The 115343-nt window shown below is 35.2% G+C and carries 102 protein-coding genes, 7 tRNA genes and 26 pseudogenes (2 of these 135 cut by a window edge); 86 read left to right on the top strand and 49 right to left on the bottom strand.

Annotated features, from left to right (window positions below; translation table 11 throughout):
- Window positions 1–440: pseudogene (locus tag N7U66_RS07350) on the top strand (glycosyltransferase) (it extends 642 nt beyond the left edge of the window).
- On the opposite strand, the gene N7U66_RS07345 reads toward N7U66_RS07350, so the two are convergent.
- The 4 genes and pseudogenes from N7U66_RS07345 to N7U66_RS07330 all read right to left on the bottom strand — a co-directional run bounded on the left by N7U66_RS07345 (window position 437) and on the right by N7U66_RS07330 (window position 3067).
- A complete protein-coding gene (locus tag N7U66_RS07345) occupies window positions 437–1390 on the bottom strand; it encodes a glycosyltransferase family 2 protein (protein WP_267677924.1) in 954 nt (317 codons plus the stop codon). The pseudogene N7U66_RS07350 and the gene N7U66_RS07345 overlap by 4 nt on opposite strands.
- The gene (locus tag N7U66_RS07340; RefSeq protein ID WP_267677923.1) at window positions 1391–1885 is read right to left on the bottom strand and encodes a hypothetical protein; all 495 of its coding nucleotides are present in this window, start codon (window positions 1883–1885) and stop codon (window positions 1391–1393) included.
- 76 nt (window positions 1886–1961) lie between these two features.
- Window positions 1962–2270, bottom strand: a complete 309-nt coding sequence (locus N7U66_RS07335; protein ID WP_267677922.1) for a glycosyltransferase family 2 protein — start codon at window positions 2268–2270, stop codon at window positions 1962–1964.
- A 113-nt stretch (window positions 2271–2383) separates the two neighbouring features.
- Window positions 2384–3067: pseudogene (locus N7U66_RS07330) on the bottom strand (cell division ATP-binding protein FtsE).
- 260 nt (window positions 3068–3327) lie between these two features.
- On the opposite strand from N7U66_RS07330, the gene N7U66_RS07325 reads away from it, so the two are divergent.
- From N7U66_RS07325 to N7U66_RS07305, 6 genes and pseudogenes are all read left to right on the top strand, one after another.
- Window positions 3328–5376 carry a tetratricopeptide repeat protein gene (locus N7U66_RS07325; protein ID WP_313791453.1) on the top strand — a complete coding sequence of 683 codons (2049 nt, stop codon included), beginning with the start codon at window positions 3328–3330 and terminating at the stop codon, window positions 5374–5376.
- Window positions 5377–5396: 20 nt separating this feature from the next.
- The gene (locus N7U66_RS21525) at window positions 5397–6317 is read left to right on the top strand and encodes a tetratricopeptide repeat protein (RefSeq protein ID WP_313791452.1); all 921 of its coding nucleotides are present in this window, start codon (window positions 5397–5399) and stop codon (window positions 6315–6317) included.
- A gap of 409 nt (window positions 6318–6726) precedes the next feature.
- A complete protein-coding gene (locus tag N7U66_RS07320) occupies window positions 6727–7503 on the top strand; it encodes a hypothetical protein (RefSeq protein WP_267677920.1) in 777 nt (258 codons plus the stop codon).
- Between the two features lie 92 nt (window positions 7504–7595).
- On the top strand, window positions 7596–8192 hold the full coding sequence (locus N7U66_RS07315; RefSeq protein ID WP_267677919.1) for a hypothetical protein: 597 nt from the start codon (window positions 7596–7598) through the stop codon (window positions 8190–8192).
- A gap of 115 nt (window positions 8193–8307) precedes the next feature.
- A pseudogene (locus tag N7U66_RS07310) lies at window positions 8308–9930 on the top strand (amidohydrolase).
- A gap of 35 nt (window positions 9931–9965) precedes the next feature.
- Window positions 9966–10493: a DUF2059 domain-containing protein gene (locus N7U66_RS07305; protein ID WP_267677918.1), complete on the top strand. Its 528-nt coding sequence runs from the start codon at window positions 9966–9968 to the stop codon at window positions 10491–10493.
- 1 nt (window position 10494) lies between these two features.
- Here the strand turns inward: N7U66_RS07305 and N7U66_RS07300 are convergent.
- Window positions 10495–11204 (bottom strand): annotated as a pseudogene (locus N7U66_RS07300) (class I SAM-dependent methyltransferase).
- A gap of 65 nt (window positions 11205–11269) precedes the next feature.
- Between N7U66_RS07300 and N7U66_RS07295 the strand changes: the two are divergent.
- The 4 genes and pseudogenes from N7U66_RS07295 (at window position 11270) to N7U66_RS07280 (ending at window position 14340) form a co-directional block, all read left to right on the top strand.
- Window positions 11270–11764, top strand: coding sequence for a YkgJ family cysteine cluster protein (locus N7U66_RS07295; protein WP_267677917.1), 495 nt, complete (start codon window positions 11270–11272; stop codon window positions 11762–11764).
- A 36-nt stretch (window positions 11765–11800) separates the two neighbouring features.
- A complete protein-coding gene (locus N7U66_RS07290; RefSeq protein ID WP_267677916.1) occupies window positions 11801–12640 on the top strand; it encodes a thioredoxin family protein in 840 nt (279 codons plus the stop codon).
- Window positions 12641–13490 (top strand): annotated as a pseudogene (locus tag N7U66_RS07285) (sterol desaturase family protein).
- Between the two features lie 271 nt (window positions 13491–13761).
- Window positions 13762–14340, top strand: a complete 579-nt coding sequence (locus N7U66_RS07280; RefSeq protein ID WP_267677915.1) for a hypothetical protein — start codon at window positions 13762–13764, stop codon at window positions 14338–14340.
- Window positions 14341–14518: 178 nt separating this feature from the next.
- On the opposite strand, the pseudogene N7U66_RS07275 reads toward N7U66_RS07280, so the two are convergent.
- Window positions 14519–15821 (bottom strand): annotated as a pseudogene (locus N7U66_RS07275) (exo-beta-N-acetylmuramidase NamZ family protein).
- 8 nt (window positions 15822–15829) lie between these two features.
- Here N7U66_RS07275 and N7U66_RS07270 point away from each other — a divergent pair.
- Together N7U66_RS07270 and N7U66_RS07265 are read left to right on the top strand one after the other, a co-directional pair.
- A pseudogene (locus N7U66_RS07270) lies at window positions 15830–17068 on the top strand (ABC transporter permease).
- Between the two features lie 217 nt (window positions 17069–17285).
- Window positions 17286–18267, top strand: a pseudogene (locus N7U66_RS07265) (PLP-dependent cysteine synthase family protein).
- A 216-nt stretch (window positions 18268–18483) separates the two neighbouring features.
- On the opposite strand, the gene N7U66_RS07260 reads toward N7U66_RS07265, so the two are convergent.
- Window positions 18484–19227: an outer membrane beta-barrel protein gene (locus tag N7U66_RS07260; protein WP_267677914.1), complete on the bottom strand. Its 744-nt coding sequence runs from the start codon at window positions 19225–19227 to the stop codon at window positions 18484–18486.
- 177 nt (window positions 19228–19404) lie between these two features.
- Entirely contained in the window at window positions 19405–20394 is a 990-nt protein-coding gene (locus N7U66_RS07255) for a phosphotransferase (protein ID WP_267677913.1), read from the bottom strand.
- A gap of 132 nt (window positions 20395–20526) precedes the next feature.
- Between N7U66_RS07255 and N7U66_RS07250 the strand changes: the two are divergent.
- The 28 genes and pseudogenes from N7U66_RS07250 (at window position 20527) to N7U66_RS07115 (ending at window position 45725) form a co-directional block, all read left to right on the top strand.
- Window positions 20527–21806 (top strand): annotated as a pseudogene (locus N7U66_RS07250) (DUF2851 family protein).
- Between the two features lie 138 nt (window positions 21807–21944).
- The gene (locus N7U66_RS07245) at window positions 21945–22172 is read left to right on the top strand and encodes a PspC domain-containing protein (protein WP_267677912.1); all 228 of its coding nucleotides are present in this window, start codon (window positions 21945–21947) and stop codon (window positions 22170–22172) included.
- A gap of 7 nt (window positions 22173–22179) precedes the next feature.
- Window positions 22180–23205 carry a potassium channel family protein gene (locus N7U66_RS07240; protein ID WP_267677911.1) on the top strand — a complete coding sequence of 342 codons (1026 nt, stop codon included), beginning with the start codon at window positions 22180–22182 and terminating at the stop codon, window positions 23203–23205.
- A 96-nt stretch (window positions 23206–23301) separates the two neighbouring features.
- Window positions 23302–25020 (top strand): annotated as a pseudogene (locus N7U66_RS07235) (alanine/glycine:cation symporter family protein).
- Window positions 25021–25032: 12 nt separating this feature from the next.
- On the top strand, window positions 25033–25452 hold the full coding sequence (locus N7U66_RS07230; RefSeq protein WP_267677909.1) for a hypothetical protein: 420 nt from the start codon (window positions 25033–25035) through the stop codon (window positions 25450–25452).
- 100 nt (window positions 25453–25552) lie between these two features.
- The gene (locus N7U66_RS07225) at window positions 25553–25672 is read left to right on the top strand and encodes a ComEA family DNA-binding protein (RefSeq protein ID WP_267677908.1); all 120 of its coding nucleotides are present in this window, start codon (window positions 25553–25555) and stop codon (window positions 25670–25672) included.
- Window positions 25673–25751: 79 nt separating this feature from the next.
- Window positions 25752–25910 (top strand): helix-hairpin-helix domain-containing protein, encoded by a 159-nt coding sequence (locus N7U66_RS07220; protein WP_267677907.1) that lies wholly within the window; start codon window positions 25752–25754, stop codon window positions 25908–25910.
- Between the two features lie 22 nt (window positions 25911–25932).
- Complete coding sequence (locus N7U66_RS07215) at window positions 25933–27105, top strand: acyl-CoA dehydrogenase family protein (protein WP_267677906.1); 1173 nt, start codon at window positions 25933–25935, stop codon at window positions 27103–27105.
- 381 nt (window positions 27106–27486) lie between these two features.
- A complete protein-coding gene (locus N7U66_RS07210) occupies window positions 27487–27936 on the top strand; it encodes a carboxypeptidase-like regulatory domain-containing protein (RefSeq protein ID WP_267677905.1) in 450 nt (149 codons plus the stop codon).
- Between the two features lie 267 nt (window positions 27937–28203).
- Window positions 28204–28908 carry a hypothetical protein gene (locus tag N7U66_RS07205; protein WP_267677904.1) on the top strand — a complete coding sequence of 235 codons (705 nt, stop codon included), beginning with the start codon at window positions 28204–28206 and terminating at the stop codon, window positions 28906–28908.
- 220 nt (window positions 28909–29128) lie between these two features.
- Window positions 29129–30511: pseudogene (locus N7U66_RS07200) on the top strand (alpha-amylase).
- 111 nt (window positions 30512–30622) lie between these two features.
- A complete protein-coding gene (locus N7U66_RS07195; RefSeq protein WP_267677903.1) occupies window positions 30623–31510 on the top strand; it encodes a tyrosine-type recombinase/integrase in 888 nt (295 codons plus the stop codon).
- A gap of 37 nt (window positions 31511–31547) precedes the next feature.
- Window positions 31548–31844 carry a ribosome hibernation-promoting factor, HPF/YfiA family gene (gene hpf / locus N7U66_RS07190; RefSeq protein WP_267678491.1) on the top strand — a complete coding sequence of 99 codons (297 nt, stop codon included), beginning with the start codon at window positions 31548–31550 and terminating at the stop codon, window positions 31842–31844.
- 108 nt (window positions 31845–31952) lie between these two features.
- A tRNA-Thr gene (locus tag N7U66_RS07185) sits at window positions 31953–32026 on the top strand.
- 68 nt (window positions 32027–32094) lie between these two features.
- Window positions 32095–32176: transfer RNA gene (locus tag N7U66_RS07180), tRNA-Tyr, on the top strand.
- A 181-nt stretch (window positions 32177–32357) separates the two neighbouring features.
- A tRNA-Gly gene (locus tag N7U66_RS07175) sits at window positions 32358–32430 on the top strand.
- An 11-nt stretch (window positions 32431–32441) separates the two neighbouring features.
- Window positions 32442–32513 (top strand) — tRNA-Thr (locus tag N7U66_RS07170).
- 70 nt (window positions 32514–32583) lie between these two features.
- Window positions 32584–33771 carry an elongation factor Tu gene (gene tuf / locus N7U66_RS07165; protein ID WP_267677902.1) on the top strand — a complete coding sequence of 396 codons (1188 nt, stop codon included), beginning with the start codon at window positions 32584–32586 and terminating at the stop codon, window positions 33769–33771.
- Window positions 33772–33832: 61 nt separating this feature from the next.
- Window positions 33833–33905: transfer RNA gene (locus N7U66_RS07160), tRNA-Trp, on the top strand.
- 156 nt (window positions 33906–34061) lie between these two features.
- Entirely contained in the window at window positions 34062–34259 is a 198-nt protein-coding gene (gene secE, locus N7U66_RS07155) for a preprotein translocase subunit SecE (protein ID WP_267677901.1), read from the top strand.
- Window positions 34260–34267: 8 nt separating this feature from the next.
- Complete coding sequence (nusG, locus tag N7U66_RS07150; RefSeq protein WP_267677900.1) at window positions 34268–34822, top strand: transcription termination/antitermination protein NusG; 555 nt, start codon at window positions 34268–34270, stop codon at window positions 34820–34822.
- 72 nt (window positions 34823–34894) lie between these two features.
- A complete protein-coding gene (gene rplK, locus N7U66_RS07145) occupies window positions 34895–35335 on the top strand; it encodes a 50S ribosomal protein L11 (protein WP_267677899.1) in 441 nt (146 codons plus the stop codon).
- 18 nt (window positions 35336–35353) lie between these two features.
- On the top strand, window positions 35354–36043 hold the full coding sequence (gene rplA, locus N7U66_RS07140; RefSeq protein WP_267677898.1) for a 50S ribosomal protein L1: 690 nt from the start codon (window positions 35354–35356) through the stop codon (window positions 36041–36043).
- A 19-nt stretch (window positions 36044–36062) separates the two neighbouring features.
- Window positions 36063–36584 (top strand): 50S ribosomal protein L10, encoded by a 522-nt coding sequence (gene rplJ / locus N7U66_RS07135; protein ID WP_267677897.1) that lies wholly within the window; start codon window positions 36063–36065, stop codon window positions 36582–36584.
- A 64-nt stretch (window positions 36585–36648) separates the two neighbouring features.
- On the top strand, window positions 36649–37020 hold the full coding sequence (rplL, locus tag N7U66_RS07130; protein WP_267677896.1) for a 50S ribosomal protein L7/L12: 372 nt from the start codon (window positions 36649–36651) through the stop codon (window positions 37018–37020).
- A gap of 126 nt (window positions 37021–37146) precedes the next feature.
- Window positions 37147–40960: pseudogene (gene rpoB / locus N7U66_RS07125) on the top strand (DNA-directed RNA polymerase subunit beta).
- Between the two features lie 72 nt (window positions 40961–41032).
- Window positions 41033–45329, top strand: a pseudogene (gene rpoC, locus N7U66_RS07120) (DNA-directed RNA polymerase subunit beta').
- A 74-nt stretch (window positions 45330–45403) separates the two neighbouring features.
- Window positions 45404–45725, top strand: a pseudogene (locus N7U66_RS07115) (DUF3467 domain-containing protein).
- A 317-nt stretch (window positions 45726–46042) separates the two neighbouring features.
- Here N7U66_RS07115 and N7U66_RS07110 read toward each other — a convergent pair.
- Window positions 46043–47632, bottom strand: a pseudogene (locus N7U66_RS07110) (peptide chain release factor 3).
- A gap of 561 nt (window positions 47633–48193) precedes the next feature.
- Between N7U66_RS07110 and idi the strand changes: the two are divergent.
- The 5 genes from idi (at window position 48194) to N7U66_RS07085 (ending at window position 50611) form a co-directional block, all read left to right on the top strand.
- A complete protein-coding gene (gene idi / locus N7U66_RS07105; RefSeq protein ID WP_267677894.1) occupies window positions 48194–48739 on the top strand; it encodes an isopentenyl-diphosphate Delta-isomerase in 546 nt (181 codons plus the stop codon).
- A 61-nt stretch (window positions 48740–48800) separates the two neighbouring features.
- The gene (locus N7U66_RS07100; protein WP_267677893.1) at window positions 48801–49211 is read left to right on the top strand and encodes a 6-pyruvoyl trahydropterin synthase family protein; all 411 of its coding nucleotides are present in this window, start codon (window positions 48801–48803) and stop codon (window positions 49209–49211) included.
- An 81-nt stretch (window positions 49212–49292) separates the two neighbouring features.
- On the top strand, window positions 49293–50186 hold the full coding sequence (locus tag N7U66_RS07095; protein WP_313791451.1) for a type I phosphomannose isomerase catalytic subunit: 894 nt from the start codon (window positions 49293–49295) through the stop codon (window positions 50184–50186).
- A 27-nt stretch (window positions 50187–50213) separates the two neighbouring features.
- A complete protein-coding gene (locus N7U66_RS07090; RefSeq protein WP_267677892.1) occupies window positions 50214–50480 on the top strand; it encodes a hypothetical protein in 267 nt (88 codons plus the stop codon).
- A gap of 57 nt (window positions 50481–50537) precedes the next feature.
- A tRNA-Thr gene (locus N7U66_RS07085) sits at window positions 50538–50611 on the top strand.
- Between the two features lie 116 nt (window positions 50612–50727).
- On the opposite strand, the gene N7U66_RS07080 is transcribed toward N7U66_RS07085, so the two are convergent.
- The 5 genes from N7U66_RS07080 to N7U66_RS07060 all read right to left on the bottom strand — a co-directional run bounded on the left by N7U66_RS07080 (window position 50728) and on the right by N7U66_RS07060 (window position 55632).
- The gene (locus tag N7U66_RS07080; protein WP_267677891.1) at window positions 50728–51432 is read right to left on the bottom strand and encodes a DUF4369 domain-containing protein; all 705 of its coding nucleotides are present in this window, start codon (window positions 51430–51432) and stop codon (window positions 50728–50730) included.
- Window positions 51433–51484: 52 nt separating this feature from the next.
- Complete coding sequence (locus tag N7U66_RS07075; RefSeq protein ID WP_267677890.1) at window positions 51485–52795, bottom strand: DUF819 family protein; 1311 nt, start codon at window positions 52793–52795, stop codon at window positions 51485–51487.
- 558 nt (window positions 52796–53353) lie between these two features.
- Complete coding sequence (locus tag N7U66_RS07070) at window positions 53354–54280, bottom strand: alpha/beta hydrolase (RefSeq protein ID WP_267677889.1); 927 nt, start codon at window positions 54278–54280, stop codon at window positions 53354–53356.
- Between the two features lie 389 nt (window positions 54281–54669).
- A complete protein-coding gene (locus N7U66_RS07065; protein ID WP_267677888.1) occupies window positions 54670–55266 on the bottom strand; it encodes an alpha-ketoglutarate-dependent dioxygenase AlkB family protein in 597 nt (198 codons plus the stop codon).
- Between the two features lie 6 nt (window positions 55267–55272).
- The gene (locus tag N7U66_RS07060; protein WP_267677887.1) at window positions 55273–55632 is read right to left on the bottom strand and encodes a DoxX family protein; all 360 of its coding nucleotides are present in this window, start codon (window positions 55630–55632) and stop codon (window positions 55273–55275) included.
- Between the two features lie 92 nt (window positions 55633–55724).
- Here N7U66_RS07060 and N7U66_RS07055 point away from each other — a divergent pair, with 92 nt between their 5' ends.
- A complete protein-coding gene (locus N7U66_RS07055) occupies window positions 55725–56342 on the top strand; it encodes a M15 family metallopeptidase (RefSeq protein ID WP_267677886.1) in 618 nt (205 codons plus the stop codon).
- A 116-nt stretch (window positions 56343–56458) separates the two neighbouring features.
- Here the strand turns inward: N7U66_RS07055 and N7U66_RS07050 are convergent.
- From N7U66_RS07050 to N7U66_RS07030, 6 genes and pseudogenes are all read right to left on the bottom strand, one after another.
- Window positions 56459–57690: pseudogene (locus N7U66_RS07050) on the bottom strand (M48 family metallopeptidase).
- A 43-nt stretch (window positions 57691–57733) separates the two neighbouring features.
- A pseudogene (locus tag N7U66_RS07045) lies at window positions 57734–58532 on the bottom strand (TrmH family RNA methyltransferase).
- A gap of 229 nt (window positions 58533–58761) precedes the next feature.
- Complete coding sequence (locus tag N7U66_RS07040; protein WP_267677885.1) at window positions 58762–60066, bottom strand: amidohydrolase family protein; 1305 nt, start codon at window positions 60064–60066, stop codon at window positions 58762–58764.
- Between the two features lie 46 nt (window positions 60067–60112).
- Complete coding sequence (locus N7U66_RS07035; RefSeq protein WP_267677884.1) at window positions 60113–63115, bottom strand: amidohydrolase family protein; 3003 nt, start codon at window positions 63113–63115, stop codon at window positions 60113–60115.
- 167 nt (window positions 63116–63282) lie between these two features.
- On the bottom strand, window positions 63283–63582 hold the full coding sequence (locus N7U66_RS21520; protein ID WP_313791450.1) for a DUF3810 family protein: 300 nt from the start codon (window positions 63580–63582) through the stop codon (window positions 63283–63285).
- Entirely contained in the window at window positions 63521–64351 is an 831-nt protein-coding gene (locus N7U66_RS07030) for a DUF3810 domain-containing protein (RefSeq protein ID WP_313791449.1), read from the bottom strand. The genes N7U66_RS21520 and N7U66_RS07030 overlap by 62 nt, the downstream gene beginning before the upstream one ends.
- Before the next feature lie 73 nt (window positions 64352–64424).
- Here N7U66_RS07030 and N7U66_RS07025 point away from each other — a divergent pair.
- Window positions 64425–65885: pseudogene (locus tag N7U66_RS07025) on the top strand (aminoacyl-histidine dipeptidase).
- Window positions 65886–65958: 73 nt separating this feature from the next.
- Here N7U66_RS07025 and N7U66_RS07020 read toward each other — a convergent pair.
- From N7U66_RS07020 to N7U66_RS07010, 3 genes and pseudogenes are all read right to left on the bottom strand, one after another.
- Window positions 65959–67076: pseudogene (locus N7U66_RS07020) on the bottom strand (peptidylprolyl isomerase).
- 31 nt (window positions 67077–67107) lie between these two features.
- The gene (gene gldI, locus N7U66_RS07015) at window positions 67108–67647 is read right to left on the bottom strand and encodes a gliding motility-associated peptidyl-prolyl isomerase GldI (RefSeq protein ID WP_267677882.1); all 540 of its coding nucleotides are present in this window, start codon (window positions 67645–67647) and stop codon (window positions 67108–67110) included.
- The gene (locus N7U66_RS07010; protein ID WP_267677881.1) at window positions 67640–68659 is read right to left on the bottom strand and encodes a DHH family phosphoesterase; all 1020 of its coding nucleotides are present in this window, start codon (window positions 68657–68659) and stop codon (window positions 67640–67642) included. Before N7U66_RS07010 ends, gldI begins: the two co-directional genes overlap by 8 nt.
- Window positions 68660–68746: 87 nt before the next feature.
- On the opposite strand from N7U66_RS07010, the pseudogene N7U66_RS07005 reads away from it, so the two are divergent.
- The 3 genes and pseudogenes from N7U66_RS07005 (at window position 68747) to N7U66_RS06995 (ending at window position 71795) form a co-directional block, all read left to right on the top strand.
- A pseudogene (locus N7U66_RS07005) lies at window positions 68747–69167 on the top strand (nucleoside-diphosphate kinase).
- Window positions 69168–69270: 103 nt separating this feature from the next.
- Window positions 69271–70602, top strand: coding sequence for a M4 family metallopeptidase (locus N7U66_RS07000; RefSeq protein ID WP_267677880.1), 1332 nt, complete (start codon window positions 69271–69273; stop codon window positions 70600–70602).
- Window positions 70602–71795, top strand: a complete 1194-nt coding sequence (locus tag N7U66_RS06995) for a T9SS type A sorting domain-containing protein (RefSeq protein WP_267678490.1) — start codon at window positions 70602–70604, stop codon at window positions 71793–71795. Before N7U66_RS07000 ends, N7U66_RS06995 begins: the two co-directional genes overlap by 1 nt.
- Before the next feature lie 125 nt (window positions 71796–71920).
- Here N7U66_RS06995 and N7U66_RS06990 read toward each other — a convergent pair whose 3' ends face one another.
- The 5 genes and pseudogenes from N7U66_RS06990 to recF all read right to left on the bottom strand — a co-directional run bounded on the left by N7U66_RS06990 (window position 71921) and on the right by recF (window position 74465).
- Window positions 71921–72112: a cold-shock protein gene (locus N7U66_RS06990; RefSeq protein WP_044403567.1), complete on the bottom strand. Its 192-nt coding sequence runs from the start codon at window positions 72110–72112 to the stop codon at window positions 71921–71923.
- 146 nt (window positions 72113–72258) lie between these two features.
- Window positions 72259–72451 (bottom strand): annotated as a pseudogene (locus N7U66_RS06985) (cold-shock protein).
- Between the two features lie 100 nt (window positions 72452–72551).
- A complete protein-coding gene (locus tag N7U66_RS06980; RefSeq protein ID WP_267677879.1) occupies window positions 72552–72848 on the bottom strand; it encodes a DUF721 domain-containing protein in 297 nt (98 codons plus the stop codon).
- Window positions 72849–72889: 41 nt separating this feature from the next.
- Window positions 72890–73309 carry a lipocalin family protein gene (locus N7U66_RS06975; protein ID WP_267677878.1) on the bottom strand — a complete coding sequence of 140 codons (420 nt, stop codon included), beginning with the start codon at window positions 73307–73309 and terminating at the stop codon, window positions 72890–72892.
- 77 nt (window positions 73310–73386) lie between these two features.
- Window positions 73387–74465, bottom strand: a pseudogene (gene recF, locus N7U66_RS06970) (DNA replication/repair protein RecF).
- A gap of 124 nt (window positions 74466–74589) precedes the next feature.
- On the opposite strand from recF, the gene N7U66_RS06965 reads away from it, so the two are divergent.
- The 12 genes and pseudogenes from N7U66_RS06965 to N7U66_RS06925 all read left to right on the top strand — a co-directional run bounded on the left by N7U66_RS06965 (window position 74590) and on the right by N7U66_RS06925 (window position 81064).
- A complete protein-coding gene (locus tag N7U66_RS06965) occupies window positions 74590–75372 on the top strand; it encodes a tetratricopeptide repeat protein (protein WP_267677876.1) in 783 nt (260 codons plus the stop codon).
- A gap of 29 nt (window positions 75373–75401) precedes the next feature.
- A complete protein-coding gene (gene ribH / locus N7U66_RS06960; RefSeq protein ID WP_267677875.1) occupies window positions 75402–75884 on the top strand; it encodes a 6,7-dimethyl-8-ribityllumazine synthase in 483 nt (160 codons plus the stop codon).
- A 168-nt stretch (window positions 75885–76052) separates the two neighbouring features.
- Complete coding sequence (locus N7U66_RS06955; RefSeq protein WP_267677874.1) at window positions 76053–76274, top strand: hypothetical protein; 222 nt, start codon at window positions 76053–76055, stop codon at window positions 76272–76274.
- 13 nt (window positions 76275–76287) lie between these two features.
- A complete protein-coding gene (locus N7U66_RS06950) occupies window positions 76288–76578 on the top strand; it encodes a riboflavin synthase subunit beta (RefSeq protein WP_267677873.1) in 291 nt (96 codons plus the stop codon).
- Window positions 76579–78428 (top strand): annotated as a pseudogene (gene mutL, locus N7U66_RS06945) (DNA mismatch repair endonuclease MutL). It begins immediately after the preceding gene.
- A 3-nt stretch (window positions 78429–78431) separates the two neighbouring features.
- Window positions 78432–79178, top strand: coding sequence for a rhomboid family intramembrane serine protease (locus N7U66_RS06940; RefSeq protein WP_267677872.1), 747 nt, complete (start codon window positions 78432–78434; stop codon window positions 79176–79178).
- A complete protein-coding gene (locus tag N7U66_RS21515; RefSeq protein ID WP_313791448.1) occupies window positions 79178–79345 on the top strand; it encodes a hypothetical protein in 168 nt (55 codons plus the stop codon). Before N7U66_RS06940 ends, N7U66_RS21515 begins: the two co-directional genes overlap by 1 nt.
- Entirely contained in the window at window positions 79345–79446 is a 102-nt protein-coding gene (locus N7U66_RS22490) for a rhomboid family intramembrane serine protease (RefSeq protein WP_390886629.1), read from the top strand. Before N7U66_RS21515 ends, N7U66_RS22490 begins: the two co-directional genes overlap by 1 nt.
- Before the next feature lie 23 nt (window positions 79447–79469).
- On the top strand, window positions 79470–80039 hold the full coding sequence (locus N7U66_RS06935; protein ID WP_313791447.1) for a rhomboid family intramembrane serine protease: 570 nt from the start codon (window positions 79470–79472) through the stop codon (window positions 80037–80039).
- A 1-nt stretch (window position 80040) separates the two neighbouring features.
- Window positions 80041–80406, top strand: a complete 366-nt coding sequence (locus N7U66_RS06930) for a hypothetical protein (protein WP_267677871.1) — start codon at window positions 80041–80043, stop codon at window positions 80404–80406.
- Window positions 80407–80445: 39 nt separating this feature from the next.
- Window positions 80446–80610 carry a hypothetical protein gene (locus N7U66_RS22485; protein WP_390886628.1) on the top strand — a complete coding sequence of 55 codons (165 nt, stop codon included), beginning with the start codon at window positions 80446–80448 and terminating at the stop codon, window positions 80608–80610.
- A 208-nt stretch (window positions 80611–80818) separates the two neighbouring features.
- Window positions 80819–81064, top strand: a complete 246-nt coding sequence (locus tag N7U66_RS06925) for an endonuclease/exonuclease/phosphatase family protein (RefSeq protein WP_267677870.1) — start codon at window positions 80819–80821, stop codon at window positions 81062–81064.
- A 156-nt stretch (window positions 81065–81220) separates the two neighbouring features.
- Here N7U66_RS06925 and N7U66_RS06920 read toward each other — a convergent pair whose 3' ends face one another.
- From N7U66_RS06920 to N7U66_RS06890, 7 genes are all read right to left on the bottom strand, one after another.
- Complete coding sequence (locus tag N7U66_RS06920) at window positions 81221–81529, bottom strand: DUF6122 family protein (RefSeq protein ID WP_267677869.1); 309 nt, start codon at window positions 81527–81529, stop codon at window positions 81221–81223.
- Window positions 81529–82146, bottom strand: coding sequence for a WbqC family protein (locus N7U66_RS06915; RefSeq protein WP_267677868.1), 618 nt, complete (start codon window positions 82144–82146; stop codon window positions 81529–81531). Before N7U66_RS06915 ends, N7U66_RS06920 begins: the two co-directional genes overlap by 1 nt.
- Window positions 82147–82236: 90 nt before the next feature.
- Window positions 82237–83964 (bottom strand): signal peptidase I, encoded by a 1728-nt coding sequence (lepB, locus tag N7U66_RS06910; RefSeq protein WP_267677867.1) that lies wholly within the window; start codon window positions 83962–83964, stop codon window positions 82237–82239.
- Window positions 83965–84030: 66 nt separating this feature from the next.
- Window positions 84031–84732: a 4-hydroxy-tetrahydrodipicolinate reductase gene (gene dapB, locus N7U66_RS06905; protein ID WP_267677866.1), complete on the bottom strand. Its 702-nt coding sequence runs from the start codon at window positions 84730–84732 to the stop codon at window positions 84031–84033.
- A gap of 96 nt (window positions 84733–84828) precedes the next feature.
- The gene (locus N7U66_RS06900) at window positions 84829–85386 is read right to left on the bottom strand and encodes a DUF5683 domain-containing protein (protein WP_267677865.1); all 558 of its coding nucleotides are present in this window, start codon (window positions 85384–85386) and stop codon (window positions 84829–84831) included.
- Between the two features lie 27 nt (window positions 85387–85413).
- A complete protein-coding gene (locus tag N7U66_RS06895) occupies window positions 85414–86325 on the bottom strand; it encodes a ParB/RepB/Spo0J family partition protein (protein ID WP_267677864.1) in 912 nt (303 codons plus the stop codon).
- 2 nt (window positions 86326–86327) lie between these two features.
- Complete coding sequence (locus N7U66_RS06890; protein ID WP_267677863.1) at window positions 86328–87092, bottom strand: ParA family protein; 765 nt, start codon at window positions 87090–87092, stop codon at window positions 86328–86330.
- Between the two features lie 196 nt (window positions 87093–87288).
- Here N7U66_RS06890 and N7U66_RS06885 point away from each other — a divergent pair, with 196 nt between their 5' ends.
- Window positions 87289–88743: a CotH kinase family protein gene (locus N7U66_RS06885; protein ID WP_267677862.1), complete on the top strand. Its 1455-nt coding sequence runs from the start codon at window positions 87289–87291 to the stop codon at window positions 88741–88743.
- Here the strand turns inward: N7U66_RS06885 and N7U66_RS06880 are convergent, their stop codons facing one another.
- The 10 genes and pseudogenes from N7U66_RS06880 to N7U66_RS06835 all read right to left on the bottom strand — a co-directional run bounded on the left by N7U66_RS06880 (window position 88744) and on the right by N7U66_RS06835 (window position 97248).
- Window positions 88744–89370, bottom strand: a complete 627-nt coding sequence (locus N7U66_RS06880) for a metallophosphoesterase (protein WP_267677861.1) — start codon at window positions 89368–89370, stop codon at window positions 88744–88746.
- Window positions 89352–89576, bottom strand: coding sequence for a metallophosphoesterase family protein (locus N7U66_RS06875; protein ID WP_267677860.1), 225 nt, complete (start codon window positions 89574–89576; stop codon window positions 89352–89354). The genes N7U66_RS06880 and N7U66_RS06875 overlap by 19 nt, the downstream gene beginning before the upstream one ends.
- Entirely contained in the window at window positions 89548–89952 is a 405-nt protein-coding gene (locus N7U66_RS06870) for a hypothetical protein (protein ID WP_267677859.1), read from the bottom strand. The genes N7U66_RS06875 and N7U66_RS06870 overlap by 29 nt, the downstream gene beginning before the upstream one ends.
- Window positions 89953–90516: 564 nt before the next feature.
- Window positions 90517–92643: a methylmalonyl-CoA mutase gene (scpA, locus tag N7U66_RS06865; protein WP_267677858.1), complete on the bottom strand. Its 2127-nt coding sequence runs from the start codon at window positions 92641–92643 to the stop codon at window positions 90517–90519.
- Between the two features lie 2 nt (window positions 92644–92645).
- Entirely contained in the window at window positions 92646–93353 is a 708-nt protein-coding gene (locus N7U66_RS06860; RefSeq protein WP_267677857.1) for a hypothetical protein, read from the bottom strand.
- A 54-nt stretch (window positions 93354–93407) separates the two neighbouring features.
- A pseudogene (locus N7U66_RS06855) lies at window positions 93408–94761 on the bottom strand (methylmalonyl-CoA mutase subunit beta).
- On the bottom strand, window positions 94754–95056 hold the full coding sequence (locus N7U66_RS06850; protein WP_267677856.1) for an FtsB family cell division protein: 303 nt from the start codon (window positions 95054–95056) through the stop codon (window positions 94754–94756). Before N7U66_RS06850 ends, N7U66_RS06855 begins: the two are co-directional and overlap by 8 nt.
- The gene (udk, locus tag N7U66_RS06845; RefSeq protein ID WP_267677854.1) at window positions 95056–95664 is read right to left on the bottom strand and encodes a uridine kinase; all 609 of its coding nucleotides are present in this window, start codon (window positions 95662–95664) and stop codon (window positions 95056–95058) included. The genes N7U66_RS06850 and udk overlap by 1 nt, the downstream gene beginning before the upstream one ends.
- A gap of 51 nt (window positions 95665–95715) precedes the next feature.
- A complete protein-coding gene (locus N7U66_RS06840; protein WP_267677853.1) occupies window positions 95716–96012 on the bottom strand; it encodes a c-type cytochrome in 297 nt (98 codons plus the stop codon).
- A 126-nt stretch (window positions 96013–96138) separates the two neighbouring features.
- Window positions 96139–97248, bottom strand: a pseudogene (locus N7U66_RS06835) (PQQ-dependent sugar dehydrogenase).
- Window positions 97249–97366: 118 nt separating this feature from the next.
- On the opposite strand from N7U66_RS06835, the gene N7U66_RS06830 reads away from it, so the two are divergent.
- The 14 genes and pseudogenes from N7U66_RS06830 to N7U66_RS06765 all read left to right on the top strand — a co-directional run bounded on the left by N7U66_RS06830 (window position 97367) and on the right by N7U66_RS06765 (window position 109373).
- Window positions 97367–97441, top strand: a tRNA-Pro gene (locus N7U66_RS06830).
- A 214-nt stretch (window positions 97442–97655) separates the two neighbouring features.
- Window positions 97656–98907: pseudogene (locus N7U66_RS06825) on the top strand (site-specific integrase).
- 942 nt (window positions 98908–99849) lie between these two features.
- Window positions 99850–100161, top strand: coding sequence for a helix-turn-helix domain-containing protein (locus N7U66_RS06820; RefSeq protein WP_267677851.1), 312 nt, complete (start codon window positions 99850–99852; stop codon window positions 100159–100161).
- Between the two features lie 124 nt (window positions 100162–100285).
- Window positions 100286–102055 (top strand): KTSC domain-containing protein, encoded by a 1770-nt coding sequence (locus N7U66_RS06815; protein ID WP_313791521.1) that lies wholly within the window; start codon window positions 100286–100288, stop codon window positions 102053–102055.
- 64 nt (window positions 102056–102119) lie between these two features.
- Window positions 102120–102617: a hypothetical protein gene (locus N7U66_RS06810; protein ID WP_267677850.1), complete on the top strand. Its 498-nt coding sequence runs from the start codon at window positions 102120–102122 to the stop codon at window positions 102615–102617.
- 86 nt (window positions 102618–102703) lie between these two features.
- Window positions 102704–103219 (top strand): SIR2 family protein, encoded by a 516-nt coding sequence (locus N7U66_RS06805; RefSeq protein ID WP_267677849.1) that lies wholly within the window; start codon window positions 102704–102706, stop codon window positions 103217–103219.
- Window positions 103182–103340 carry a hypothetical protein gene (locus N7U66_RS06800; protein ID WP_267677848.1) on the top strand — a complete coding sequence of 53 codons (159 nt, stop codon included), beginning with the start codon at window positions 103182–103184 and terminating at the stop codon, window positions 103338–103340. The genes N7U66_RS06805 and N7U66_RS06800 overlap by 38 nt, the downstream gene beginning before the upstream one ends.
- Window positions 103341–103369: 29 nt before the next feature.
- A complete protein-coding gene (locus N7U66_RS06795) occupies window positions 103370–103768 on the top strand; it encodes a hypothetical protein (RefSeq protein ID WP_267677847.1) in 399 nt (132 codons plus the stop codon).
- 15 nt (window positions 103769–103783) lie between these two features.
- Window positions 103784–104494, top strand: coding sequence for an ATP-binding protein (locus tag N7U66_RS06790; protein ID WP_267678488.1), 711 nt, complete (start codon window positions 103784–103786; stop codon window positions 104492–104494).
- A gap of 37 nt (window positions 104495–104531) precedes the next feature.
- On the top strand, window positions 104532–105152 hold the full coding sequence (locus tag N7U66_RS06785) for an ATP-binding protein (RefSeq protein WP_267677846.1): 621 nt from the start codon (window positions 104532–104534) through the stop codon (window positions 105150–105152).
- An 11-nt stretch (window positions 105153–105163) separates the two neighbouring features.
- A complete protein-coding gene (locus tag N7U66_RS06780; RefSeq protein ID WP_267677845.1) occupies window positions 105164–105370 on the top strand; it encodes a KTSC domain-containing protein in 207 nt (68 codons plus the stop codon).
- A gap of 2 nt (window positions 105371–105372) precedes the next feature.
- Window positions 105373–106398: a hypothetical protein gene (locus N7U66_RS06775; protein WP_267677844.1), complete on the top strand. Its 1026-nt coding sequence runs from the start codon at window positions 105373–105375 to the stop codon at window positions 106396–106398.
- Window positions 106399–106409: 11 nt separating this feature from the next.
- Window positions 106410–107042, top strand: coding sequence for a TOTE conflict system archaeo-eukaryotic primase domain-containing protein (locus N7U66_RS06770; protein ID WP_267677843.1), 633 nt, complete (start codon window positions 106410–106412; stop codon window positions 107040–107042).
- 441 nt (window positions 107043–107483) lie between these two features.
- Window positions 107484–109373: a DEAD/DEAH box helicase gene (locus tag N7U66_RS06765; RefSeq protein WP_267677842.1), complete on the top strand. Its 1890-nt coding sequence runs from the start codon at window positions 107484–107486 to the stop codon at window positions 109371–109373.
- 397 nt (window positions 109374–109770) lie between these two features.
- On the opposite strand, the gene N7U66_RS06760 is transcribed toward N7U66_RS06765, so the two are convergent.
- The 4 genes from N7U66_RS06760 to N7U66_RS21500 are packed head-to-tail and all read right to left on the bottom strand — an operon-like array spanning window position 109771 to window position 111294.
- The gene (locus N7U66_RS06760) at window positions 109771–109917 is read right to left on the bottom strand and encodes a hypothetical protein (RefSeq protein WP_267677841.1); all 147 of its coding nucleotides are present in this window, start codon (window positions 109915–109917) and stop codon (window positions 109771–109773) included.
- 12 nt (window positions 109918–109929) lie between these two features.
- Window positions 109930–110049, bottom strand: a complete 120-nt coding sequence (locus N7U66_RS21510; protein ID WP_313791446.1) for an aldehyde dehydrogenase family protein — start codon at window positions 110047–110049, stop codon at window positions 109930–109932.
- Window positions 110050–110056: 7 nt separating this feature from the next.
- The gene (locus N7U66_RS21505; protein WP_313791445.1) at window positions 110057–110866 is read right to left on the bottom strand and encodes an aldehyde dehydrogenase family protein; all 810 of its coding nucleotides are present in this window, start codon (window positions 110864–110866) and stop codon (window positions 110057–110059) included.
- Entirely contained in the window at window positions 110854–111294 is a 441-nt protein-coding gene (locus tag N7U66_RS21500) for an aldehyde dehydrogenase family protein (RefSeq protein WP_313791444.1), read from the bottom strand. Before N7U66_RS21500 ends, N7U66_RS21505 begins: the two co-directional genes overlap by 13 nt.
- 182 nt (window positions 111295–111476) lie before the next feature.
- Between N7U66_RS21500 and N7U66_RS06750 the strand changes: the two genes are divergently transcribed.
- The 8 genes from N7U66_RS06750 to N7U66_RS06720 all read left to right on the top strand — a co-directional run.
- On the top strand, window positions 111477–111842 hold the full coding sequence (locus N7U66_RS06750; RefSeq protein WP_267677840.1) for a YtxH domain-containing protein: 366 nt from the start codon (window positions 111477–111479) through the stop codon (window positions 111840–111842).
- Window positions 111843–111845: 3 nt separating this feature from the next.
- Window positions 111846–112193: a phage holin family protein gene (locus N7U66_RS06745; RefSeq protein WP_267677839.1), complete on the top strand. Its 348-nt coding sequence runs from the start codon at window positions 111846–111848 to the stop codon at window positions 112191–112193.
- Complete coding sequence (locus tag N7U66_RS06740; protein WP_267677838.1) at window positions 112194–112394, top strand: hypothetical protein; 201 nt, start codon at window positions 112194–112196, stop codon at window positions 112392–112394.
- 173 nt (window positions 112395–112567) lie between these two features.
- Window positions 112568–113065, top strand: a complete 498-nt coding sequence (locus N7U66_RS06735) for a hypothetical protein (protein ID WP_267677837.1) — start codon at window positions 112568–112570, stop codon at window positions 113063–113065.
- A gap of 166 nt (window positions 113066–113231) precedes the next feature.
- Entirely contained in the window at window positions 113232–113672 is a 441-nt protein-coding gene (locus N7U66_RS06730) for a hemerythrin domain-containing protein (RefSeq protein ID WP_267677836.1), read from the top strand.
- Window positions 113673–113677: 5 nt separating this feature from the next.
- On the top strand, window positions 113678–114001 hold the full coding sequence (locus tag N7U66_RS21495; RefSeq protein ID WP_313791443.1) for a hypothetical protein: 324 nt from the start codon (window positions 113678–113680) through the stop codon (window positions 113999–114001).
- Window positions 113952–114794 (top strand): DNA topoisomerase IB, encoded by an 843-nt coding sequence (locus N7U66_RS06725; RefSeq protein WP_313791442.1) that lies wholly within the window; start codon window positions 113952–113954, stop codon window positions 114792–114794. Before N7U66_RS21495 ends, N7U66_RS06725 begins: the two co-directional genes overlap by 50 nt.
- 146 nt (window positions 114795–114940) lie before the next feature.
- Window positions 114941–115343: the 5' portion of a ferritin-like domain-containing protein gene (locus N7U66_RS06720; RefSeq protein WP_267677835.1), read on the top strand. 50 nt of this gene lie beyond the right edge of the window; the window shows 403 of its 453 coding nt (coding positions 1–403); it begins with the start codon at window positions 114941–114943; the stop codon falls past the right edge of the window.

Raw genomic sequence — 115343 nt, 5'->3', positions numbered from 1 at the left:
ATTAAATTATGTATCATAGGCCAAGGGGAAGATGTTGATTATTTAAAGAAAAAAATAAGAGAATTAGACCTTAAAGCGCATGTTCATTATATTCCATTCTTAAAAAATCCATTCTCATATGTGAGAAGCGCTAAATTCACGGTACTCACTAGTTATTATGAAGGCTTTCCTAGAGTTTTAATAGAATCTTTGGCCTGTGGTACTCCAGTTATTTCAGTGGATTGTAATTCGGGCCTAGCGAAATTATTACACATAAATATAACGGTCTGTTAGTCGAAAATCATAATATTAAAGCATTGGCGGATGCTTTTAATGCGTTTACTCAGGATACCTCACTGTACAACACGTGTAAAAGTAACGCCACAAAAAGCATTGATACATTTACATATAAAAATATTAGGTCTCAGTGGCAAAAAGTAATAGATGCATTAAATCCCTAGCGATACGCTGTTAGGTAGACGTCTTTTTTTAATAAAAAGCCATGACATTTTTTAATCCAAGAGAGGATGAATTTTGGACAACTTAGAAGAAATTGTTGTTTAACATTCAAATGACTGTATTCGATCTCAGATTTTAATTTTTTATAAATGTCTTGGTCGTTATGCATTTTGCATCGCAATGCAACGGCATAACGATTCACATCTAAATATTTTTTTAATGATGGGTTTGTTTGTTCTTCTTGCGAATAACTATTAATAATGTCATAACGCATAGCGTTGTATTCATTTTTGAAAAGACTGTTTTCTACATACGATAAATAGGAAGCGGTAATTACAGGGTTAAAGGCGATCTCATGTTTTAATGCAAATCTAATCCATAAATCGGTGTCTTGTCCTGTGGCTAAACTAGGATTAAAGCCGCCCAGTGTGTTAAACTTATTTTTTTTGAAACCCACCGCAGAAGTCCATGCTACCCCATTAATAATACTCGCCATAAAAAAGTCGTCAAGCAGTAAGCACGCTTTGCCAAAATCAAAATTAAAACGCGCTGGACGCACTATGGATTGGGTATGATGAATTTCGTAATTATTACAATATAACCCAGCATCAGGAAAAATATCCATTAGCTTTTTTAACTCAAATAAGTGGTTGGAATACCAGTAGTCATCGGCATCAAGTAGCGCTATATTGTTCGATTTCGCGAGGCTTATGCCGTGATTTCGAGCGCTTGATACGCCCTTGTTTTTTGTGGTGACTAGTTTGATTCTTGAATCTTTTATAGCCTTTACAAGAGATTCACTATTATCAGTACTTCCATCGTTTATAATGATAACTTCAAAATCTGAAAACGTTTGTTTTAAAACACTATTAAGAGTCGCAACGATGTAATTTTCCTTGTTGTACAAGGAGATTACTATTGAAAAAAAGGAGGATGTCGCGCTGTCTTTCATTTATTTATAAAGTGAAATAGTATAAAATAATTTAAACAACTGAAAGCTATTGGTGAGACTTGTTTTTTTTGAAATGTATTCAAATACCTTGGATAAATTATTTGCGGCTAATCTCGTGATTTTAGATTTCAAAAATGAAGAATTGTTAATTAGACTTAATAATTTACTGTATTCCATAAACTCAGGGTGATTTGATTTTAGTAAGATTAGGTTTTTTATTCCCGCTTTAGTCTTTTCTATAAAATCGCCATTAGTATCAAGGTCTAAATGGAGTACTGAATTATCCATGTGAATAATAGGGAGGCAATGCTTTCTTAATTCATAAGCAAAAAAGGTGTCCTCGTGTCCATACGCTACGAGTTCCTCTTTGAAGGGGATTTTTTCTAAAGTAGCTTTGGGAACAATAAAATTGTTAGTCATAAAACTATGGTATGGTTTTTCCTTTCTAAGAAATGCTTTTTTATCTTCAAATCGAACGCCATAATTGTATCTCAATTTTTTAGATTTATCTTGAGTTTCAATATGAATTCTTCCACCATATATGATTTTATCAGGCCATTTTGTTATGCTATCAATATACTTTTGAATAAAAAAGTTTGGAATACCAGTAATCGCCGTCTAAAAACAGCACATGATAGTAAGTTGCTTTTTTAGCTAGTAAATTTCTAATTTTCGCGCGTCCTACATTTTTGTTAAGTTTTTCATAGCTGTACAAAGCATGCTTAAAGTGAGCTATTGCATTTAATTCTACAGGTGATGCATCGTCAATAACTAAAACTTCAGCTGGAATGGAAAGGCTTTCTATTTGTTTACACAAATCGATAACGGTTGCTATGCAATTAAAATTGTATACGGGAATGCATACACTGAGTCCTTCCATGCGCTCACTTAAAGTTGTATTATTTTAATTCTTTTAAAAGTTAATTTAGTTAGTGTCAATACCCACGGCAAGGCAAAAGATTTTGATACCTTTACTAGGTAATGATATCATCTTTATCCTCTTCGCTGTACCACCTCAAAAACCTGATTATCATCGCACTTTAGTGTCTTGCTAGGGTATTTAAGTAATAAGGCATAATCGTGTGTTGCCATTAAAATGGTGTTTCCATTTCTATTGATTTCTTGTAATACTTCCATGACTTCAATACTGGTTTGCGGATCTAAATTCCCTGTAGGCTCGTCGGCTAAAATCAATTCAGGATTATTTAATAAGGCGCGGGCGATGGCAATACGCTGCTGTTCTCCACCGAGAAAGTTCGTGAGGAAATTTAAAGCCTTTAGAAGCCATGCCAACCTTAGTTAAAACCTCGTCCATTCTACTAATCATGGCCGCTTTATCTTTCCAACCAGTCGCTTTTAAAACAAATTCTAAATTGGCATTTACGGTGCGGTCTGTTAATAATTTAAAATCTTGAAAAACGACCCCTAACTTGCGTCTTAAAAAAGGAATGTCATCCTCTTTTAATGTTTTTAAATCGAAATTCACAATGTGCCCTTCACCTACTTTTAAAGGTAAGTCGGCATATAAGGTTTTCATAAAACTACTTTTCCCGAACCTGTTTTGCCAATTAAATATACAAAATCACCTTTGTTTATTTTTACATTGACATCTGAAAGGATAAGACTTAAACCTTGAAAAATGGAAGCCTCTTTAAACTCTAAAACGGTATCTGACATATTTATTTTTTTTCTCGGAGTATTCTGCTTTTAAACGCAAAGAAAAACACAATGTTGTAAATGTATCATTTTAGTTCAAACTATAAAAATAGGGACTTCAATTTTCTTTCAAAATTCGGTATTCTTTATAATTTTATTTTTTAATACCCCGGTTCATAATTATAACAAAATTCTAACGTTATGGTTTTAGTAATAATTTATCTTTGATTTCAAATTTTAAATCCATGGTCAATGACTAAAAAACATATCACTTCCTTTTTTTGGCTCTCTTGATAACAGGGGTTTCTTTTGCGCAACAATCTGCAGCGTACACCAATGATTTTGTGGCCTACCAGAAAGCCCTTCAGCTGTATAATAACCAACAGTATTTAGCCTCTCAGGCAGCGTTTAGAGAGATTTCTAAAACCGCTGAAGAAACAAACATTAAATCTGATTGTGCGTATTATATTGCTAATTGTGCGGTGCGCTTAAATCAACAGAACGCCGATGATTTAATCGAACGTTTTGTAGAAGATTACCCCACAAGCACAAAAAAAAATACGGCGTTTATAGATGTGGCCGATTACTATTTTGAAAACGAAAAGTTTGCTTACGCACAAAAATGGTATCAAAAAGTAGATGAGAATGCTCTAAGTAGAACAGAGCGTGAGCGGTTCTATTTTAATAATGGCTATGTCGCTTTTTATTCCAAGAATTATAAAGACGCTAAAACGTATTTAGCCAAAGTTGAAAATTCAATAAAATATGGCTCGCAATCGAAATATTATATTGGATTCATGGCTTATGAAGGAGATGATTATGAAAAAGCCAATACCTACTTTGAACAAGTGAGTGATCAGGAAAAGTATCAAGAAAAGTTGTCTTACTACCAGGCCGATTTAAATTTCAAACTCGGAAAATTTGAGACCGCTATTGCATTGGCTGAAACAAAATTACCAACAAGCGATGAGAATGAAATTTCTGAACTCTCTAAAATAATTGGAGAAAGTTATTTTAATTTAGAACAATACGCTAAGGCCATACCCTACTTGAAAAAATATAAAGGAAAAAAAGGCAAATGGAATAATACCGATTACTACCAATTGGGTTATGCGTATTACAAACAAAAGGACTATGAAAAGGCGATTTCAGAATTCAATAAAATAGTGGATGGAAACAATAGTGTCGCTCAAAATGCATATTATCATTTAGGGGAAAGTTATGTGAAACTGGATAAAAAACAAGAAGGCTTAAATGCCTTTAGAAATGCATCTCAGATGGATTTTGATCTCAAAATTCAGGAGGATGCCTGGTTAAATTACGCTAAAATTAGTTACGAAATTGGTAATCCATACCAATCGGTTCCCCAAGTTTTAACGGGCTATTTAGAGGCCTATCCAGCGACGACGTATAGAGAGGAGGTAGAAGGCTTATTAATTGATTCTTACATTACGTCAAAAAATTATAAAGAAGCTTTGGTATTGCTTAAAGGAAGAAAAACAAAGGCTAATAAAGGCGTGTACCAAAAAGTTACTTTTTATAGAGGAGTGGAACTGTTTAACGAAAGTAACTTTAAAGAGGCAGAAACATTATTTGAGGCCGCTTTAAGTGAACCTATTGAGGCAAAATATGTGGCGCGTGCGACTTTTTGGAAAGCAGAAAGCAACTATAATCTAACCCATTATGATATCGCACTCAACGGCTTTAAAAAATTCAAGCAACTAGCAGAAGCGCCTAATACGGAAGAATACCAAAACATAGACTATAATTTAGCGTACACTTACTTTAAACAAAGAGACTATGAGCAGGCTACTAAACATTTTGGGCAATTTATTAGTACCCAAAAGGGTGATAAAGTAAGATTAAATGATGCTTACCTGCGTTTAGCCGACGTTTATTTTGTGTCTAGTCAATACAGTCAAGCCATTGATGCCTATAATAACGCCATTGCCGTTGGGGAGATTGAAGCAGATTATGCGTTCTTTCAAAAAGCCATGAGTGCTGGTTATTTAGGACAGATGCCTCAAAAAATAGCAGAGTTAGAGCAATTCATTTTAAAGTATCCTCAATCTAAATTACGTGATGATGCCCTATATACGTTAGCAAATGCTTACGTTAAATCAGGAAGTACAACACAGGCGTTAACAGCCTACAATAAGTTAATTACAGAATATAAAGGGAGTACATTTATCTCTAAGGCTCTATTACGTCAAGGGTTAGTGTATTATAATATGAGTGAGAATCAAGAGGCGCTGGCTAAGTTTAAAAAGGTAGCAGGGGATTATCCCAGTTCCCAGAAGCGAATCAAGCGGTTGCCACCGCACGTTTAATTTATATAGACATCGGTCAAGTGGATCAATATGCAGCCTGGGTAAAAACCTTAGATTACGTGGAAGTAACAGATGCCGATTTAGACAATGCAACTTATGAGTCTGCAGAAAAACAATATCTAGACGGGAATACAAATGAAGCGCTCACTTTATTTACTAAATACCTAAATAATTTTAAAAATGGTTTACATAAAAATCAAGCCCATTTTTATTTAGCGCAATTGCATTTCAAAAATGGTGAAAAGTTAAAAGCACAACCACATTACAAAGCGGTAGTCGCCGCTTCTAAAAGCGAATTTACAGAAGAAGCGCTTTTACGCCTCTCTCAAATCACTTTAGAACAAAAAGATTGGAATGAAGCCATTCCCATATTAAAACGTTTAGAAACCGAAGCTAATTTTCCACAAAACAGTTTATTTGCGCAATCTAATTTAATGCAGGCTTATTATCAAACGAAAGCTTATAATACCGCGGTTACATACGCAGAAAAAGTATTGGACTATTCAAAATTAGATAATAAAGTAAAAAGTGATGCCTACCTTATTATTGGGCGTTCTGCAATGAAAACTGGGGATGACACAAAAGCAAAACGAGCCTTTGCAAAAGTAGAGCTAACAGCAACTGGAGAAACAGCCGCGGAAGCGTTATATTATAATGCTTACTTTAAATATAATGAAGGTAATTATGCAGCATCGAACACCACAGTACAGCGTTTAGCAAAAGACTATTCGGGCTATAAGTTTTATGGTGCTAAGGGGTTGATTATCATGGCAAAAAACCATCATGCTTTAGGCGATGCTTTTCAAGCCACCTACATTTTAGAAAGTGTCACCAAAAACTTTAAAGATTTTCCAGAGGTAGTTGCAGAAGCTCAAACAGAATTGAATTCAATAAAAACAGAACAGGCAAAAACGAATGCTTCAGTGAACACAGGAAAGTAGTTTTCTGTTTGCGCTAGCAGAGATTAGAGATACTATTAATCGGTAAGGTTGTCTAAACCTGACTGGTTTTAAAAATAAATAAAAGGTCTCCTTTAAGGTCTGAAAGACGTTCTAGGATTCAATATAAACAAACGAGAATATATGTTTAATAGAAAGCAATTCTTAGTATTATTATCAGTAGTAGTGACCACAGCGACTATGGCGCAAGACCGTAGACAAGATACTTTAAATCCGAGATGTTATTAATGTCATTAAACCCTATACACCAACAATTTCCGATGCTTTCAAAGTAAAAGAGGCCCCTGTATTAGATGATAAGGAAACCACTACTAAAAAAGAGGTTACATATGATATTGTATCCTTTCCTGTAGCGTCAACCTTTACACCGGCAAAAGGAAAAGCAGCTGTGGTGGACAAGGCTAAAAAGATTAAATTATTTGATAATTATGCAACACTAGGTGTGGGAACATACACGACTATTGTTGGAGAAGTGTATTTAAACCATGAGTTAAACAGCGGTGAGTATATTAGTGCCCATGTTGGTCACCATTCTTCGGGTGGCGGAATAGAAGGTGTGCTTTTAGATGACGATTTTAGAGATTCTAAATTGGATTTAAACTATAGTAAACGGGAAAGTGATTACAACTGGACCATTGGTGGTGGGTTCCAGCTTCAAGCTTTTAACTGGTATGGTTTGCCACAGCCTCTCTTTAATCCGTTTGTAGCCGATACCATTGGAGATGTGGGACATCAATTTACAAATGCCCACCTTTCAGGGGATTTAAATGTCTTTGAAGGATTTTTTAAATCTGTAAATGTGTTATTTAGACGCTTTGGAGACAACCAAGGATCAGGGGAAAATAGGTTTACTACAAAAGGCACTTTTGATATTCCAGTACAAGATGAATTGGTTTCTATGGCTTTAAATTTAGATTTTTTAAGTGGTGGTTTTGATAGATCCTATTTAAATGAGGCCGCTTTAAATTATGGAAACTTTCAATTGGGTATTACACCAACGTACGAATTAAAACAAGAGGATCTTACCGTAGATTTGGGCGTGTCTCTTTCCTATTTGAACGATTCGGAAACCGGAAAAAACAAGTTTTTTATCTATCCAAATATTAGTGCCAGTTATCGCTTATTAGAGGATGTAGCTATTGCATTTGGTGGGATAAAAGGGGGCTGATTCAAAATTCATATTACGACTATGCAAAAGAGAATTCGTTTGTATCACCAACATTAAATATTTCCCCAACCGATCAGCAGTTTGATGCCTATGTGGGTTTAAAAGGCCAACTTTCAAATACCATCAGCTATGCAATTAAAGGAAACTATACTTCAGAAAAAAACAAGCCGCTATTCGTGAATAATCCAATAACAGGGACAGATCAAGCATACACTTATGGCAATTCTTTTGGTGTTGTTTATGATGATGTAACCACTTTAGGGGTTTACGGAGAAATAGGAGTAGATGTGAATAGAAGTTTCACGATGACCTTAAAAGGGGGCTATTATCACTACGATACCAAATTTGAAACTGAAGATTGGAATTTGCCGGATGTTACGGCATCTCTGTTTTTAGATTACCAGATTTCTCAACAATGGTACACCGGTGCCAATGTGTTTTTTGCGGGAGAACGCAAAGATCAATTTACTATAATAAATCCATTATTTCCAACGGTATTTACTACGTATGCCACCACTTTAGAAAGTTATTTCGACGCGAATGCACATGTAGGGTATCATATAAATGATTACTTGTCAGTCTTTGTAAAAGGTAACAATCTTGTAGGTGAATCCTATGCCAAATGGCAAAACACGCCAGTGCAAGGCATTCAATTTTTGGCTGGAGGTACTTATAAGTTTGATTTTTAAGTATAAGCAACGGTAGGTTTACCTATTTTAAAAATTTTATAACGATACAAAAAAGGGCCTTATTTTCAAGGCCATTTTTTTATGCCTATATTTATCTGAAATTTTTCTAAAGACTATGAAGCACCTTTTTAAATTATTATTAATGACACTCGTTTTTAGCTGCGAATCTAAAAAAACAGAAGTAGATACCATTGTAACCCATGCGAATATTTATACTGTAAATTCGGCTTTTAATAAAGCTGAAGCCTTCGCGATAAAAGACGGGAGATTTGTTGCAGTAGGTAGTACTCAAGATATTGAAAACGCCTTTATAGCAAAAGAAACAATTGATGCGAAAGGTCAAACCATTACTCCGGGATTCATAGATGCGCATTGTCATTTTTATAATTTAGGCATGAACAAACAAACTGTTGATTTAGGAGGAACAAATAGTTTTGAGGAAGTCATTCAAAAGGTCATAGACTTTCAGAAAAAAAGAACAGCAGTTTTATTATCGGTCGTGGTTGGGATCAAAATGATTGGGAAGATAAAAACTATCCTAATAAAAATGTATTAGACAGTTTGTATCCCTATGTTCCAGTGGCTTTAACAAGAATAGATGGTCATGCCATGCTATGTAATCAAGCCGCTTTAGATTTGGCGCAGATCTCTAATAGCACAGCAGCTTCGGGTGGTGAAATTATACAGGAGAATGGGAAATTAACCGGCATTCTTATTGATAATCCCATGGAATTCGTGGAGGCTGTATTTCCAAAACCAACCAAAGCACAACAGATTGAAGCTCTTTTAGATGCACAAACATTTTGTGCGAACTTGGGGTTAACCACCGTGTCTGATGCGGGCTTAGACAAGCAAGTCATCGAGTTAATCGACAGTCTGCAGCAGGCGGGAAGGCTAGACATGCGCGTGTATGCTATGGTTAGTAATAAAAAAGAGAACTTAGATTACTATCTAGAACAGGGTAAAATAAAAACAGAACGACTCAATGTGCAGTCTGTTAAGGTCTATGCGGATGGCGCTTTAGGATCTCGAGGTGCAGCATTGAAAACGCCTTATAGTGATCAGCATGACCATTTTGGAGCCATGGTTATTGGGACTCAAACGTATAGAGATTTAGCCAATAGAATCGCGAAGGCGGGCTATCAAATGAATACCCATGCTATAGGGGATTCAGCAAATCGCTTTGTGTTACAGACCTATGAGAAAACCTTAAAAGGCGAAAGTAATAGACGCTGGCGTGTAGAACATGCACAAGTCATTACAGATAATGATTTTGAGTATTTCACAAACGAAAACATCATACCCTCTATTCAACCTACGCATGCGACAAGTGATATGTATTGGGCTGAGGATCGCGTAGGATCAGAACGAGTAAAGGGCGCCTACGCCTATAAAACATTGTTAGAAAAAAGTGGTAGAGTGGCTCTAGGTACTGATTTTCCAGTAGAACAAGTGAATCCCTTTTTAACCTTTTATGCAGCCGTGGCACGTAAAGATGTAAAAGGCTTTCCTGAAGAAGGCTTTCAAAAAGAAAACGGATTAACCGTGAGCAGAAACTTTAAAAGGTATGACCCTTTGGGCGGCCTATGCCAATTTTGAGGAGGAGGAGAAAGGGAGTATTGAAGTGGGTAAGTTTGCCGATTTCATCATAATCAGCCGCGACATTATGGAAATTCCTGAGAACGAAATACCGTTAACTACTGTTAATAAAACCTTTATAAATGGTGTGGCACAATAATTGTCACATTCAAAATGAAAGAAAATAAATATCAGATGAAGAATAAAATAGCACTATTTCTTTTTTTAGTCTTCTCACTGGCTGCTTTTGCGCAGGGAGACGCCTATGGTGAAGCTGTGAAAAAATGTATTAAAAGCAATGGTACCATGGCGTATTATGAAGATGTGATGGAGCAGATGTATGATATGTTAGAGGTGCAATTTAGAGACGTAAATGTGCCAGATACGGTTTGGAGAGAAGTAAAAAAAGGAAAGAAGGAAGCCATGGATGAGTTAGCAGAAATGATAGTGTCTGCTTACAGAGCCCATTTTACACATGAAGATGTGAAAAACATGAATGTATTATATGCATCAAAAGCGGGTAAGAATATGTTTGAAAAGGATGCGCTAACCGCAGGAGATAAAAAGGTTTTAAGTGCGTTTTATAAGAGTGAAACTGGAAATAAAATTGTGAGTTCTCAGGATTCCATGAATGAGGCCATGGGTAAAATCTCAGAAATGTGGAGTAGTGAGGTCTATCGAGGTGCGATTGCGCTTCTTTCTCAAAAAGGATATGATTTGTAGCCTATAGCGTTAGTTTTGCTAAATAATCAAAGTGTTCACCTTCAAACATTTTTTCACAGGTTAATCCTACGGTTGCACAAGCGATATTAAGCGTCGGAAAATCTAAATACAACCATTTCATAGGAGATGCAGCTTCTCCTTTATAGCTCAAGAAATAATCGAGTTCACCATAATAGCCGGAGTTGAGATCTTGCGGAAGCCTCCATCTTCATCTTCAAACATGTATTTTATATCACTAGAATCTATTAGAATTTGCCCATTTGGTGTTAATAAACGTTTTAATTTTTTCAAGTATTCAGGTAGTGCTTTTATAGTTTGAAAAATACCCGTACCATTCATTAATAAAAGAATGGTGTCAAAAGTGTCTTCCGAAACTTCAGTATACTCCAAAATTGAAATTTTTTCAGCATTAATGACGCCTCTTAATTTACAGACGGCAATGGCACCCTCAGAATGATCAATAGCTTTCACTTCGAATCCTTGTTCTTGTAAATACAAACTGTGGCTGCCTGCACCAGCACCAATATCTAATACATGCCCATTAGAGAGTTGTAGAGCCTTTTGTTCTAATTTAGGCATGTCCGTATAATTTCTAAAGAGATACTTTAATGGCAAGGTGTCTTCACCAGAGATATTAGTTGCTGTAATAATATCTTCCGTATAGTTGCCGTTTTGATAGTCTAATAGGGCTTTTCCAAATATATCTTTCATTAATCATTTTATTTTCATTCGCTAGAAGTCAAAAATCACATTATTTAAAATGGTATTTTTGCAACATGCAAGACTACATTAATCAGCTTCCAAAGCTCGCCAAAGATAAGCATAAGGAGAATAAAACCTTTTTTTCGAAGCTTAAAAAAAAGCCGCCCAAACAATTAGATTATATCATGCAGGAATTGCATGAGGAAACATTTAAACAAACAGATTGTCTTAAATGTGCGAATTGCTGTAAAACCACGGGGCCTTTGTTTACAGATAAGGATGTGGCTCGTATTGCGAAGCATTTTAAAATGAAACCCCAAGGTTTTATTGATCAATATTTAAAAGTAGATGAAGAAAATGATTATGTGTTACAACAGGTGCCTTGTACTTTCTTAGGGACGGATAATTATTGTTCAATCTATGAGGTAAGACCTAAAGCTTGTCGAGAATTTCCGCATACCGACCGGAAAAAATTTCAACAAATTTCGAATTTGACCTTAAAAAATGTAGCCATATGTCCAGCAGCATTTGATATTGTTGAGAAGATGAAATCGCGTTTTAAAAATTAATATAAAAGTCTTACATTTAAACTATAATTTTATTTTATGAAATCGATACTGTATACCACCATTATAGCACTGTTATTTACGAGTACTTTAAGTGCTACTAATTGGCTAGATTCCCTTGAAGATGCCAAGAAAATCGCATTGGGAACTAACAAATTGATATTAGTAGATTTTTGGGCAAGCTGGTGTGGACCATGTAAAAAAATGGATTCTGAATCATGGAGCAAAGCGGAAGTCAAATTGTTAATGGAGAGTTATGTGCCTGTAAAAATTGACTTGGATATAAATAGAGGATTGGCTCTCAAATATGGCGTAAGAGGTATTCCTTATGTTTTTATAATGGATGGAAATGGCAAAGTAATCTATGAGCAAATGAGTTATAAGCCAAAACGAGATGTTATGGCTTTGCTTGATAAGTACGCTATTAATACTCAGTTTTTAAGCCAAGACCTTATTAATTATTATAAGAAACATAATTTTTCAAACACATACCGTTTAGCAGCAAAATATCAAGATTTCAGTGTGATGTTGAATGAAGATTTAAAATATGAGTTTATTGCAGTTTCTGAGAAGTACTTTATAGAAGCAAAAACAGCTCTAAGGCAGAGCAATATAAAAAATAAAGAAAGATTTAATCAAAAAATAGAACTATTTGATGTACAGAAAAGAGTTATTTTGAATAGCCCCAAAAAAGCACTGAAACTATTGGGGAAGTTTGATACGATTAAAATGGATGAAAGGAATATTTCTTTTTACAACTACCTCTATTATATTGCCTATAGAAGCATGAATAATGCTGAAAAGGCAAAGGAAGCGAGAACTAAATTAAGTAAAACGGACTTAAAAAAAGCAGATGCTTTTTTTAATTTTCAAGTATAGATGGAATCTTTAATACACTATTTTGAAAACATACCAACCCTTCATAGAAGTCTTTTACTTGTAGGAGGGATTACCTTATTTTGGTTGCTTGAAGGTGTTTTACCGCTATTCCATTTTAATTATAATAAATGGAAACACTCGTGGCCAAATTTCTTTTTTACACTTACAACAATTATCATCAACTTTGCACTTGCTTTTTTACTACTAAAAACCGCCGATTGGGTTACGGTAAATAATTTTGGGATTATTAATTGGTTACCACAGATGCCTTTATGGCTATATGTCATTACGGGTGTCTTACTTTTAGATTTTATAGGGGCGTATTTGGCCCACTATATAGAACATAAAATACCTGTATTATGGATGGTGCATTTAGTACATCACACCGATCACAATGTGGATACAACAACAGCTAACCGTCATCATCCATTAGAGAGTATTATTCGTTTTGTATTCACCTTGGCAGGCGTATTTATTATAGGTGTACCCATTGGCATTGTTATGCTTTATCAATCCATGTCTCTGGTGTTTACACAATTAACGCATGCAAATATTAGATTGCCAAAAAAGATTGATAAATGGTTGAGTTACCTATTGGTTTCACCGAGACATGCATAAAATTCACCACCATTATGTTTTACCCTACACAGACTCCAATTATGGTAATATTTTTTCCGTTTGGGACCGTTTATTTGGAACATTTACCACTTTGGATAGAACCGAAATTATTTACGGTGTCGATACGTTTCCAAATGAATTGGAGAACAGTAGTTTAACACATTTATTACAACAGCCCTTTCATAAATGTCGTAAACCCACAACCACCATTGTAAAAAAACAAGACATTTAAATAGGAAGATAGTTTTCCAAATCAAAGTGTACGCATGGAAACGTGATTTATATGACTTTTCTTGATAAGAATAAGAAATCAAGCTTATTAAGAAGGAACAGATGCATACGCATAGGCTGTTGTATTTTAACGATTATTTTAGTGATTTACATTATTTTTTATTAAATTATAGTTTAAATGTGTTGAAAAATAGTTGTATACCATAATAGACTTGTGGTTTATTAATAATTGATTTTTAGCATCCTAAAATTGATAAGCATCATTTTTTCATATGAAGAATATAAAAAGCATGTGCTTCATACTATTCGCTTTAACAATAAGTTTGACTGGAAATGGTCAACAAGATTCCATAACTACAATTGAAAAGAATGTCAATGACGAGGCGCTTAGTTTAGAACAGACGCTAAATGCTACCTTAGATACTTTATTCCTTAAAAGCGAGACAGACATTTATAGAGTCACCTTTTTAAATCATGATGAAGACGGATCTGAGACTATAGAAATAGGGAGTCAGGAGGTTAAAATTCCATTATATCATTTTAAAACGGGGAGATATACGATTGCCGTATATACCGATGATAAAATTATTGCCATTGGGGCCAATAGGCTTGGCGATATTCCACTGCCGGAAGCGGGGATTACCGATTTAGAGGAAAGTATTTTGAGATCTAGTTTATCTGAAAAAGAACAATTAGCTAGAAATATTAGGCCTTTAGAAAAGAAAAAGCCAATAGCAACGGGAATGCCTTTAATCAATCAAAAATCACGAAATGCTATCGAGTTGGAGCAGCAGGAACAGGCACGAGTACAAAGAAATACTGCTAAAAGTAATAGTATTCCCCGTAAATAGAAGACCAAACTACAGCTACAAACAAAGAAAAGGAAGCTCCGGAAAGTAATCCTTCAGTGTCAATAAAAAAAGAAGTTTATAATCTTTCAAAAATCCCTAATAAAAACAGACCAAGGCGGCAGTCTAGAAAAGAATACAGAGCAAGTCATCTTCGTCCAAACGGGACAAAATACGATGACTAATGGTATATTAAATAACGCGCTCTCGTTTTTACAAAATGAGCCAACCCCTCTTTCCATGTGGCTTTTATTTGTTGCTGAGTCCATCCTGCTTCTATTTGCTCCTGTAATTTTTTTGTACCAGCTAACTTGGTAAAAAATCCATTTGAAATAAAAAAATCAGAGGGCTTTTCAGTAGCATGATAGGCCGTGATAAGAAAACTTAAATCTAAGGCTTTAAGAGGTGTATGATCCCCTAAATTATAACCATTACACTCCTGATTTTCATGTTTTGGATAATGGGCACCCTCGTTAGGTTTTGGTACAAAACTAAAGTTTGTTTTAGGCAGAAAAGGCGAGCCGTAAATTTGAAATTGCAAATTAGTTCCTCGGCCAACACTTACATTTGTGCCTTCAAAAAAACACAAACTAGGGTATAAGTTTATAGCCATATCATTAGGTAGATTAGGCGATGGCTTTATAGGGAGCGTATAAGGGAGGTCTCGGGAATAATTTTTAATAGCGATAACCGTTAATTCACAGGTTAACCCATTTTCTAACCAGCCTTCACCATTAATCATTTGAGCATATTCGCCAATAGTCATCCCGTGCACCACAGGAACAGGATGCATGCCTACAAAACTTTGGTGTGCTTTCTCTAAAATAGGTCCATCGACATAATGTCCGTTTGGGTTTGGTCTGTCCGAGAACAATTAGTGGAATGTTATTTTCAGCACATGCTTCCATAACATAATGTAAAGACGAAATATAGGTGTAAAAACGAGCGCCAACATCTTGAATATCAAAAACCACGACCTCTACATCGGCCAGTTGCGCTTTAGACGGTTTTTTATTCTGTCCGTAAAGCGATACAATAGGAAGGCCCGTTTTAGTATCTAGTCCATCTTTAACTATTTCACCAGCATCAGCAGTACCGCGAAACCCGTGCTCAGGGGCAAACACTTTTTTAATATCAAGACCTAATGATTTTAAGGAATCCACCACATGAATATAATTACTAGACGAAGAGGCCGGACCCGTTATAATAGAATCCGGATAGGTTTTAAAGATAATACTCGTTTGATTCGCAACTAGGCCTACCCGTTTTCCTTTTAGCAAAGGTAGATAGACTTCGGTTTGGTTTGCCCCAAGAACGATAGGGCTGTCTTTATACATGATCTTTAAAGGGAGCTCGCCAGAAGCCTCAGGTGAAGTAGCCACCTTAAGCATCTTACTTCTATCTTTTAGCTTATTTGCTTTTCCGCAAGAAATTCCTAAAAAAAGAAAGAATAAAACTGTATTTTTGACCAAAGTTAACCTCATAATATAATTTGAATTTCGAATACTTTATAGCTAAACGCATTATTGATAGTAAAGCGTATAAAAGTAGTATATCGGCACCAATAATAAAAATTGGAATCGTGGCTATTGCATTAGGCATAATTGTTATGATAATTGCTATAGGGACAGGTGTTGGATTGCAACAAAAAATAAGAGACAAAGTGGTTGCTTTTAATGGCCATATTATTATAAATAACTATGACACCAATAATTCTCAGGAAAGTGAAAACCCAATTTCCACTAACCAAGAGTTCTATCCGAGTTTAAAACGGTTGAAGGCATTAATCACATTCAGGCGGTAGCAACCAAAGGCGCAGTAGTAAGATTAGAACAAACGGTAGAATATGTTGTTATTAAAGGTGTTGGCGCCGATTATAACTGGCAGTATTTTGAAGCGTTTTTAATAGAAGGAAAACTGCCGAGACTACACTAAAAAAAGAAATCAGGATATTTTGGTTTCTCAATATTTTGCCGAACGCTTACAGTTAAAAGTAGGAGATAACGTCAATACTTATTTTATTCAAGACGATTTAAATAAAGCGCCGCGAAGTATTAATTATACGATAGTAGGTATTTATAATTCAGGATTTAAGGAGTTTGATGAGCTCTATGCTCTCGGGGATATTAGGCACATTCAGCGACTCAACAAGTGGGAAGACAACCAAATTGGTCATTTTGAGGTTTTTATAGAGGATTATAATGCCTTAGAAACTAAAACCAAAGAAGTTTTTAAAGCCACACCATCAACATTAAACACCACTTCGGTAAAACAAAAATTCTACTCGGTATTCGAGTGGATTGGTATTTTCGATAAAAACATTGCGGGTATCATTGGTATCATGATAATCGTTGCAGGTATAAATATGATTACTGCTTTGCTTGTGCTCATTTTAGAGCGCACACAAATGATCGGTATTCTAAAAGCCTTAGGAAATAGTAATGTGAGTATTCGCAAAATTTTTGTTTACAACGCCACGTATCTTATTTTAGTTGGCTTATTTTGGGGAAACCTTATTGGGCTAGGTTTACTCTTTGCACAGAAACATTTTGGATTCTTAAGTTTTCCTAATCCTGAGCAGTATTATATGAAAATTATCCCGGTGTACATCAGTCTAGAGTATATTATTGCCCTTAACGTAGGGACGTTCATTCTTTGTTTGCTAATGCTACTGATACCTTCATGCATCATCACAAAAATATCTCCAGTAAAGGCCATACGCTTCGAGTAGGGTTTGTTATTTGGGCGTTATTTAAAGGTCAGGTTGTCACTACGCGCTCATTTTAGAAAAATAAAAAGAGAGTAAGCCTACCGTTCAATCCTTAACGAAAATCAAGAATTGATTTTTACTTTAAAACTAGGGACAAAAGGGTTTACAATTTTGTAGCCAAAACTATATAAAAAAAACACTTTCATTTCCATACCTTTGCACAATCAAAAATGAAAAAATGCAATACGCAAATAATATTCTAGAAACGATAGGTAATACACCCTTAGTAAAACTCAACAAACTAACGGCGGAACTCCCTTGTTTAGTACTCGCAAAATACGAAACCTTCAACCCAGGGAACTCCGTAAAAGACCGTATGGCGTTACAAATGATCGCAGATGCCGAAGCCGATGGTCGATTAAAACCAGGTGGAACCATTATAGAAGGAACCTCAGGAAATACGGGAATGGGCTTAGCGTTAGCCGCTATCGTTAAAGGGTACAAGTGTATTTTTGTAATGGCAGATAAGCAGTCTAAAGAAAAAATAGATATTTTAAGAGCTGTAGGTGCAGAGGTTGTGGTTTGTCCAACAGCGGTAGAGCCGGATGACCCAAGATCTTACTATTCGGTATCCAAACGATTGGGAGAAGAAATACCAAACTCATGGTACGTAAACCAGTATGATAACCCAAGTAATACAAAAGCACATTACGAGAGTACCGGACCGAGAAATTTGGAAGCAGACTGATGGTAAAATCACGCACTTCGTCGTTGGTGTAGGAACAGGGGGAACTATTTCGGGAGTTGGAAAATACTTAAAAGAGCAAAATCCAAATGTGAAAATTTGGGGAATAGATACCTATGGTTCAGTCTTTAAAAAATACCACGAAACAGGAGAGTTCGATGAAAACGAAATTTACCCTTACGTAACAGAAGGTATTGGTGAAGACATCTTACCAAAAAACGTAAACTTTGATATCATCGATGGCTTTACTAAAGTAACCGATAAGGATGCTGCGGTGTACACACAGCGTTTAAGTAAAGAAGAAGGCATGTTTTTAGGTAATAGTGCTGGTGCCGCTATAAAAGGGGTGCTACAGTTAAAAGAGCATTTTACAAAAGACGATGTGGTAGTGGTCTTATTTCATGATCACGGAAGTCGTTATGTTGGTAAAATGTTTAACGATGATTGGATGCGTAAGATGGGGTATATTGAGTAGAATTGTCATTGCGAGGACGAAGGATGTGGCAATCTCATCCTTGTTTGAGTGAAAAAAAATCACACGAAAAAAAAGCACAGTTTTAAAACTGTGCTTTTTTTATGAGTAGATTATTTGTTAATGGAGATGCTTTACACAAGTTATAGATTAGACTTTACGCTAAATTGGTTTCTAATCTAATTGGTTCTTCCTTTTAACACATAATTTCAACTTAAATTATAATTCAATACCTATTCCTAAATTAATAGAAGTAGGCTCTTTTTCATTCTTAAATGAAATTGAACCTATAGTTGATTCAGAATCATTATTTTTTAATGCGTTAAGGTATTGGTTGACTTTTAAAAGTAAGAATCCTTTTGTTTTGTCTGAAAACGAAACACTTTTTTTTAATTGTAAAAATACTCCAAAGCTTATCGAATTATAACGATTTTTAATGTCGTAATCATAATTTTGAGAGATACTGTTGTTAACTAAGGGGTCATTCGTTGGAGTCTCTGAATCAGTTATAAAACCAGAGGAATCAATACGCGATTCACCTTTTTCTTGAGCAGACAATAAAAAACTAGCACAACCACCGATACCTAGTAGATAAGCATTCTTTTTTCCTAGATGAAAATTGAGATTAATTGGAGTTTGAATTTGACTTACGTTTCTATTTCCTTCACGTGTTACATTAGCATTTTTTTCTTCAATAGAAAATCGATCAAGATAAAAACCTAATCCAAAGTCAAGAGAGGTATTTCCATTCATCGAATAATGCAGGCTTGGCAAAACAAATGCTCCAATATTTAATGAAGATTTTATTTGAGGATTCCCATACGTATTGGAATCAGTCAGTTTACTTATTTTAGGGACTGAAAACGTCGGTCCAAAAGATAATTGAAAATTAATGTTTTCCTGTTGTGAATAGGTGTTAGTAAAAACAAAGATTGTTAATGTGAGTAAGATTGTTTGTTTCATATTTTGGGTTAATATATGTTAGGATACTTCCGAGATAAAATCGTATTAAAGTTTTTAGTATAATTTTTTAACGAAGAACGTTTAATTTTTACATAAAGTTAAGTTTAGAGTTTGAATCACTGGTTGGCTAAAAATAGAGGACAGAGATAATAGTTTAATATATCTTATTGGAAGTTGTTATTGGATAATCGGATTTATTACTGTGGTTTCGCAATAGTCCTTCCAAGCTTGTATTCTACCAACATACATTTTGAGATAGTTTTCAGAAAGAAAAATGTTAGACCAATCAAACCTTTGTGCTTGTACGCCAAGGTAAAACACATAAACAGAAGCACCTGCTTGTGGTGTTAATTTTAGTTCTTTATCAGATAACGGACGCTTACTTTGATACCCTTCCAAAAAGCTATCCTTTTTTAGTTCATACTGTTGTTTATTTGTTTCAATGTGAAACAGTTGTTTACAAAAATAACCAACATCTAAAATTTGTGAACCATTACCACAAAAATCAAAGTCAAATAGCGTAATGTCTTTTTCGTTGGCAATACTCATATTATCATACCAAATGTCTAAGTGTACAACGCCATATTGCGTAGGTTCGAAATCTGAGTCTTTAAAAGTGCTTCCAAAGTCTTTAATGAATTCCATTTCCGGTAGTGTTTCCGAAAAGAAGCGTTTTAAGTGTTCATAAGGTAATTTTAAAAGTGATTTTTGGTCATAGGATATTCTGTCAATCGTTTTGTTTAACGTGATATTATGAATTTTAGCCATAAGTGCCCCAATTGCGTAACAGGCCTCTAGGTTTATAAACCGAATCTTTCCGCCTTTTGCAAACGAAAAAAGGACCACATACCGAATCCCTTCAGGAGCTTTTATTTCTTGAATAAATGCGCCACTTTTATCAGCAATAGGAAAAGAAACGCTTAAATGATTCGCTTTTAGTAAATTTAAAAGGTTTAGCTCTTCTAGAATTTCAGATTTAGACCTCCAATTATGGCTGTAAACTCTTAGCGCATATTTTGTTTCATTATCAGACAGAAAATAAGTGTGATTCATTCCTGTTCTAAACAATGTGCAGGTGTAATTTTTATTCAGCCCGTATTTTTCTTGTGCAAATTCCTCTAAGGCTTTTGCTGAAACAATGGAGGAGGTAACTGGAAATGGATTCATTTTTTTTCTAATTGTGGCTAATCAATTGACAATAAAAAAGCATTTTGGGGCTTTTTTTTAACTTTAATCGAAGGTAGTGGAAAAAATGATAAAGACTAGTTTAACTGTAGAAGCAAATGCGTACATTTAAACATGCAAGAAGACTTCCTTTACTACATATGGAAACATAAAAAGTTTGAGTTATCAAAACTCAAAACAGCAGATGGCGAGATCATCACCATCGATAGTGTTGGCAAACACAATCACAATTCAGGACCGATTTCTTTAATGGAAACATAAAAATTGGAGAACAGCTTTGGGCGGGGAATGTTGAGATTCATATAAAATCCAGTGATTGGTACCTGCACCATCATGAAACAGATACAAACTACGACAACGTCATATTACATGTGGTTTGGGAATACGATACGCCAGTGTTTAGAAAAGACAATACGGAAATCCCAACCTTAGAATTAAAGCACTACGTTTCTACGGAAGCTTTAAAGAATTACAAAAAATTATTTGGAACTTCTCAAAAATGGATCAATTGCGAAAATGACTTTGAAACGGTTGATGCTTTCGTTGTTAATAATTGGTTGGAGCGCTTATATCCGGAACGATTAGAACGTAAAGCTCAGGAAATTTCAACAATTTTAGAGCATAGTAAAAACGATTGGGAAGCCGTGCTATTTAAACTCTTAGCTAAGAATTTCGGACTTAAAGTCAACAAAGAAGCATTTGGCAGTTTAGCCCATTCGATTGATTTTTCTACAATTAGAAAGCAACAAGACAAATTAGAAAGTTTGGAAGCCTTATTTTTTGGGCAAGCGCAAATGTTGGATGATGATATTCAAGATGCCTATTATGTCATGCTTCAAAAAGAATATCAATTTTTAAAACAGAAGTTTAATCTGTCTTCCCAAAGTGTTTTGCCTTTACAGTTCTTTAGATTACGTCCGCTAAATTTTCCAACCATCCGACTGTCGCAACTAGCAAATTTGTATTATACGCATCACAACTTGTTTTCAAAAGTGATTGATGCTAAAAATCCGGACACTTTTTACGAGTTGTTTTCTGTAAGAACTTCAACGTTTTGGGACACGCATTTCACTTTCAATAAAACATCAAAAAGGTCAAAAAAGAAACTGACGAAAGCTTTTGTTGATTTGTTGTTAATCAATACGATTATTCCTATACAATTTAGCTATGCAAAACAACAGGGCAAAGTTATAGATGAAGACGTCTTACGTGTAATAGGGGAGATCACTTCAGAAAAAAACAGCATTGTAGAAAAATTCAACGATTTAAAACCAATCTCCATTTCAGCATTACAATCTCAAGCATTAATTCAACTTAAGACGGAATACTGTGATAAAAATAAATGTCTACACTGTGCCGTTGGGAATGTAATTTTAAACCGTGCAAACGCTTAGAAATAAATCGTTGTAAAAGAAAACTCTTTCCTAAGTAAAGAAAGGGTGCTATTTTTTTTAGAATAGAGCAGGAAAGGTTTCTCAATAAAATGTGATATAAGAATACCAACTACAAACAACTTTTTATTAACTTGCAGCATGCAAACTTTTTATAAACCCTTATTGTACTTCCAAAAACATGGCTATCATGTTTGTCAGCGTATTGCAGACCGTTTAGGGATTCGCGCAAAAATAGTACGCACCTCATTTATGTACTTAACATTTGTGACGCTTGGTTTTGGTTTTGCATTGTACTTATTCTTAGCATTTTGGATGCGCATCAAAGATATTTTATATACCAAACGCTCATCGGTTTTCGATTTATAATAAACTAATGATAAACCCAATAATACGTTTGTTCAAATCTAAAATTTACACGGCCTTTATTCTACTTTTTATAGTTTTGGTAATTGGGGTGTTGGGATTTAGAACGATTTCTAATTACAGTTGGGTTGACGCTGTTTATATGACGGTGATCACAATTACAACGGTAGGCTTTGGGGAAGTTCAGCCCTTGGATGACGCCTCTAAAATTTTCACTATATTTTTAATATTATCCAGTATTGTTATCGTGGGTTATGCGTTATCTATTATTACTGAATATATTTTAAGTAAAAACAATTACGAAGATCTAATACAAAAGAGAATGCAAAAGAAAATCGATAGTTTAAAAGACCACACCATTATTTGTGGTTACGGTCGCAATGGTAAGCAAGCAGCCAATAAGCTGATGTCTTACAAAAAGCCTTTTGTTATTGTGGAAAAAAACAAAGAGATTGTAGAAAAGTTTCAAAATGAACTCATTCCTTTTGTATTGGGTAATGCTAATGAAGATGAGATATTATTTCAAGCCGGAATTGAACGTGCAAATACTTTAATATCTGCCTTACCTAATGACGCCGACAATTTATTTGTAGTCCTTTCAGCCGGACAAATTAATAACGAGTTGTTAATTATTAGTCGCGCTTCTCAGGAAACATCATATAAAAAATTGAAATTAGCAGGAGCCAATAACGTCATCCTACCAGATCGCATTGGTGGTGATCATATGGCATCCTTAGTGGTCGTTCCGGATTTAATAGAGTTTATAGATAATCTTTCTATTGGCGGTGAAGAGAACGTTAATATTGAAGAAATTGATGTCGATAAACTATATAACACTAAAACTACCGTACGTACGATTAGAGATTTAGATTTAAGAAATAAAACGGGGTGTACCGTCATTGGCTTTAAAGGTAGCGATGGTGAATACATAATAAACCCGGAGGCAGAAATAAAATTAGTACCACATTCTAAAATTATCGTTTTAGGCAGAATAGAGCAAGTAAGAAAACTAAACTCAATTTACGATTTAGACTAATACACCCCATTTTAACAACAGGTTCTTTAAAAAGTCGGCATTTTTTTGCATATTGCGCACTTGAAAATTAACAATTAACTAACATATAACTTAATTATGAAGAAATATCTTCTTTCCTTTTTAACATTAACTTTGCCATTTTTAAATTTCGCACAAGACACGGCAGAAATTGGACTTGATCAAAAAATAGATCAAGCCTTTTCTCCAGTTGCAGATTTCTTCGAAAGTGTTATTTTCTTTCCTGTTTATCAGAGTGATAGCATAACAATCCCTTTTGTACTTGTATTATTGGTAGGTAGTGCTTTATTTTTTACTATTTATTTTGGGTTCCCAAACATACGTTACTTTTGGACTGCTATTAATACTGTAAGAGGAAAGTATGAAGATATAGAAAAGCATGGGGCAAAAGAACTATATGGAGAAGACGGTATTGCTCAAGGTGTAGATTTAACCAATGTAGATATTGAAGAACATCTAGAGAAGGTTGAAAAAGATATGAGCCTCAACGATGACTTGTCGATAGATGGAGATATTGTGGACACCATTAGAGATGAGAGTTCAGATGGAGAGGTAAGTCACTTTCAGGCACTTGCCACAGCAGTTTCGGGAACTGTTGGTAACGGTAATATTGCAGGTGTAGCTTTAGCGATTGCTTTAGGTGGTCCAGGAGCAACATTCGGATGATTATCTGTGGTTTATTAGGAATGTCAACAAAATTTGTAGAATGTACATTAGGTGTGCAATATAGAGATGTTGGACCGAGACGGAACCGTATATGGAGGTCCTATGTATTACATAAGTAAAGGTTTAAAGGCTAAAGGTTTTAAAACGTTTGGTAAAATAGCTGCTGCTGTTTTTGCGGTATTTTGTATTGGAGGCTCTTTTGGAGGAGGTAATGCAGCACAATCTAACCAAGCAACTATTGTTATAAAAGAATTGTTTGACTGGCAAAGTACTGCGGCAGGAGCCATTGTTGGTATTGTTTTGGCTGTATTGGTTGGGATAATTATTATTGGAGGTATTAAACGTATCGCTCAAGTAACAGAAAAGGTTGTTCCATTCATGGCTGTTATGTATATAGTTGCTTGTTTATATATCATTTTAAGTAATTTCTCATTGATTGATGACGCTATAGCATTAATCGTTCGTGAAGCTTTTAATCCTACAGCAATAGGTGTAGGATCATTAATAGGTGTCTTATTAGTTGGATTTAAACGTGCAGCATTTTCTAATGAAGCAGGAGCAGGGTCTGCATCTATTGCACACTCAGCAGTAAGAACAAAATATTCAGCATCTGAAGGATTAGTCGCTTTACTGGAGCCATTCATTGATACCGTTGTGATTTGTACGATGACAGCGCTAGTAATTGTTATTTTTAACTTTGGTGGTTTCTTTGAATATGGAGGTGATGGTGGTGTTGTGTATATTGATGGTTTGCCATTTGAGGGTGCCGGAATTACATCTAAAGCATTTGCAGAATATATTCCTTATTCTAATGTATTCTTAACAATAGCAGTGGTATTATTTGCAGTATCTACAATGATTTCATGGTCTTACTACGGATTGCAATCATGGAAATTTTTATTTGGAAGAGGTAAAACAGCAGATATGGTGTATAAAATATTATTTCTAATGTTCGTTGTTATTGGCGCAGCAGCAAGCATGGGCTCAATTTGGAAGTTCTCAGATGCCATGATTTTTGCTATGATTTTTCCTAACATGGTTGGGTTATTCTTATTATTCCCTGTCGTGAAGAAACAATTAAAGCGTTATCTTGATGCTATTAGGCTAAAGACAAATGCCATAGAAGACTAAATTATAAACAATATGAAATTAGAATCCCATTTCAAGTTCACTAAGCAACAACGAAATGGGATTTTTTTGTTGCTAATACTCATTGTTGCCTTTCAAGGTATTTATGCTTTTATTAGTTTCTCTCCGGAAGAAATAAGCGTGAATTCAAAAGAAATACAACGATTTCAAGCAGAAATAGATTCTCTTAAAACGGTTGAGATTGAAAAACGGAAGCCCAAACACTTTCCCTTCAACCCAAATTTTATTACAGATTATAAAGGATATACATTAGGGATGTCTACTGAAGAAATAGACCGACTGCTTCAGTTTAGAAAACAAGACCAATGGATTAATTCGGTAAAGCAGTTTCAGCAGGTGACCCAAGTATCAGATTCTCTTTTGGCTAGCATGTCCCCTTATTTTAAATTTCCGAGACTGGGTAACGCATGCTAAACCAAGGCAAAAGTATGCCTCAAACCCTTTCTATGGCTCTCCCGGATCTGATGCAGATAAAATCGATTTAAATAAAGCGACCGCTCAGCAACTTCAAAAAGTGTATGGTATAGGAGAGAAGCTTTCAGAGCGAATTTTAAACTACAGAACACTACACCATGGGTTCATCTCACTTGTCGAGTTAGGGGAAGTGTACGGCCTGTCTCCGAGAAACGATTGAAGAAATTAAAAAATCCTTTCATTTAAAAACTCCCAAGGAGGTTAAAACAATCCCTCTCAATACGGCATCAAAAGACCAATTGGTAACGATTCAATATATCGATTATGAAATTGCTCATAATATAATTGAGCAGCGCACCTTAAGAGCGGGATATAAATCTATTGATGATTTAGTAAAAGTAAAGGGCTTTCCGGTAAATAAATTTGAGATAATTAGATTATATTTGACATTAAATTAGAATATAATAAATTATAGTATAAATGAATAGCAGATACTTCACAGAAGAGCATCAATTGTTTAGAAAGAGTTTACAAGATTTCTTGCAAAAGGAAGTGGTACCACATATCAATAAATGGGAGAAAACAGGGGACATCGAACGTTTCATTTGGGAAAAGTTTGGCGAAATGGGATTTTTTGGTATTAATTATCCAGAAGCCTATGGCGGCATGGATTTAGATTTGTTTTACACCGTAATCTTCTTAGAAGAATTACAAAAAATAAACTACGGTGGTTTTGCAGCTGCTATGTGGGCACACGCTTATTTAGCAATGACCCATGTAAATGCGGAAGGCAGTGAAGAAATTAAGCAAAAATACTTAACTAAAAGTATTACAGGAGAAATGATCGGTGCAATGGCAGTTACAGAACCTTTTGGGGGTAGTGATGTTGCTGGTATGAGAACAACTGCTGTAAAAAAGGGAGATACCTATGTGTTAAACGGGTCAAAGACCTTTATAACCAATGGCGTGTACAGTGATTATATAGTGGTTGCCGCTAAAACTAGTCCAGAACTAGGGAATAAGGGGATTAGTATTTTTATAGTCGATAGAGAAACACCAGGTGTTTCAGCGACCAAATTAGATAAGCTAGGCTGGAAAGCCTCAGACACCGGTGAAATAGCATTCGATAACGTTACGATTCCAGCAAGCCATTTAATGGGAGAAGAAGGTAAGGGGTTCCCTTACATCATGCAACACTTTGCGTTTGAGCGTCTTATTATGGGGGTCAATGCCCATGCGAGAGCAGAATTCGCCTTAGAATATGCCGTGCAATATATGAGTGAACGCCAAGCATTTGGTAAAACTATTGATAAGTTTCAGGCTTTACGTCATACCATGGCAGACTGTTTTGCAGATATGGAAGTTTGCAAGGAATTCAATTATTCTGTTACAGAGCGCATGAATCGTGATGAATATGTCGTTAAAGAAGCCACCATTTCAAAGTTACGCTCTACTAAAATGGCAGATGAGGTTATTTATCAGTGCCTTCAAATGTTAGGAGGTTACGGTTATATGGAAGAATACCCAATGGCACGTCTGTTACGTGATTCCCGATTGGGACCTATTGGTGGAGGAACCTCTGAAATTTTAAGAGAAATTATCGCTAAAATGGTGATTGATAAGAAGGAATATAAACCTGCTGTAAAGCATTAAAGAGATTGCTGTTTTAGCGAAAATGCCAAAGCATTTGCTAAAATGGTGATTGATAAGAAGGAATATAAACCTGCTGTAAAGCATTAAAGAGATTGCTGTTTTAGCGAAAATGCCAAAGCATTTGCTAAAATGGTGATTGATAAGAAGGAATATAAACCTGCTGTAAAGCATTAAAGAGATTGCTGTTTTAGCGAAAATGCCAAAGCATTTGCTAAAATGGTGATTGACAAGAAGTAATATAAGCCGGCTGTAAAGGATTAAAGCGATTACTGTTTTAGCGAAAATGACAAAGTATTTCCTAAAATGGTGATTGATAAGAAGGTCTTTAAGCCTCTCTTAGAATAGGTATATCTTTGTAGTAATAATTAAAGCTCCAAATACATGTTTAAAATCAAAAACGCCAAAGGCATACTATTTTTATTGTTTAGTTTCTGCGGAGTTGTCGCTTTTGCACAAATAAAACTCAATAATAAAGTTGCAGAATTCGGGTTTGAAACTCCAATAGAGAATGCCAGTGTTTATATTCAAAGTACAGCTATTGGTACCGTGACAAATACCGATGGTAATTTTTCGTTGCGCGTGCCACAGGAAAATTTAAGGGATACTTTAGTCGTTTCTTCTATAGGATATGCTACGTTTAAAATTGCAATTCCAGAATATGATGCCAAGGAAGTTATTTTTTTAGAACAGCAAGTGGCCTCATTAGAAGAGGTAATGATTGAATCTGAGCCCGGACCCAAAACAGGAAATGATATTGTGCTCAAGGCCTTGAAAGAACTGCCGAAACAATGCCGATTCTTCCTATTTGCAAAAAGGTTTTCTACGACATAAAGAACGAAACAACAAAGAATTTAAATGGCTCATTGAAAGTGCTATTACTGTTTACGATTCGGATATACGGTATCTTCACAAGACCATTTAAAAATTAATGTAGATCAAGTTAGAAAAAGTTATGACCTTAGAGAGTTAGATAGTTTATTTTCATATTATTCATATTTAAAAAACAACACAAAGGTCAATCTAAAAACTAAAAACTTAAGAAGAGATACCATTAAAACGGCTTCCTTAATTAAGGCCATTAAATGGAACGACACGCGAGTGAATGGACTACAAAACATTTTTCAAGGGAAGCTCAATGTGTTTCGTAATGTAAACGATGCTAAAGCACTTTTTGGAGAGGACATTTTAAGCAACCACCATTTCGAGCTCGACACGATTTTAGTAGATAGTGATCGTAAATTGTATAAAATTGAGATTTCAAAAGGGAGAGAATATGTTGGTTTAGATACCAAAGGGATTTATAATGAAGGCTATGAACCTAAAGGCTGGTTGTATATTTATTATGATAACTATGCCATTAAGAAATTAGAATATGAACTTATTCCTGCTTCTCCAGCACAAAAAGCGAGAAGTAAACGTTTGCTTAACTCCACCGTGAATCATAAATTGATAATTACCTATAAGGAATTTCAAGATAAAATGTACCCGAGTTACATTTATTATGAAACACCAAAACTGGTAAATGTGGGTTTAAAAGCCGATAAAAAAGTAACAGATGCAGAACTGGCGAAATACAACGAAGAACGGTTTTATTATACCATTCAAGAGATACTGTTTTCTGAGATCATAGTGGAACATGAAAGTATAAAAGCAGCATTAAGTAATAACTGGGACATGGATATTTTTTCTCCTAAGCCATACAATAAAACATTTTGGAGTACATACAACGTCTTGTTAGAAAGTGAAGCAGATGAAAAGTTAATTCAGGATTTATCCAAACGCGCGTCATTATTTAAAGAGTAATATAGTAACTATTCCGTAGTACAACCTAAAAGTCAGAAATTAATTTTTACTGGCTTTTTTTTGTCTATAAACCATTTGATTTTTAAATAATTAGGCGTAAAAAGCAGAAAATTTGAAGAGTTGTTAACACGAAAACGTTTGCGTATCTAAAAGTGATTGTCATATTCCTAAATATAGTGTAATTTAAATTCGAAATATATCATTTAACACTTAATAAAATATGAAAAACCTAAAAATTACTAGTTTGTTACTATTGTTTGTAATAGCATTTAATTGTAGTAATCAAGAACCGATTTTTGATGACAATGACAACCCTATTCAAGAGCAAAATATTGAAACAACAGCACAAAGAGCCGGTTTAAAACCTATAGGTTCAGGAGTATTGATGCAAGCCTTCTATTGGGATGTGCCTGCAGGCGGCACCTGGTGGAATGTTGTCAATGGAAAAGTGCAAGACTGGAGTAATGCTGGAATAGATGCCATTTGGCTGCCACCAGTATCGAAAGCACAAAATGGTCCTTTTTCTATGGGCTATGATCCTTTTGATTATTATGATTTTGGTGAGTACAATCAAATGGGAAGTGTAGAAACACGTTTTGGATCTAAAACAGAGTTAATGAATTTAATAAATAAAGCGCATGCCAATCAGCTAAGCGTCATCGCAGATATTGTTATTAATCATAATAGCGGAGGAGACACTGAAAGTAACCCATATACTGGAGGAAATACTTACACAGACTTTAATCCATTATCTCGGTAATTTTTTAAGAACCTCTAGCGATTTTCATGCAAATAATATTCATAACAATGATTCCGGTGCCTTTGGAGGGTTTCCGATTTGTGTCACCATCAAACGTATGTGCAGGACTGGTTGTGGAACAAAACCAATAGTGTAGGCAAATATTATAGAGACGTCATTGGCTTTGATGGTTGGAGATTTGATTACGTAAAGGGGTTTGAACCTTGGGTAGTAAAGAACTGGAAAAACGCAGTAGGAGGCTTTTCTGTTGGAGAATATTGGGATGGTAATGAAAATACATTAAACTGGTGGGCTAATCAAGCAGAAGTAAGTGCTTTCGATTTTGCATGTTATTACAGAATGCGGGATGCCTTTGTAGGCAATAACTTAAACAAATTAAATGATGGCATGTTGTGGAAAATTAATCCAACTAAAGCAGTGACTTTTGTTGCTAATCATGATACAGATGAGATTTATAATGGTAAAATACTGGCGTATGCTTATATTTTAACACATGAAGGATACCCTGCTATTTTTTATAAAGATTATGAAGCGTGGTTAGATAAAGAAAGGCTAAACAATTTAATATGGATACATAATAGTTTGGCTAAAGGAAGCACTTCGATATTATATACAGATAATGACGAGTATATTGCAAAACGTAATGGCGAGAATAGTGCAGGCTTAATAGTATACATTAATAATTCAAACGCCTGGCAAGAACGTTGGGTAGAAACCAATTGGTCTAACACAAGAATTAAAGATTATACAGGGCACTCTAACTGGGAACCAGTGACACAATCTGGAAAATGGGTAAAAATTCAATCCCCTCCAAAAAGTTATACCGTATGGTCTGTTAAATAAGAAGCTTTATATTGATCTAAAAAAAAAATCCTACTTTAAAGTGGGATTTTTTATTTTTAAAGAGCTCAACTTAAAAAAGATTGTATATTTAAATAGAAACAACACATAGTTATGCTCAAATCGTTTACAGATTATCTTAATTTAGAACGGAATTATTCTGTATTAACAATAAATGCTTATGAAAAGGATATCGCTTCATTTCAAACGTTTTTACTCTCACAATATGATGATGCGGATATTGTGGGGGCCAACTATTCACAAATAAGAAGTTGGATTGTAAGCCTGGTAGAATCAAAACTCTCAAACCGAAGCGTTAATCGTAAAGTTTCGGCATTAAATTCCTTCTATAAATTTTTATTAAAAATAGGCGCATTAGAGGTCAATCCATTAGCAAAACACAAAGCACTTAAAACAAGTAAAAAAATCCAAGTTCCGTTTTCGGAGGCTGAAGTAGCTATAGCAATAGATGAGCTACATCATGAGGCGGATTTCGAGGGTCTTCGCAATAAATTAATTATAGAATTATTCTATACTACGGGTATAAGACGCATAGAATTAGTGAATTTAAAATGCGCTGATGTTGATCGTGCTAATAATCTGTTAAAGGTTCCGGGCAAGCGAAATAAAGAACGTTATGTGCCGTTATTAAATACAGTGACTGAAACTATTGCCATTTATTTAAAGAAAAGGCAAGAGCTTGAAATAATTACAGATAAAGACGCTTTTTTTCTAACCCGTAAAGGCGTTAAAATTTATGAAACTCTTGTTTACAGAATAATAAATGAGTATTTTAGTCAGGCATCGAACAAAGTTAAAAAGAGTCCGCATATATTACGACATTCCTTTGCGACGCATCTATTAAATCAAGGTGCAGATTTAAATGCTGTTAAAGAACTGTTAGGACATTCCAGTTTAGCTGCGACGCAAGTATATACCCATAACAGTATAGCAGAACTAAAAAAAGTGTATTCAAAAGCGCATCCAAGAAGTAAAAGATAACTAGTATCCAATGTTTAACCCATTAAAATCAAAGTGCATGAAGGTAAACACACAATCAGTTAATTTTAACGCAGATCCAAAATTAATTACATTCATTCAAAAACGAATGGATAAATTAGAACAATATTATGATAAAGTCATTAAATCAGATGTGTATTTAAAGGTTGAAAACACTAGTGGTAAAGAAAATAAAATATTTGAAGCAAGAGTTAGTGTGCCAGGAGATAGTTTTGTGGTCAAGAAACAATGCAAAACCTTTGAAGAAGGAACAGATGTGGCTGTTGCATCCTTAGAAAGGCAGCTAAAAAAGCGAAAAGATAAATTAAGAGCATAATTTATAAAAATAATTGTATAAAATATTTTTGAATAACTAAATAAATATTTACATTTGCAGTCCGTTAGAAATAGCGGGCTTTTTTTATACATAAAAAAGGCATTAAAAGCCGATGTAGCTCAGCTGGCTAGAGCAGCTGATTTGTAATCAGCAGGTCGTGGGTTCGAGTCCCTCCATCGGCTCTAAAATGAGAACATGTGCGAATATGTTTTTATTGTAAGTTCTTTAAAAAATTGAAAAGTTTAAAATTGGGGAGATACTCAAGCGGCCAACGAGGGCAGACTGTAAATCTGCTGACTACGTCTTCGCAGGTTCGAATCCTGCTCTCCCCACTTATTTTTAAAAGCAACTGTAGAAAGCTCACTTTCTTAAAGACGGATTTAAAAAATAAGGTTTGGGGTACTCAAGCGGATTACAGAGCAAAGCGAAGTAATTCTTCTAAATCATTTACCAGAGTGATTTCAAAAGTGCTTTGAGCAAACAAGTTTTAAACATTAAGGATTAAAAATAATTGCGAGAGTAGCTCAGTTGGTAGAGCGTCAGCCTTCCAAGCTGAATGTCGCCGGTTCGAACCCGGTCTCTCGCTCTAATATTTTAGCCGGTGTAGCTCAGGGGTAGAGCGTTTCCTTGGTAAGGAAGAGGTCACGGGTTCAATTCCCGTCATTGGCTCAATTTATTAAAAAGTACAAAAATTTAGAACACTAATATTATTATATAACTAAGATTAAATTATTAAAACATGGCAAAGGCAACTTTCGATCGTTCAAAACCCCACTTAAATATTGGTACAATTGGACACGTAGATCACGGTAAAACAACTTTAACTGCTGCTATTACTAAAGTATTAGCTGATGCAGGTTTCTCAGAAGCAAGATCATTCGATCAGATTGATAATGCACCAGAAGAAAAAGAAAGAGGTATTACAATTAATACTTCACACGTAGAATATGCAACAGCAAATCGTCATTACGCTCACGTTGACTGTCCAGGTCACGCCGATTACGTAAAGAACATGGTTACTGGTGCTGCTCAAATGGATGGTGCAATTCTTGTAGTTGCTGCGACTGATGGTCCTATGCCACAAACACGTGAACACATCTTATTAGGTCGTCAAGTAGGTATCCCAAGAATCGTTGTATTCTTAAACAAAGTGGATATGGTTGATGATGAAGAGCTTTTAGAATTAGTTGATATGGAAGTTAGAGAATTATTATCATTCTATGAGTATGATGGTGATAATGGACCTGTAATTTCCGGTTCTGCTTTAGGTGCTTTAAATGGAGAACAAAAGTGGGTAGATACTGTATTAGAATTAATGGAGTCTGTTGATGCATGGATCGAAGAGCCTTTAAGAGAAGTTGATAAGCCTTTCTTAATGCCTATTGAAGATGTATTCTCAATTACTGGTCGTGGAACTGTTGCTACAGGTCGTATCGAAACTGGTGTTGCAAATACAGGAGACCCTGTAGAAATTATTGGTATGGGTGCTCAAAAATTAACGTCTACGGTTACTGGAATTGAAATGTTCCGTCAAATATTAGACAGAGGTGAAGCAGGAGATAACGCTGGTATCTTATTAAGAGGTATTGAGAAATCTCAAATCTCTAGAGGTATGGTAATCTGTAAGCCAGGTTCTGTAACTCCACATGCTAAATTTAAAGCAGAGGTTTATATCCTTAAAAAAGAAGAAGGTGGACGTCACACGCCATTCCATACTAACTACCGCCCACAGTTTTACGTACGTACAACTGATGTAACTGGTAACATCGCATTACCATCAGGAGTAGAGATGGTAATGCCTGGAGATAACTTAACAATACACGTTGAGTTAATCCAACCAATTGCAATGAACGTAGGTTTACGTTTTGCTATCCGTGAAGGAGGTAGAACAGTAGGTGCTGGTCAAGTAACTGAAATTTTAGACTAATTATAGTCTTTAAAATATAGAGTTAAGGTGTCTTGTTTTCAAGACACCTTGACTTATATTTACGGGTTTAGCTCAGTTGGTAGAGCACTGGTCTCCAAAACCAGGTGTCGGGAGTTCGAGTCTCTCAACCCGTGCAAAATAAAAGAACGAGACGAGAAGTTTATGCTGAGCTTAGTCGAAGCAAGTCTCTCAACCCGTGCAAAAAATAGAAATTGTAAAATTCTGTTTTAGAATGAATTTGATAGACTGCTAACTTGAGTGTTCAGTTTAACTAAATAATAAGAATATAAATGGCTGGAATAGTAAATTACATTAAAGAATCATTCGGTGAGTTGAAAAACAATGTGACATGGACACCTTGGGCAGAAGTGCAAAAGTTAACCATTTTAGTTGCTGTGTTTTCAATTATTTTCTCTTTAGCAATTTGGGGAGTAGACACGGTTTTTAGTAAAGTTATAAGCTCATATTTCGAATTAATTAAAGGTTAAGACTTATTATGGCTGAAGTTGGAGAAAAAAAATGGTACGTAGTTAGAGCGGTAAGTGGTCAAGAAAATAAGATTAAAACTTATATCGAGAATGAAATTGCTCGTTTAGGATTGCAAGATTATGTTGAGCAAGTATTAGTTCCTACGGAAAATGTGGTTCAAATACGTAATGGTAAAAAAGTAAATAAAGAAAAAGTTTACTTCAGCGGTTACATCATGATCAAAGCCAATTTAACAGGAGAAGTGCCTCATATTATTAGATCCATTACAAATGTTATAGGATTCTTAGGAGCAACCAAAGGTGGAGATCCATTACCATTAAGACCTTCTGAAGTTAATAGAATGTTAGGTAAGGTAGATGAGTTAACGGTAGATGGCGACTCGAATGTTGCGATACCGTTTACTAAAGGAGAAACAGTTAAAGTTATTGATGGTCCTTTTAATGGATTTGATGGTACTATCGAAAATATAAATGAAGAAAAGCGCAAACTTGAAGTAATGGTTAAGATTTTTGGAAGAAAGACCCCATTAGAATTAAGTTACATGCAAGTTGAAAAAATATAATAATTGTTACAATAAAGATGCTCTTAATTATCGCTTCCAAAAGATAATTAATAGCGAACTAAATTATTAAAAATGGCAAAAGAATTAGGTAAAGTAGTTAAGTTACAAGTAAGGGGAGGTGCAGCGAATCCGTCGCCACCGGTTGGACCCGCTTTAGGTGCTGCTGGAGTTAACATCATGGAGTTCTGTAAGCAGTTTAATGCGAGAACTCAGGATAAAGCTGGAAAAGTTTTACCAGTGGTTATTTCAGTATACAAAGACAAATCATTTGACTTTGTAATTAAAACGCCTCCAGCTGCAGTGCAATTATTAGAAGCGGCCAAGGCGAAAAAAGGATCAGGTGAACCTCACGTACGTAAGATCGCAAAAGTGTCTTGGGATCAAATCAAGACAATTGCAGAAGACAAAATGGTAGATTTAAATGCATTTACAATTGATGCTGCAATGAAAATGATTGCTGGTACTGCAAGATCTATGGGTATAACTGTTAAAGGTGGTCAAGAACCTAATTAACCTAAAAAGATTTTAAAGATGGCAAAAATAACAAAGAAACGTAAAGAAGTAGTCGCTAAATTGGAAAAGGATAAAGTTTATTCTTTACAAGAAGCTTCAACTTTAATAAAAGAAATATCAAATGCTAAGTTTGATGCTTCAGTAGATTTAGCTGTACGCTTAGGAGTAGATCCTAGAAAAGCAAACCAAATGGTAAGAGGTGTTGTGTCTCTTCCACATGGTACAGGTAAAGATGTAAAAGTATTGGCATTAGTTACTCCGGACAAAGAAGCAGAAGCTAAAGAAGCAGGTGCAGATTTCGTTGGTTTAGACGAATACCTTGATAAAATTAAAGGTGGTTGGACAGACGTAGACGTCATCATTACAATGCCAAGTGTTATGGGGAAATTAGGTCCTTTAGGACGTGTATTAGGCCCTCGTGGTTTAATGCCTAACCCAAAGACAGGAACGGTAACTATGGACGTAGCTAAAGCGGTAACTGAAGTGAAAGCTGGTAAAATTGACTTTAAAGTTGATAAAACTGGTATTGTTCACGCTTCAATAGGAAAAGCATCTTTTAGTGCAGACAAAATTGAAGATAACGCAAACGAATTATTAACAACATTAATGAAACTGAAACCAACGGCTTCTAAGGGAATTTATGTAAAAAGCATTTATATGTCTTCTACAATGAGCCCAAGTATAGCAATTGATACGAAAATCGGTTAGTAGTTAAATAACTTTTATTATGACAAGAGAAGAAAAATCACAAGTTATTAAAGAATTAACTGCACAGTTGGCCGATAATGCTAATATTTATTTAGCGGATATATCAGGTTTAAATGCAGGAAATACTTCAGATTTACGTCGTGCTTGTTTTAGAGCAAACGTAAAGCTAGCAGTAGTAAAAAACACATTACTTGAAAAGGCGATGGAAGCTTCAGATAGAGATTTTGGAGCGTTACCATCAACACTTAAGGGTAATACTTCAGTAATGTATTCTGAAACTGGAAATGCTCCAGCTAAAGTAATCAAAGCCTTCCGTAAAAAATCTGAAAAACCTTTATTAAAAGGGGCTTTCATAGAGGAAACGGTTTATATTGGAGACGATCAACTAGATATGTTGGTTGAAATTAAATCAAGAGAAGAATTAATTGGAGACATCGTTGGATTATTACAATCTCCTGCGAAGAACGTTATATCTGCACTTAAATCAAGTGGAGGAAAACTTTCAGGAATTCTTAAAACATTATCTCAAAAAGAGGGATAATTCAAAAAGTACGCACTTAAATACACTTATATTACAATTAAAAATTTATTAAAACGATAGAAAAATGGCAGATTTAAAAGATTTCGCAGAGCAGTTAGTTAACTTAACAGTAAAAGAAGTAAACGAGTTAGCAACTATATTAAAAGATGAATACGGTATTGAGCCTGCAGCAGCAGCTGTAGTAGCTGGACCAGCCGCTGGCGGTGGGGAAGCTGAAGAAGCTCAAACTGAATTCGATGTTATCTTAAAAGCCGCAGGTAGCGCTAAGTTAGCTGTTGTAAAATTAGTTAAAGAATTAACTGGTTTAGGTTTAAAAGAAGCAAAAGGTTTAGTTGATGAGGCACCTAGCCCAATCAAAGAAGGTGTTTCTAAAGATGAAGCAGAAGCTCTTAAAGCTCAGTTAGAAGAGGCAGGAGCAGAGGTAGAGCTTAAGTAAGCTTAGTACCAAAAATTACCAAAGGTTTAGGTCGCGGAGATTACTCTCCAAGACCTAGACCATTTGTCGTATATAGATAATACCTGTATACAAACCTATTTTTTTTAATCAAAATTTCGTCCATTGATGTTAGTAACACAAGCTGAAAGATTAAATTTCTCGTCTATTGTAAATAGAACAGAATATCCGGATTTTATGGATATTCAAATAAAATCCTTCCAGGATTTTTTCCAACTTGAAACAAAATCAGAAGAAAGAGGTAATGAAGGATTGTATAACACCTTCATGGAGAACTTTCCAATTACAGATACTCGTAATCAATTCGTTTTAGAATTCTTAGATTACTTTATAGATCCGCCACGATATACCATTGAAGAGTGTATTGAAAGAGGTCTTACTTATAGCGTTCCATTAAAAGCAAGGTTAAAACTTTATTGTACAGATCCTGAACATGAAGATTTTGAAACCATAGTACAAGATGTGTATTTAGGAACAATACCTTACATGACGCCGTCTCGGTACTTTCTGTATCAATGGTGCAGAACGTGTTGTTGTATCTCAATTGCATAGATCTCCAGGTGTATTTTTCGGACAATCATTTCACGCCAACGGAACAAAATTATATTCAGCAAGAGTTATTCCTTTCAAAGGGTCTTGGATTGAATTCGCGACAGATATCAACCAAGTGATGTATGCTTACATCGATAGAAAGAAAAAATTACCTGTTACCACTCTATTCAGAGCTATTGGCTTTGAAAGAGATAAAGATATTCTTGAAATTTTTGACTTAGCAGAAGAAGTTAAAGTTTCAAAATCTGGATTAAAGAAGTATCAAGGGCGTAAATTAGCCGCACGTGTTTTAAATACGTGGCATGAAGATTTCGTAGATGAAGATACCGGTGAAGTGGTATCTATTGAGCGTAACGAAATTGTACTTGATCGTGATACAGAATTAGATAAAGACAATATTGAAGAAATTCTTGAAGTTGGTGTGAAAACCATTCTTTTACATAAAGAAAGTGCACAACAAGGAGACTACGCAATTATACATAATACGCTTCAAAAAGATCCAACAAACTCTGAAAAAGAAGCCGTAGAACACATCTACAGACAACTACGTAATGCTGAGCCGCCAGATGAGGAAACAGCGCGTGGTATTATAGATAAATTATTCTTTAGTGACCAACGTTACTCTCTTGGAGAAGTAGGGCGTTATAGAATGAATAAAAAATTACAATTAGATATCGGCATGGATAAGCAAGTGCTTACCAAAGAAGATATCATTACAATAATCAAGTACTTAATCGAACTTATTAACTCTAAAGCAGAGATCGATGATATTGATCACTTATCTAACCGTCGTGTACGTACAGTAGGAGAGCAATTATCTCAACAATTTGGAGTTGGTTTAGCACGTATGGCGCGTACTATTCGTGAACGTATGAACGTTCGTGATAACGAAGTCTTTACACCAATCGATTTAATTAATGCCAAGACGTTATCGTCTGTCATTAATTCTTTCTTTGGTACGAACCAGTTGTCTCAATTTATGGATCAAACGAATCCTTTAGCTGAAATTACGCACAAGCGTCGTTTATCAGCATTAGGACCAGGAGGTTTATCTAGAGAAAGAGCAGGGTTTGAGGTACGTGATGTTCACTATACACACTACGGACGTTTATGTCCTATTGAAACACCTGAAGGTCCAAACATTGGATTAATTTCTTCACTTTCGGTTTACGCCAAAGTAAATTCTATGGGATTCATTGAAACACCATATAGAAAAGTTGAAAACGGTGTTGTTGATATTTACGGAACACCTATTTATTTAAGTGCTGAAGAAGAAGAAGGGAAGCTAATTGCGCAAGCAACGGTAAAAGTAGATGATAAAGGAGAAATTCTACACGACAAGGTAATTGCTCGTATGGAAGGTGATTTCCCAGTAATGGACCCTAAAGATATCCATTATACAGATGTAGCACCAAACCAGATTTCATCAATTTCAGCCTCTTTAATTCCGTTCTTAGAACATGATGATGCCAACCGTGCCCTAATGGGATCTAACATGATGCGTCAGGCGGTACCACTATTAAGACCACAAGCGCCTATTGTAGGAACTGGTCTTGAACGTCAAGTAGCATCAGATTCTCGTGTGTTAATTAATGCAGAGGGTGATGGTGTTGTTGAATATGTGGATGCAAAAGAAATTATAATCAAGTACGAGCGTTCGGAAGATGAGGCAAAAGTGAGTTTTGAAAGTGATACAAAATCGTATCCTTTAGTAAAATTCAGAAAAACAAACCAAGGGACTTCTATTAACTTAAAACCTATCGTTAAGAAAGGGGATAAAGTGAAAAAAGGACAGGTTTTATCTGAAGGATATGCCACTCAAAATGGAGAACTTGCTTTAGGAAGAAATATGAAAGTAGCCTTTATGCCATGGAAAGGGTATAACTTTGAGGATGCCATCGTAATTTCAGAAAAAGTAGTACGTGAAGATATATTTACCTCTATACATATTGATGAATACTCATTAGATGTAAGAGATACAAAATTAGGTAACGAAGAGTTGACTAACGATATTCCTAACGTTTCTGAAGAGGCTACAAAAGACCTTGATGAAAATGGAATGATTCGTATTGGTGCAGAAGTAAAACCTGGAGACATCCTTATTGGAAAAATTACTCCAAAAGGGGAATCTGATCCAACACCAGAAGAAAAGTTATTACGTGCCATCTTTGGTGACAAAGCAGGAGATGTTAAAGATGCGTCTTTAAAAGCCTCTCCGTCATTACACGGTGTCGTTATTAACAAGAAGTTATTCTCTCGTGCAATTAAAGATAAACGTAAAAGAGCTCAGGATAAAGAAGATATCGCGCAGTTAGAAGGTATTTATAATGCTAAGTTTGATGAGTTACAAGCCGTTGTAGTTGAAAAATTATTTACGATTGTTAACGGAAAAACATCACAAGGAATCTTTAATGATTTGGGTGAAGAAGTATTACCAAAAGGTAAGAAATTCACACTAAAAATGTTAAATGCTGTTGACGATTATACACACTTAACAGGTGGAACTTGGACCACAGATGATCATACCAATAAATTGGTTGCCGATTTAATTCACAACTATAAGATTAAGGAGAATGATTTACAAGGATCATTACGTCGTGAGAAATTTACGATTTCTGTAGGAGATGAATTACCAGCAGGAATTATCAAATTAGCTAAAGTTTACATCGCTAAGAAACGTAAACTTAAAGTAGGTGATAAAATGGCAGGACGTCACGGAAACAAAGGTATTGTTGCACGTATCGTTCGTCAAGAAGACATGCCGTTTTTAGAAGATGGAACGCCAGTAGATATCGTATTAAATCCATTAGGTGTACCATCGCGTATGAACATTGGACAGATTTACGAAACCGTACTTGGGTGGGCCGGACAAGATTTAGGGCGCACGTATGCTACACCAATTTTTGATGGGGCATCAATTGATCAAATTAATGAATTGACAGACGAGGCTGGAATTCCAAGATATGGGCATACTTACCTATACGATGGAGGAACAGGGATGCGTTTTGATCAACCAGCAACGGTGGGTGTAATCTACATGCTTAAATTAGGGCATATGGTAGACGATAAGATGCACGCACGTTCTATTGGACCGTACTCATTAATTACACAACAACCATTAGGTGGTAAAGCACAATTTGGTGGACAACGTTTTGGTGAGATGGAAGTTTGGGCACTTGAAGCCTATGGCGCATCAAGTACACTTAGAGAAATCTTAACCGTAAAATCTGATGATGTCGTTGGTAGAGCCAAAACTTACGAGGCAATCGTAAAAGGAGAGCCAATGCCAGATCCAGGATTACGAGAATCATTCAACGTACTTATGCACGAATTGAAAGGATTGGCGTTAGACATTAGATTAGAGGAGTAAAAAAATAGTTTACAGTGTTCAGTCAGCAGTAAGTACTGCGACTGAATACTGAATACTGAAAACTATAAAGAAATGGCAAGAAAGCAAGATAAGAATACAGTACAGAGATTTAACAAAATCTCAATTGGCTTAGCCTCACCGAGTCTATTTTAGCAGAGTCTAGAGGTGAAGTTTTAAAGCCAGAAACTATTAATTATCGTACACATAAACCAGAACGAGACGGTTTATTTTGTGAGCGTATTTTTGGTCCTGTAAAAGACTACGAATGTGCTTGTGGTAAATATAAAAGAATTCGCTACAAAGGTATTGTTTGTGACCGTTGTGGTGTAGAAGTAACAGAAAAGAAAGTACGTCGTGATCGCGTAGGACACATCAATTTAGTGGTGCCTGTTGCTCATATTTGGTACTTCCGTTCGTTACCAAACAAAATAGGTTATTTATTAGGGTTACCATCTAAGAAATTAGATATGATTATTTACTACGAACGTTATGTAGTGATTCAACCAGGTAATGCTAAAAATGGCGAAGGAGAGCCATTGCAAAAAATGGACTTCTTAACAGAAGAAGAGTATTTAAATATTTTAGAAACGCTTCCTCAGGATAATAACTATTTAGAAGACGCAGACCCTAACAAGTTTATTGCTAAAATGGGTGCTGAATGTCTTATCGACTTATTGGCTCGTATCGATTTAGATGCTTTATCTTTTGAATTACGCCATAAAGCGAATACAGAAACATCTAAACAACGTAAAACGGAAGCTTTAAAGCGTCTTCAAGTTGTAGAAGCGTTACGTGAGTCTAATAACAATCGTGAAAATCGTCCAGAATGGATGATCTTAAAGGTTGTGCCAATAATTCCACCGAATTAAGACCTTTAGTACCTTTAGATGGTGGCCGTTTTGCAACTTCAGATTTAAATGATTTATACCGTCGTGTTATTATCCGTAACAACCGTCTTAAGAGATTGGTTGAGATAAAAGCACCGAAGTGATTTTACGTAATGAAAAACGTATGTTACAAGAATCTGTAGATTCATTATTAGATAACACACGTAAATCATCAGCAGTAAAAACCGATTCTAACAGACCGTTAAAATCGTTATCAGATTCGCTTAAAGGTAAGCAAGGACGTTTCCGTCAAAACTTACTAGGTAAGCGTGTTGATTATTCTGCACGTTCGGTAATTGTTGTAGGACCGAATTGAAATTATTTGAATGTGGTCTTCCAAAAAATATGGCTGCCGAACTTTACAAGCCATTCATCATTCGTAAATTAATCGAAAGAGGAATTGTAAAAACTGTAAAGTCAGCTAAGAAAATTATAGACAAAAAAGAGCCAGTGGTTTGGGATATCTTGGAAAATGTTCTTAAAGGACATCCAGTATTACTAAACCGTGCGCCTACGCTTCACCGATTAGGTATCCAGGCTTTCCAGCCAAAACTTATTGAAGGTAAAGCAATACAATTACACCCATTAGTGTGTACAGCCTTTAACGCCGATTTCGATGGTGACCGAGATGGCAGTACACTTACCGTTAGGACCGGAAGCTATTTTAGAGTGTCAACTATTAATGTTGGCCTCACACAATATCTTAAATCCAGCAAACGGTTCACCAGTAACAGTACCTTCTCAGGATATGGTACTTGGTCTATATTACATGACCAAGCTACGTTTATCAACACCGAAGTGCCTGTAAAAGGTGAAGGATTAACTTTTTATTCGGCTGAGGAAGTAAATATCGCTTACAACGAGCAAAAAGTGGATTTAAATGCACAAATTAAAGTGCGTACCATGGACTTTAATGCAGAGGGTGACTTGGTGCCACAAATTATTGAAACAACTACCGGACGTGTATTGTTTAATGAAAAAGTACCAGCTGCCGCAGGTTATGTTAATGAAGTATTAACTAAGAAATCTCTTAGAGATATTATTGGTGAAATATTAAAACTAACCAGTGTACCAGAAACAGCTGCTTTCTTAGATGAAATTAAGACTTTAGGATATAATTTTGCCTTTAGAGGTGGATTGTCGTTTAGTTTAGGTGATATTATTATCCCACCGGAAAAGCAATCAATGATTGATGCGGCCAATAAAAAGGTGGACGCGATTACTGGTAACTATAACATGGGTCTTATTACAAATAACGAACGTTATAACCAAGTTATTGATATCCGGACCTCTACAAATGCAGAGTTAACCGAGTTGTCTATGAAGCGTATTCGTGAAGACCAACAAGGATTTAACTCGGTATATATGATGCTTGATTACGGAGCCCGTGGTTCTAAAGAACAGATTCGTCAGTTAACTGGTATGCGTGGATTAATGGCAAAGCCTAAAAAGTCTAATGCCGGTGGTGGAGAAATTATTGAAAATCCAATTCTTTCTAACTTTAAAGAAGGACTTTCAATTTTAGAATACTTTATTTCTACTCACGGTGCGCGTAAAGGTCTTGCCGATACCGCATTAAAAACAGCCGATGCAGGGTACTTAACGCGTCGTTTAGTTGATGTGTCTCAAGATGTTATTGTAAACAGTGAAGACTGTGGTACATTAAGAGGTGTTGAAGTAACAGCATTAAAGAAAAATGATGAAGTTGTAGAGAAGTTACAAGAACGTATTGTAGGTCGTGTAGCACTTAACGATGTTTATAACCCTATTACTGAAGAGCTCTTAGTTGAAGCAGGTGATTTAATCAATGATGCTATTGCAGCTAAAATTCAGAATTCTCCAGTAGATACTGTAGAAGTGCGTTCACCTTTAAGTTGTGAAGCTAAACAAGGTATCTGTGCACAGTGTTACGGAAGAAACTTAGCGACCAATAAAATGGTACAACGTGGCGAAGCTGTTGGTGTTGTGGCAGCACAGTCTATTGGTGAACCAGGAACACAGTTAACCTTACGTACTTTCCACGTGGGTGGTATTGCAGGTAACATTTCTGAAGTCAATAATCTTGCGGTTAAGTTTGATGGTATCGCTGAGATTGAAGAATTAAAGACGGTAAAAGGAACGGATAAAGAAGGTAAAGAAGTAAATATTGTAATCTCTCGTACTTCAGAATTGAAGTTGGTAGATAAGAAAACAGGAATTACTTTAAGTACTAACAATATTCCTTATGGTTCTACAGTATTTGTTGAAGATGGTGATAAGCTAAAAGCGGGAGATGTTGTTTGTTCATGGGATCCATATAACGGTGTTATTATTTCAGAATTTGCTGGTAAAGTAAGATATGAAAATATTGAGCAAGGGGTTACTTATCAAGTTGAAATTGATGAGCAAACAGGCTTCCAAGAAAAAGTAATTTCAGAATCTAGAAATAAGAAGTTGATTCCAACGCTTATTGTAGAAGATGCTAAGGGTGAAGCGATTCGATCTTACAACTTACCAGTAGGAGCACACATTATGATTGACGATGGAGAGAAAATTAAGATTGGTAAAATCTTAGTTAAAATTCCTCGTAAATCTGCTAAATCCGGTGATATTACTGGAGGTTTACCAAGAGTAACCGAGTTATTTGAAGCACGTAACCCGTCTAATCCAGCTGTAGTAAGTGAGATTGATGGTGTGGTTTCTTTCGGAAAAATAAAGAGAGGTAATCGTGAGATTATCGTAGAATCTAAACTAGGAGATATTAAGAAATACTTGGTTAAATTATCGAATCAAATTCTTGTACAAGAAAATGATTTCGTTAAAGCCGGTATGCCACTATCAGATGGTTCTATTACCCCTAATGATATTTTAAACATTAAAGGCCCAGCAGCGGTGCAACAATACTTAGTGAACGAAGTGCAAGAAGTATACCGTTTACAAGGGGTGAAAATTAACGATAAGCACTTCGAAGTTGTTGTAAGACAAATGATGCGTAAAGTGAGAATTATTGACTCGGAGATACTATTTTCTTAGAAGATCAATTAGCACATAAAGCAGATTTTATTGAAGAAAACGATGCTATTTTTGGTAAGAAAGTCGTGGAGAACGCAGGAGATTCTTCTAACTTAAAAGAAGGTCAGATTATAACGGCTTTCGAATTAAGGGATGAAAATTCTTTATTACGACGTGAAGATAAAAACCTAGTTGAGGCTCGTGATGCGAGATCAGCAACGGCAACGCCAATACTTCAGGGTATTACACGTGCTTCTTTACAGACGAAATCGTTTATTTCTGCAGCGTCTTTCCAAGAAACAACTAAAGTTCTTAACGAAGCAGCAGTTGCCGGTAAAATAGATACTTTAGAAGGTCTTAAAGAAAATGTAATTGTAGGTCACAGAATTCCAGCAGGAACAGGAATGCGTGCCTATGATAACATTATCGTAGGTTCTAAGGAAGAGTTTGACCAAATGATGCAAGCTAAAAAAGAAGTAAATTATAATTAATTGATTTCTTAAATATTAATAACAAAAGAATCCTGCTCAATAAGCGGGATTCTTTATTTAAAATTTAAAATATTATGGCAGATAACAATGATAATAAACCGAAACAAAATCAGATTAATATTGAATTAGATGAAAAAGTAGCAGAAGGTACGTATTCTAATTTAGCCATTATAAACCATTCTGTTTCAGAGTTTGTTGTAGATTTTGTAAGTATAATGCCTGGAACACCTAAGAGTAAAGTAAAATCCGAGAATCATCTTAACACCACAGCATGCAAAACGATTATTAAAGGCATTGAATGATAATGTTAAGCGTTTTGAACAAGCTCATGGGGAAATTAAAGATTACGAGCAGCCGCCAATTCCACTTAACTTTGGGCCAACAGGTCAAGCCTAATGTATAAATTGCAATAGTATTTTAAACCGATCTATTAAAGGTGCTCGACATGTTTTTTTAGAGCAGCCGCCAATCCCACTTAACTTTGGGCCAACAGGTCAGGCTTAATTTGGTCTTAGTAGTACGTGGTTTTATAATCAATAGTTAACGAGATTAGTATAAAAAAATCCTCTAATTTTAAATTAGAGGATTTTTTATTTAAGGTATTTTATTTTTAAATAGATAGCTCCTATAAAATAGACGGATGTTTAAAATTCACCACTTTATTATCATGATAGAAAACACTGGACGTATTAAAAAATGGCTAGAATAGAGGTTTAGTCAAACTCCGAAACATAGTGAAATTTAATGCTAGGGTATTTTTGCTGCGTCATTTGTAGTGAAAAAGCAGAATCGGCTAAAAATACCAATTGATTTCTTTTGTCTTTTGCAAGAAAACGTTGCTTTACCCTTAAAAACTCTTTGTATTCCGCATTTTTTGGATCTTTAGGGTCAACCCAACACGCTTTATGTACATTTAAATTTTCATAGGTACATTTTGCTCCATATTCATGTTCTAATCGGTATTGAATCACCTCATATTGTAAAGCGCCTACAGTACCAATCACTTTTCTACCGTTTAATTCAAGTGTAAACAATTGCGCGACACCTTCATCCATCAATTGGTCAATTCCTTTGAATAATTGTTTAGATTTTAATGGATCTGCATTGTTAATATATCTAAAATGTTCCGGTGAAAAACTAGGCACTCCTTTATAATTAAGGACTTCTCCTTCGGTTAAAGTATCTCCAATTTTAAACGTTCCAGTATCCTGTAATCCCACGATATCTCCAGGATAAGAGATGTCTACTATTTCTTTCTTTTCAGCAAAAAAAGCATTAGGACTAGAGAATTTTACTTTTTTATTATGTCTTACATGTAAATAGGGCGTGTTGCGTTTAAACTCGCCGAGAGACAATTTTTACAAATGCCAAACGATTTCTGTGATTGGGATCCATGTTGGCATGTATTTTAAATACGAAACCAGTAAATTTATCTTCATCGGGTTTTACTAAACGCTCTTCGCTCTTTTTTGCTCTTGGTTTTGGAGCGATTTCAACGAAGCAATCTAAGAGTTCTCGCACTCCAAAACTATTTAAGGCTGAACCAAAAAAGACAGGCTGTAATGTCCCCTCCAAGTACGCTTCATTATTAAATTTAGGATAAATACCTTCTACCAGTTCTAGTTCCTCGCGAAGCGTTTCAGCCGCCTTATCACCAATTAATGTATTTAATTCTTTAGAATTGAGATCAGAAATCTCAATGGTTTCCTCGATGTTTTTCCTGCTATCTCCACTAAATAAATTGATGTTTTTCTCCCGGATATTATAAATCCCTTTAAAATCATAACCCATACCAATCGGGAAGCTTAGAGGCGTTACTTTGAGTCCTAATTTCTGTTCAATTTCATCTAATAATTCGAAGGCATCTTTACCTTCTCGATCCATTTTGTTAATGAATACAATCATTGGAATGTTGCGCATGCGACAGACTTCTACTAATTTTTCAGTTTGCTCTTCCACACCTTTCGCCACATCAATTACAACAATAACACTGTCTACAGCCGTTAATGTTCTAAAGGTATCTTCAGCAAAATCTTTGTGTCCTGGCGTATCCGAATATTAATTTTTATTCCGTCATACTCAAAGGCAAGTACCGAGGTTGCAACAGAAATACCACGCTGACGCTCAATCTCCATAAAATCACTGGTAGCACCTTTCTTAATTTTATTGCTTTTTACGGCACCCGCTTCTTGAATGGCACCTCCAAATAGTAATAATTTTTCAGTTAAAGTCGTCTTTCCTGCATCAGGATGCGATATAATACCAAAGGTTCTTCTTCTTTTGATTTCGTCTAAAAACTTCATAAACATAATTTGTGCAAATATACTTTTAATGTTTCTAAATGAATAAAATTCCGCAGGGTTAAGTTGTATTTAATTATGTATTCATGCGGCAATAGTGGATAACAAATTTTATTTTCAAAATCAAAATGGTAGGCCATGCTCATTTTGTTTTTATTGTCACTGTACGTTTTTAAGCGTAGGAGGTTTTTTTAGAATGCAACGAAGCCAATGGGACACAAAAGTTTTGGGTGATACAAAGCGTACTCATAGCTTGTAGCAGCAAATAAAGATGGATGGGTTAATCGATAAATGAGGTGTTCTAATGGACGTACTCTTGGAGAAGGCTGTTATGACTTATACATCTATACAAGTGGGTTTTAACAGCTTGATGTGCTAACAAAGGGATCCCAGGAGAGTATAAGGGGTGTCTTTTTATGCACTCAATCATTAAATAATATCAAGCGCACTCATTCTATAAGGATTGCTATTGCTATTGGTAATACTTTTACGAGTATTAAAATAAACATAAAACGAAGAGATTCTTTCCTCTATTTTGTAAATTTGTGTTCCTCAATTAAGAAAATGACAGAAGAAAAAGTAATTCTAGTAAACGAAAAAGACGAGCAAATAGGCTTAATGCCAAAAATGGAAGCCCATGAGAAAGCACTGTTGCATCGTGCGTTTTCTGTATTTGTTTTTAATGAAAAGAATGAACTCATGCTTCAACAACGCGCTTTGAGTAAGTACCATTCCCCTGGTTTATGGACCAATACCTGCTGCAGTCATCAAAGAGAAGGAGAAAGTAATTTAGAAGCTGGTAAAAGACGTTTAATGGAAGAGATGGGTTTTGTAACCCCTCTAACCGAAAAGATGTCGTTTATTTACAAAGCACCTTTTGACAATGGGTTAACCGAACATGAATTAGATCATATCATGGTGGGGTATTTTAATGCAGAACCCAATATAAACAAAACAGAGGTCGAAGCATGGAAATGGATGTCCTTAGAGGCTGTAAAAACAGATATTAAAAAGCAACCGGATTTATACACCGCCTGGTTTAAAATTATCTTTGATAAGTTTTATCAGTTTATAAATATTACCGATGTCTCTTTTGAAACAAAAAAATGAGGATTTCAAACGAGAAGGTAAAGCGGTTTTAGGTAATTATTAAAACAATAAGTAGAGAGGTATGAAGGTTACTGTAAGTAGAAGGGCACATTTTAATGCCGCCCATAGATTATATAGGAAGGATTGGAGTTCGGAGAAAAATGATGCCATTTTTGGAAAGTGTAATAATCCTAACTTTCATGGTCACAATTACGAGTTGATAGCCAGTGTAACTGGAGAAATAGATCAAGAAACGGGTTATGTAGTTGATGTAAAGGTTTTAAAAGAGATTATTAAAACCGAAATTGAAGACGCTTTCGATCATAAAAATTTAAATTTAGATGTTCCGGAGTTTAGAGACCTGAATCCAACAGCAGAAAACATTGTAGTCATTATATATCAAAAAATTAAATCCAAATTAGATTCAAAACTTGATTTAGAAGTGACGCTTTATGAAACACCTCGCAATTTTGTAAGCTATTCAGGAAAATAGTATGACTCATAACCTCTATCCATTAAAGTTTAAGCCCATCCTAAAAGATAAAATGCGGGAGGTAGGAAACTACAGTCATTATTGAATAAAGAGAGTGATTCTTTTGCAGTTGGAGAAAGTTGGGAAATTAGTGATGTTGAAGGAGATATCTCACTGGTTGCAAATGGAGCCCATAAAAACAAATCACTTAAATTTTTATTAGAATCCTTCGAATCAGAGTTAATTGGTAAAAGGAACCATGAAATTTTTGGTAATACATTCCCGCTGCTCATTAAATTTATTGATGCTAAAGAAAATTTATCTATTCAGTTACACCCTAATGATACCTTGGCTGCCGAACGCCATGATTCTTACGGAAAAACAGAAATGTGGTACGTTATGCAAGCAGACCACGATGCCAAACTTATCGTCGGGTTTAATCAAAAAATGACGCCTGAAATTTATTTAAAACATTTAAAAGAGAAAACACTCCCTGAGATATTAAATTTTGAAAAAGTAAAGCCAGGTGATGCCTATTTTATTGAAGTGGGACGTATACATGCTATAGGAGCAGGAGTACTGTTAGCTGAAATACAACAAACCAGTGATATAACCTACCGTATTTATGATTGGGATAGAAAAGATAGCGACGGTAATGCACGTGATTTACATAATGATTTAGCTTTAGATGCCATCAATTTTAATATGGATGATGATTTTAGAGTGCGCTATTCACAGACAGAAAATGAGGCTAATAACATGGTAAGTTGTGCTTACTTTACAACGAATCATTTAGCAGTAAGTAATAAAACACTATACAAGGAAAATAGATTCGATTCTTTTATGGTTTATCTATGTGTTGATGGAGAAGCTACTATAAAAGTAGATAACCATAGAGAAACACTCTTGAAGGGAGAAACGGTACTAATCCCAGCGTGTTTCAAGGCCTATGAAATTAGTGCGAAAAAAGCAACGTTATTAGAAGTTTATGTTTAATTTTGCGCAAAATTAAATTTTATTATTATGGCAAATAAAAGAGACCTAAAAAAAGACATTAATTATGTTTTAGGTGACATTATTGAAGCAGTTTACGTTTGGGAATACTCAAATTCCTCTAAAGACACAAAAGAAAGTGAGAAAATCATTGATGATGCAATTGCAACGTTTGATGACTTAATAGCAAGAGTTAATGCTAATCCTAAAGAAAATAAAAAAGCACACTTTAAGTCAATTAGCTCAGAACTAGAGACTAAAGGACGTGAACTTATCGAAAGAATAAATAAGCTTTAAAATTTTTAAAAAAATGTTTGTAGATATGAAATTGAAATTTATATTTGCACTCGTTTCGCCGATGTAGCTCAGCTGGCTAGAGCAGCTGATTTGTAATCAGCAGGTCGTGGGTTCGAGTCCCTCCATCGGCTCTAACAAACTCCAATCATGTTTTGATTGGAGTTTTTTTATGTCATTATTTGAAATAAAAAAAACCTTTCTAAAAAGAAAGGCTTGATGTTTTACAAAATAAAGAGCTGCACTAATATTATTGTTCTTCTTGCTTTATTCTATCAACGAAGCGTTGCAGTGCTTTGCCGTAAAGAGATTCTTTAATGTTAGGTGTCAACGAATTGTTTACCGTGTCTAAGAGCTTAATATTTGCATTATATAATTCGGTTAAAGCGATATATGGAGCCACTTCATTATCTTTATTATTAATCGCAAAATTAACACTATATAGATATTTTCGCCTTTCTAAGCTTTTATAGGCTTTTTCAGTTTTTAGTATTAAAGCAGTATCCTGAGCTTTTGACGCGTTAAAATTTTCTTGAATTAAATCTAAATTCTGATTATTGAATTTAGATAATACTTCTCTGTACTCATTTAGAACTGCTTGCTGTTTAGAACCAGTCACTTTTGCATCAAAAACAAAGTTCTTTAGTGTTGTGCTAATTTCTGTGATGCCTTTGTTACCAAAAAATGAAATCCGACCCTTATCGTTATCGTTTTTATCAAGATATAGATAGAAAAGTTCACGCTCTGTAATATCACTTTCTAATTCAAAATGTGACTGTCCATCTATTTTTAAAGAATCGACGGTTATTAATAAGCTATCTTTCGCTTTCTTTAAATAGACGGTTCCTTTTTTTAAGCCTTTAATGTTGCCTTTTACAATAAGTTTGTCTGATGACGTCTCATTTCCACAAGAAAACAGAAGACATAAACAGGTTAATACTAATAATTTTTGCATGAGTGTTGTTTGATTTTAAGAGCGCAAATATGCTATAAAAATTCATTAAATACTAGCCGGCAGCCGCTAATTCCATTAAAATTGTGCACCCTATGGCGGCTATGGTACCAACAGCATAGCCAAATACCGCTAATAATACACCAACTGTAGCTAAAGAAGGATGAAAAGCCGATGCCACTATAGGGGCCGACGCCGCACCACCAACATTAGCCTGACTGCCTACGGCTAAGAAAAAATAGGGTGCCTTGATGAGCTTAGCAACAAAAATTAGAAGTAAAGCATGTATGGACATCCAAATGACCCCTACAGCGATGAGACCCACATTATCGAAAATAAGGGCTAAATCCATTTTCATACCAATGGATGCGACTAGGATATAAATAAACACACTTCCATATTTGCTAGCCCCAGCACCTTCGTAATTTTTTGCTTTGGTAAACGATAGTAGTATAGCAATAATCGTCGCAATACTAATCATCCAAAAGAATTTAGAACCAAGAAAGGTGAATATGTTTTTAGTCGTTGGGGATTCTATATTAGAAACTACCCGATCGAAAAAAGGCGCTAAGAAATCGGCCCCTAAATGCGCAAGGCCAACTGATCCAAAGGCAATAGCAGCAATAATCATTAAGTCTGTTAGCGAGGGATTCCGTTCTATTTTAGCCGAAAATTTTGAAACCTTCTCTTTCAACGCTACTATTGAGGAGTTATCGGCTTTCAGCCATTTATTAATGCGATCAGATTTTCCAATCCCAATAAGTAAAATCGCCATCCACACATTGGCTACCACAATGTCTACAAATACCATTGTGCCATATTTTGCTTGATTATAGCCGAATATTTCTAACATAGCCGTTTGGTTGGCACCGCCACCTATCCAGCTTCCAGCTAAGGTTGATAGGCCTCTCCATACGGCATCCGGTCCTGCACCTCCTACAGTTTGTGGAGATACCATAGAAATTAATAATATGGCAATGGGACCCCCAATAATAATTCCAATGGTTCCTGTAAAAAACATCACCAAAGCTCTCCAACCTAAATTAAATACGGCTTTCAAGTTAATACTTAATGTCATTAGAACTAATGCAGCAGGTAATAGATAACGACTGGCCACAAAATAGAGGTTTGATTTTCCCTTAACGGTTTCTCCTGCATCATTTAGAAATTCCCATTCCGGAGCAATCAAACCAATGGTTGTAAACAAAGCTGGGAGCATATATGCCATAAAGAGACCAGGTACAATTTTGTAAAATTTTTCCCAAAAACCACCTTTTAGTGATTCGGTATAAAATATAAACCCTAAGCTTATCATCAAAACACCAAAAATGATAGTATCATTGGTAAATAAAGGAGCTGTATTCATTTTTTTTAATTTAGTTCGTGCAAAATAAGGATTTAAAACAGGATAAAAAAAAACAGAAAATAAAGTTTGGCACACTAATTGAATATTTATAATAGTAATTACTTACAGTGACTTTTTTAAAGTGTGGTTACTTTAGAAAACGAGTAGTAATTACAATATTTTTGGTTGGTTAGTAAGAAAAAGCATTCCTCTAGGAATGCTTTTTCTATTCATGACGGTTTGGTAATAGAAGTTGTAAACGTTAAATATTTCTCAAAAACATACTAGTATAATACGATAGCTAAGTTTGGCACGTTAATTGAAATATACTTTATATAATTATTGACGTTGATCATTTTAAGGTGTGGTTACCTTAAACTAGGAGTAATAATTATCATATTTTTGGTTGGTTAGTATGAAAAAGCATCTCTTTTAGAGGTGCTTTTTCTGTTATAGGAGACTTTTTGAAACCATTTGGGGAGTTAAAAGGCATTCATAGTTCATTTTGAGTACAGGGTATAAAAAGCATCACGAATTTTAGTGCATTTCAAACAGAAAAAATGTCAAATTAATGACTTTTTATTTTATGAAGTCGATAATACTATCAAACAAATCGAAAGAAAGGGCTCTTGAAGATTCATTATAAGATTTCGAGTTCTCTAAATCATCACCTTCTATTGGCACTAAAACATGGTTCATGTTTTCAATGATTTTTAACGTAGCTTTTGGTGCCGCCTCTTTTAGAAGTTGTGCTTCAGCCTCAGAAACTTGTAAATCTTTAGTGCCATTAATAATGAGAATGGGCATGTCGAGTTTTTTTATTTCCTCTTGAGGTTTATAAAACATCCAATTGGAAATAAAAGGTTGAATCTCTATATTAAAAATAGAAGCTAGAGCAGGTGGGAAGTCATTCGTTGTTTTTCCTTCTGCTAGTATTTTAAAAACACGTTTTGTATCTTCAGTAAGCATAGGAGCTGTTTTTTCAACCTGTTCTATAATTACTTGATCGATAGATTGACCAGCTCCTGCTAATGAAATAAAACCATTGGCTTTGTTTTTCGCGGCTAGCATGCCTACTAAGCTCCCTTGACTATGTCCCATAACATAAATTTTATTAAATGTTTCGAGTGCTTTAAAATAGTCAATCACTGAAACTGCATCGGTTACAAAATCATCAAACTGAATGTTTTTATCTACGTTGCCTTTTCGTATTTGTTTAACAATGCGCTTGTCGTATCTAAAGGTAGCAATGTTTCTATTGGAGAGTCCTTCTGCCAATTTCTTAAGCGCATTTCCTTTTAAAAAATTTTGATTCCCATCTCTATCTGTTGGGCCTGAACCAGCAATTATTATAACCAAATGAGGTTTTCTTATAGCATTAGGGGAGAGTAGGGTTCCATCGATGAATTTATTTACAGAAACATCTTGTGAAGAAAAGTTTTTTTCTTGAGAAAAAACCAAATGGATACTACCAATTAAAATAAATAAAAACAGTTTCATTTTCATAATTTGAATGTTGTATAAAACAATATAGTTACAAATGGGATGCCAAAGAGAACAATTATACACAAATTTACTTTAATTGTTTTGGGATAAAACAGAGTTTACTTAATTTTTTATAAATGTCGTATTTCATCGGTTAATCTGTGTTTTTAATCTGAACTTGTTAAAATTTCATGTATTTCATCGAAATAACATACTCTTAAACGTCCAAATTCGAATTTCTACCCTACATTTGAAGTGTACTAGAATTCATACTTTTAGTTCAATGGATTAATTAATTAATATTTGCAGCGCTTTTAGTTGATATAGAGACCCTAAATCTACGAAAAACATATAATTGCAAATAGCGGAAAACCGAAGTTGAGGGACTTCGGTTTTTTTGTGTTTAATTGTTATTTAATCACTCTGAAAGTAAGGTTAATTCTAGGTTGTACGTTTTTTTTTGTTTTTGCTATTTGATGTAACCAATGGTGTTGTGTCTCCCCTTTCATAAGCAATAGACTACCAGCTTCTAATAACATTTTATGCTTGAGTGATTTGTTTGTTTTGTGTTTTAAATGAAAAGTTCTGCACCCGCCAAAACTCACAGAAGCAATAATAGGATTTTTTCCTAACGCTTTCTCGTTATCGGCATGCCAACCGTTACTATCTTGGCCAGTGCGATACAAATTTGCCAAACAGGTGGTAAAACGCGTTTCAGTAACGGTTTCTATTTTTTGTTTTATCGCCAACAAATCTTCAGAGAATACATTGGGATACATAGTGATGTTTGAATAACTATAAGGTTTTTTGTTATTTGCAAAGAGGGCTGTTAGTCTTGGCTGTTGATGTGTTTTTCCAAAAATAGTTATGTCGTCCTGTTGCCAGTTGGTATGCTTTAAGATATTTTCAAAATATTCAAGGGCCTGTTCTATAGAAAAGAAATTAGGGAAATAACTAATCTCAGCATCTGGTAAGTTTAATTTTATTTCTTCAGAAGGAAATAACATGATGGGTTACAATTTAAGATACCAATACGCCCAGTACATTAAACCAAATTGCAAAGGTATACGCAAAAGCAGGATCCACTTTGGTATACCAGCGGAAGCTTTCTCTCCGGTTAACATATAAACATGTACCATTAAAAAAAACAGGAGCATCAAGATAATACCGTAAACGGAAAAGTCTTTTAATAAGGGAATACATAAGCCTATACCCAACATAATTTCGGCGATACCACTCAGTTTTACTAGTAGTTTATGATTTGGCAGATACCGTGGCATAATGCGCAAATAGGCTTTTGGTTTTATAAAGTGCATAATGCCTGCAAAAATATAGATTACAGCCATTAAGTAAAGATGCCAAGGAAATATCATAGGTCATTAAATTTTTTTCTAAATTAGCATATAAAATGGTTTTATGCGATACTTCTATAGCTTTTTACTAACACTTTCTTCCTTTTTTTGTTTTGCACAATTACCGAGAGGGTTTTGTGTATGTCAAGGACGTTATTCCTACCATCCAAACCGAACTGCGCTATTGTGGTACCAATAATTTTGTGGGAACACCTATAGATGGTTACGTTAATTCTGTGGCAATTTTAACTTTAGAAGCGGCTGCTGCTTTAAAAAAAGCACAAACAAAATTGGCCAAACAAAATTTGTCAATTTTGATTTATGATGCTTACCGGCCACAAGCTGCTGTTAATCATTTTGTACGCTGGGCAAAAGTGGAGCGTGATACGCTAATGAAGGGTGTTTTTTATCCAGATGTACAAAAGAAAAACCTATTTAAGGAGGGCTATATAGCTTCAAAATCAAGGCACAGCAGTGGAAGTACTTTAGATATCACAATCGCTAATTTAGAAACCGGAATCCCTTTAGATATGGGGTCTCCTTATGATTTTTTTGGTAGTGCCTCTTGGATAAAAAACAGTAACTTAAACACCACACAGCGTGTAAATCGACAACTGCTTCAAAAAGTAATGGCAGATCATGGGTTTAGAAATTACGCCCAAGAATGGTGGCATTTTACTTTAAGAGGCGAACCCTATCGCAATCAATATTTTGATTTTTTTGTAGAGTAATTCATCCCTTAAATTAGAGCACTAATAGCTACCCCCTCGAAAACGTCACTTCTTACGTAACCAAATAACAATCATGAGTGCCCAAGGCTTTAATAATTGTTTAAAGTGCAGCCCACTTATTCTTTTAAATTGTTAATGCGTTCCAGTAATGTAGGATGCGAATAGTGCATAAATACATAAGCAGGATGTGGGGTTAAATTAGTCAAGCTGTTTTTAGACAGTTTTTTAAGTGCGCGCATCATAGGTTCTGCTTCATAGGTCGTTTTAGCATAGTCGTCTGCTTGGTATTCGAATTTCCGTGAAAACCAATTCATGATTAGGCCAGTAATTTCAGAAAGCGGAGAATATAGAATTCCAAAAGCAATTAAACCGATATGAAAGCTTGGAGTGGCAACACCTAAGGCTTGAGAAAGTACTGGATTTGAAATTAAGAGCGACAGTACAAATAAAGTAAAACCGGTGAGTGCTACTGAAGCGGCCAAATTAAAAATAATGTGTTTGCGTTTATAATGCCCCACCTCATGTGCTAAAACAGCAACAATTTCATCTACCTTTAAATCATTAATCAAAGTATCATAAAGTGTCACGCGTTTCTCGCGTCCAAATCCTGAGAAATAGGCATTGGCTTTGGTACTGCGTTTTGAGCCGTCAATTACAAAAATTTTATCGAGATTAAAACCTACAGATTGTGCATATTTAGAAAGGGCATCCTGAAGTGCGTTAGCTTCTAAAGGGGTTTGTTTATTAAATAACGGTACAATTAATCGTGAATAGAAGAGGTTCATAAAAAGGGTAAAGAAGGTCATGAGTATCCAAGCATAAATCCAAAACATGTTACCTGTAGACTCATAAAACCAAGTCAATACTGCTAATAATCCACCACCGACAACAATGAGCATCAGCCAACCTTTTAGTTTGTCTAAAAGAAAGGTCTTTTTTGTCGTTTTATTAAATCCAAAGCGTGCTTCAATAACAAAGGTTTTGTAATAGGAGAAAGGTGTGGTTAAAATATCACTGCCCAGCATGATGATTCCGAAGAAAATAAGTGTAATCATAATACTATTAGAAGCATATTCCCGTGCCAAAGCATCAACCCAGGCAAAACCATCAAAAAAGAAAAAAGCCAGTGTGATTACTAAAGAAAAGCTAGAAGTCATTAACCCGAAATTATAATTGGCCTTTTTATACGCTTGAGATTTTTGGTATTCGGCAGTATCATAAACATCCTTTAAAGCTTCGGAATCGTATCCCTAAAGTGCTTAGCATTTAGCGCCTCCAGGATCTTGTCGATGATAAAGTTGGTGGTGATAATCGCAATTATAATATAAAATAACGTTGTTGGAGTCATAGCCTTTTTTTAGTTTGTGACATGGTGTTTATTAGAAATTCCTTTATATAAAGTTTCGTTGTCGTTTTGCTTCAAAAATAAGAATTCCAGCAGCAACAGAAACATTCATGGAATCAATAGCGCCTTGCATGGGGATACTAATATTTTGAGTAGAGGCGTCTCGCCATTCTTGGCTCAATCCAGTGGCTTCTGTACCAACAACTATTGCCGTTGGTGTTGTGAAATCTTGAGCGTGATACGCTTCAGATTCTTGTAAGATAGCGCTATAAATATTAATATTTTTTGATTTAAGAAAGATAATAATTTCGGTTGTACTTCCAGTAGCAATTTGATTCGTAAATAAACAACCCACACTAGAGCGCACAATATTCGGGTTGTATAAATCCGTTTTAGGATTAGCAATAATAACAGCATCCACCTTTGCAGCATCAGCAGTACGTAAAATGGCACCAATATTACCTGGTTTTTCACGGAGCTTCAGCGACTAAAACTAAAGGATTTTTGCTGTTGAATTTTAAATCAGAAATAGTGTTTTTCTTGCTTTTAATTATGGCAATAATACCTTCAGTAGTATCACGATAGGCAATTTTTTGATAGACCTCTTTATTTATTTCTATAATATCTGCTGAAGTATTTAAGCTTTTCAGCGTGCTTTCAGAGTATAATTCAGAATAAAACAATAGCGTTTCGAGGGTGTAGCCTCCTTTTAAAGCCAATTGTATTTCTCGTGCACCTTCTACAATAAACAGGCCTGTTTTTTTTCGCTCACGGGATTTTTCTTTTAATAAAACAATCTGTTTTATTAGCGCGTTTTGTGTGCTAGAGATTTGTTTAAACACCATTATTTAAATATCGTTTAGCGCAAATTTACAGTAATAAATTGTAAAACGTGTTTCTAGTTAACGACTGAACTAAAAATTTCGGAGCCATTATATATGAAAAGCATCTTTTAATGATAGTTGTAATTTAAATAGTAGCGTCATGCAAACCATAAAGCCTATACATCTTATAAGAAAAGGCGAGCAGTCCTGATAATGATTGCTCGCCTTTTTATGAATAAAAAAAGAGATTCTATTGCTTATATTTATTAGAATAACGTTTGTATAATTCGGTTTGGTGCGATTCTAAACTAATATCGCGCCCTTGGATAAAAGCTTTGGTCAATTTGTTGGTACGCATATCTAATGCATCCCCTTCACTTATAAAAAGGGTAGCATCTTTACCAACTTCAAGAGAGCCAACCTGATTTTCAATACCTAATATCTTAGCCGTATTTAAGGTAATCAGGCTTAAAGCTTGTTCTTTATCTAGTCCATATGCAGCACATGTACCTGCAAGAAAAGGTAAGTTTCTAGCATTCATACGCTCCATACCTCCTGCATTTTCTAAACCTACTAAAATACCAAGATCGACTAACTGTTTGGCTTGTTTAAAAGGTAGATCGTAATCATCGTCATCACTATTGGGTTCGCTGTGTACCCGTTGTAATAGCAAAGGAACGTTATGGTGCTTTAGCAGATTGGCCACCTTATATGCCTCATAGCCACCAACAATAACCATATGTTGAACGCCGTTTTCTTTAACAAAAGTAATAGCGTCGGTAATGCCTTTTTCAGAATTCACATGCACATATAATTTTTTAGAACCATCAAATAAACCCTGTAATGCTTCAAATGGGAGGTGTTTGGGTGATTTATCACCAGCCTGATAGGCTTTACTTTCGTTAAAATAAGCCGTCACATTGTCCACTTGTTTACTGTATTCTTTGTTAACTTTTAAGTTAGAGGGTTCCCCTAACCACCAGCGGCCACGAGTAAAGGCACGGGGCCAGTTCATATGAATACCATCATCTTCTTTAATGACGGCATCTTCCCAATTCCATGCATCAAATTGTACAATAGAGGATGTACCCGAAAGACGGCCGCCACGAGGTGTAATCTGTCCCATCAATACACCGTTTGGCCGCATTGATTCTACAATTTTAGATTCTGTGTTATAAGCAATTAAACTGCGAATATGTGGGTTCATTGCACCCACTTCATCGGCATCATTGGACGCTCGAACGGCATCGACTTCTACCAAACCTAATGTCGAATTTGGAGCAATGAAACCTGGATAAATATGTTGGCCAGTTGCCGTAATAATGTCCATACCCTTTACATTAAATTTCACTTGTTCCGCACTGGCAATAGTTGCGATTTTTCCGTCTTTAATAATCAAACAGCTGTTTTCTATCACCGTGCCATCACCAATATGAGCGGTCGCTCCAAAAATAGCAATGTCCTTTTTTTGCTTTGGTGCGGGTGTTTGTTGTGCGAAAACTACCATGGAAAGTAGTAAAGCAAAACCAAGTATTTTATGTTTTAAATTTTTCATTTTGAAAATTATATTTATTTATATGCGTGTAGACAAATACTACGTACTAAAAGTTTGTGTCGCAGTGAAAGTGTTGTTTTTCTTTCTTTTCTATAGGCTTTGTTTTTAACCCCTTGTTTTTAGCCTGCAGCATTAAATTCGTTAATTCATTTTTTTCTTTCTCAATAGACACACGCAATTGTTTATCACGATCAATATCAAAATAAGTAACCCCTTCGATAATCGTTTTTTCTGCTTTAGCATAAATAGATAGGGGGTGGTCGCTCCATAATACGACATCGGCATCTTTCCCAACTTTAATACTTCCCACACGATCATCAATGTGTAATAACTTCGCAGGGTTTAAAGTGACAAACTTCCAAGCCTCTTCTTCACTAATATTTCCGTATTTCACAGACTTGGCAGCTTCTTGATTTAGTCGTCTTGACATCTCACTGTCGTCACTATTTATGGCGACGGTGACTCCTGCATTATGCATGATGGCAGCGTTATATGGAATCGCATCGTTTACTTCATATTTATAGGCCCACCAATCACTAAAGGTTGACCCTCCAACACCATGTGCTTTCATTTTATCGGCCACTTTATAGCCTTCTAAAATGTGTGTAAACGTATTAATGTTAAAATTAAACTGCTCTGCTACCTTCATTAACATATTAATCTCACTTTGAATATATGAGTGACAACTAATAAAACGCTCTTTATTTAAAATTTCAGCAAGGGTTTCCATCTCTACATCTTTACGATAGGGCTTCCCACTTTTCTTCAAGGCATCATATTCTTTTGCACGTTGAAAATAATCGATGTACACTTGCTCAACTCCCATTCTTGTTTGTGGGAATCGTATGGTGTTGTTGGCTCCCCAGTTACTCTGCTTCACGTTTTCACCGAGTGCAAATTTGATGAACTTCGGCATGTCTTTATACAGTAAATGATCGGCAGATTCTCCCCATTTTAATTTAATAATGGCAGAGCGACCACCAATGGGATTCGCAGAACCATGTAAAATTTGAATAGAAGTAACACCTCCAGCCGGATTGCGATAAATATTAATGTCCTCCGGGTCAATAACATCTTCTTGTGTGACCTCAGCTGTAGAATTATGACCAGATTCGTTTACCGAAGCCGTTGCAATGTGTGCATGCTCGTCAATAATACCGGATGTTAAATGTTTGCCTTTACCATCAATAATTTTAGCATCAGAAGCATTGAGGTTTTCGCCAATTTTTGAAATTTTCCCGCCCTTAATCAATACATCGGTATTTTTAATAATGCCTTCCTTTTCATTAGTCCATACCGTGACGTTTTTAAAAAGCAAAGTTTCTTGCTGTGGTAAGGTTTTAAAGCCGTAAGCCATGTTGGGAAACGTTACGGGATAGAAACTTTTGGCTTCCAAAAATGCTTCCTGCTCATCTTCATCGTTCTCTTCTTTTTTGTCTTCCTTTTTATCTTCCGAAGCGTTGACTTTTTCGGTTTTTTTTGCGATAAAAGAGGTTTGATTTCCGTTAGGGAGATACGCTTTTCCGCTAAAACTAGTCGTATTATCTACATTAGAAACCAATCTAATAAATTGGTGTTTGGTGGTGTCTATTGTAGAGAAGGTGAGATTTAACCAATCGCCTTCAAGGCTAATTTTTGAACCTAATTTTTTGTTGTCTGCTTTAACTTCAGATTTTAATTTTTCTAGTTCACCTTTAATGGTTAATTCATACGCTGTGGTTCCTAAGTTAAACGAATAATCCCCTCGAATATCTTTAGTGTCTATTGCAACTAACTCGTTTTTAATACCAGTCACCCAGTTTTGATAAATAATTGTTTTTTTATCGAACAAATCGCCTGAAGTCACTAGAAAATTAGCATAAGCACCAGTATTTAATGTACCTAAAAGCGTACTTTTACCAATGATTTGCGCGGGCACGGTGGTTAATGCCGCTAGTGCTTTTTCTTTCGATAGCCCTGCTTCTATGGCTTTACGAAGGTTAGCCATGAAATCTTTAGAGTCTTTCAGCTTGTAGGTTGACAAGGCAAAAGGAACATTATTATCGGCTAAGATTTTAGGGTTCGAAGGTTTTTGATTCCACTCTCTTAATTCATCTAATTGAATAGAACTGGCTAAAAAAGGATTTTCCATATCATAAGCATCAGGAAAATTCAAGGGTATAATAAAGCTCCCTTTAGTTGCCTTAATGTCTTTTATGTATTCATACTCATCACCACCACCAACAAATACATATTGTGTATTAACCTGATCTCCAATTTTATCCAATCGAAGTGCATTCATTTTACTGCCCGCTTCAATAATTTGAACCATGTTCCTATTCGCAATAAAGGCTTCTAAGGCACGGTCTTTTTCTTTTATATTTCCCGAAGCATACCAATCGGCATCCATATTTACTTGACGTAGTAAAGCAAAAGCACCCATGATAGAATTGGGATAAGATTGTCTTGATGTTTTACTTTTACTGGTTCCTAAATATTGCGCTGAGCTTGCAGAAAGGATTCTTTTGGCATCGCTATCTTCAGAATTTAAAGCTATTAAAGTACCCGTACCACGAACAATACCATCTTCAATATGTGTGTTCACCACGCCAAAACCTGCTTTGCGAAGTGTCTCGGCTTCCTTGTCATCATACTCAAAGTGGTCTAAGGCATTTTGATCTGCTCTCATGTGGTCATTCCAATAAAAGCCTTCACGAGAGGCATCATATTGAGGGCTTTTTGAATCGCCACTTGGGGGCTCTATTTTTTTAATACCAAATGTAGAGTAGATATCTATAAACGACGGATAAATACTTTTTCCGGACAAATCGTTTACTAAACAATTTTTTGGAATGGATACAGCTGTGCCAACAGAGACCACTTTACCATCTTTTATAAGTAAAGTCCCATTTTCTATCACCTGGTTAGGTGAGATATGAATTTTGGCGTTTTTAAAGGCTGTGAAATTGGAGTGAATGGTTTTTACACCGTCATTTTTAGGAATGTGTTCTTGTGCAAGACTTAATAAACTGCACAAAAAACAACTGAATACTATAAGTTTTTTGGTCATGGGTTGATTTAAAAGGATTTAGTTGTTAAATATAATAATTAGATGCGCTTCAAAACAAACGATTGTTAGTTTTTAACTTTTTAAGCTCATTTTAGGCATTGAAATTTAGTTATGAAACTTGGAGATAAAAAAAATACTAGTGTTTTAATATTTTTGTGAGTACTGCGTTAGAGTGATTTGTTTTTAAAATAGTTAACCAATAAGGCCACAACATAGCTGTAACTCTTCATCCCATCTGTTTGATTGTTTGCTATTAAAAAGCCATTATAAGTAGATTGAAACAGGGGCTCAATAGGATTACTCCTTGATTCCCAAAAATCACGAACTTCCTGATAATTTTTTAATATACCAGGATTTATGGTGGTCACTAACCGCTCATATTCTTCTGGATCTCTTCGGTATATTTCATGTAAACAATGGCGTAAACCAAACGTGTAACCGTGAATAATTGAAATAAATATCTTCATGACTAGTGGCTGCTAAACAGGCTATAAAATTGGCTTCGTTCTCTGCAGCATAGCCTAATTCGTGTGCGACTTCATGCGAGGCAGTGGTGGCAATTTTAAATATAGGAATGAAACTATTGACATGCGCTTCGTTGGTTAACGGATTTAAATAGCCACTAAATCCCATATATGTTAGAGGCCAACTCAGTAATGATTTTTTAATGCTTTTACCTTTGTATTCTAAATGGGGAAAGTCTTCTTCCAAAGCTTTATATCCTAAGGGCGTTTTGTTAATAACCTCATTTTTAGTGTATGGAAATTCAACTTTCATACTGTCGTGACCAACAATTTGAAGATGCAGAGTATTCGATTTTGCGATGAGCTTCTCTGAGACAGCAATCAATGCCTCCGTAGTGTATTCCGGGTCTAAATTTAGATTTTGGTGCAGTGGTAAGCGGTAATAATTCATGGCCCAAAACAAATGAAACGCAACATATACAATAGACACGGCTGCAAGAATATCAATGCTCCAGTTTTTGAAATCCTTAGCGGCTCGTTTTCGATTAATAATAAGCCATCTTATGCTGTAGATAATTGCAAAGGAGTATACAAAATCACCAAAAGAAAAAGGAAGCCACCCCAAACAATAGCGCAGCATTTTTGACAGTATAGGATATAGACCATTACTATAATAGGTTTCAATAAATGCGGGGAATTGTGCTAAAATCTTTACCACTATAAATGCTGGAATAATAGCAAGAGCAATGATTTGTTTTTTGTTTTTAAACATATTTCAAATTTAAGTAAATGTTTACAAAAATGACTACTGAATAATTACCTTTGTAAAACTAAAAACACAGAAAATGAATTCAGAAATAAGAAGTTTAGAGCCTAAACCATTGTGGAATAAGTTTGCAGATTTAAATGCGGTACCAAGAGCATCCAAAAAAGAAGCGCGTGTTATTTCTTTTATGAAAGACTTTGGTAGTAAACTAGGTTTAGAAGTGTTTGAAGATGAGGTAGGGAATGTGATTATAAAAAAACCGGCGACAGCGGGGATGGAAGATAGAGTAACCATTGTGATGCAATCCCATTTAGATATGGTTCATCAAAAAAATGCAGAAACTACTTTTGATTTTGATACCCAAGGCATAGAGATGTATGTTGATGGAGATTGGGTTCGTGCAAAAGGCACAACCTTAGGTGCCGATAATGGACTAGGAGTGGCAACCATTATGGCTCTTTTAGAAAGTAAAGACATTGAACACCCAGCCATAGAAGCTTTATTTACTATTGATGAAGAAACGGGGATGACTGGTGCTATGGGTTTAAAAGGCGGTTTGTTATCCGGCGGTATTCTATTAAATTTAGATACAGAAGAAGATGATGAAATAGGAGTAGGTTGCGCAGGCGGTATTGATGTAACAGCAACAAGAGCATACAATGAGGAAGAAACGCCTGAGTTTAAATTGGGGTATGAAATTAAGATTAAAGGTTTGCAAGGCGGGCATTCGGGGATGGATATTCATAAAGGATTGGGTAATGCTAATAAAATTATGAACCGACTGTTGTTTGATGGTTTTGAGAATTTTGGATTACGTATTTCAGAAATTGATGGGGGAAGTTTGCGTAACGCGATACCTAGAGAAAGTAAAGCGATTGTTGCTATAGATACTGTAAATGACGCTGTGTTTAATGCTGCAATGAGTCAATTGGCTGAAATCATAAAGAGTGAATTAAAAACTCTAGAACCGATTTAGAAATAGTGGTTTCAAAAACGGAAACACCTGATAAAATAATGGATTTGGGTGTTCAAGAAGGCCTAACACGTGCTTTATATGCTGCTGTAAATGGGGTATATAGAATGAGTGCCGATATTCCTGATTTAGTGGAAACCTCTAATAATGTAGCTAGAGTTATTGTAAAAGAAGGTGACATAAAAATAGGCTGTTTAACACGATCATCGGTAGACAGTTCTAAAATGGATTTAGCAAACACTTTGCGTGCGACTTTTGAATTGACAGGTTGTGAAGTTGAGTTTTCTGGGGATTATCCGGGCTGGACACCAAACATGGACGCTTCTATTTTAAAAGTATTAAGTAGTTTATATGAAAAGATTAATGGGGAGCCAGCACATGTAGCCGCTTGTCATGCAGGTCTCGGAATGTGGCATTTTAGGAAGTAATTATCCGGACATGGAAATGATAAGTTTTGGGCCTACCATTAGAGGGGCGCATTCACCGGATGAACGAGCGAGTATCTCTTCAGCAAAAAAATACTGGGCATTTGTTCTAGAAATTCTCAAAAACATTCCAAAAAAATAAGGAATGTCATACAAGTAAAAAAGCCTTCAAAATTTATTTTGAAGGCTTTTTTTATTAATAATAAGTTGCTTATCTATTTAACAAGATCTACAATTTCAATATCAAAGATCAAGTTTGAATTCCCAGGAATTGGCCCATAATCTCTACTGCCATACCCTAAAAATGAAGGAATAAATATTCTAGCTTTTTCACCAACTTTCATATTCAACATCGCTTCTCTAAATCCAGGTGCTAGACGCGCCCTAGTGCTGTATATTGTAGGAAATGGTTTATAGCCACCACTCTTATCTCTGTTTTCATCATATTTTCCAGCGTCTTTAGCAGCAGATGCCCAACTGGTATCAAATAAAGTACCATCTTCTAAGTAGCCCGCGTAGTCAATTAATACTTGTTGTTGAGGTGTTGGCACAACACCAGTGCCTTCTTTCGTTTTAATCATTACAACCCCTGAAGGTAAACGAATGACTTCTCCTTCTAAATTTTCATTATCTTTTATAAATTTTTCACGTGAAGCCTCAAGTAATGCCTCTTGCTTTTTAGTCTCTTCTTCCAATTCTACAAAATAATCATCGAAAACTTTAGGGGCATTAAATGCTTTGGCTTCTGCACCTTTTCTAATAATGTTTACTTCTTCCATAACGACATCCGCCTCCGGCTTATCTTTAACTCTAGGCTGTAATACCTTAACGTTAGAAATAGAATCTTGAACATTTAACCCAATAACTAATTCTCCAAAAACGGTGTGTTTAGGATCTAAATTTGGTGTAGCCACTTCTGTTATGAAAAACTGAGATCCGTTGGTAGCAGGTCCGAATTAGCCATAGATAGCACCCCAGGTTTATCGTGTTTCGCACTGTTTATTTCATCTTTAAAACGGTACCCTGGATTACCACCACCTGTAGCAGTTGGATCACCACCTTGAATCATAAATCCATCAATGACACGATGAAATGTAACACCGTTATAGAATTTTTTTCCTTTATAGATAGAATCTACCTTTGTATTTGTCCCTTCAGCAAGCGACACAAAGTTTGCAACAGTTACCGGTGCTAAAGCATAGTTTAATTTGGCGACCATGGTTCCTTTATTCGTTACAATTTCAGCATATAATCCATCTTCTAAATCTGGATACGTCTCTTGACAAGAGGCTGCAGTTGCACTAACGAGAAGCGCAATAATTAAAATTTTCATAGTTTGCATTAAATTATTCATTGAATTTGTATTAATTTGTTGTGATTGAATTTACTGTAACTTGGGTGACTATAGGGAGGTTAGCTCCAATTTTATTTTCATCGCCATAATAACCATAGGCTTTTTGAGATGGAAAAATAAAGGTATAAGTTTCACCTGCTTTCATAAGTTTGAGCCCTTCTCGTAAGCCTGTAAACAATTCCTGTTTATCCATGGCATAGTCACGTGCTTTTAATTCTTCTCGCGTATAAATGATTTGTCCATTTAAGTCTGCGATATAATGTTCGTATGAGATGAGGTCACCAAAGTTTGGCGTTTTTAATGTGCTATCTTGTTGTATGGTATCTTTTGAAAACCAAAAACCGAGTTCTGAAGGTATAAAAAGTTTCTCCTCTTGATTTGTAATGTAGGCTTCTATTTGATCCTGTTCTAAACTGAATAATTTCTTATTTCGATCGGCAGACTCATTAATAAAAGATCCTGTGCTTACAGATTCAGGTTTACGGGCTTCCGGCGTTTTACAAGAACTAATACATAAGATTAGTAAAAGAAATACCGGTATTTTATTCATTGTTTAAGGCTGTTTTATAGTGCGGTAATATACTAATAAATTTTTCAACGGTTTGAGATAAAGTGGTGTCGCTTTTTCCTCCAGCAGCGTTTGTATGTCCGCCTCCCTCAAAATGTGCCCGTGATAATTCGTTTACAGAAAAATCGCCTTTTGATCGTAAGGAGATTTTAATAATACCTTGATTTTTGTCTTCAATAAAAATCGCTGCTAATATAGCATCATTTAATGATAAGGCATAGTTAACAAAACCTTCTGTGTCCCCTTTTTTATAGTCTAGTTTTTGTAATTCTTCTTGCGATAGTGTGATGTAGGCCGTTCGGAATTCCGGTAAGACTTTTAAATTACTCAACGCACAGCCTAGAAGTTGTAATCGATTATAACTATTAGTATCGTAAACGTTATTATGTATTTGCGTATTGTCTGCGCCTTTATCAATTAAATCGGCAATAATACGGTGAGTTGTACTCGTTGTTGAGCGAAATCTAAAGGACCCAGTATCGGTCATTATACCTACATAAAGACAGGTTGCAATAGCTCCATCGATGTCCTCTAAGGCCTCAAGTTTTTCTAAAAAATGATAGACCATTTCACAGGTTGAACTCATAGAGACATCACTAAACATATAATTAGCGTAGTCATCTGGTTGTTGATGGTGATCGATCATTATTTTAACAGCAGGACTCTGTTCTAAAACAGTTTCCATATGCCCCGTTCTATGCAGTGCATTAAAGTCTAAAGTAAAAAGAATATCAGCCTCCATAATAAAGACTTCGGTAGCTTCTTTATCTGTTTCATGTTTTAAGATAGTATTTTCTTTGGGCAGCCATTTTAGAAAATCAGGATAATCATTAGGAGCAATAATTACGGCTTCATGATTTAACTTTAAAAGATAATGTAAAAGGCCCAATGTTGAGCCAATCGCATCACCATCAGGATTTTTGTGTGGAATAATGGCTATCTTTTTTGGTGTAGATAAAAGGGATTTTATCTCTGTTATGTCTTGTGTACTCATAGCGTGCGAAGATACAATTTTTTAATATGGATTTATATTGTTTTATTGAAGAAATACAGTACTTTTGCAGCCATAAAAAAATAACAAATGGCAACAAATAGAACATTTACGATGCTTAAGCCGAGACAGTGTTGAAAAAGGACACATTGGCGCAATATTAGAAAAGATCAACGCTTCAGGATTTAGAATTGTAGCGATGAAATTAACACAAATGACTAAGGCTGATGCTGAAGCATTTTATGCAGTACACAACGAAAGACCTTTCTTTGGAGAATTAGTAGAATATATGACACGTGGACCTGTTGTAGCTGCTATCTTGGAAAAAGATAACGCCGTTGAAGATTTTAGAACTTTAATTGGAGCTACAAATCCTGCAGATGCTGCAGAAGGTACCATTAGAAAATTATATGCAGCTTCTATTGGAGAAAATGCTGTACATGGTAGTGATAGTGATGAAAACGCAGCTATTGAAGGTGCTTTTCACTTTTCTCGAAGAGAAATGTTCTAGATATATACAGCTTTAAAATACATTGGGCCTGAATTTTAACAAATCCAGGCTTTTTTTATGCTTGATAATCAGCTATTTTAGCGGCACTAAAAAAAACCAATTAATGAAAATTTTAAAACTACTCGCTATTTGCTTGTTATTTACAAGCACAGTATTTGCTCAAAATCTTAGAAAATCGATTTCAGATTTTCAAACAAAAACGAAGGCTTCGGTAACCATTAATTCTATTTCCGGAGTTCCCGAATTTATTATGTTTAAAAATAATAATACTTTAAAAGTTGAAGGAGCAACCTTAAACGTAAAAGCATTTAATTTTTTAGAAACTAATAAAAGGGTCTATGGCATTAATGATGTAAATGTCTCATTTGGCTCATTAAAAATACAACAGGACACCTATAGTTCTAGGCGAGTTGTATTGCAACAGCTTCATGATGGTGTTCCAGTATATGATGGAAAATTATTGTTTCATTTTAACAAACAAAAAGACCTGACCGCTATTAATGGAAACTATATTCCTAATATAAAAATAAATGCAGTTCCTAATTTAAGTAAAGAGGAAGCTCAAGTTATTGCATTACAGGATGTTTATAATCAAGAAATTAATTATTCAGGGGCATCACTGTTAGTTCACGATACTAAATTATACGTGTTTAATAAGGGATTGGCGGGAGGAATCCAAAGTGCGAACTACTTGGTTTATGAGGTAGAAGTAAGAAATAATAGCGATGTTAGAGAGTTTTTATTTGTCGATGCTCATTCAGGTGTCGTAATAGAACAATATACGGGTATCGCACATGCTTTAGATCGTACTATTTACGAAAACAATACAGGGAATACGGTTTGGCAAGAAGGTGATGCATTTCCAGCGAGTCTAACGATTTGGCAACAAAATGAAGTCGTAGCCTCCGGACATGCTTATCATTTCTTTAATAACGCATTTGGTTATGCTTCTTATGATGGCGCTGATGCGCCAATGAGAACCGTTAATAACGATCCAAATATTAGTTGTCCCAATGCGAACTGGAATGGTTCAACTGCTAATTATTGTGATGGTACGGCTGCCGATGATGTCATCGCTCACGAATGGGGACATGCTTATACAGGGGGAACAAGTGGTCTAATTTATCAATGGCAGTCCGGAGCGATTAACGAATCGTATTCAGATATTTGGGGAGAAACAATAGATTTATTAAATAGTTATGAGGATGGCGGAGAGAATAATGCCGTGCGGACACTTCAAACTTGTGGGGAATCGAATAGATGGAAAATAGGAGAAGATGCCACCGCTTTTGGGGGTAATATTAGAGACATGTGGAATCCAACGTGTAAAGGAGACCCAGGAAAAGTAACAGACGGACAGTACTTATGCGGTACTACCGATAGTGGCGGCGTGCATATCAATTGCGAGTTCCAAACCATGCTTATGCTTTGTTAGTGGATGGAGGGAGTTATAACGGTCAAGTGATTAATGGCATAGGCTTTACTAAAGCCGCTCATATTTTTTGGAGAGCACAAAGTCAATACTTAACAGCAACCAGCGATTTTAAAAACTTGGCAGATGCGCTTGAAGCGTCAGCAAATGACTTATTAGGTATTAATTTAGAAGGATTAACTACAGAGGAGACACCAGTGGGGTCGTCCGGAGAGGTAATTACTACAGCAGATGTTGATCAGGTAAATAAGGCAATCTTAGCCGTAGAATTAAGAGTTAATCCGGATGCTTGTGGTTATGAACCTATATTAGCCCCTGCACCGGATTTATGTGCCTCATCAGAAGATAGTCCAATCTTTTTTGAGGATTGGGAAAATGGTTTGGGAAATTGGACCTTAGATCAAGTGATAGCAACTAGTGCGACATGGACTCCAAGGGATTGGGAACTAAAAACAGATTTACCTAATAATAGAACTGGCAGCGGTATTTATGCTGTTAATGCGCCCATTGGTGATTTATATGGTGGTGATTGTTCAACAGATTTCCAAAATGGTATTTTACGTATAGAAAGTCCGATAATTACCACACCAGATTTTACTGATGGTATTTATGAATTAGCTTTTAATCATTACGTGGCAACCGAACCAAATTGGGATGGTGGTAATCTTAAAATTAGCATAAACGGAGGACCATTTAATGTGCTTCCTCCAGTAGCATTTACAACCAATCCTTATAATGGTGTTTTAAATGATCAAGCGGCAGGAAATGATAACCCTATGGGTGGACAAAATGCTTTTACAGCATCAGATGAAGGAGCAAACAAAGGCAGTTGGGGAACAAGTATTATTGATTTGTCGTCATTAGGGATTACAGCTAATAGTTCATTCCAAATAAGATTTGACTTTGGGTCAGATGGATGTAATGGTGTTGAAGGCTGGTATATTGATGAGTTTGTGGTTTACAATTGTGCATACACACTATCAACGAAACAGTTTAATGCCATTGATAGCTTAGTAACGGTGTATCCAAATCCGTCAAATGGTATTTTTAATTTGAAAAAAGTGGGGCAAGTAAATTTGTTAATAGCTGAAATACATGATATTAATGGACGCTTTATAACATCAGTAGATTTATCTACCATGACTTCAGATAGAGCCATAGACTTATCTCAAGTAGCTTCGGCTTATACTTTATGACAGTCACTTCAGAAGAGGCTCAAGGTGTAATAAAATTATTAAAACAGTAAAAGCACACTGCTTAAAATAAGAAAAGCCCACTCAATTGAGTGGGCTTTTGCTTTAAAAAAGTGCTGTAGTATATGTTAAATTACTTTTACGTTTACTGCGTTTAATCCTTTTTTACCTTCTTGTAAGTCAAATTCAACTTCATCACCTTCGCGAATCTCGTCGATTAAACCTGAAATGTGTACAAAATGGTCTTTGTTTACACCTTCTTCTGTAATGAAACCAAAACCTTTAGAATCATTGAAGAATTTTACTGTGCCTTTACTCATTGTAATAAAAATTTAAATTAATTATTAGCAAAGATAATATCATTATTATAAGAAATTAATTATTTCTTACGATAATTTTAGAAATAAAAAAAACCCATCAAATAATTGATAGGTTTTCTTTGTAAAAAAGCAAGTTGAATATATAATTATATAACTTTTACATTTACTGCGTTCATCCCTTTTCTTCCTTCTTGTAAATCGAATTCTACAGCATCTCCTTCACGAACTTCGTCGATTAAACCGAGAGATGTGTACGAAATGGTCTTTGTCTGATCCGTCTTCAGTTATAAAACCGAACCCTTTAGAATCATTGAAAAATTTTACTGTGCCTTGAGCCATTTTAAAAAAAATTAAATTTATAATAACTCAAAGATAATATTTTAATTTAAAAAAAGAATTTTTACTTCTTGATTTTATTTTAGTAATGCTTTGGTACTCTTTAGCGTAGCACTAATTTTTTGACCAATGTTTTGCCTAAAGCTTCGTTAAGCATAGTTATTATTTTTTCTTTACCATAGCTTAATTCTTCTCTTAAAACACTAGAACTTAGCTGTACAAAAAGCGTATCGTTCTTTAGCTCAATGGCTGTTGTATAATTATTCACGCCGTTGCCCATTAAATCCGTCCAAGCCTCACGAACATTGACTTTATCTAGGCCTTTTTCTAACTTGTTTGTTTCTACAAAGTCTTGTAAAGCCTCATGAATATTTAATATGTTATTATTGCGTTTTGCCATACTTGTTTTTTCGAAAAGTGGAAACCCTTATTTATTTTAAATTATTCTGTGGTAATAGGTGTAAAACGTTTGTATAAATATACGATGTTATTTTGGTTTACAATTTGTAATTGATGCGTATTCGCCATTAAAACCGTTTCTTTCCAGTGGTCATATTGCGTTGTATAGTATATATTTAAACTGTCATTTTCTAGTCTTAGCTCTAAGGCTTCTATAGCGTGAGAGGTGTCATATTTGCCATCAAATCTAGGCTGCATTTTTTTTCTAAAGCCCTTTAAACTGTCTGTAATGGTGATAAAATCGATGGTTTCATTTACAGTATATTCTTTTTTTGTTCCATCTGCTAAAGTAACGCTTTCTATTTCCCAGTACCCGTTGAGGTGCTCTATAAACTGTTCCGGGTTTTTAGAACAGCTAGTCAAGAGAAGTGTTAAAACTAAAAGAGTTAATAAGTGTTTCATAACGTGTTTTTTGTATTCATTTAACCAAACTTAAGGTATTATCGTCTCGAGCTCGGAAATAAAGGATTACTAATTAATTAGAGCTTAAAAATCTCATACGATTGATGGACTTGTTTGATTGCTTTTTCTGTACGTTCGGCATGCGTGTCACTAATAAATAATTGTCCAAAGTTTTCGGCATCCACCAACTTGATTATTTGTGTCACGCGTGCTTCATCTAGCTTATCAAAAATATCATCTAATAACAAAATGGGATTAACACCACTCGGGCTTTAATAAAGTCGAATTGTGCTAATTTCAATGCGATTAAAAACGATTTTTGTTGGCCTTGACTCCCAAATTTCTTTATGGGATGTGCATCTATATTGAATATCAAATCGTCTTTATGAACGCCAACACTGGTATAGTGTATCGCTTTATCTTTGTTAATGACTTGTTTTAAAAGGGTGTTTAACTCCCACTCAAATAAATCACTTTTATATACCAAATCCACGGCTTCATTTCCATTGCTAATGGCTTTATAACGCTTTTTAAAAATGGAGATAAATGTTTTTAAAAAAGCTTCTCTTTTTTGAAAAATAGCCGTTCCATATTGATGTAATTGCGCATTATAAATATCTAAGGTATCCGCATTAAACGTATGGTTCAATGCGAAATATTTAAGTAGTGCATTACGTTGTCCTAACGCTTTGTTATATTTTATTAAATCGTTTAAATAAGACGCGTCGCTTTGAGAAATCACGCTATCTATAAATTTACGACGGGTATCGCTACCTTCAATGATTAAGTCGCGATCTGCAGGTGAAATAATGACAAGAGGCAGGAATCCAATGTGTTCGCTGAATTTTTCGTAGGCTTTTGCATTGCGCTTGATACTTTTCTTTTGGCCGCGTTTTAAACTAATAACAATCTTTTCTTCCTTATTTTGTTTATTATATTCTCCATTGATTACAAAAAAATCGGTGTCGTGTTTTATATTCTGTGAGGCAATAGGGTTAAAGTAGCTTTTGCCAAACGAAAGATGATAAATAGCATCTAAAACATTCGTTTTTCCTACGCCATTGTTGCCAACCAAACAATTGATGGTTTCATTGAATGTAAAGGATTTACTCTCAAAATTCTTATAATTAAGTAAGGAAAGTGATTTTAAAATCATAGGTATTTTGAAAAAACGGAAGTATGCTAATGTTGTTAATATATAAGAAGTGCAAAATAACAAATAAATAACCTTTTATATATGAAGAAAAATTTTATTTTTGCGACGATTAAATAAAACATAAATGGCAACGTACAATAAAAGAGGTTACAAAGCAAAGAAGGAAAAAATAAAGGATACAGCAGATGATCCAAACCTAGAAGAAAACTCAACAACAGCTGAGGTATTTAATACTTTAGACGAGACAGCTTCCAGGACAGAAGATTTTGTTGCTTCAAATCAAAAGTATATTTTTATCGTTATTGGAATAGTAGCAGCTTTAGTTTTAGGTTATCCGGGTTACCGGAAGTTTATAAAGGAGCCAGCACAGGCCGAAGCAATGAATGAAATGTATCACGCTCAGAAACAATATAATGAAGCGGTGAATGGCGTGGCTAATGACTCGTTATACAATTTAGTACTCAAGGGTAGTGAAGGTAAATACGGCATGTTGGACATTATTGAGAACTACAGTGGAACGGAAGCGGCTAACTTAGCAAATTACTATGCTGGTGTTGCTTACTTAAACTTGAAAGATTACAAAAACGCCATCACACACTTAGATCAATATTCTAGCGAGGATGAAGCGACTGGGCCAATGGCTAAAGGTGCTATTGGAGATGCTTTTGTTCAATTAGATCAAAAGGAAGAGGCTTTAAAGTACTATGTGAAAGCGGCTAAAATGCGTGATAATGAATTAACAGCGCCTACCTATTACTACAAAGCAGGAGTGATTGCTTTAGAACTTGGTAATGCCAGTGAGGCATTAGGCTACTTTAATACCATTAAAGAAAACTATCCTGATGTTATAGAAGCCTCTCAAGTAGATGTGTTTATTGCAAAAGCAGAAGCGATGTCAAATAAATAACAAAATTTCCGTTTTCACGGAAAATAAATATGGCAACAGCAAATAATAATTTATCTGAATACGATAAAGCATCCATCCCAAACGCGAGTAATTATCGGTTTGGGATTGTTGTTTCAGAATGGAATGATACGATCACAGAAGGCTTGTTTAAAGGTGCATATGACACATTACTAGAAAACAATGTAGCGCCTGGAAATATCACCCGTTGGAATGTACCGGGAAGCTTCGAGCTTATTTACGGTTGTAAAAAAATGCAACGCCAAAGAGTAGATGTGGTCATCGCTATTGGTTCTGTCATTCAAGGAGAAACCAAGCATTTTGATTTTGTTTGTGAAGGGGTTGCCCAAGGCATTAAGGACTTGAATGTATTACATGATGTTCCTGTTATTTTTTGTGTGTTAACAGATAATAATATACAACAATCCATAGACCGTTCCGGTGGAATTCATGGGAATAAAGGTACAGAAGCAGCGGTAGCCGCGATCAAAATGGCCTTTTTAAATGAGCAATAATCCTTATTAAGACAGCGTTTTAATTTTTAGGATAAGCATCACACAAATAAGGTACTCCTGTTAACCCTTTACTAATTATTGGTTGTTAACAAATTTAAGCTAAAACTCTCCTAAAGTCTCCGGTATTTTCAGTATTTTTGAGTGTAATAATAAGGCTAAAATTAGAGTGTGTTAAATCAACGAAAGCATAAAAAGTTTAACTATCAGTCACGGTTTTCTGAAGAGAACCTTACAGAGAAAAAAAACAAGCATGAGGCTTTACGAGAGGTTTCCAGTGAATGGGGTAAAACCGGACGCACAAGTCCCGATAGGAGCAAGCGAATCACTTTACCGCTTTTATTACTCCTATTAGGCATTATTATTGCTATACTTTACTACTTAGAAACATAAATAGGATAGTATTATGGGCATTATTCCACATAAAAAAAACAAACGTTATAATTATACGCCGCGCTATTATAAAGGAAGTGGGGACGGGAGTCCGTTTGAAATGAAACATAAGTTTGATGATTACAGGTCAACCGTTGGTAGCAGTGGTGGCATTAAATCGAAATTTAGTTCTGCTTTACATGAGTTAAGAAACGCTCCTGACAAATCTGCAAATAGGCGCATTATCATAATTATTTCTGTTTTAATACTTCTTTTTTTATTTATTATAGATTTCGATTTGTCAATCTTTTTCTCAAAATTATAAATGGCAGATATTATTCAGCTCTTACCAGATCATGTTGCTAATCAAATCGCAGCAGGAGAAGTCGTGCAACGGCCTGCTTCTGTAGTGAAAGAATTACTTGAAAATGCCATTGACGCTGGTGCAAACCATATAAAACTGATTATTAAAGACGCAGGAAAAACCTTGGTTCAAGTGATTGACGATGGGAATGGGATGAGCGTAACAGATGCTCGCTTGAGTTTTGAGCGTCATGCAACGTCTAAAATTAGAACGGCGGATGATCTGTTTCAATTAAATACAAAAGGGTTTCGCGGGGAAGCATTAGCCAGTATTGCTGCTATTGCACATGTCGAGTTGAAGACGAGGCAAGAACAAGATGATGTTGGAACTTGTATTGTAATAGAAGGTAGTGCGGTGCAATCGCAAGAGGTGGTTGTTGCTCCAAAAGGCACGTCTCTTTCTGTTAAAAATCTTTTTTTTAATATTCCAGCAAGACGTAATTTTTTAAAGTCTAATGTTGTTGAAACACGCCATATTATAGATGAATTTCATCGTGTAGCACTAGCGCATCCTAGCTTAGGATTTGTGATGTTTCATAATGGGAGTGAAGTGTTTAATTTGCCGGAAAGTAATTACAGACAACGTATTGTTAATATTTTCGGAGCCAAAACAAACGAAAAATTGGTCCCTGTTAACGAAGATACTGAGGTGCTTAAAATCTCCGGGTTTGTTGGCAAACCGGAGTTTGCGAAAAAAATCGAGAGGAGAGCAATTCTTTTTTGTTAATGATCGGTTTATTAAAAGTGCTTATTTAAATCATGCGATAGGATCTGCCTTTGATGGCCTTTTAAAAGATGGCGCACATGCCAGTTATTTCTTGAATTTAAAGGTAAACCCACAAACTATAGATATTAATATTCATCCTACAAAAACAGAGATTAAGTTTGACGATGAGCATACTCTATATGCTATATTGCGCTCAGCAGTAAAGCATAGCTTGGGGCAATTTAATATAGCGCCAGTTTTAGATTTTGACCGCGATGCTAATTTGGATACGCCTTATAGCTATCAACAAAAAGGAACACCTTCTGTAAGTGTGGATCGTAGTTTTAATCCCTTTGCTGATGAAAATAAGCAGACTGTAAAGCAAGCTCCAAACTATAGAAAGGAGCCGGTGGCGCATTGGGAAAGTCTTTACGTAGGTTTAGAGAGTAAGGGTACCCAAACCCCGCAAGATTACAGTGAAGTGCAGTATGAAAGTGAGCAAAAAAATGCTTCTATTTTTGATAATGGCACACCAGTAGAACAGAAGCAAAGTACCTATCAATTTCATAATAAATATGTGGTGAGTACCATTAAATCGGGCGTGCTATTTATTGATCAACACCGGGCGCATCAACGGGTATTATATGAAGATTTTTTAAAGAATATTACGGTTAAAGAAGCGATGAGTCAGCAATTATTGTTTCCGCTACAATTGCATTTTTCACCTCAGGAAATTGAAATTATCAGTCAGCTAAAAGCCGATTTAGAACATACAGGGTTTGTGTTTCAAACCTTAAAAGAAGAATTAGTAGAGATTACGGGTGTGCCTGTGAGTGTTCCTGAAAGTGAAGTGTCTATTATTCTAGAACAACTCATTAGCGATGTAGAAAATGAAGTGCCGAGACAGTAACTTTAGTGCGACCGATTTATTAGCCAAATCGTTGGCTAAAACCTTGGCTATAAAAACAGGTCAGTCACTTACAATACCTGAACAAGAACATTTGGTAAACGCCTTATTTGCGTGTAAAGCACCTAGCGTTTCACCAAGCAACCGGGCAACCTTTATGACAATGACCGTTGATGAACTCGATAAAAAATTTGTGTAAACTATGATTAAGATAACTGAAACTGTTAAGCATTTATTGATACTGAACGTCATTTTATTTGTTGGCACTCTTATAGGTAGTAATGATTTCTTATATAAGTGGCTAGCATTGTACTTTCCAGCTAATGACTTATTTAAACCGTGGCAGATCGTATCACATATGTTTATGCATGGCGGGTTTATGCATTTATTATTTAATATGTTTGCCTTGTGGATGTTTGGTTCAGCCGTTGAACAAAGTTTGGGAGCTAAACGCTTTCTTATTTTGTATTTCGCAGCAGGTTTAGGCGCTGTATTATTCCAATTAGGATATCATTACTTTAACTATTCTCATTTACTTTCAGAGTTGCAAGCTTCCGGAATTTCCTTTGATCGCATAATGGATATTATGAATACCGGCCAATGGAATTTTCAAACAAATCCATTGCAAGAAGAACAAATAAATAGTGTATATCAAACCTATAATGCTTCCATGGTTGGGGCTTCGGGTTGTATTATGGGTATATTGGTTGCTTTTGGGATGCTCAATCCTAATGCAGAACTCATGCTTATTTTTTTACCGATACCCATTAAAGCAAAATATTTTATTCCGGGAATTATACTACTGGATGTCATATCGGCGTTAACAGGTCAATCCTTTTTTAGTCCAAGTAATACTGCATATATGGCACACGTTGGCGGTGCATTTGTAGGTTTTGTAATTATGTATTTTTGGAAAAAGAATTTAAGAAGTAAATATAGAATCGATTAATGAGTGACCTAATAGAAGATATCAAATACAAGCTAGCAAGATTAAACATTCTTGAAAAACTAATCGTTGTTAACGTTGGTGTTTTTCTTTTTGGTTTGGTGTTTAGACGTATTATTCCAGGCGTGTTCAGGTACTTTGAATTGCCTCGCATTTTTTTGATGCCTTAATGCAACCTTGGTCCATTGTCAGCTATGCCTTTTTACATTATGGTTTTCTGCATCTATTATTTAATATGATTTGGTTGTATTACTGTTCCGAATGCTATTAAATCTGTTCAAGGCAAAAACGGCAGTGAGTATTTATTTTTTAGGGGCTATTGCCGGGGGATTAGTCTTTTTAATTGGTTACAATGTGTTTCCTTCTTTTTTTTCAAAAAACTACTTTCCCTTAGTTGGAGCAAGTGCGGCTGTTCGGGCCCTATTTATATTCTTATGTGCGTATAACCCTAACAGTGACATTCGAATCTTAAATTTTAATATTAAAATTTGGCATATTGGTGCCGTTTTAGTCGTTTTTGATATAATAGGTGTTTTTGGAACCAATGGCGGTGGTAATTTGGCGCATTTAGGAGGGGCTTTATTGGGCTATGTTTATGCTAAACAGTTAGCGCAAGGGAATGATATTGGTAAAGGTTTTGAACGTAGTACAGATGCAGTAGCAGGATGGTTTAAACCTAGAAAAAAAGGCAACCTTAAAACAGTACATAAAAAAAAATCTAAAGTAGGGGGGTATACTACTGGTGAGTTTAGTGCGTTGGAAAAACAGAAGCAAATCGATGCTATATTAGATAAGATAAGCAAAAGTGGCTATGACAGCTTAACCGCGTCTGAAAAGGAATTTTTATTTAAAGTTGGAAAATAATATGAAGAAACTCAAGTTTTTTGATAAAGTATTATTTTTCATTAACTCACTCGTCGCCTTTGCATTGTTATTATCATACCTATTGCCTTTTCTGCCTCCAAAAACATTTTCAGCGCTATCTGTTATTGGTTTAGGCGCACCCTTTCTTATTGTTGTCAATGCCTTGTTTTTTGTGTATTGGTTGGTGAAAATTAAAAAACAGTTGCTTTTATCATTATTGGTTTTAGCCATTGGCTATTTTTCTTTTGGCTCTTTATATAAGTTTTCTCAATCTAAAATGAGTGAAGATGAAAATAATATATCCATAATGAATTATAACGTGAGATTGTTTAATTTGTATGAATGGATTTCAGAGAAGGACACCTGAAAAAAACTTATTGATTTTATAAAATCGGAATCTCCGGATGTGTTGTCGCTTCAAGAATATCACAAGCGAGAAGTTATAGATTTATCGCAATACCCGTATAAATATGAAAACCTGCTAGGAGAACAGAAAACCTACGGACAAGCTATTTTTTCAAAATTGCCTATAGTACGCTACGCGCTCAATAGAATTCCCAAACACGTCTAATAATGCTATTTATGCAGATATCGTAAAGGGCAATGATACCATACGTATTTATAATATACATTTACAATCGCTACATATTGACGCAGATGTTCAGAATTTAGCAAAAGAAGATGGTGAAAAGCTATTTGAAGGGGTAGGACAAACCTTTAAAACACAGCAGTTTCAGTCTGAGTTGTTTTCGCGTCATAAAAAGCAGTGTTCCTATAAAATGATTGTTTGTGGTGATTTTAATAATACAGCATTCTCTTACGTATATAAAAAAATAAAAGGGGATTTAAAAGACACCTTTAAAGTGGCTGGGAACGGATTTGGTAGAACGTATAACTTTAAGTTCTTTCCCATGCGTATTGATTTTATACTCGTTGATAAAGCATTTTCTATAAATGGTTTTAAAACCTACAATGTTCAGTATAGCGATCACTATCCGGTTATGGCTACATTGAGTCTTCCGTAAAAAGTATCTCCTTTTTTGGGTCAGTTTTTAGAATATCCTATTTAGTAAACAGTGTAAATTTAAATCTTATTTTCTGACATCCTTTGAAACGGTATTGAAGGACATAGAAAAAAGAGGTTTTGAGCTTCGTGTATTAGCGCGGCATTTGTTAATAGATTACATCATATTACAATCTACACTATCAGCAACAATATGGATAACCAACCCCAATCCTATCCATCTGGTTTTCTTCGGCAAGACTAGCAAAAGATAAACAACCATAGCATAGTAGGAGTGAAGCGGATGGTAATTAATACTACAACGTTGACTATCAAAGACCGGAGTTGCTAATAGATGATCTAAGTCTATCAGGATTCCTAATGCCATAATAATATAAGCTTTCAACCAATGCGATTTAAAAAATAAAAGTGCGACCACAAGGGGTCCTAAAAAATGAATGCCATAATGAATACTTGACTGTACCATTAGTTTGTTTTTTGCGATTCTAAATAGGACAATGCATTTGGGCCTTCATTAAAAAGCAAGTCTAAAATACTTAAGTTATTGAGGTAACCATGCGTATTACTAAACACTTGCGTGTAATTTTCAAAAGATGGAAATTTTTCTTTTTTGGCGTCTACTAAAGCCCTCAAATCTTCAATGTCTTTGGGTGATTTGTCAAAACTGACTGTTTTAGAAATAGATAAATCTAATTGAAGACAATCACAAATTACGACAAAGCATTTCAAATTGAAAGCTAAAAGGGAGTCAAACGTTTCTGTAAATAGAGGCTGTAATTCATCAGCATAAAACTCAAAGAAAGGAGACGTCCTGTAAGCCGATTCTAAAGATTTCCAATGGATATCTTGCCAGTTATAGGTGTTTGCAATGGTAACATCAGCATATTTTTGTCTGTTTTTTTGTGTATAAATAACCGGGATACTCAACTGTAATCTACCGTTGGCTCCATAAATATAGCAACGGTTTCTATAGGTTTGTTTTTGGTAATTATCCTGAACTTCTAATACCACATGTTTCGCCTTAGCAATAGCTACAAAAGTCGCGATGTTTGGGAAATATCCCGGATGGATTAGAATATTCATTTAATGCAAAGATGTCATTCCGTGAAAAGGCAGGAATCTGTTTTTTATTAATTATTGGTCCTTTCTGCCTTCGCAGGAAGGACCAATAAACTATTTAGTCTCTTTCTTTCGTTTCCTAAAACGATTAAAGGCTACCAATCCTCCAATTAACAACAATACAGGTATGAGGTACGATACTGGTTTACCATCGCCGTGAACCGTTGTAAATAGTCTTTCCCAACGTATTCTTTTGGTATTCCAATCGTAACTAAACCAGATTAAAACAGGCTTCCCAACAACGTGATCAAACGGTACAAACCCCCAAAAACGCGAATCTATCGAATTTTGTCTGTTATCACCCATCATCCAATAATAGTTTTGTTTAAAGGTATAACTTGTAGCGACTTCTCCGTTAATTAAAATTTGATTCCCTCTAGAGGTCACTGTATTGCCTTCGTACTCACTAATAACACGTTTGTAAAGTGGTAGATTTTGTATTGTTAAATCAATGCTTTTACCAGATTCGGGTATGTAAATGGGGCCAAAATTGTCAACACTAAAAGTATATTCAGAATCTTGTGGAAATAAATTAGGGTTTGATGTTTTAGAATTTGTCTTTTCAACAGAAATAACTGAGGGGTCTTGTGCTATTTTTGCGGCGAGTGCTTCAGTCATATTGGCGTTATAGAACTTATCGACAATTTTTACGTTCAATTTATCGAAAATTCGTTGTGTCATCCCACCTGTAACCCGTGTGGTTAAAGAATCTGCAGCGACTACATCTAGAGCGATGTTATCCGTTTTTAGATACTCTTGAAATTTTTCGTCATTCCAAAACTCAGATTTCACTTCGAAAACTGGAATTTCTTGACTTTCACTTATGCCGTAGGTATTAAAAAGGGCTTGAATATTAGCTTTAGTCTTTATGGTATGAAAAAACTGAAGCTTAGCGCGTTCTGGTAAGTCATTCTTCTTTCCGTTTATATAAGCGTAACCATTTTTAATTTCAAGCGTGTCTCCAGGGATGCCAATGCAACGTTTAACCAAATTGGTTTTCTTGTCGATAGGTTTGTAATAGTTTCGGTCCGGTGTAAAATCATTCATATCTAGCAAGGTGTCTGCTGGCTGATTAAACACGACGATTTCATTACGGTCTATGTTTTCAAAACTGGGAAAACGTAAATAGGGTAATTGTAATTTGTTTTTCCATGAGGTCTTACGCGCTTCGAAATTATCGTTAAATAAATACGATTTGCTCTTAGTCATAGGAATAGAATCGTGCACCATGGGTAATGCTACCGTGGTCATTGGTATTCTAGCACCATAGTTTACTTTACTAACAAAAAGGAAGTCACCAATTAAAAGCGATTTTTCTAAAGAAGAAGACGGAATGACAAAGGGTTGAATAAAATACGTATGCACAATAGTGGCGGCCACAATAGCGAATAAAATAGAGCTCACCCAATCACCTGCACCAGATCGGGGTTGTAAACTACGGTCTTCTATATAAATAACGTCGTTAGCAGCGTAGCTTAAATAGAAATTGTAAAAGCCTAAAGTGATGATGGATAACAAGGTGTCTAAATTAGAGTTTTTACCAAAACTACGAGCGGTTTCAACCCAAACCACAGGGAACATAATCAAATTTACAATGGGTAAAAAAAGTAAGATGGTCCACCACCATGGGCGTCTAATAATTTTCATTAAAATCACAGCATTGTAAACCGGAATAAAAGCTTCCCATGCTTGTCGGCCGGCCTTTACATATAATTTCCAAGTGCCTAAGCCATGAAAGACTTGTATTATCATGAAAAAAATCAACCATTGTGTACCATTCATAATCTCAATATTTTTTATTTACTATAAGTCATTTTCTAATAGCAAATGTTACAATTTTATTTCGGTTTAACCAATATTTAATACGTCTTTCATAGTAAAAACGCCTACTTTGCCATGCAACCATTCTGCAGCAACGACAGCACCTAAAGCAAATCCTTGCCTGCTATGAGCAGTATGTTTAATTTCTAGAGTATCTACTTCACTGGTGTATGTTACCGTATGCGTGCCAGCAACGTTTTCTATACGTTTTGCTGTAATAGGGATTGTTTTTTCTTGGTTTTGATCGAGTGCCCAGTGGTTGTAACTATCATGATTCTTAATAATGTCATTAGCTAATGATATGGCAGTACCACTTGGAGCGTCTAGTTTTTGTGTGTGATGAATTTCTTCTAAACTCACGGCATAGTCTTTTAAAGTAGCCATCATTTTTGCTAAACTTTTATTGAGTTGGAAAAAGATATTCACGCCTAAACTAAAATTTGAAGCATAAATAAAGGCACCTTGCTTTTCGTGACACAATTGCACCATGCGATCATACTGGTCTAACCAACCAGTAGTACCGTAAATTACAGGAATGTTATGATTAATACAATGAGTAATATTATTAACAGCTGCGCCAGGGATACTAAAATCTATAGCAACATCTGCGTTTTTAATGGCTTGATTTACAGTTTTAGAAGTTTTTAAAACAATAGTATGACCGCGTTCTAGCGCAATTGCTTCTATTGTTTTACCCATTTTACCATAGCCTAGTAAAGCGATTTTCATATAAAATTTTATTTGCATTCCGTTGAGGAAAGGAATCTGATTTTAGTTTTAATTATTTCATACTATCGGGAAAAAACCTCATTAATAGTTAGAAAATTAATGAATCTTAAAATTTAATGTAAGACCCAAACTACCTGTGTTATCAAAGGCATCAATTTTATAATGTGGTTTTAAAGTAAGATCATCATCAATATTATATTGTAGCAAATGGGCATCCACATTAGCATCTATAATATTTAAAGCATATAATCCTACAGTGACTAAAAGTGATAATTCTTTATTTCTACGCAGTGATTTTTGAGCTTCTCTTAACCCATCATCAGTAAAACGTCCTTGAAACTCATCATCTTCAAAACCTGCGAGTCTACGTTTGTAAGCCTCTCTAACTCGTTTGTAATCTTTGTTATTGGTAGTATAAAAATAAATGCCTGTACCCAAAGCGGCATAAACGATAGGGATTTTCCAATATTTTTTATTGTAAGCTTGGCCCAAACCAGGTAAAACCGCTGAGTAGAAAGCTGCTCGAGAGGGCGCCAAGGGATCTATTGGTTTCTTTACTAGAGTTGAATCTAGAACGACTTTAAGCTCTTTATTGGCTCCTATAGCGGTGTCTCTTTTTTTTCGTTTTGAGCTTCTGTAGAAAAACAAAGACATAGAAAATAAAGGAGGACAATAAGCGGTTTATTCAGCACCTTGAACTAACTTTTTAATACGATTAAAATCTTCTTCAGAATGAAAAGGAATGGTTATTTTTCCTTTGCCATTGGTAGATACTTTAACGTCTATTTTATGTCCAAAGTATTCAGAAAATGCGGTGATGCCCTTTTTAACATATTTTGGCAATTCTTCTGTTTCGGTCGCTCTTTTGGGAACTTTAACTTCTTTTGTCGTATTGTAGTTTTTTACCAAGGCTTCTGTTTCACGAACCGATAATTTATTAGCTAAAATTTTCTCGTAAATAGCCAATTGTGTCGGTTGATCTTCAATATTAATAATAGCACGACCATGACCCATAGATAAAAAACCGTCACGCATGCCTGTTTGAACAATAGGGTCTAATTTCAATAAACGTAAATAGTTTGCAATCGTCGACCGTTTTTTTCCAACGCGGTCGCTCATTTGCTCCTGTGTTAGATTGATTTCGTCTATTAAACGTTGATAAGAGAGTGCAATTTCAATAGGGTCTAAATCTTGACGTTGAATGTTTTCAACCAAAGCCATCTCTAAACTTTCCTGATCATTAGCTATTCTAATGTAGGCTGGAATGGTTTCTAAACCAATTAAAGACGACGCCCGATAACGGCGCTCTCCAGAAACCAATTGGTATTTGTCAAAACCTAATTTTCTAACGGTTATGGGTTGGATGACACCAAGCTCTTTTATAGAAGAGGCTAGTTCACGTAGCGATTCTTCATTGAAATTAGTACGTGGTTGAAACGGATTCATGTCTATAGACTCTAATTCCAATTCCACAATATTACCTATGACTTTGTCTGCGTTTTTATCTTGTACAGATTGAATGTCGTTGCTTGGGTCTTTCAGCAAAGCCGAAAGACCTCTACCTAAAGCCTGTTTCTTTGTTGCCTTCGCCATGTTTAGGAGTTTTTATTAATGATTTCTTTTGCTAAACTTAAATAATTTGCAGCTCCTTTACTTGCTGCATCATAGTTAATAATGTTTTCACCATAACTTGGCGCTTCACTTAACTTGACATTTCTTTGTATAATGGTATCAAACACCATATCATTAAAGTGCTTTTGCACTTCTTCTACGACCTGATTTGACAGACGTAAACGTGAGTCGTACATGGTGAGTAAAAGCCCTTCAATATCTAATGCCGTGTTATGAATTTTTTGAACGCTTTTAATGGTATTCAACAATTTACCTAAACCCTCTAAAGCAAAATATTCACATTGAATTGGAATGATAACAGAATCTGCGGCTGTTAACGCATTAAGTGTTAATAAGCCTAAAGAAGGCGCACAATCTATTAAAATATAATCGTAGTCATCCTTTATAGATTCTAGTGCTTTTTTTAGCATGTACTCCCGTGCTTCTTTATCAACCAACTCTATTTCAATAGCTACTAGGTCGATATGTGCTGGGATAATATCAAGATTTGGTGTGTCTGTTTTTACAATAGCTTCTCTGGCTGTGTTTGCGTGCTCAAAAAGTTGATAGGTTCCAATCTCGACAGCTTCTACGTCAAGCCCAATACCGTAAGTGGAATTGGCTTGCGGATCGGCATCGATAAGTAGTACTTTTTTTTCAAGTACACCTAATGATGCTGCTAAATTGATTGAGGTTGTTGTTTTACCTACACCTCCTTTTTGATTGGCAATGGCTATAATTTTACCCATTAATTGATTTGGTTTTATTAGTAAAACTTCACATAAGAAGTTCTGCGTAAAAATACAATTATTTATGGGTTTTGAAAATGGAAGTTGTTAACAGTTGCTTAAAGAAAACAAGGAATGTTATTATTGGAGTGTAAGTTCATCAGGTTAAGGTATTTATTTGCTATTTTTACCTGAAAGAAAAATATAGAATAAAACAATGAGACAATTACTACCAATACTACTTGCGTTCTACATGGTGTCTTGTGGCGTAAATCTTTCTGCCCAAGAGATTATTGCAGAAACAGGCAGCTATGGCATCGATAAAAAGAACAAAATTATCGTTTGGCATGTGAATAATTTAGATTCAATACTTTCTCTAGATAAAAAAGTAACCAGTGTAAGGTTTAATAAAACCTTTAAATTGAAAGAGGCTTCTAAGCAACTTTCATATAGTGAGGGTTATACGGTAACTAGTGACGAGGATTATGTTTTATATATTACAAAAACACCATTAGTTCATATCACTATTAACACCTCTGCAATAAACAGAAATGCAAAAATCCCTGGTTATTTCACGTTTTTCAATGGTAGTGAATATGTTGAAAGTGTCATGGGTGTACGGCATCGGGGTAATTTATCTTTAACGTTCCCTAAAAAATCATTCGATTTAGAGTTTTGGACAGATAGTATTTCTAAGCAAAAAAAGAATGTGAAGTTTAGTGGCATGCGAAACGATGATGATTGGATTCTTGATGGTATGTACAATGAGCCATTACGTTTGCGTTCTCACATTGCAACGCATATTTGGAATGACATTCACACCCCGTATTATGCACAAAAAGAGCCGAAAGCAAAAAGCGGTTTTCACGTAAAATATGTGGAAGTCTTTAAAAACAATCAATACTATGGTCTTTATCAGTTTTCTGAATCGGTGGATAGAAAGCAATTGCAGCTCAAAAAAAATGAAAAAGAAACGATTCATGGCGAATTGTATAAAGCCAATTCCTATGAAGGCGGCCCCGCTTTTACTAAAGCACCTGCTAGTTATAATAATCTTTTTCCACATTGGAATGGTTGGTTAACCCGATATCCATTTATAGATTATACCTCAGATTTTGAAAACTTATTTAAATTTGAAAATCTAGTCGTCCATAGTTCAAATGACACGTTTTCTAAAAATATAGAACAGACGGTGCATATTTCGAATGCTATAGATTACTACCTTTTTGTGAATATGCTAAGAGCATCTGATAATTTAGGTAAAAATTACTATCTAGGAAAGTATGATAAGGGCGAGCCCTATTTTTTTATCCCTTGGGATTTAGATGGTGTTTGGGGAGTAATTCAAGATGGAAAGCGGGAAGGGGTAACCAATGATGTTTTGTGGAATGGACTTTTTAAAAGGCTTATTGAAGTGAACCCAAATGGGTATAAAGATAAAATGAAAGTCCGATGGGCTACCCTAAGAACTCAAGAATTTAGTAATGAGGCGCTGCGAGCTAGAATAAATAAAATATATACTAGATTCACCGAAGAAAAAGTATATGAACGAGAACAATTGGTATGGAAGAATGCCTTAAATGAGTTGTCTAATCAAGTACATTACGAGTATCTCATGAAATGGTTAGACGATAGGTTACGCTTCCTCGATAGTCATTTTAAAACTCTTTAATTAATACTGAAGCCGTCTTTTCGTTCCATAAGCATCAATAACGAACTCCTCGCAGTTTTCTATAAGTAACCCTTTAGTGCGGCCTGGAAATGATTTAGTGCCATGTCGCACGTCAATTTTTATCACTTTTCCATTAAAATCAGTAGATATCGTTTCAACTGGTGTGTGACCAATGACTATTTTTTGAACATCATAATAGCTCAAAATTTCTTCAAGTTCTAAAAGGCTTATTTTAGAATAGGTGTATCTGTTCATCACAAGGCCTCTGTACCAAAAGGGACCTTTTGAACTATACAGAAAATTAACTAGGGTATCATTAGGGTCTTTTAACCCACTAAACCGAAAGCGGACCATATTATTGATTGTACTTAAGTCTAATTCGTAATCTAATAGTTCCGGGCTTAATCCCCCATGAACAAATAAGTAGTCTCCAATTTTTTCAATAACGTTTTTTGTGGCCAACCATTTGCCTAATTCCGTTTGATTAGAATACAAATATTTAATCGCCTCTTTTTTATCGTTTATTTGACTTATTTCTTGTGCCGCTTTAATATATTTACCACGATTGTATCTGTGATCTCCATGAAAATTGAGTATTTCATGATTCCCTAATATAAAATGTACCAAGCCATGCTGCTTTTTTGCTTGATGCTCAAGCTTGTAAATAAGCCGAGTACTTGTGTGACATTTTTACCCCGATCTACAAAATCACCTACTAGAACTAAATGACCAGTACCAAAAATCCAATTGTGATTTTCGTCCATAATTTTATTGGCAAATAAGAAGCTAGCAAAGGCTTCATAGTTACCTTCTATATCTGAAATAACAACCATTTTCTCTCGGCAATTGATAGGTCGTTTTTGGAATGTCGTAATGTGATGCTATAGACACATAGAAGACATCTGAATTTTTATGGTCTGAACGAACAACTAGGGAATCGTCTTTAACTATAGGGCTCACTACAAGTTTGTTTTCAGCATTTACTCTATACAACAAGGAGTCATTGATTATGTAGGGGCCATCTCTGCCATCAAAGTCGATTTTTTTTTGCTTTTTGGCAGCATCGTGTTGCTTACGAGTGCTATCTAATGTTGGGGCCTTGTTTAATGGTGGTTGTTGCGCAAAACTGCTAATTCCTGAAGTAAAGACAAAGCAAATCGCTAAACTTATTAAATTAAGGGTTATATGTTTTGCGAAAGTACGTGTCATTGTTTAAAAGATGTATCGTCTTTGGTGTTTTTGTTAATTTAGAAAAAAAAATCTAATAATTGAGCGATTACCTACATAGAAGCAAAAATTAGACCAACAATAGGTTCACTATTGGTAGGGCTGCACTTGAAATAAGGTATTCTGGTTTTGTAACTAAATACGAATACAATGTTTATAAGAATTTGAGAAGTAGATTAAACTCTAGTTCATTGCTATTGGGTTGTATAACGTCATAATAGTCTACATATTTATTGCAACTACTTTTCTTATTCCTAAAAAGAAATCTTTGATGACTGCTTCATTTTTCATGGACTAAAGCCATAAATTTTAAAAATTAAAGACGGTGAAGAACCACCTTTAAATTCAAATGAATGCCGCCTACTTAAAGGTTTAATAAGCTCTTAATAATTATCAGATAAACTGTATAACAAGCACCAAATATTTAATCGATTTTAATAGTATTGTTAAATAGAATTAAGCATTTAAATAAGACTCATTTTTCAATTTATTCTGTCTGTTGTTATCTGAAGTAATAAGGAAAAAATCAAACTATTGGAATGCCAATTAATCAATTAATATCTCCAATATCGTAATGGCAGCTTCACTAATTTTACTTCCTGGACCAAAAATAGCCACAGCGCCAGCATCAAATAAATATTGGTAATCTTGTTTTGGTATCACCCCGCCAACAACCACCATGATGTCTTCGCGACCATAATTTTTAAGTTCTTCAATCACTTGTGGCACTAGCGTTTTGTGTCCGGCAGCTAAAGACGAGACACCTAAAATATGTACATCGTTTTCTACGGCTTGTTTCGCCGCTTCTTTAGGCGTTTGAAATAAAGGGCCTATATCGACATCAAAGCCAACATCGGCATAACCTGTTGCCACTACTTTTGCACCACGGTCATGGCCATCTTGACCCATTTTTGCAATCATAATACGTGGGCGTCTCCCTTCTTGTTCTGCAAATTGATCGGCCAACTGTTTCGCTTTTTCAAAGCTTTTGTCGTCTTTTATTTCTTTACTATACACTCCAGAAAATGATTTTATTTGCGCTTTATATCTCCCATAAACGGCTTCTAGAGCATCGCTAATTTCACCTAGGGTAGCGCGTTCTCGGGCAGCTTCTACAGCTAAAGTTAAGAGATTTTCTTTGCCTGACCTGGCAGCTTGAGTTAAATTCGTCAAACTTTGGTCGACTTTCTTGGTGTTTCTTTCTGCCTTAATTTTTTCTAAGCCTGCAATTTGTTGTAGACGCACCGATTGATTATCAACTTCTAAAGTAGAAATGGCATCCTCTTGATCTAGAACATAATTATTCACGCCCACGATAATATCTTGTCCGGAGTCAATACGCGCTTGCTTTCTAGCCGCTGCTTCTTCAATTCTTAATTTAGGAATACCAGCTTCAATAGCTTTTGTCATCCCACCTAATGCTTCCACTTCTTCAATTAAAGCCCAGGCTTTTTCAGCAATATCACTGGTTAGTTTTTCAACATAATAACTCCCTGCCCAAGGATCTACTGTTTTTGTAATATGGGTTTCTTCTTGTAAAAATATTTGAGTGTTTCGCGCAATTCTAGCCGAGAAATCTGTTGGTAATGCGATGGCTTCATCTAACGCATTGGTATGTAAACTTTGCGTACCACCAAAAGCCGCAGCAGCAGCTTCAATAGTGGTTCGGGCCACATTATTAAAAGGGTCTTGCTCTGTTAAACTCCAGCCGCTGGTTTGGCAATGGGTTCTTAGGGCTAATGATTTTTCGTTTTTAGGATGGAATTGCTTTACCAGTTTCGCCCACAACATTACGGCAGCTCTCATTTTAGCAATCTCCATAAAATGATTCATACCAATGGCCCAAAAGAAAGAGAGGCGGGGTGCAAAGGTATCTATATCCATACCGGCTGCTAATCCTTTTCTTATGTATTCTAATCCGTCAGCTAGGGTGTAAGCGAGTTCAATATCGCAAGTGGCGCCTGCTTCTTGCATGTGATAACCTGAAATACTAATACTATTAAACTTAGGCATATGCACACTGGTATATTCAAAAATATCAGATATAATCTGCATGGAAGGCGTAGGGGGGTAGATATATGTGTTACGTACCATAAACTCCTTTAAGATGTCATTTTGAATGGTTCCAGTCAAGGCTGCAGGTTTTACACCTTGTTCTTCTGCTGCAACAATATAAAATGCCATGATTGGTAATACGGCCCCATTCATCGTCATGGAAACCGACATTTTATCTAGGGGAATTTGGTCGAATAATACTTTCATATCTTCCACGCTGTCAATGGCCACTCCTGCTTTTCCAACATCTCCAACCACACGCTCGTGATCACTATCATAACCGCGATGTGTTGCTAAATCAAAGGCAACAGATAGGCCTTTTTGTCCTGCAGCCAAATTTCTGCGGTAAAAGGCATTACTTTCTTCTGCCGTCGAGAATCCAGCGTATTGACGAATGGTCCAAGGTCTTCTTACATACATTGTCGAGTAAGGGCCACGAAGATTTGGCGCTATTCCTGCCACAAAATCCAGGTGCTCCAAGCCTTCAATATCTTTTTTGGGATACTTCGACTTTACGGCGATGGTTTCTGCAGTTAGAAATACACTACTTTTGCCTTCTAAGGCTGCGCTGCTGTTTTCTGATTTTATTTTAATATGTTTGAGGTCTTTTCTATCCATAATTAATGATTATGTCCTGCATGTGGGTCTTTTTCCATCACTTTATCTGTTGGGATAGTTGTTTTTTTCGCCGGATTTAAACCTGTTTTTACATCTGTTTTAGCCGCTTCAATTGGTTCTGGATTTGGGTTTTTTAAATCTTCAAGTTTAGAATCTAATAATTTTGAGTAAAAGAAATCGAAAGCGACATACCCTTTTAAACTACCATCTCCCTGAATCCCTTTGGTACTATTACTTAAAGGCGCCAAAACTAAATTTGGTCTCATACTATTTGTAGTTAGTAGTGCATTAATAGTTTGTTTTAAGCTATTCGTTTTTATGTTTTTTGTCAAACAATCAATTAAAGGATGTGAGTAGTTTAATGATGTTTTACCATTGATGGTAGTCCATAAGGTGTTGTCCTCTTTTAAAAGATGAGCAATTTTTAAACTATGGGCACTAGCAATATCCTCCACTTTTAAACCGCCACGCATGGTGAAATTGATGAATGAAAAATATGCTTTTTGACCAGATTTTGATTTGTTATCATAGGTGTTTAATAGGTCATTTTCAAAAGAATGAATGGCTTCATTGTATAAGGCGTTATTAGGCAAATCACAAGCAATTATTTCAGGGCTTTCAGCAAATTTATAATCTATTTTTCCTGTAGTATCACAGCTTGATACTGTCACCAAAAATAAAAAAGTAAAGAGTTTAAAAGGGTTTTTCATGGCTTACTAGGGTTTTGTTTTTGAGATTTTATTGAATATTTATATTTAAACGATTTATTCATTTTTTAATCGGTTCTGCTCGATTGTCTCTGCTAACCTTCGCTCTAAAATGGGTTGAATTAACGTTTTTCTGCTATTGGTTTTTAAAAATGGATACAGTTCTAGATCGTCTTTCATTCTATCATCCATATTTGGATGTTTATTGGTGCCTAATAAAGTGATGTCACCAGCATCAAAAGCATCCTGTTCTTTTTTAGCGCTTTCTGCAATTTTTTTCTGAATGGTTCCAGCCTTTAATTGATGTAAGAAACCACCATTAGTCTCAATAGATTTAAATAATTCAAGCGCTTTTTCTGCCAACTGAAGAGTTAGGCTTTCAATATAATATGACCCGTCTGAAGCATTTTCTACCGCATCAAAATAGCTTTCATGTTTTAAAATGAGTAATTGGTTTCTTGAAATGCGCTCTCCAAAGGCATTGTCTTTATGATAAATGGAATCGTATGATAAATTACAAACCGTATTTGCACCGCCCAAAATAGCACTCATGCATTCTGTAGTGGTACGTAACATATTGGTGTTGAAATCGTATATTGTTTTGTTGCGTTTTGTAGGCATAGCAAAAATGTGACACTCTGGTGATATGCCATATTCTTGAGCCAACGTTTTCCATAACACCCGTAGTGCACGAAGTTTTGCTATTTCGAAAAAATAATTCGTTCCAACCGAAACATTAAAGGTCAATGGAGACTTTATGTCCTTTCCAAAAAGATTTAAATACTCATTGGCATGTGCTAAACTATAAGCTAATTGTTGGACAATAGTGGCGCCTGCATTTTGATAAAGACCTAAATCAATACTAATGGTGTTATTTGGTATTTTTATTATTTGGGCTAATTGTTCGTGATCGTTTTTTAAAGTATCAAACCAATTACCGAGACTTGGCAAGGTGTCCTATGCTATCATTTAGAATATATATTCCTGCTTTAGACGGTATAAGTGCTATTTTTTTTATGAAGTCCGTATCTAAAATGTGCAATTCAAAATAGAGCAGTGTAGTAGCAGTATCAATGTTTTCTAATAAAACAGGAATAGTAATATCTTTATTAGGAATGATAAACTTAATACTTTCCGCACCACGTTTAATAGCCTTTATTGCTTTATTATTAGACTGTTTTTCATTGGCTACAAAAATGGTTTGACATATATTCCAAGGGTTTGATGGTACTTTTAAAAACGGTTGATTCTCAAAATCATCGCGATGATAAAAAGGCTTTACATTGATGTCTTCGCGAGTGTTCCAAATTAAGGTGTTGTTATAATCTGCGCCTTTTAAATCTGCTTGTATTTTTTGCTTCCAGGCTTTAGCCGAAACAGTATTAAAATCTGAAAATAGTGTTTTACTCATCGTCGTCTACTTTTAAGCTGTCTTGATATTCTATAATATAAATGTCTTCGTTTTCACGTTTCATATAATATTCTTCACGCGCAAATTTTTCTAGACCTTCTTCTTTTTTTAATTCATTTATCGTTTTATTGTCTTTTTTAATTTCTTTTCTATAGTATTCTTTCTCATTTTCTAAAGCTTCAATATCACGATTTAACTCATTGTGAATCATCAATGAATTACTATCAAAGAACACCATCCAAATTGCAAAAACAAGGAGTATGATGACGAATATGTTTTTATATTTGGAAAACATTAACTCAATCTATCATTAATAATAGTTCTAACAATATCAACAGCAACAGTGTTGTATTTATTGTTTGGGATAATTAAATCAGCATATTCTTTCATGGGCTCTATAAATTGCTGATGCATGGGTTTTAATGTGGTTTGGTAACGGGTTAAAACTTCATTGATATCTCTGCCACGCTCGGCAATATCACGCCTTACGCGACGTATTAATCGCTCATCACTATCGGCATGCACAAATATCTTTATATCGAACATATCTCTAATTTTTGGCTTACTCAAAATTAATATCCCTTCAACAATCATAACTCTTTTAGGCGTTGTCAAAACGGTTTCCTTAGTTCTGTTATGTTCTACAAAAGAATAAACAGGTTGTTCAATACTCTCCCCATTTTTTAAAGCGGTTAAATGGGTTCGTAACAACTTAAAATCTATGGAACGGGGATGATCAAAATTAATTTGAACACGCTCGTCATAACTTAAATTGGAAGTGTCTTTATAATAAGAGTCTTGAGAAATAATACCAACTTCGCCATCCGGTAATTCATTCATTATTTGTTCTACAACAGTTGTTTTTCCACATCCGGTACCACCGGCAATCCCAATTATTAACATGTATTATTTATTAAATTTAATCAGACAAATTTAGGAATTTGAAACAAAATATTACCGTTCCACCTTTGAAACTTCTTCCTCAGTTATTAACGCTGTATTTTTGTTCCCCCAACTGTTTGTGATGTAGTTCATTACGCTGGAAATTTCTCGATCTGTTAAGCCTTGTGAAGCCATGTTGCCATGGTATGATTTACCATTTACTACAATTTCATCATTTAAGCCAAATTTTAATGCGCGAATACTGGCCTTCCTTTTATTCATTAAATAGTCTGATTTTGCTAAAGGCGGAAACGTATTAGCAACACCTTCACCATTAGCCGAGATGACATTGTATGCAGAAATCGTCATAAACTTGTTTGCCTTCAGAAAAATTTTGAACGATAGCATCCTTTTTTTGAGCCATTGGCTCATTAGACGATGGACAAGAAAATAGACTTACGCTCGCCAGTAAGATTATGATGCTGTTTTTCATATTTATGTGCGAATTAATTTAACAATGCCTAGATTTTCTACGCCAACATAAATAAACCCATCGGGGCCCTGCTCTATGGATCGAACCCGGCCAATACCGTCTAACAACCGTTCCTCTTTAATCACCTTACCATCCTCAAGCGTACAGCGATCTAAATAATTAAATTTTAAGGAGCCTACAAGTAAACTTCCTTTCCAGTCACCATATTTATTAGAAGAAATAAAAGCCATGCCACTTGGTGCTATAGAAGGATCCCAATAATGCAAAGGTTGTTCCATGCCTTCTTTTTTAGTGGTATCGGTAATGGTTGTTCCGCTATAATTTTTACCATAGGTGATCACTGGCCAACCGTAATTGGCACCCTTTTTAACGATATTAATTTCATCACCACCTTTTGGTCCATGTTCATGTGTCCGAGATGTCTTTAGTGTCGGGATGTAGTTTCATACCTTGTGGATTACGATGCCCGTAAGAATAAATCGCGGTCTTAGCATTTTCTACAGTAACAAACGGATTGTCTTTTGGTACACGACCATCATCGTGCAGTCTGTAAATTTTACCTCCATCTTTAGTTAAGTCTTGCGGATTCACGTCACGTTCACCACGTTCGCCAATAGTAAAAAACAGATAACCATGAGTATCAAAAACGATGCGTGAGCCAAAGTGTTGTCCTTTGGTTGTATTGGGTTCTGCCTTATAAAGCAGTTGTTTGTCTATTAATCTATCGCCTTTTATCTTTGCTCGCATAACGGCGGTATTTCCACCGTTACCTGTTCCTTTTGGTGAGGCATAAGATATGTATATCCATCCATTAGTTGCATAGTCCGGATGTAGCGAAAGGTCTAAGAGACCACCTTGACCACGCACATAAATTTACTGGAAGGCCTTTTATTTCGGTTTTGACTTGGTTTTTAAAGTGAATTAATTGACCTTCTTTTTCATTAATAAGCATGCTCTTATCTCGGAAGAAAAGTAAAGGCCCATGGATTTGTTAGTTCCGGAACAACCACTTCATAACTGTTTTTACTATTTACTGGATTTTTATCTTGAGCACAGGCGTGAATACTAATAAAAAAGACAGCAATAGAGAGGGTTTTTAGTGCTTTTATCATGATTTAAAAAATGTTTTTACAATTTACGATAAAATTGGTTTGATTTTTAAATAATAGTGTATATTTGCCACTCTAAAATTTCAAGGTTTTTTGTTGTTTTAGTCTAAGATAACCACTTCGGGGTGTAGCGTAGCCCGGTTATCGCGCCGCGTTTGGGACGCGGAGGTCGCAGGTTCGAATCCTGCCACCCCGACGAACCTAGAAATAGGTCATAACAAAACACTGTTAATCGTATGATTTTCAGTGTTTTTTGTTTTTTATGCATTCAATTGATTTCATTTAAAACCATATAAAAGGTGTGCAATTAGGTGTGCAGATGTCCACCGAATTGTACTATCTTTAAAGGACTTTAGGGTACGATTTGACTTTCGTCTTTACAATTTATTGTTTAACTAAAGTCATTGAAAATGAAGACAAAACACACTTTTACGGTAATTTTCTTTACCGGAAAATCAAGGAGCAATCCAAAACACCTTTCCCTCTACGTCCGTATTACCGTAAATGGAAAACGGGCGGAAATCAGTTTAAAGAGAACCATTACCGACAAAGATTGGGACAACAATAAAAGCCGTGGCAGGGGCAGTTCCCAAAATGTTAGAACCTTAAACGCCTATCTCGGACGAGGTGTATAACAAGCTGTTGGAATGCCATAAAGAACTCTTGGAAGAGGATAGAATCATATCCTCCGAAGCAGTCAAGACCCGCTATTTGGGCGAGGACGATAACAGTAAGACCTTACGGGAACTTATTGCATACCATCACGGGAATATGGCATATGTTCTGAAAAGGGGGACAATGAAGAATTATTATACCACAGAAAAATACCTGTACCGATTTTTGCTAAAGAAAAGAAGGGTAAAGGACATCTACCTGAAACAATTGAACTACGAATTTGTAACTGATTTTGAGAATTTCCTGCGCAATTACAGGAACTCTAAGAAACAGCTCATGTTGGGCAACAATGGCGTTATGAAGCACTTGGAACGGTTCAAAAAAATGGTAAACCTTGCCGTTAAACTGGAATGGACACACAAGAACCCGTTCAACCAATTCCAATTGAAGTATCATAAATATGACAGGGCTTACCTAACGGAAAGGGAACTGGAAATATTAGAAGGGACAGAATTTACAAGTGAACGGTTACAGCGGGTAAAAGATTGCTTTGTATTTTCCTGCTATACGGGACTGTCCTATGTGGATGTAAAGGAACTTACCGAGGACAATATCGTAAAGGGTATCGACAACAACTATTGGATATACACTAAACGGGAAAAAACGGACGAGCGTGTTAAAGTGCCACTACTGCCCAAAGCTTTGGAAATCATTGAAAAATATAGGAGGTTGCAGGAAAAGGTCTTTGTGGACTTCCTATTGCCTATAAGTTCCAATCAAAAGACCAATAAATATTTGAAAGAGATAGTAGCATCCTGTGGTATTCATAAAAACATAACCTTTCATGTGGCTCGGCATACTTTTGCCACCACGGTCATGCTTTCCAATGGCGTACCTATTGAAACGGTATCGAAATTATTGGGGCATTCCAAGCTTACCACCACACAGTTATATGCAAGGGTTGTGGAGACCAAGATAGGTGAGGACATTGGCAACCTGTTGGAACGGTTCAGGGAGAAGGAGAGCCGAAAGAGTTTGGGGACTTGACATAAAAAGGGTAACAACAAAGGGAGCAACAATACCACTCCCTTTACTTTATTATGGAATATCCAAAATTTGGATTTACGCACGTTAGAGTTGTTGGGCGTGCCCTAAAGGTCGGGCTATCCGCTATATCTTTCTGTGAAAAACAGAAAGGGTGCCGCTTCTATCCCTCACGCAGCGAAAAATAAGTAAAGCAGAAAAAACTTTACCCATTTTTCGCTAAAAGAAAGCGGTATGTAAGCGTTAAAAATTTGCTTTAACTGAACCGCAAATTTTCAACCCTTACATGAATTTGTTTTGATAAAATTAGTGTTCTACATCATACGGGGTTTTACAATCAATTGAAGAATGCACTGGATTTGAAACAAAAAGAGCAACTGATTTTCAAATCAGGTTGTCCGGAAAACTTGGTCACGAATGGGCGAAGTTTGGAAGAGCAAGAGGGTAACACGCTAAAGCGATGTTACGGGACTTCATTTCCCTAATTTTACAGTAAAACCTCCGGGAAGTCCCATAAACAGGCAATTTTTTACAGTAAATCTTTTAGGCAGTGTGGAGACTAAATATTTCATTTGCGACAAAACCCCTCGGAAACCCTGAAAATAGGCGTTTTTTTGTCGCAAAATGATGAAAAACCATTCTTGCGCGACATTCAATCGCCATTTGGGCTATCATTTTAAAAAGCCGAAGATTGCCATTGCGCCAAAAACCACCACCTAAATCTTCACCTTTTTAAAACGTTTGCTATAATTTGAATTTCTATTCATCTGAATCCTTATCCTTTATGGATTTCCGTAATTGATTTCTTCATTTTTTAATTTACTTTGAAATAGGGAAAAATTCTCTTTAGACATTTGTGAATGGTAATGTCAAAAAGAATAGAAAATAAGTGATGACATGTCAAAAATCTTTTCCTACTTTAGACAAAATATGTCAACAAATATTATGTCAACAGAAACAGTAGGTGAAAAGTTAAGATGTATTCGAGAAGAAAAAGAACTTCCATTACGGAAAATTGCTGCGTTGCTCGACATTGATGTGTCTATTTTGAGCAAAATGGAGCGTGGAGAAAGGAAAATCACAAAAGAGGTAGTTATGAAACTTGCCGAGATTTACGACTACAACTCAGACGAACTTTTGGTTTCGTTCCTAAGTGACAAGATCTTATTTGAAATTCAGGACGAAGATTTAGGTATAGAAGCACTAAAAGTAGCAGAGAAAAGAGCAAAATATATTAAAGCGAATAAGAAGAAATGAATGTCCCTGAATTAGAAATATTTTAATACAATTTAATAAATAATGGCATTACCCATAAATATAGATGAATTAATACATGGCAATACGGTTGAATGGGATCGGATTGAGTTAAAAAAAGGATGGAATCCGAGAGGATGTCATTCATTCTTTATGTGCCTATGCTAATGACATTAATAATTGGGATGGAGGTTATGTCATTATTGGAGTAGAAGAAGAAAATGGTAAAGCTAAATTACCACCAATAGGTTTAGAAGTTCAAGAATTGGATGCCATCCGGAAAAAACTGATTGAACTGTCTCATAAATTAACCCCTGTATATATTCCTGTTTTTCACCCTTATTTAATGAACGAGAGGCATATTCTGGTTGTTTTTGCCCCCGCTGGAGATAACAGACCCTACAAAGCTCCCATTAGTTTAAGTGAAAAAAGAACTGAAAGAGCAATGTACATCAAACGAGGTTCAAAAACGTTAAAAGTAAAAGATGGCTCTGATGATGAGAGAAGACTTGTTGAACTCACGGCACGCATCCCATTTGATGACCGAATAAACCAAACCGCTACCTTAGATGATTTGAATTTGCGTTTGATTCAAAACTATTTAAAAGAAGTGATGAGCTCTTTATATGAAGAGAGTACAAAAATGCCATTCTCTGAATTATGCAGACTTCTAATGATAGCCAAAGGTTCAGACGAGCTACTACGTCCTACCAATGCTGGTTTGCTCTTGTTTAATGAACATCCTGAAAAGTATTTTTCCGGAGCAACAGTTGATGTAGTGATTCATAAAAATGAAGTTGGGAAAGATTATACAGAAAAAATATTTTCCGGTTCTATTATTCAGCAGATTAGGGATGTTTTACAGTATTTTAAATCAAATATTGTCGAAGAATTGGTGGTTAAGTCAGCTAAGCAAGCGGAATCCATACGTTTCTTCAACTATCCTTTTCAAGCCATAGAGGAAGCGGTGGTCAATGCCGTTTATCATAAAAGCTATGAGCGACAAAACCCTGTTGAGATTCAAATTCATAAAGATAAAATTGAAATATTGAGTTTTCCTGGCCCTATGCCGCCTATCAACCAAGCGATGCTAAATAAACAAAGAGTGGTCGCACGGGATTATAGAAATCGTAAACTAGGTGGATTTTTAAAAGAGCTGAAACTCACGGAAGGCAGAGGAACAGGGTTGCCTATTATTCACAAAAGCTTAGCCGAAAATGGTTCGCCTCCACCTGTTTTTGAGACGGACGAAAACAATGCTTACTTTTTGTGTATTCTGCATGTACATCCGCTTACGAATTCCATCTTAGGTCAGGAAAAGGAACTAAGAAGAGAATATGATAAAGTGCTTGAATTCAAAAACTTAATTGACATTAATCCTTATCTTAGGCTCTCTGTCTCTGAAATTGGAGACAGAGACAAAGAAGCCATTAAAAACAGCATTACATCAAAAGCCAAACAGTTACTCCAATATTGCATAGAACCAAAATCAAGGGAGGCAATTTTCGATAAAATTGGGTTATATAATAACACCAAAAATTTCAGAAACCATCTCAAACCATTAATAGATGCAGGGTGGCTTCAACTCACGCTCCCTGATACACCCACGAGTAGAGACCAACAATATCTTAGCACTGCCCTTGGCAAACAATTGCTATCATTTTTAGAGGAAGGGAATACAGGGAAAACACAACGCATTCCCGTAGTGTCTTCCAATATTGCCTCAGTAGGTTATGATGCGGAAAAAAAGGTATTAGAAATAGAATTTCACCACGGAGCGGTTTATCAGTATTTTGATGTGCCGAAAAAGGTGTTTGAAGAATTAATGGAGTCACCTTCTCTTGGTGCTTATTTTATGAATGAACTAAAGGATAAATTTAATTATCAAAAGAAATAAAACTGACGATAGCATTAGGAAAAAGCTTTCGGCAAGGAGAATAAATAGGAATAAATAATTTTGTATGACAACACATGACCCATCAGAATATATCAGAGGTATTCAGCAAATATTAATTTCTGATAAAAAGAAAATAGGTTTTCTTTTTGGTGCAGGGAGTTCATTAGCAATGAAAAATGAAACTTCGCTTACTGTTCCTGCTATTGGTAAAATGACATCTGAAATCGTTGAAGAGGTAGGAAAAGTTGATACGAAATACAAAACAGCATTAGAGGATATAAAGGAAGAACTTGGGGAGAAAAACTTCAACATAGAAACAATACTGTCTAATCTTGAACAAAAAGTTTCATTCATTGGTAAAAGTGTACTAAATTCTCTTAACAAAGGTGAGTTTGCAGATTTGATCAAAAGAATCAAAAAAGAAGTTAGGGAAAAAGTAAGTGTTCACAATAGGACTCTATGTGATATAGCTTTAAAAAAAGAGTTTAAACAAATTGTTACAAAAGATATTGTAAGTGAATTAGTCCGAGACAGATTTTGCAAATTGGATAGGACAAGCTGAAAGAAAGTATCCAATCGAAGTCTTTACAACCAATTATGATTTCTTATTAGAACTTGGATTAGAACATAAAGAAATCCCATATTACGATGGATTTTGTGGTAGCCTTAGAGCCTTTTTTAATCCGAGAATCAGTTGAAGATTTTTCATTTTTATCGAAGCAAACAAAACTTTGGAAAATACACGGTTCTTTAGGTTGGCATTTTGATAAGGATACAGAAAAGATATTGAGAGTTAGTCCAGACGACGATGATATTTTGATTTATCCTTCTACTCTAAAATATAAAGATTCAAAAAAGCAACCTTATGAAAGTTTGATGGACAGACTCTCTAATTTCTTAAAGCAAGATGATGCAATACTAATTACTTGTGGTTATTCTTGGGGAGACGAGCATATAAATTCACGTATTATTTCTGCATTGAAAACAAATACGACATCACACATTATAGGGCTGATATTTGACAAATATGATAAAATAGATGAGAAATCCAATGTTTCAAGGGTAGGTTTAGATAATCCTAAAGTTTCTATTTATGCTTCAAGCAATGCCGTTATTGGTTGTAGTTATGGCAAATGGGCACTTAAAACCCTTCCGAGATGCTGATGATGAAACAGATTTGTATTTCACTCTCGACAAAAAAGAAGATGATAAATGGACAGGTAAAGGAGAATTTATATTACCGAGACTTTGGCAAACTCGTTACATTTCTAAATTCTATGGTTAGCGATAACGAAATCAAAAAGCTCGGAGAAAATGTCAAAAAATAGAATAACAGAAATTGGTGAAATAGATAGCATTAGCGGGAATAGTATTTCTGTTAAACTGTTTGATAATATTAAATCCAATATGCCTATTATAGATGGAGTTGTTTATCGTGTAGGGCAAATAGGTTCGTTCGTGAGAATCCCTTTAGGCTATGCCAATCTTTACGGAATTGTGACTCAAATAGGTTCAGCTGCAATCCCTGAAAGTTTAAGAGAAGCCGTAGCTAAAGATTATGATATTTTGAAAAACACAAGATGGATAAACATAGTTTTAGCTGGAGAACAGGTTGGGAAAAAGTTCGAAAGAGGTGTAACACAATATCCAACTACTGGAGATAAAGTACACTTGGTAACAATCAATGACCTTGATGTTATCTATGGTGGTTAGGAAGAATCCAATTCAATTACTGTTGGAAATATTAGTGTATCGGAAAGTTTAGATGCTAAGATTGACTTAGATAAACTCATTTCAAGGCATTGTGCCATTGTAGGTTCAACAGGTAGTGGTAAATCAAATTCTGTTTCAGTATTGCTTCAATCCATAGCTAATAGGGAGTTTCCAAGTTCAAGAATTTTGGTAATTGACCCTCACGGTGAGTATAACGATGCCCTTTCAAAATATTCAAAAGTAATAGATGTAAATTCATTAGATGATGAAAGCAAATTGCAAATCCCTTTTTGGGCACTACCCTTTAATGAATTGATGAAAATATTCTCAGGAAATCTGACAGACCAAAATAGAGAATACATTCGAGAAAAAGTTGTTGAAGCAAAAATTAAAAGTGCGGAAGAAAACAAAATAGAAGTAACTAAGGAGTCTATTACCGCAGATTCACCCATACCATTTAGTCTAAAACGATTATGGTTTGAGTTAGATGATTTTGAAAGAAAAACATTTCAACAAGATAGAATAACAGTCACATCCAAAATCACTGAAGGAGATATTGAATCACTTAAATCAAGTGAATATCCGATTGCAGGATTAGGAAATAGTGCTCCATTTCTAAATCAAAAAGCTAAAGGATTATTAAGTTTTTTAGACAGTATGAGAAATAGGCTAAACGACAGCAGTTACAGTTTTCTATTCTCTCCTGGGAAGTTAACTCCGAGATAAAGATGGTAAAACAAAAGAAGATTTAGATGCTATGTTTTTGAAATGGCTTGGAAATGAATTGCCTATAACCATTTTAGATTTGTCAGGTATTCCAAGTGAAATTACATCTTCAATATCTGGCACACTTCTGAAAATTATTTATGATGGCTTATTTTGGGGTGTTAATACCAAAGTTGGTGGTAAAAACCAACCATTGTTAATTGTTTTAGAAGAAGCCCACAGTTATTTAAAAGCAGGTGAGCATTCAATATCTTCTCGAACAGTTCAAATGATTGCAAAAGAAGGGCGCAAATATGGGGTAGGACTATTGCTGGTAACTCAAAGACCATCAGAATTAGACGAAACTGTCTTAAGTCAATGTGGCACTATGATTGCGTTGCGCATGAACAACTCTAAAGATAGAGGTCATATACGTTCCGCTGTTCAAGATGAGTTGCAAAGTATGGTAGATTTATTACCAAGTTTGAGAACTGGTGAAGCCCTAATTTCAGGAGAAGCAGTTAAGATACCATCACGAGTGAAATTCTTTAAGATTGCAAATGCTCCTAAAAGTTCTGACCCTAAAGCATCTGAAAAATGGTTAGAAAAAATTGATGATCCACAAAAAGAATACAAACAATTATTAAAATCTTGGCGTAATAAAAATTATAAAATATGAGTTTACCACAAATGACACCAGTAAGTTCATCTAACATTGATAGTATCGGTTATGATGAACAAAATCAAGAAGTTTATGTAAGATTTCTTAATAACAGTCTTTATGTCTATAAAGGCGTTCCCGCACACGAATATCAAAATTTATTGGAAGCTCCTTCTCACGGTTCTTACCTAAACAGGAATTTCAAGAATGTTTATCCATACGAAAGAATTGAATAACAATGCTTAAAATAAACCAACAGCTCAAACGCATTGAAATCAAAGAATTTGAAATCGAAAATCAAATCGTTTTCAATTACTTCGACAATCTTCCTGCAAGCGAAAGAGATGAAAAATTGCTAAGAGCCATTTACATTGGTGTATTGGCTTTAATGGAAGACCGTATTTCATCTTTTCTTTCAAAAACATCTAATGAGTTGGGAACAGAACTCGAGAGTTTAAAGATGATTTTTGAGATGAAAAAAGAACTTTTCTATAAATCAACAATCAAAGGAACATTAGCAGAGGATGAAGTCGCAGAATTCTTAAATCAATATTTTCTAGATAAGCGATTAAAAGACCGTGCATTTTTAACTGGCAATACAGCGGGTAATTTACCTAGAAATAAAACGGGCGATATTATCTGTGAAGTCAACGGAACACCCGATTTAAAAATAGCTATTGAATGTAAATTTGATAAAAGCGTTCGTTTAGGAGACATTGAAAGCAAAGACATTTTTACTCGTAAATCCGATACGGCTTGGAGTCAATTAATAGAAACACAAGCCAACAGAGACAGCAAAGTGAGTTTGATCGTCTTTGATATTTCTTTAGTTGAAAACTCCGTTTTAAAGAACTTTGAAAATGTAGGTTACATTGCAGGAGTTGGTTTTGTTGCCATTATCAATTCACAAAAGGGAGATTACAGCAATTTAGCCATTGCCTATATGTTGGCTCGTGATATAGCTTTAAATGCGAAGGAAGTCGAACTTGATAAAGATATTTTGGCAATGATGGTAAACCGCATTATCAAAGACATCAATGAAGTCTTGACCATCAAATCTTTGGTTCAAAACAATATTGACAATAACAAAGCGATTTTAAAGCAATTGGAAAAATCCATCCTTTTAATGGAGTTCAACCAAGAATATTTGAAACGCTTTTTAAGTCAAGGAACATTAACTAAAAAAGACTTGCTCGACTTTTATTCAGGAGAAGATGTAAAGGATAAATACCGATTAATTGAAAAGGAAATTAATGAACTATAAACTTCCTTTCAATGAATGTTTCCACTTCTTCTCAAATTGCAACCTTCCGCTCCCTTTTCAAAGGTCGTGAAGATGTGTTTGCGGTTCGGTGGGAGAAAGGAAAGAAGTCGGGCTATATGCCAGCCTATTTTTATGACCCATATCGTTTAAGGGCACATAAAATGAATGGAGGTACATTTCAGAATTTCACAGAAAAGTCTTATTCAAAACTTACAGATGGACAAATTCAAAAGCATTTGGAGGGTTTTCATCATATAGGAGTTTATCCCTTATTACAAGACAATACCACTTGGTTTTTAGTAGCAGATTTTGATAAAGCCAATTGGCAAGAGGAAACCGTTACATTTCTGAATGCTTGCAAAGCAAAAGAAATCCCGGCCTACTTGGAGCGTTCACGTTCAGGAAATGGTGGACACGTTTGGATATTTTTTGATAAACCATATTCCGCCATAAGAAGTCGCAAAATATTCATTTCAATTTTAGAACAATCGGGAGCGTTTTCAATATTTGATAAAAGCTCCAGTTTTGATAGATTGTTTCCCAATCAGGATTTTCTTTCAGGCAAAGGCTTTGGAAACTTGATTGCATTGCCACTTTTTAAGCCAACTTTTGAAAAGGGAAATAACTCCTTTATTGACCCGTAAACATTTGAACCATTCACAGACCAATGGGATTTCCTGAAAAATATTCAAAAAGTTTCCATAGATTTTTTAGACGAGCTATGCAAAATAGTATCGCCTAATGTTCCGATAATAACTCCGCAACCAACAAATGGAAAACTTAGCATTTCTTTAAACAATACGATACGAATCAGCAGAAATGGATTAACGTCAACGCTTACTCATTTTCTGAAAGAAGAATTAAATTTTGCAAACTCTGAATTTTTCATCAAAAAGAAATCAGGAAGAAATACATTTGAAACAGCTCGTTATTTTAAACTGATTGAGGAATCAGAAAGTGAAATTTTCATTCCTCGTGGATTTATCGGAAGACTACTGCGGTTTTGCAAGGAATCACAAATCGAATTTGAGTTTGTTGATGAAAGAAAGCTAAGACCAACTATTCCTTTTGCGTTTAATGCTGCTTTGCGAAATCATCAACTAGGTGTAATTGAAACGGTTTCTAAAAAGGATTATGGAGTAATAGTTGCACCACCAGGTTCAGGAAAAACAGTTATTGGATTAAAAGTAATTGCGGATAAGGCACAACCTACACTTATTATTGTTCACCGAAAACAGTTATTGGAGCAATGGATAGAACGGATTGAAGCATTTTTGGGTATTCCCAAAAAAGATATTGGCGTTATCGGTAAAGGGAAGTCTAAAATCGGTAAACAAATTACCGTGGCAACGATTCAAAGTTTGCCAAAACAAATAGAGTCTGTTCAAAATCAATTTGGAACTATCATAGTGGATGAATGTCACCACGTTCCTGCCGAAACTTTTAGAAATACGATTGAAAAAATACAAGTATATTATCTGTATGGATTAACTGCTACCCCTTTCCGAAAATACAGTGATGGCAAAATGATTTTCACCCATTTGGGAAAAATCATTGCCAATATTCAACCCACTGAAATTGAAAATTATAAACAGGCAAAAATCATCCTTCGCAGCACGAAATTAGATGTTCCCTACAACTCTAAAACTGATAATTTTGAAGCTTTGTCAAAAATATTAATTCACGATACTGCCCGAGGCAAACTGATATTAGAAGATGTAAAAACAGAACTGAATCAAGGTAAAAAGGCTGTTATCATCACCGAACGAAAAGAGCATATTGATACGCTGTATTTGTTTTTAAAACATTCGTATGAATCCGTTACACTTAGTGGAGAAGACTCAGAAACTTCTAAAAAAGCCAAATGGAAAACACTACAAGAAGGGAACTTTCAGGTTTTAATTACAACAGGACAATATTTTGGCGAAGGAACAGATTTGCAAAATATTAGCTGTTTGTTTTTGGTCTATCCTTTTTCTTTTGAAGGCAAACTAATCCAATATATCGGCAGGGTGCAACGCTCGGAAATAAACCCGACCATTTATGATTATCGAGATTACAAGATTGATTATCTCAACAAACTTTTCTTAAAGCGAAATACTTATTATCGAAAAATTGACAAGCAAGCAACTTTGTTTGATGAACCAAAGGACGAAATCACAACTTCAAATCACGTTATAACCATAGAAAAGAAAATCAAGGTTCCAATTGAGGAATTGGAGTTTCATTACGGAAGTGTAGCGTTCAAATATTCAGTTGTAGAGATGAATACCGAACTTCAATTTCAGGTTGAAAACAACGAAATTAGACCAGAATTTGAGGTGCTTAAACCCTATTTCATCAAAACTCTAAAGTCAAAAAGTGTTGCTGTAGAATTGTTTGCTGAATTTGAAAACGGGAAATTGGTTTCTCAATTGGCACTATCAACTGATATTGACCGCATCAATAAAGAAGTGGTTGAGGGCGTGAAATTTCAGTTTCTAAATAAAGGATTGCTCAAACAATTGAGTCTCAAAAATCAAAACATTCTGACTTCTGATGAATTACAAGAGCAGGATAAAATGTATTCAAACGCAGAAGAGTTGTTGAAAGAAATTCTGAAAAATAAGCAATACAAACATTCAGAACACATTCAATATTTAGCAGAAAGACATGAAAGGTCAATAATGAAAATTCGTTTTGTCCTCAATCCATTTTCATTCGTATTTCTGCTTGCAGGAGAGCAAAGTTATTTTGTTGTTTTGGAAACCTTGGATACAGAAGAAGCGACTTACATTTGGCATACCCTTAAAAATAAATCGTCATTAATTGAGGAAGTAAAACAAATTGACAGCCAACTAAGTATTATTAGAGAAAAAGGAAGACAGACATTTTTAGAAAATAGCCCTGAAAACTTTGTTAGAATTATACACGACTATTCAGATAACAAAAAAGGATTTATAATTTGGAAATCTGCATTAGAAGAGATAATTTAGTATAGTATACGGTGGTTTATATATCACACAATGAGTGCTATTTTTGCACACCAGTCTCGTTCTTAAAAGTTAACATTCAATATTTTTCATACCTTTATGATATCAAAAGAGAGCAAATTATATCTCAAAAGTTCTTTTCTTGGTTTTAGTGTGCAATTAGGTGTGCATAATTTAAAATAGTGAAATAAAATACTGAATAACAGTTGTTTAAAAATAAATGGGTGAGCCTGCCACCCCGACTAAAGAGCTTCAGTTTTTAACTGGAGCTTTTTTTATGAGGTTGTGAGACTTTTTTTTTCTCATTGTTTTAGCAAGATGTTACTATCAGCTTTTAAAATTTTGTATAAAATAAAAGCCTCTGCTACAGAGACTTTTATTTTATGGGTTTATGGCGTTCTTAAAACCATTTAAATACAAACCCTGAAATCACTACTGCAGCAACCAAAAGGATGAGTGCTACAATAACAAAGGTAGAAACGCTTTTTGTAGTTTTATCTTTCTGTAAAATATAGTCTCTAGTTTTTTCATCTTCTTCTTTTATCATAATATATTGGTTTTATTTATTAATGTATACTGTTTTTATATTTACAAATTCATGAATACCTTCTTGAGACAACTCTCTACCGTATCCTGAAGCTTTGGTACCGCCAAAAGGTAGCCTAGGATCAGACTTCACTAGTTCGTTAATAAAGAATGCGCCATCTCGGAATATCTATAATCCGTTTTTTAGCAGCTCTAATATTTTTAGTAAAAACCATGGTTCCTAATCCAAATCTACTGTTTGTGGCTAATGCGAACGCGTGGTCTGCATTCTTTGCTTTTATTACCGGGGCAACAGGTCCAAAAGTTTCTTCTTTAAAAACGGCCATGTGCTCCGTGACTTCAGTCAAGATGGTGGGTTCAAAAAACGCCTCTTTTCTTTGGTTGCCTATTAGTACTTTAGCGCCTTTTTTTATAGAAGCATCAACTTGTTTTTGTAAGTCTTCAGCTAAGTCCGGTCTAGCGAGTGTAGAGGTGGTAGTAGTCTCATTTAAAGGATTGTCAAAATGCAAGGCTTCAACTTTGGATTTAAATTGTTTTAAAAAGGTATCGTAAATACCTTCCGTCACAATAAAGCGTTTTGCAGCAATACAACTTTGGCCTGTATTTTGAAAGCGTGCATTTACTATGGTATCCATATGTTTCTCTAAATCGGCATCATCCAAAATAATGCAAGCATTGTTGCCACCCAGTTCTAAAACAGATTTCTTTAAAACTTTGCTGGCAGATGAGGCGATACTAATGCCTGCTTTCTCACTGCCTGTTAAGGATACGGCTTGTACAGTATCATTAGCTATAATAGCTTCTATGCTATTGTGATTGGCTAGTAGTGTTTGGAAACAACCAATAGGATAGCCAGCCTGTTCAAAGGCTTCTTGTATGGCTAATGCGCATCCAGTAACATTGGATGCGTGTTTTAATAATCCGGTGTTGCCAGCTGTTAATGTGGGCACAGCAAAACGAAATACTTGCGGAAGGGATAATTCCAAGGCATGATGGCCAGTACGGGACCTAAGGGGTCATAGCTTATAAAAGTTTCATACGCCCCTGTTTCAATAAGTCTATCTGATAGAAAACGTTCGGCGTTTGCCTCGTAAAAATCACAAAGTTTGATACACTTTTTAATTTCAGCTCGACTTTGAGTAATGGGCTTTCCCATTTCTTCTGTCATGAGTTTACTGTACCTTTCTATATTGTTGTTTAAAACATCTCCTAGGTTTCTTAATAATTTGGTTCGTTTTTTAAGACTTACATGTTTCCAATCATTGAAAACTGTTTCTGAAACTTCTAATATGGAATCTATCTTATCTTCAGAATGCATTAAATATTTTTCTAATAGAGCACCGTTGTATGGGTTTTTTGTTGTTATGGAATTATTCATGATTTTTATGTTATGCTGATAAATTTCCATAATTTTTCTTAAAATCAATGTATATATTATTGAATTAACAAAGATTTAATAATTCATTTTAGAGATTTTTGAAGACAAATCTTATCTTTGTAAGACAAATGTAAGTTAGCAAACTTATATAAAAGTAATGTTTAATATTAAAAAATAAATTTATGAGCAATAACAGCACAACCGCATTAGGATTATTATTAGGAACAGCCATTGGGGCAACTCTCGGAATCTTGTTTGCACCTGATAAAGGAGTCAATACGAGAAAGAAATTAACAGAAGAGGCTAATTATGTAAAAGACAGAGTAGCCACAGGAGCTATTGATTTAAAGGATCAAGTCATGAGTTCAGTAGCTTCCGGAAAAGTAACACTGGAAAGTCAGTTAGAAAATTTAGCGAACAACGCAAGTTATAAAGCCGACGATGTTATTTCTTCTTTAGAAGATAAATTGGCAGATTTAAAAGCTAAAAACAAAAAATATCAAAAATCAGACTTAAGTAAATCAGATTTAAGTAATACAACAGTATAATATATGTCTATATTCAATTCTTTGAATGAAACATCAAGTCATGCTGTAGATACTGGTGAGAAGCTATTTAAAAAATCTTACGAGTATTATAGGCTTAAAATCTTTCAACAAGTCTCTGTTTCCATTAGTATGGTTCTGAAAGCGATATTAATTGGAGGATTGGCTTTAATTGGTCTATTTTTCATGGCAATAGCATTGGCTTTTTTAATAGGCGCATTAATAGCCAACTACGCTGCAGGCTTTGTTATTGTAGGAGGATTGTTTGTTTTGTTGTCTGTGATACTTTATTTAACACGGAATATGATTAATAAGAGCGTCGTTCAGAAATTATCTAAAACTTTTTTTAAATAAATGAAGCAATATTCGAATTTTAATGAAATAGATATGGATTTGAAACGTCTTAATCTGGAACGTCAAATAGCTCCGGAAGAAATGAAAGGCATTAAGGGAGAGTTTCAAGAAAGTTTACGTCCAGCACAATGGATTCAATCAGGTCTTAAATTTGCCAGTAAATTTGGATTGATGTTATTGGTGAAGAAACTTATTCGATAACTTTTAAAATACTTTCTAAAAGTCAAAAAAAGAAAAATCAGCATATTGCTGATTTTTTTTTTTGTTTGTTGTCTTTTATTTAAGCTAATATCTATATTAATTGAGCACCAACCTCCTGTTTTTCCTATGTATTTTTACATGAATAAATTTAATTAAATAAACCAATTTAAATTATGAAAAATTTAGTGATGAGTGCCATATTATTATTGGCATTGGCAACAACAAGTTGTAAAATAGATCAAAATAGAGAAGCAGAACTTCCGGAAGTCGATGTAGATGTCGATACCAAGGCGGGACAATTACCATCTTATGACGTGGATTGGGCAGATGTAAATGTGGGAACAAGAACAACAATGGTAAAAGTGCCTAAGGTGGTTATTGTTATGGAAGAGGAAGAGGTAGAAGTACCTTATGTTGATGTTGACATGCCAGATGATATGGGGGATAAAATGGAACAAACCCTTATGGTCGAAGCAGAAGTGACTGAAATGGAGCATAAAATGGATATCAAAGAGATTAGAGCCACTGGTTCAACCTTATACGTTATTTCTGAGCTCAAAGCTACCGATACTAAGATTGGGGATAAAAACATGAGAGTTTCAGACCAGGTGACACTTAACGCACCGGAGTTGGATGTGAGATATTACATCGTTGGAGATAAACCGAGATAGAGTGTACAATAAGAGAAATAGATATTTTACTAATATGAATGATGCCTTAGCAAATATACAAGATGCTAAAGTAATTTATAAAGATTAATTCTATTTTTATAACCTAATAAAAAGCCTTAACCATTAAGTTGTTAAGGCTTTTTTTAATCCTAAATATTATATAGCAATGAATATATTTGAAGCATTACGAGTAGATCACGACATCCAACGCGCCTTATTAGATCAATTAGTTGAAACCTCCGGAGATACAAAACACAGAGACCATGTTTTTCAGGCTATTAAACACGAATTAAACATTCATGCAGATGCTGAAGAGCGTTTTTTTTACGTACCACTTATCAATGACGACTTAACTCAAGAAAAATCAAGACATAGCATAGCAGAGCATCATGAAATTGATGAAATTATTGAGAAATTAGAAGAAACAGAATATGACTCCTCTGCATGGTTAAAATTTGCCAAACAGCTAAAAGAAAAAGTAGAACATCATCTAGACGAAGAGGAACATGAAGTGTTTCAGTTGGCTGGCAAAGCATTAAAAGAAAAAGAAAAGACTGCTCTAGCTAAAGATTATAAAAATTATATTGAGGAGCAGCGTAATCTGTAAGTGTTATGAAGGTAAAATTGACTAAGGAAGAACAATTTTTAAGACAGCTCCGGTATGAACCAGAAATAGCTATAGAAAAATTGAACTTAGTTTATGCAAATGATACGCTTCTCAAAATAAAAAGAAAAAAACAGAAAGAAGACTTTTTATACACTTACGATGGCGATATTATTAAAGATGAAGCGCTCATTAATCGCATTCTCAGTTTAGTAATTCCTCCCGCTTGGGAAAATGTAAATATTTCTTATTTAGAGAACACACACTTACAAGCCACGGGCCGTGATAATAAATCCGAGAAAGCAATACCGCTACCATCCTGTTTGGAATAAAATTAGAAATCAAACCAAATTTTACAGAATGCGTTTTTTTGGTAAGTTTTTGCCTTTAATACGAGAACAGCTAGATAGGGATCTGCAACAAAAGGGTTGGTCCAAGAATAAAACATTAGCACTGGTGATTAAATTAATGGAAGAGACTCATATTCGAATTGGTAACGAACAATATGCGAAACGCAATAAAACCTATGGTTTATCGACATTAAGAACCAGGCATGTTCATATTGAAAAAGATAAAATAAAATTTGAGTTTACTGGCAAAAAAGGTAAAAAGCACACTATTGGCGTTCGTAACAAAGCGTTACGTCACCTCGTGAATAAATGTCTTGAAATACCTGGTTGGGAATTGTTTCAGTATTTTGATGAAAAGGGTGATAAACAAGGTATCGATAGCGCTATGGTAAACGATTATTTGTATGCTGTTTGCAATGAGCATTTTACAGCAAAGGATTTTAGAACATGGGCAGCTTCAGTGGTCTTTCCGGATACATTATATGATTTAAAACCAACAGAAGACGAGAAACAGAAAGATAAAAACATACTACAATGTTATGATGCTGCGGCAAAAGCATTGGGTAATACAAGAAATGTATGTAGAAAATATTATGTGCATCCAGTACTTTCTAAAAGTTATAAAAATGGCTCCATTGACAAGGCTTTTCAAATCATTAATCGCTCTGAAAATCCAGAGCAGAATTTTTCAAATACAGAGCACGCTTTGTTGTTCCTGTTAGAACAATTTAAACCAGATTTTGTAAAGAAATCCGGCGCTAAGGTCTCCCTTTAAATCTTAAAATCATTAACACTTTTTTGAGATATAAATTCGTTTTTTTGAGCAAAGTAAGTTTTGGTTTTAAATGTAAATTAGTGTTATAGATGTTAATGAGTATACATCTTAAAAAAAAGTTATATAATTATAAATCAAAAAAAATTATGAGCACTTACACAGAAGAAGTTGGAAAAAAGCTTAACGAATTATTGGAAAGAACATACGATGCCGAAAAAGGATATAAGAAAGCGGCAGAGAATGTGGACCACGCCGGTTTAAAAAGATATTTTACCAAACAAGCACAATTACGCTATGACTTTGGGCACGAGTTAAAAGACGAAATAAAATCCTTTGGACAAGAGGTAGATAAAGGTGGAAGTTTCACAGGCTCAGCTCACAGAGCATGGATGGATGTGAAAGCATTTTTCTCTACTGAAAATGAAGAAAGCATGTTGGAAGAGTCTATAAGAGGCGAAAAAGCCGCTATCGATGATTATAAAGAAGTCTTAGAAGATGCGAGTCTGCCGATGTCAACTAAAAATGTATTAGTAAAACAAAAAGATAAAA

The sequence above is a fragment of the Lacinutrix neustonica genome, from assembly GCF_026625145.1.
Classification (GTDB): domain Bacteria; phylum Bacteroidota; class Bacteroidia; order Flavobacteriales; family Flavobacteriaceae; genus Lacinutrix; species Lacinutrix neustonica.
Note: the sequence above shows the minus strand (reverse complement) of the source record. Positions and strands in the feature narration are given on the sequence as shown.

What these genes read in the sequence shown, in the direction of transcription:
- N7U66_RS07345 (WP_267677924.1), bottom strand. Translation starts at nt 1,390, where the DNA reads ATGAAAGACAGCGCGACATCCTCCTTTTTTTCAATAGTAATCTCCTTG.
- N7U66_RS07335 (WP_267677922.1), bottom strand. Translation starts at nt 2,270, where the DNA reads ATGGAAGGACTCAGTGTATGCATTCCCGTATACAATTTTAATTGCATA.
- N7U66_RS07305 (WP_267677918.1), top strand. Translation starts at nt 9,966, where the DNA reads ATGAAGAATAAAATAGCACTATTTCTTTTTTTAGTCTTCTCACTGGCT.
- N7U66_RS07295 (WP_267677917.1), top strand. Translation starts at nt 11,270, where the DNA reads ATGCAAGACTACATTAATCAGCTTCCAAAGCTCGCCAAAGATAAGCAT.
- N7U66_RS07290 (WP_267677916.1), top strand. Translation starts at nt 11,801, where the DNA reads ATGAAATCGATACTGTATACCACCATTATAGCACTGTTATTTACGAGT.
- N7U66_RS07280 (WP_267677915.1), top strand. Translation starts at nt 13,762, where the DNA reads ATGAAGAATATAAAAAGCATGTGCTTCATACTATTCGCTTTAACAATA.
- N7U66_RS07260 (WP_267677914.1), bottom strand. Translation starts at nt 19,227, where the DNA reads ATGAAACAAACAATCTTACTCACATTAACAATCTTTGTTTTTACTAAC.
- N7U66_RS07255 (WP_267677913.1), bottom strand. Translation starts at nt 20,394, where the DNA reads ATGAATCCATTTCCAGTTACCTCCTCCATTGTTTCAGCAAAAGCCTTA.
- N7U66_RS07245 (WP_267677912.1), top strand. Translation starts at nt 21,945, where the DNA reads ATGCAAACTTTTTATAAACCCTTATTGTACTTCCAAAAACATGGCTAT.
- N7U66_RS07240 (WP_267677911.1), top strand. Translation starts at nt 22,180, where the DNA reads ATGATAAACCCAATAATACGTTTGTTCAAATCTAAAATTTACACGGCC.
- N7U66_RS07230 (WP_267677909.1), top strand. Translation starts at nt 25,033, where the DNA reads ATGAAATTAGAATCCCATTTCAAGTTCACTAAGCAACAACGAAATGGG.
- N7U66_RS07215 (WP_267677906.1), top strand. Translation starts at nt 25,933, where the DNA reads ATGAATAGCAGATACTTCACAGAAGAGCATCAATTGTTTAGAAAGAGT.
- N7U66_RS07210 (WP_267677905.1), top strand. Translation starts at nt 27,487, where the DNA reads ATGTTTAAAATCAAAAACGCCAAAGGCATACTATTTTTATTGTTTAGT.
- N7U66_RS07195 (WP_267677903.1), top strand. Translation starts at nt 30,623, where the DNA reads ATGCTCAAATCGTTTACAGATTATCTTAATTTAGAACGGAATTATTCT.
- hpf (WP_267678491.1), top strand. Translation starts at nt 31,548, where the DNA reads ATGAAGGTAAACACACAATCAGTTAATTTTAACGCAGATCCAAAATTA.
- tuf (WP_267677902.1), top strand. Translation starts at nt 32,584, where the DNA reads ATGGCAAAGGCAACTTTCGATCGTTCAAAACCCCACTTAAATATTGGT.
- secE (WP_267677901.1), top strand. Translation starts at nt 34,062, where the DNA reads ATGGCTGGAATAGTAAATTACATTAAAGAATCATTCGGTGAGTTGAAA.
- nusG (WP_267677900.1), top strand. Translation starts at nt 34,268, where the DNA reads ATGGCTGAAGTTGGAGAAAAAAAATGGTACGTAGTTAGAGCGGTAAGT.
- rplK (WP_267677899.1), top strand. Translation starts at nt 34,895, where the DNA reads ATGGCAAAAGAATTAGGTAAAGTAGTTAAGTTACAAGTAAGGGGAGGT.
- rplA (WP_267677898.1), top strand. Translation starts at nt 35,354, where the DNA reads ATGGCAAAAATAACAAAGAAACGTAAAGAAGTAGTCGCTAAATTGGAA.
- rplJ (WP_267677897.1), top strand. Translation starts at nt 36,063, where the DNA reads ATGACAAGAGAAGAAAAATCACAAGTTATTAAAGAATTAACTGCACAG.
- rplL (WP_267677896.1), top strand. Translation starts at nt 36,649, where the DNA reads ATGGCAGATTTAAAAGATTTCGCAGAGCAGTTAGTTAACTTAACAGTA.
- idi (WP_267677894.1), top strand. Translation starts at nt 48,194, where the DNA reads ATGACAGAAGAAAAAGTAATTCTAGTAAACGAAAAAGACGAGCAAATA.
- N7U66_RS07100 (WP_267677893.1), top strand. Translation starts at nt 48,801, where the DNA reads ATGAAGGTTACTGTAAGTAGAAGGGCACATTTTAATGCCGCCCATAGA.
- N7U66_RS07090 (WP_267677892.1), top strand. Translation starts at nt 50,214, where the DNA reads ATGGCAAATAAAAGAGACCTAAAAAAAGACATTAATTATGTTTTAGGT.
- N7U66_RS07080 (WP_267677891.1), bottom strand. Translation starts at nt 51,432, where the DNA reads ATGCAAAAATTATTAGTATTAACCTGTTTATGTCTTCTGTTTTCTTGT.
- N7U66_RS07075 (WP_267677890.1), bottom strand. Translation starts at nt 52,795, where the DNA reads ATGAATACAGCTCCTTTATTTACCAATGATACTATCATTTTTGGTGTT.
- N7U66_RS07070 (WP_267677889.1), bottom strand. Translation starts at nt 54,280, where the DNA reads ATGAAAATGAAACTGTTTTTATTTATTTTAATTGGTAGTATCCATTTG.
- N7U66_RS07065 (WP_267677888.1), bottom strand. Translation starts at nt 55,266, where the DNA reads ATGTTATTTCCTTCTGAAGAAATAAAATTAAACTTACCAGATGCTGAG.
- N7U66_RS07060 (WP_267677887.1), bottom strand. Translation starts at nt 55,632, where the DNA reads ATGATATTTCCTTGGCATCTTTACTTAATGGCTGTAATCTATATTTTT.
- N7U66_RS07040 (WP_267677885.1), bottom strand. Translation starts at nt 60,066, where the DNA reads ATGAAAAATTTAAAACATAAAATACTTGGTTTTGCTTTACTACTTTCC.
- N7U66_RS07035 (WP_267677884.1), bottom strand. Translation starts at nt 63,115, where the DNA reads ATGACCAAAAAACTTATAGTATTCAGTTGTTTTTTGTGCAGTTTATTA.
- N7U66_RS21520 (WP_313791450.1), bottom strand. Translation starts at nt 63,582, where the DNA reads ATGAAGATATTTATTTCAATTATTCACGGTTACACGTTTGGTTTACGC.
- N7U66_RS07030 (WP_313791449.1), bottom strand. Translation starts at nt 64,351, where the DNA reads ATGTTTAAAAACAAAAAACAAATCATTGCTCTTGCTATTATTCCAGCA.
- gldI (WP_267677882.1), bottom strand. Translation starts at nt 67,647, where the DNA reads ATGAATAAAATACCGGTATTTCTTTTACTAATCTTATGTATTAGTTCT.
- N7U66_RS07010 (WP_267677881.1), bottom strand. Translation starts at nt 68,659, where the DNA reads ATGAGTACACAAGACATAACAGAGATAAAATCCCTTTTATCTACACCA.
- N7U66_RS07000 (WP_267677880.1), top strand. Translation starts at nt 69,271, where the DNA reads ATGAAAATTTTAAAACTACTCGCTATTTGCTTGTTATTTACAAGCACA.
- N7U66_RS06990 (WP_044403567.1), bottom strand. Translation starts at nt 72,112, where the DNA reads ATGAGTAAAGGCACAGTAAAATTCTTCAATGATTCTAAAGGTTTTGGT.
- N7U66_RS06980 (WP_267677879.1), bottom strand. Translation starts at nt 72,848, where the DNA reads ATGGCAAAACGCAATAATAACATATTAAATATTCATGAGGCTTTACAA.
- N7U66_RS06975 (WP_267677878.1), bottom strand. Translation starts at nt 73,309, where the DNA reads ATGAAACACTTATTAACTCTTTTAGTTTTAACACTTCTCTTGACTAGC.
- N7U66_RS06965 (WP_267677876.1), top strand. Translation starts at nt 74,590, where the DNA reads ATGGCAACGTACAATAAAAGAGGTTACAAAGCAAAGAAGGAAAAAATA.
- ribH (WP_267677875.1), top strand. Translation starts at nt 75,402, where the DNA reads ATGGCAACAGCAAATAATAATTTATCTGAATACGATAAAGCATCCATC.
- N7U66_RS06950 (WP_267677873.1), top strand. Translation starts at nt 76,288, where the DNA reads ATGGGCATTATTCCACATAAAAAAAACAAACGTTATAATTATACGCCG.
- N7U66_RS06940 (WP_267677872.1), top strand. Translation starts at nt 78,432, where the DNA reads ATGATTAAGATAACTGAAACTGTTAAGCATTTATTGATACTGAACGTC.
- N7U66_RS21515 (WP_313791448.1), top strand. Translation starts at nt 79,178, where the DNA reads ATGAGTGACCTAATAGAAGATATCAAATACAAGCTAGCAAGATTAAAC.
- N7U66_RS22490 (WP_390886629.1), top strand. Translation starts at nt 79,345, where the DNA reads ATGCAACCTTGGTCCATTGTCAGCTATGCCTTTTTACATTATGGTTTT.
- N7U66_RS06930 (WP_267677871.1), top strand. Translation starts at nt 80,041, where the DNA reads ATGAAGAAACTCAAGTTTTTTGATAAAGTATTATTTTTCATTAACTCA.
- N7U66_RS06925 (WP_267677870.1), top strand. Translation starts at nt 80,819, where the DNA reads ATGATTGTTTGTGGTGATTTTAATAATACAGCATTCTCTTACGTATAT.
- N7U66_RS06920 (WP_267677869.1), bottom strand. Translation starts at nt 81,529, where the DNA reads ATGGTACAGTCAAGTATTCATTATGGCATTCATTTTTTAGGACCCCTT.
- N7U66_RS06915 (WP_267677868.1), bottom strand. Translation starts at nt 82,146, where the DNA reads ATGAATATTCTAATCCATCCGGGATATTTCCCAAACATCGCGACTTTT.
- lepB (WP_267677867.1), bottom strand. Translation starts at nt 83,964, where the DNA reads ATGAATGGTACACAATGGTTGATTTTTTTCATGATAATACAAGTCTTT.
- dapB (WP_267677866.1), bottom strand. Translation starts at nt 84,732, where the DNA reads ATGAAAATCGCTTTACTAGGCTATGGTAAAATGGGTAAAACAATAGAA.
- N7U66_RS06900 (WP_267677865.1), bottom strand. Translation starts at nt 85,386, where the DNA reads ATGTCTTTGTTTTTCTACAGAAGCTCAAAACGAAAAAAAAGAGACACC.
- N7U66_RS06895 (WP_267677864.1), bottom strand. Translation starts at nt 86,325, where the DNA reads ATGGCGAAGGCAACAAAGAAACAGGCTTTAGGTAGAGGTCTTTCGGCT.
- N7U66_RS06890 (WP_267677863.1), bottom strand. Translation starts at nt 87,092, where the DNA reads ATGGGTAAAATTATAGCCATTGCCAATCAAAAAGGAGGTGTAGGTAAA.
- N7U66_RS06885 (WP_267677862.1), top strand. Translation starts at nt 87,289, where the DNA reads ATGAGACAATTACTACCAATACTACTTGCGTTCTACATGGTGTCTTGT.
- N7U66_RS06875 (WP_267677860.1), bottom strand. Translation starts at nt 89,576, where the DNA reads ATGGTTGTTATTTCAGATATAGAAGGTAACTATGAAGCCTTTGCTAGC.
- N7U66_RS06870 (WP_267677859.1), bottom strand. Translation starts at nt 89,952, where the DNA reads ATGACACGTACTTTCGCAAAACATATAACCCTTAATTTAATAAGTTTA.
- scpA (WP_267677858.1), bottom strand. Translation starts at nt 92,643, where the DNA reads ATGGATAGAAAAGACCTCAAACATATTAAAATAAAATCAGAAAACAGC.
- N7U66_RS06860 (WP_267677857.1), bottom strand. Translation starts at nt 93,353, where the DNA reads ATGAAAAACCCTTTTAAACTCTTTACTTTTTTATTTTTGGTGACAGTA.
- N7U66_RS06850 (WP_267677856.1), bottom strand. Translation starts at nt 95,056, where the DNA reads ATGTTTTCCAAATATAAAAACATATTCGTCATCATACTCCTTGTTTTT.
- udk (WP_267677854.1), bottom strand. Translation starts at nt 95,664, where the DNA reads ATGTTAATAATTGGGATTGCCGGTGGTACCGGATGTGGAAAAACAACT.
- N7U66_RS06840 (WP_267677853.1), bottom strand. Translation starts at nt 96,012, where the DNA reads ATGACGATTTCTGCATACAATGTCATCTCGGCTAATGGTGAAGGTGTT.
- N7U66_RS06820 (WP_267677851.1), top strand. Translation starts at nt 99,850, where the DNA reads ATGTCAACAGAAACAGTAGGTGAAAAGTTAAGATGTATTCGAGAAGAA.
- N7U66_RS06810 (WP_267677850.1), top strand. Translation starts at nt 102,120, where the DNA reads ATGACAACACATGACCCATCAGAATATATCAGAGGTATTCAGCAAATA.
- N7U66_RS06805 (WP_267677849.1), top strand. Translation starts at nt 102,704, where the DNA reads ATGGATTTTGTGGTAGCCTTAGAGCCTTTTTTAATCCGAGAATCAGTT.
- N7U66_RS06800 (WP_267677848.1), top strand. Translation starts at nt 103,182, where the DNA reads ATGGCAAATGGGCACTTAAAACCCTTCCGAGATGCTGATGATGAAACA.
- N7U66_RS06795 (WP_267677847.1), top strand. Translation starts at nt 103,370, where the DNA reads ATGTCAAAAAATAGAATAACAGAAATTGGTGAAATAGATAGCATTAGC.
- N7U66_RS06780 (WP_267677845.1), top strand. Translation starts at nt 105,164, where the DNA reads ATGACACCAGTAAGTTCATCTAACATTGATAGTATCGGTTATGATGAA.
- N7U66_RS06775 (WP_267677844.1), top strand. Translation starts at nt 105,373, where the DNA reads ATGCTTAAAATAAACCAACAGCTCAAACGCATTGAAATCAAAGAATTT.
- N7U66_RS06770 (WP_267677843.1), top strand. Translation starts at nt 106,410, where the DNA reads ATGAATGTTTCCACTTCTTCTCAAATTGCAACCTTCCGCTCCCTTTTC.
- N7U66_RS06760 (WP_267677841.1), bottom strand. Translation starts at nt 109,917, where the DNA reads ATGATAAAAGAAGAAGATGAAAAAACTAGAGACTATATTTTACAGAAA.
- N7U66_RS21500 (WP_313791444.1), bottom strand. Translation starts at nt 111,294, where the DNA reads ATGAATAATTCCATAACAACAAAAAACCCATACAACGGTGCTCTATTA.
- N7U66_RS06750 (WP_267677840.1), top strand. Translation starts at nt 111,477, where the DNA reads ATGAGCAATAACAGCACAACCGCATTAGGATTATTATTAGGAACAGCC.
- N7U66_RS06745 (WP_267677839.1), top strand. Translation starts at nt 111,846, where the DNA reads ATGTCTATATTCAATTCTTTGAATGAAACATCAAGTCATGCTGTAGAT.
- N7U66_RS06740 (WP_267677838.1), top strand. Translation starts at nt 112,194, where the DNA reads ATGAAGCAATATTCGAATTTTAATGAAATAGATATGGATTTGAAACGT.
- N7U66_RS06735 (WP_267677837.1), top strand. Translation starts at nt 112,568, where the DNA reads ATGAAAAATTTAGTGATGAGTGCCATATTATTATTGGCATTGGCAACA.
- N7U66_RS06730 (WP_267677836.1), top strand. Translation starts at nt 113,232, where the DNA reads ATGAATATATTTGAAGCATTACGAGTAGATCACGACATCCAACGCGCC.
- N7U66_RS21495 (WP_313791443.1), top strand. Translation starts at nt 113,678, where the DNA reads ATGAAGGTAAAATTGACTAAGGAAGAACAATTTTTAAGACAGCTCCGG.